At 44.1% G+C, this 115,343-nt stretch carries 111 protein-coding genes, 1 tRNA gene, 2 other RNA genes, 1 riboswitch and 2 other annotated features (2 of these 117 running past the window's edge); of the genes, 80 read left to right on the forward strand and 34 right to left on the reverse strand.

The genetic code is table 11. The features are described 5' to 3' along the window. The 3 genes from hpf to mnmA all read left to right on the forward strand — a co-directional run. Positions 1 to 426, forward strand: the 3' portion of a protein-coding gene (hpf, locus tag H8705_RS05375; RefSeq protein ID WP_262394797.1) for a ribosome hibernation-promoting factor, HPF/YfiA family. The gene continues 111 nt to the left of window position 1, outside the view; the window shows 426 of its 537 coding nt (coding positions 112-537); its start codon lies off the left edge, out of view; it ends in the stop codon at positions 424 to 426. A 126-nt stretch (positions 427 to 552) separates the two neighbouring features. After that, positions 553 to 1,314: a zinc ribbon domain-containing protein gene (locus H8705_RS05380; protein WP_262394798.1), complete on the forward strand. Its 762-nt coding sequence runs from the start codon at positions 553 to 555 to the stop codon at positions 1,312 to 1,314. A 214-nt stretch (positions 1,315 to 1,528) separates the two neighbouring features. Further along, positions 1,529 to 2,566: a tRNA 2-thiouridine(34) synthase MnmA gene (gene mnmA, locus H8705_RS05385; RefSeq protein WP_262394799.1), complete on the forward strand. Its 1,038-nt coding sequence runs from the start codon at positions 1,529 to 1,531 to the stop codon at positions 2,564 to 2,566. Positions 2,567 to 2,601: 35 nt separating this feature from the next. Here the strand turns inward: mnmA and H8705_RS05390 are convergent, their stop codons facing one another. From H8705_RS05390 to H8705_RS05405, 4 genes are read right to left on the reverse strand one after another with little or no spacing between them, the layout of a single operon-like run. Further along, a complete protein-coding gene (locus tag H8705_RS05390) occupies positions 2,602 to 3,144 on the reverse strand; it encodes a hypothetical protein (protein WP_262394800.1) in 543 nt (180 codons plus the stop codon). Positions 3,145 to 3,166: 22 nt separating this feature from the next. Continuing rightward, complete coding sequence (locus H8705_RS05395; protein WP_262394801.1) at positions 3,167 to 3,703, reverse strand: hypothetical protein; 537 nt, start codon at positions 3,701 to 3,703, stop codon at positions 3,167 to 3,169. A 32-nt stretch (positions 3,704 to 3,735) separates the two neighbouring features. Continuing rightward, positions 3,736 to 4,356 (reverse strand): J domain-containing protein, encoded by a 621-nt coding sequence (locus tag H8705_RS05400; RefSeq protein WP_262394802.1) that lies wholly within the window; start codon positions 4,354 to 4,356, stop codon positions 3,736 to 3,738. Continuing rightward, positions 4,340 to 5,230, reverse strand: a complete 891-nt coding sequence (locus tag H8705_RS05405; RefSeq protein ID WP_262394803.1) for a DUF5685 family protein — start codon at positions 5,228 to 5,230, stop codon at positions 4,340 to 4,342. The genes H8705_RS05400 and H8705_RS05405 overlap by 17 nt, the downstream gene beginning before the upstream one ends. A 364-nt stretch (positions 5,231 to 5,594) precedes the next feature. Between H8705_RS05405 and H8705_RS05410 the strand changes: the two genes are divergently transcribed. From H8705_RS05410 to H8705_RS05435, 6 genes are all read left to right on the forward strand, one after another. Then, positions 5,595 to 6,893, forward strand: coding sequence for a phenylacetate--CoA ligase family protein (locus tag H8705_RS05410; protein ID WP_262394804.1), 1,299 nt, complete (start codon positions 5,595 to 5,597; stop codon positions 6,891 to 6,893). Between the two features lie 25 nt (positions 6,894 to 6,918). After that, a complete protein-coding gene (iorA, locus tag H8705_RS05415; RefSeq protein ID WP_262394805.1) occupies positions 6,919 to 8,661 on the forward strand; it encodes an indolepyruvate ferredoxin oxidoreductase subunit alpha in 1,743 nt (580 codons plus the stop codon). Beyond that, positions 8,658 to 9,236, forward strand: coding sequence for an indolepyruvate oxidoreductase subunit beta (locus H8705_RS05420; RefSeq protein WP_262394937.1), 579 nt, complete (start codon positions 8,658 to 8,660; stop codon positions 9,234 to 9,236). Before iorA ends, H8705_RS05420 begins: the two co-directional genes overlap by 4 nt. 105 nt (positions 9,237 to 9,341) lie before the next feature. Beyond that, positions 9,342 to 9,773 carry an ACT domain-containing protein gene (locus H8705_RS05425; protein ID WP_262394806.1) on the forward strand — a complete coding sequence of 144 codons (432 nt, stop codon included), beginning with the start codon at positions 9,342 to 9,344 and terminating at the stop codon, positions 9,771 to 9,773. Positions 9,774 to 9,817: 44 nt separating this feature from the next. Then, positions 9,818 to 10,303: a YbaK/EbsC family protein gene (locus H8705_RS05430; protein ID WP_262394807.1), complete on the forward strand. Its 486-nt coding sequence runs from the start codon at positions 9,818 to 9,820 to the stop codon at positions 10,301 to 10,303. Positions 10,304 to 10,361: 58 nt separating this feature from the next. Beyond that, entirely contained in the window at positions 10,362 to 10,694 is a 333-nt protein-coding gene (locus H8705_RS05435) for a hypothetical protein (protein WP_262394808.1), read from the forward strand. Positions 10,695 to 10,744: 50 nt separating this feature from the next. On the opposite strand, the gene H8705_RS05440 is transcribed toward H8705_RS05435, so the two are convergent. The 3 genes from H8705_RS05440 to H8705_RS05450 all read right to left on the reverse strand — a co-directional run bounded on the left by H8705_RS05440 (position 10,745) and on the right by H8705_RS05450 (position 14,989). Continuing rightward, entirely contained in the window at positions 10,745 to 13,567 is a 2,823-nt protein-coding gene (locus tag H8705_RS05440) for an N-acetylmuramoyl-L-alanine amidase (protein ID WP_262394809.1), read from the reverse strand. Between the two features lie 15 nt (positions 13,568 to 13,582). After that, entirely contained in the window at positions 13,583 to 13,801 is a 219-nt protein-coding gene (locus H8705_RS05445; protein WP_262394810.1) for a hypothetical protein, read from the reverse strand. Positions 13,802 to 13,882: 81 nt separating this feature from the next. Continuing rightward, positions 13,883 to 14,989: a hypothetical protein gene (locus H8705_RS05450; RefSeq protein ID WP_262394811.1), complete on the reverse strand. Its 1,107-nt coding sequence runs from the start codon at positions 14,987 to 14,989 to the stop codon at positions 13,883 to 13,885. A 96-nt stretch (positions 14,990 to 15,085) separates the two neighbouring features. Between H8705_RS05450 and H8705_RS05455 the strand changes: the two genes are divergently transcribed. The 10 genes from H8705_RS05455 to H8705_RS05500 all read left to right on the forward strand — a co-directional run bounded on the left by H8705_RS05455 (position 15,086) and on the right by H8705_RS05500 (position 23,470). Next, on the forward strand, positions 15,086 to 15,382 hold the full coding sequence (locus tag H8705_RS05455; RefSeq protein ID WP_262394812.1) for a YabP/YqfC family sporulation protein: 297 nt from the start codon (positions 15,086 to 15,088) through the stop codon (positions 15,380 to 15,382). 14 nt (positions 15,383 to 15,396) lie between these two features. Next, positions 15,397 to 16,614, forward strand: coding sequence for a sporulation protein YqfD (gene yqfD, locus H8705_RS05460; RefSeq protein WP_262394813.1), 1,218 nt, complete (start codon positions 15,397 to 15,399; stop codon positions 16,612 to 16,614). 141 nt (positions 16,615 to 16,755) lie between these two features. Beyond that, complete coding sequence (locus H8705_RS05465; RefSeq protein ID WP_262394814.1) at positions 16,756 to 17,724, forward strand: PhoH family protein; 969 nt, start codon at positions 16,756 to 16,758, stop codon at positions 17,722 to 17,724. Then, the gene (gene ybeY, locus H8705_RS05470; protein ID WP_262394815.1) at positions 17,721 to 18,230 is read left to right on the forward strand and encodes an rRNA maturation RNase YbeY; all 510 of its coding nucleotides are present in this window, start codon (positions 17,721 to 17,723) and stop codon (positions 18,228 to 18,230) included. Before H8705_RS05465 ends, ybeY begins: the two co-directional genes overlap by 4 nt. Beyond that, complete coding sequence (locus H8705_RS05475) at positions 18,223 to 18,717, forward strand: diacylglycerol kinase family protein (RefSeq protein WP_262394816.1); 495 nt, start codon at positions 18,223 to 18,225, stop codon at positions 18,715 to 18,717. The genes ybeY and H8705_RS05475 overlap by 8 nt, the downstream gene beginning before the upstream one ends. Next, a complete protein-coding gene (era, locus tag H8705_RS05480) occupies positions 18,714 to 19,625 on the forward strand; it encodes a GTPase Era (RefSeq protein WP_262394817.1) in 912 nt (303 codons plus the stop codon). The genes H8705_RS05475 and era overlap by 4 nt, the downstream gene beginning before the upstream one ends. A gap of 137 nt (positions 19,626 to 19,762) precedes the next feature. Further along, the gene (locus H8705_RS05485; RefSeq protein ID WP_262394818.1) at positions 19,763 to 19,930 is read left to right on the forward strand and encodes a hypothetical protein; all 168 of its coding nucleotides are present in this window, start codon (positions 19,763 to 19,765) and stop codon (positions 19,928 to 19,930) included. After that, the gene (gene recO, locus H8705_RS05490; RefSeq protein ID WP_262394819.1) at positions 19,896 to 20,648 is read left to right on the forward strand and encodes a DNA repair protein RecO; all 753 of its coding nucleotides are present in this window, start codon (positions 19,896 to 19,898) and stop codon (positions 20,646 to 20,648) included. The genes H8705_RS05485 and recO overlap by 35 nt, the downstream gene beginning before the upstream one ends. Before the next feature lie 31 nt (positions 20,649 to 20,679). Further along, positions 20,680 to 23,058: an endonuclease MutS2 gene (locus tag H8705_RS05495; RefSeq protein WP_262394820.1), complete on the forward strand. Its 2,379-nt coding sequence runs from the start codon at positions 20,680 to 20,682 to the stop codon at positions 23,056 to 23,058. A gap of 112 nt (positions 23,059 to 23,170) precedes the next feature. Next, complete coding sequence (locus H8705_RS05500) at positions 23,171 to 23,470, forward strand: hypothetical protein (RefSeq protein WP_262394821.1); 300 nt, start codon at positions 23,171 to 23,173, stop codon at positions 23,468 to 23,470. A gap of 105 nt (positions 23,471 to 23,575) precedes the next feature. Here H8705_RS05500 and H8705_RS05505 read toward each other — a convergent pair whose 3' ends face one another. The 4 genes from H8705_RS05505 to H8705_RS05520 form a co-directional block, all read right to left on the reverse strand. Then, positions 23,576 to 23,725 carry a hypothetical protein gene (locus tag H8705_RS05505; protein WP_262394822.1) on the reverse strand — a complete coding sequence of 50 codons (150 nt, stop codon included), beginning with the start codon at positions 23,723 to 23,725 and terminating at the stop codon, positions 23,576 to 23,578. A gap of 165 nt (positions 23,726 to 23,890) precedes the next feature. Continuing rightward, positions 23,891 to 24,121 (reverse strand): hypothetical protein, encoded by a 231-nt coding sequence (locus H8705_RS05510; protein WP_262394823.1) that lies wholly within the window; start codon positions 24,119 to 24,121, stop codon positions 23,891 to 23,893. A gap of 146 nt (positions 24,122 to 24,267) precedes the next feature. Continuing rightward, positions 24,268 to 25,560 carry a sensor histidine kinase gene (locus H8705_RS05515; protein WP_262394824.1) on the reverse strand — a complete coding sequence of 431 codons (1,293 nt, stop codon included), beginning with the start codon at positions 25,558 to 25,560 and terminating at the stop codon, positions 24,268 to 24,270. Continuing rightward, positions 25,553 to 26,233, reverse strand: a complete 681-nt coding sequence (locus H8705_RS05520; RefSeq protein WP_262394825.1) for a response regulator transcription factor — start codon at positions 26,231 to 26,233, stop codon at positions 25,553 to 25,555. Before H8705_RS05520 ends, H8705_RS05515 begins: the two co-directional genes overlap by 8 nt. 139 nt (positions 26,234 to 26,372) lie before the next feature. On the opposite strand from H8705_RS05520, the gene H8705_RS05525 reads away from it, so the two are divergent. From H8705_RS05525 to H8705_RS05550, 6 genes are all read left to right on the forward strand, one after another. Continuing rightward, positions 26,373 to 28,730: an extracellular solute-binding protein gene (locus H8705_RS05525; RefSeq protein WP_262394826.1), complete on the forward strand. Its 2,358-nt coding sequence runs from the start codon at positions 26,373 to 26,375 to the stop codon at positions 28,728 to 28,730. Between the two features lies 1 nt (position 28,731). Continuing rightward, complete coding sequence (locus H8705_RS05530; RefSeq protein ID WP_262394827.1) at positions 28,732 to 29,586, forward strand: carbohydrate ABC transporter permease; 855 nt, start codon at positions 28,732 to 28,734, stop codon at positions 29,584 to 29,586. Positions 29,587 to 29,672: 86 nt separating this feature from the next. After that, positions 29,673 to 30,425 (forward strand): carbohydrate ABC transporter permease, encoded by a 753-nt coding sequence (locus H8705_RS05535; RefSeq protein ID WP_316248644.1) that lies wholly within the window; start codon positions 29,673 to 29,675, stop codon positions 30,423 to 30,425. 6 nt (positions 30,426 to 30,431) lie between these two features. Then, positions 30,432 to 31,832: an efflux RND transporter periplasmic adaptor subunit gene (locus tag H8705_RS05540; RefSeq protein WP_262394828.1), complete on the forward strand. Its 1,401-nt coding sequence runs from the start codon at positions 30,432 to 30,434 to the stop codon at positions 31,830 to 31,832. Next, positions 31,829 to 33,025: an ABC transporter permease gene (locus H8705_RS05545; protein WP_262394829.1), complete on the forward strand. Its 1,197-nt coding sequence runs from the start codon at positions 31,829 to 31,831 to the stop codon at positions 33,023 to 33,025. The genes H8705_RS05540 and H8705_RS05545 overlap by 4 nt, the downstream gene beginning before the upstream one ends. A 78-nt stretch (positions 33,026 to 33,103) precedes the next feature. Continuing rightward, entirely contained in the window at positions 33,104 to 33,628 is a 525-nt protein-coding gene (locus tag H8705_RS05550; protein ID WP_262394830.1) for a D-glycero-alpha-D-manno-heptose-1,7-bisphosphate 7-phosphatase, read from the forward strand. An 11-nt stretch (positions 33,629 to 33,639) separates the two neighbouring features. Here H8705_RS05550 and H8705_RS05555 read toward each other — a convergent pair whose 3' ends face one another. From H8705_RS05555 to H8705_RS05585, 7 genes are all read right to left on the reverse strand, one after another. Then, positions 33,640 to 34,149 carry a GNAT family N-acetyltransferase gene (locus tag H8705_RS05555; RefSeq protein WP_262394831.1) on the reverse strand — a complete coding sequence of 170 codons (510 nt, stop codon included), beginning with the start codon at positions 34,147 to 34,149 and terminating at the stop codon, positions 33,640 to 33,642. Positions 34,150 to 34,169: 20 nt separating this feature from the next. Continuing rightward, on the reverse strand, positions 34,170 to 34,904 hold the full coding sequence (gene ymfI, locus H8705_RS05560; RefSeq protein WP_262394832.1) for an elongation factor P 5-aminopentanone reductase: 735 nt from the start codon (positions 34,902 to 34,904) through the stop codon (positions 34,170 to 34,172). A gap of 64 nt (positions 34,905 to 34,968) precedes the next feature. Continuing rightward, entirely contained in the window at positions 34,969 to 35,214 is a 246-nt protein-coding gene (locus H8705_RS05565; RefSeq protein WP_262394833.1) for an IreB family regulatory phosphoprotein, read from the reverse strand. A gap of 104 nt (positions 35,215 to 35,318) precedes the next feature. Beyond that, positions 35,319 to 37,697, reverse strand: a complete 2,379-nt coding sequence (pheT, locus tag H8705_RS05570; protein ID WP_262394834.1) for a phenylalanine--tRNA ligase subunit beta — start codon at positions 37,695 to 37,697, stop codon at positions 35,319 to 35,321. A 15-nt stretch (positions 37,698 to 37,712) separates the two neighbouring features. Further along, entirely contained in the window at positions 37,713 to 38,732 is a 1,020-nt protein-coding gene (gene pheS / locus H8705_RS05575) for a phenylalanine--tRNA ligase subunit alpha (RefSeq protein WP_262394939.1), read from the reverse strand. An 81-nt stretch (positions 38,733 to 38,813) separates the two neighbouring features. After that, positions 38,814 to 39,046, reverse strand: a binding site (T-box leader). A 58-nt stretch (positions 39,047 to 39,104) separates the two neighbouring features. Beyond that, a complete protein-coding gene (galU, locus tag H8705_RS05580; protein WP_262394835.1) occupies positions 39,105 to 39,974 on the reverse strand; it encodes a UTP--glucose-1-phosphate uridylyltransferase GalU in 870 nt (289 codons plus the stop codon). A gap of 29 nt (positions 39,975 to 40,003) precedes the next feature. Then, positions 40,004 to 41,056 carry an RING finger protein gene (locus H8705_RS05585; protein ID WP_262394836.1) on the reverse strand — a complete coding sequence of 351 codons (1,053 nt, stop codon included), beginning with the start codon at positions 41,054 to 41,056 and terminating at the stop codon, positions 40,004 to 40,006. Positions 41,057 to 41,259: 203 nt separating this feature from the next. On the opposite strand from H8705_RS05585, the gene prfB reads away from it, so the two are divergent. From prfB to H8705_RS05645, 12 genes are all read left to right on the forward strand, one after another. Further along, positions 41,260 to 42,384, forward strand: a complete 1,125-nt coding sequence (gene prfB / locus H8705_RS05590; RefSeq protein WP_262394837.1) for a peptide chain release factor 2 — start codon at positions 41,260 to 41,262, stop codon at positions 42,382 to 42,384. 1 nt (position 42,385) lies between these two features. Continuing rightward, entirely contained in the window at positions 42,386 to 43,474 is a 1,089-nt protein-coding gene (locus tag H8705_RS05595; RefSeq protein ID WP_262394838.1) for a hypothetical protein, read from the forward strand. 77 nt (positions 43,475 to 43,551) lie between these two features. Next, positions 43,552 to 45,150 (forward strand): peptidoglycan D,D-transpeptidase FtsI family protein, encoded by a 1,599-nt coding sequence (locus H8705_RS05600; protein ID WP_262394839.1) that lies wholly within the window; start codon positions 43,552 to 43,554, stop codon positions 45,148 to 45,150. Between the two features lie 71 nt (positions 45,151 to 45,221). Next, positions 45,222 to 46,088, forward strand: coding sequence for a DegV family protein (locus H8705_RS05605; protein WP_262394840.1), 867 nt, complete (start codon positions 45,222 to 45,224; stop codon positions 46,086 to 46,088). 148 nt (positions 46,089 to 46,236) lie between these two features. Then, positions 46,237 to 46,335, forward strand: an RNA gene (gene ffs / locus H8705_RS05610) — signal recognition particle sRNA small type. Positions 46,336 to 46,385: 50 nt separating this feature from the next. Further along, complete coding sequence (dnaX, locus tag H8705_RS05615) at positions 46,386 to 47,990, forward strand: DNA polymerase III subunit gamma/tau (protein ID WP_262394841.1); 1,605 nt, start codon at positions 46,386 to 46,388, stop codon at positions 47,988 to 47,990. 32 nt (positions 47,991 to 48,022) lie between these two features. Next, positions 48,023 to 48,370, forward strand: coding sequence for a YbaB/EbfC family nucleoid-associated protein (locus tag H8705_RS05620; protein ID WP_262394842.1), 348 nt, complete (start codon positions 48,023 to 48,025; stop codon positions 48,368 to 48,370). A gap of 7 nt (positions 48,371 to 48,377) precedes the next feature. After that, entirely contained in the window at positions 48,378 to 48,977 is a 600-nt protein-coding gene (gene recR / locus H8705_RS05625) for a recombination mediator RecR (protein ID WP_262394843.1), read from the forward strand. Positions 48,978 to 48,992: 15 nt separating this feature from the next. Beyond that, positions 48,993 to 49,397 (forward strand): GtrA family protein, encoded by a 405-nt coding sequence (locus H8705_RS05630; RefSeq protein ID WP_262394844.1) that lies wholly within the window; start codon positions 48,993 to 48,995, stop codon positions 49,395 to 49,397. A gap of 39 nt (positions 49,398 to 49,436) precedes the next feature. Continuing rightward, positions 49,437 to 49,904 carry an SsrA-binding protein SmpB gene (gene smpB, locus H8705_RS05635; RefSeq protein ID WP_262394845.1) on the forward strand — a complete coding sequence of 156 codons (468 nt, stop codon included), beginning with the start codon at positions 49,437 to 49,439 and terminating at the stop codon, positions 49,902 to 49,904. A 24-nt stretch (positions 49,905 to 49,928) separates the two neighbouring features. Continuing rightward, positions 49,929 to 50,277, forward strand: a transfer-messenger RNA (tmRNA) gene (gene ssrA / locus H8705_RS05640). Positions 50,278 to 50,604: 327 nt separating this feature from the next. Further along, entirely contained in the window at positions 50,605 to 51,141 is a 537-nt protein-coding gene (locus H8705_RS05645) for a HEPN domain-containing protein (protein ID WP_262394846.1), read from the forward strand. Between the two features lie 137 nt (positions 51,142 to 51,278). Here H8705_RS05645 and H8705_RS05650 read toward each other — a convergent pair whose 3' ends face one another. The 5 genes from H8705_RS05650 to H8705_RS05670 form a co-directional block, all read right to left on the reverse strand. Further along, on the reverse strand, positions 51,279 to 51,746 hold the full coding sequence (locus tag H8705_RS05650; RefSeq protein WP_262394847.1) for a beta-lactamase family protein: 468 nt from the start codon (positions 51,744 to 51,746) through the stop codon (positions 51,279 to 51,281). After that, positions 51,713 to 52,456: a serine hydrolase domain-containing protein gene (locus tag H8705_RS05655; RefSeq protein ID WP_262394848.1), complete on the reverse strand. Its 744-nt coding sequence runs from the start codon at positions 52,454 to 52,456 to the stop codon at positions 51,713 to 51,715. Before H8705_RS05655 ends, H8705_RS05650 begins: the two co-directional genes overlap by 34 nt. 342 nt (positions 52,457 to 52,798) lie before the next feature. Beyond that, on the reverse strand, positions 52,799 to 54,154 hold the full coding sequence (locus H8705_RS05660; protein WP_262394849.1) for an NCS2 family permease: 1,356 nt from the start codon (positions 54,152 to 54,154) through the stop codon (positions 52,799 to 52,801). Between the two features lie 331 nt (positions 54,155 to 54,485). Continuing rightward, positions 54,486 to 55,820 carry an MATE family efflux transporter gene (locus tag H8705_RS05665; protein ID WP_262394850.1) on the reverse strand — a complete coding sequence of 445 codons (1,335 nt, stop codon included), beginning with the start codon at positions 55,818 to 55,820 and terminating at the stop codon, positions 54,486 to 54,488. 71 nt (positions 55,821 to 55,891) lie between these two features. Further along, positions 55,892 to 56,392, reverse strand: a complete 501-nt coding sequence (locus H8705_RS05670) for an amidase domain-containing protein (RefSeq protein ID WP_262394851.1) — start codon at positions 56,390 to 56,392, stop codon at positions 55,892 to 55,894. A 119-nt stretch (positions 56,393 to 56,511) separates the two neighbouring features. Continuing rightward, positions 56,512 to 56,685: riboswitch (cobalamin riboswitch) on the forward strand. Between the two features lie 271 nt (positions 56,686 to 56,956). Between H8705_RS05670 and cbiD the strand changes: the two genes are divergently transcribed. The 18 genes from cbiD (at position 56,957) to H8705_RS05760 (ending at position 73,076) form a co-directional block, all read left to right on the forward strand. Next, the gene (gene cbiD / locus H8705_RS05675) at positions 56,957 to 58,111 is read left to right on the forward strand and encodes a cobalt-precorrin-5B (C(1))-methyltransferase CbiD (RefSeq protein WP_262394852.1); all 1,155 of its coding nucleotides are present in this window, start codon (positions 56,957 to 56,959) and stop codon (positions 58,109 to 58,111) included. Continuing rightward, entirely contained in the window at positions 58,108 to 58,797 is a 690-nt protein-coding gene (cobI, locus tag H8705_RS05680) for a precorrin-2 C(20)-methyltransferase (protein WP_262394853.1), read from the forward strand. The genes cbiD and cobI overlap by 4 nt, the downstream gene beginning before the upstream one ends. Before the next feature lie 3 nt (positions 58,798 to 58,800). Then, the gene (gene cobM / locus H8705_RS05685; protein WP_262394854.1) at positions 58,801 to 59,556 is read left to right on the forward strand and encodes a precorrin-4 C(11)-methyltransferase; all 756 of its coding nucleotides are present in this window, start codon (positions 58,801 to 58,803) and stop codon (positions 59,554 to 59,556) included. Then, positions 59,553 to 60,602 (forward strand): cobalt-precorrin 5A hydrolase, encoded by a 1,050-nt coding sequence (locus H8705_RS05690; protein WP_262394855.1) that lies wholly within the window; start codon positions 59,553 to 59,555, stop codon positions 60,600 to 60,602. Before cobM ends, H8705_RS05690 begins: the two co-directional genes overlap by 4 nt. A gap of 142 nt (positions 60,603 to 60,744) precedes the next feature. Beyond that, positions 60,745 to 61,473: a precorrin-3B C(17)-methyltransferase gene (cobJ, locus tag H8705_RS05695; protein WP_262394856.1), complete on the forward strand. Its 729-nt coding sequence runs from the start codon at positions 60,745 to 60,747 to the stop codon at positions 61,471 to 61,473. Further along, complete coding sequence (gene cobK / locus H8705_RS05700; RefSeq protein WP_262394857.1) at positions 61,466 to 62,221, forward strand: precorrin-6A reductase; 756 nt, start codon at positions 61,466 to 61,468, stop codon at positions 62,219 to 62,221. The genes cobJ and cobK overlap by 8 nt, the downstream gene beginning before the upstream one ends. Positions 62,222 to 62,366: 145 nt before the next feature. Then, positions 62,367 to 63,587, forward strand: a complete 1,221-nt coding sequence (cbiE, locus tag H8705_RS05705) for a precorrin-6y C5,15-methyltransferase (decarboxylating) subunit CbiE (protein WP_262394858.1) — start codon at positions 62,367 to 62,369, stop codon at positions 63,585 to 63,587. Further along, positions 63,574 to 64,974, forward strand: a complete 1,401-nt coding sequence (locus H8705_RS05710) for a cobyrinate a,c-diamide synthase (RefSeq protein ID WP_262394859.1) — start codon at positions 63,574 to 63,576, stop codon at positions 64,972 to 64,974. Before cbiE ends, H8705_RS05710 begins: the two co-directional genes overlap by 14 nt. After that, on the forward strand, positions 64,967 to 66,028 hold the full coding sequence (cobT, locus tag H8705_RS05715) for a nicotinate-nucleotide--dimethylbenzimidazole phosphoribosyltransferase (RefSeq protein ID WP_262394860.1): 1,062 nt from the start codon (positions 64,967 to 64,969) through the stop codon (positions 66,026 to 66,028). The genes H8705_RS05710 and cobT overlap by 8 nt, the downstream gene beginning before the upstream one ends. Positions 66,029 to 66,040: 12 nt before the next feature. Then, positions 66,041 to 66,562, forward strand: a complete 522-nt coding sequence (locus tag H8705_RS05720; protein ID WP_262394861.1) for a bifunctional adenosylcobinamide kinase/adenosylcobinamide-phosphate guanylyltransferase — start codon at positions 66,041 to 66,043, stop codon at positions 66,560 to 66,562. Further along, the gene (locus H8705_RS05725) at positions 66,559 to 67,332 is read left to right on the forward strand and encodes an adenosylcobinamide-GDP ribazoletransferase (RefSeq protein ID WP_262394862.1); all 774 of its coding nucleotides are present in this window, start codon (positions 66,559 to 66,561) and stop codon (positions 67,330 to 67,332) included. The genes H8705_RS05720 and H8705_RS05725 overlap by 4 nt, the downstream gene beginning before the upstream one ends. Next, on the forward strand, positions 67,329 to 67,712 hold the full coding sequence (locus H8705_RS05730; protein ID WP_262394863.1) for a bifunctional adenosylcobinamide kinase/adenosylcobinamide-phosphate guanylyltransferase: 384 nt from the start codon (positions 67,329 to 67,331) through the stop codon (positions 67,710 to 67,712). The genes H8705_RS05725 and H8705_RS05730 overlap by 4 nt, the downstream gene beginning before the upstream one ends. Before the next feature lie 6 nt (positions 67,713 to 67,718). Then, positions 67,719 to 68,345 (forward strand): histidine phosphatase family protein, encoded by a 627-nt coding sequence (locus H8705_RS05735; protein WP_262394864.1) that lies wholly within the window; start codon positions 67,719 to 67,721, stop codon positions 68,343 to 68,345. 21 nt (positions 68,346 to 68,366) lie between these two features. Continuing rightward, positions 68,367 to 69,338, forward strand: a complete 972-nt coding sequence (cbiB, locus tag H8705_RS05740) for an adenosylcobinamide-phosphate synthase CbiB (RefSeq protein WP_262394865.1) — start codon at positions 68,367 to 68,369, stop codon at positions 69,336 to 69,338. Between the two features lie 15 nt (positions 69,339 to 69,353). Further along, on the forward strand, positions 69,354 to 70,406 hold the full coding sequence (cobD, locus tag H8705_RS05745) for a threonine-phosphate decarboxylase CobD (RefSeq protein WP_262394866.1): 1,053 nt from the start codon (positions 69,354 to 69,356) through the stop codon (positions 70,404 to 70,406). Between the two features lie 6 nt (positions 70,407 to 70,412). Then, positions 70,413 to 71,921, forward strand: a complete 1,509-nt coding sequence (locus H8705_RS05750; RefSeq protein WP_262394867.1) for a cobyric acid synthase — start codon at positions 70,413 to 70,415, stop codon at positions 71,919 to 71,921. Next, positions 71,918 to 72,433, forward strand: a complete 516-nt coding sequence (locus H8705_RS05755) for a cob(I)yrinic acid a,c-diamide adenosyltransferase (protein ID WP_262394868.1) — start codon at positions 71,918 to 71,920, stop codon at positions 72,431 to 72,433. Before H8705_RS05750 ends, H8705_RS05755 begins: the two co-directional genes overlap by 4 nt. A gap of 7 nt (positions 72,434 to 72,440) precedes the next feature. Then, a complete protein-coding gene (locus H8705_RS05760; protein WP_392392070.1) occupies positions 72,441 to 73,076 on the forward strand; it encodes a precorrin-8X methylmutase in 636 nt (211 codons plus the stop codon). Positions 73,077 to 73,136: 60 nt separating this feature from the next. On the opposite strand, the gene H8705_RS05765 is transcribed toward H8705_RS05760, so the two are convergent. The 4 genes from H8705_RS05765 to H8705_RS05780 all read right to left on the reverse strand — a co-directional run bounded on the left by H8705_RS05765 (position 73,137) and on the right by H8705_RS05780 (position 77,387). Next, positions 73,137 to 74,237, reverse strand: a complete 1,101-nt coding sequence (locus H8705_RS05765; protein WP_262394870.1) for a glucuronyl esterase domain-containing protein — start codon at positions 74,235 to 74,237, stop codon at positions 73,137 to 73,139. 24 nt (positions 74,238 to 74,261) lie between these two features. After that, positions 74,262 to 75,092, reverse strand: a complete 831-nt coding sequence (locus tag H8705_RS05770; protein WP_262394871.1) for a carbohydrate ABC transporter permease — start codon at positions 75,090 to 75,092, stop codon at positions 74,262 to 74,264. Continuing rightward, the gene (locus H8705_RS05775) at positions 75,092 to 75,946 is read right to left on the reverse strand and encodes a carbohydrate ABC transporter permease (RefSeq protein ID WP_262394872.1); all 855 of its coding nucleotides are present in this window, start codon (positions 75,944 to 75,946) and stop codon (positions 75,092 to 75,094) included. Before H8705_RS05775 ends, H8705_RS05770 begins: the two co-directional genes overlap by 1 nt. 124 nt (positions 75,947 to 76,070) lie before the next feature. Then, positions 76,071 to 77,387 carry an ABC transporter substrate-binding protein gene (locus H8705_RS05780; protein WP_262394873.1) on the reverse strand — a complete coding sequence of 439 codons (1,317 nt, stop codon included), beginning with the start codon at positions 77,385 to 77,387 and terminating at the stop codon, positions 76,071 to 76,073. 378 nt (positions 77,388 to 77,765) lie between these two features. Between H8705_RS05780 and H8705_RS05785 the strand changes: the two genes are divergently transcribed. From H8705_RS05785 to H8705_RS05795, 3 genes are all read left to right on the forward strand, one after another. Next, positions 77,766 to 78,278, forward strand: coding sequence for an ATP-binding protein (locus H8705_RS05785; RefSeq protein WP_262394874.1), 513 nt, complete (start codon positions 77,766 to 77,768; stop codon positions 78,276 to 78,278). 121 nt (positions 78,279 to 78,399) lie between these two features. Continuing rightward, on the forward strand, positions 78,400 to 80,142 hold the full coding sequence (locus H8705_RS05790) for a sensor histidine kinase (RefSeq protein WP_262394875.1): 1,743 nt from the start codon (positions 78,400 to 78,402) through the stop codon (positions 80,140 to 80,142). Positions 80,143 to 80,153: 11 nt separating this feature from the next. After that, a complete protein-coding gene (locus H8705_RS05795) occupies positions 80,154 to 80,936 on the forward strand; it encodes a response regulator transcription factor (protein ID WP_262394876.1) in 783 nt (260 codons plus the stop codon). 80 nt (positions 80,937 to 81,016) lie between these two features. On the opposite strand, the gene H8705_RS05800 is transcribed toward H8705_RS05795, so the two are convergent. After that, positions 81,017 to 82,213, reverse strand: coding sequence for an LL-diaminopimelate aminotransferase (locus H8705_RS05800; protein ID WP_262394877.1), 1,197 nt, complete (start codon positions 82,211 to 82,213; stop codon positions 81,017 to 81,019). Between the two features lie 34 nt (positions 82,214 to 82,247). Continuing rightward, positions 82,248 to 83,096, reverse strand: a complete 849-nt coding sequence (gene dapF / locus H8705_RS05805) for a diaminopimelate epimerase (RefSeq protein WP_262394878.1) — start codon at positions 83,094 to 83,096, stop codon at positions 82,248 to 82,250. A 195-nt stretch (positions 83,097 to 83,291) separates the two neighbouring features. Between dapF and cimA the strand changes: the two genes are divergently transcribed. After that, the gene (cimA, locus tag H8705_RS05810) at positions 83,292 to 84,869 is read left to right on the forward strand and encodes a citramalate synthase (protein WP_262394879.1); all 1,578 of its coding nucleotides are present in this window, start codon (positions 83,292 to 83,294) and stop codon (positions 84,867 to 84,869) included. Positions 84,870 to 84,913: 44 nt separating this feature from the next. Then, complete coding sequence (locus H8705_RS05815; RefSeq protein WP_262394880.1) at positions 84,914 to 86,248, forward strand: sodium-dependent transporter; 1,335 nt, start codon at positions 84,914 to 84,916, stop codon at positions 86,246 to 86,248. A gap of 269 nt (positions 86,249 to 86,517) precedes the next feature. Here the strand turns inward: H8705_RS05815 and H8705_RS05820 are convergent, their stop codons facing one another. Both H8705_RS05820 and H8705_RS05825 read right to left on the reverse strand, forming a co-directional pair. Continuing rightward, the gene (locus tag H8705_RS05820) at positions 86,518 to 87,894 is read right to left on the reverse strand and encodes an NAD(P)/FAD-dependent oxidoreductase (protein ID WP_262394881.1); all 1,377 of its coding nucleotides are present in this window, start codon (positions 87,892 to 87,894) and stop codon (positions 86,518 to 86,520) included. Continuing rightward, entirely contained in the window at positions 87,878 to 89,149 is a 1,272-nt protein-coding gene (locus H8705_RS05825; protein WP_262394882.1) for a glycosyltransferase, read from the reverse strand. Before H8705_RS05825 ends, H8705_RS05820 begins: the two co-directional genes overlap by 17 nt. Positions 89,150 to 89,437: 288 nt before the next feature. Between H8705_RS05825 and H8705_RS05830 the strand changes: the two genes are divergently transcribed. From H8705_RS05830 to H8705_RS05865, 8 genes are all read left to right on the forward strand, one after another. Next, entirely contained in the window at positions 89,438 to 90,898 is a 1,461-nt protein-coding gene (locus H8705_RS05830; RefSeq protein WP_262394883.1) for a nicotinate phosphoribosyltransferase, read from the forward strand. A 154-nt stretch (positions 90,899 to 91,052) separates the two neighbouring features. Next, entirely contained in the window at positions 91,053 to 92,309 is a 1,257-nt protein-coding gene (locus H8705_RS05835; RefSeq protein WP_262394884.1) for an ABC transporter substrate-binding protein, read from the forward strand. A gap of 91 nt (positions 92,310 to 92,400) precedes the next feature. Next, the gene (locus H8705_RS05840; RefSeq protein WP_262394885.1) at positions 92,401 to 93,282 is read left to right on the forward strand and encodes a branched-chain amino acid ABC transporter permease; all 882 of its coding nucleotides are present in this window, start codon (positions 92,401 to 92,403) and stop codon (positions 93,280 to 93,282) included. Positions 93,283 to 93,287: 5 nt separating this feature from the next. Continuing rightward, a complete protein-coding gene (locus H8705_RS05845; protein ID WP_262394886.1) occupies positions 93,288 to 94,412 on the forward strand; it encodes a branched-chain amino acid ABC transporter permease in 1,125 nt (374 codons plus the stop codon). Beyond that, entirely contained in the window at positions 94,409 to 95,251 is an 843-nt protein-coding gene (locus H8705_RS05850) for an ABC transporter ATP-binding protein (RefSeq protein WP_262394887.1), read from the forward strand. Before H8705_RS05845 ends, H8705_RS05850 begins: the two co-directional genes overlap by 4 nt. After that, positions 95,244 to 95,954, forward strand: coding sequence for an ABC transporter ATP-binding protein (locus H8705_RS05855; RefSeq protein WP_262394888.1), 711 nt, complete (start codon positions 95,244 to 95,246; stop codon positions 95,952 to 95,954). The genes H8705_RS05850 and H8705_RS05855 overlap by 8 nt, the downstream gene beginning before the upstream one ends. A gap of 119 nt (positions 95,955 to 96,073) precedes the next feature. Continuing rightward, positions 96,074 to 96,150 (forward strand) — tRNA-Pro (locus H8705_RS05860). Between the two features lie 683 nt (positions 96,151 to 96,833). Beyond that, the gene (locus tag H8705_RS05865; RefSeq protein ID WP_262394889.1) at positions 96,834 to 97,622 is read left to right on the forward strand and encodes a hypothetical protein; all 789 of its coding nucleotides are present in this window, start codon (positions 96,834 to 96,836) and stop codon (positions 97,620 to 97,622) included. A 128-nt stretch (positions 97,623 to 97,750) separates the two neighbouring features. On the opposite strand, the gene H8705_RS05870 is transcribed toward H8705_RS05865, so the two are convergent. Together H8705_RS05870 and H8705_RS05875 are read right to left on the reverse strand one after the other, a co-directional pair. Next, positions 97,751 to 97,990, reverse strand: a complete 240-nt coding sequence (locus H8705_RS05870) for a cation transporter (protein ID WP_262394890.1) — start codon at positions 97,988 to 97,990, stop codon at positions 97,751 to 97,753. Positions 97,991 to 98,084: 94 nt separating this feature from the next. Next, a complete protein-coding gene (locus H8705_RS05875; RefSeq protein ID WP_262394891.1) occupies positions 98,085 to 99,206 on the reverse strand; it encodes a KamA family radical SAM protein in 1,122 nt (373 codons plus the stop codon). Positions 99,207 to 99,720: 514 nt separating this feature from the next. On the opposite strand from H8705_RS05875, the gene potA reads away from it, so the two are divergent. The 4 genes from potA to H8705_RS05895 are packed head-to-tail and all read left to right on the forward strand — an operon-like array spanning position 99,721 to position 103,641. After that, positions 99,721 to 100,773, forward strand: coding sequence for a spermidine/putrescine ABC transporter ATP-binding protein (gene potA, locus H8705_RS05880; protein WP_262394892.1), 1,053 nt, complete (start codon positions 99,721 to 99,723; stop codon positions 100,771 to 100,773). Continuing rightward, entirely contained in the window at positions 100,770 to 101,582 is an 813-nt protein-coding gene (locus tag H8705_RS05885) for an ABC transporter permease (RefSeq protein WP_262394893.1), read from the forward strand. The genes potA and H8705_RS05885 overlap by 4 nt, the downstream gene beginning before the upstream one ends. After that, positions 101,579 to 102,397, forward strand: coding sequence for an ABC transporter permease (locus H8705_RS05890; protein ID WP_262394894.1), 819 nt, complete (start codon positions 101,579 to 101,581; stop codon positions 102,395 to 102,397). Before H8705_RS05885 ends, H8705_RS05890 begins: the two co-directional genes overlap by 4 nt. Next, positions 102,394 to 103,641, forward strand: a complete 1,248-nt coding sequence (locus tag H8705_RS05895; RefSeq protein ID WP_262394895.1) for an ABC transporter substrate-binding protein — start codon at positions 102,394 to 102,396, stop codon at positions 103,639 to 103,641. Before H8705_RS05890 ends, H8705_RS05895 begins: the two co-directional genes overlap by 4 nt. Positions 103,642 to 103,714: 73 nt before the next feature. Here the strand turns inward: H8705_RS05895 and H8705_RS05900 are convergent, their stop codons facing one another. Continuing rightward, on the reverse strand, positions 103,715 to 103,882 hold the full coding sequence (locus H8705_RS05900; protein WP_262394896.1) for a hypothetical protein: 168 nt from the start codon (positions 103,880 to 103,882) through the stop codon (positions 103,715 to 103,717). Positions 103,883 to 104,062: 180 nt separating this feature from the next. Between H8705_RS05900 and H8705_RS05905 the strand changes: the two genes are divergently transcribed. From H8705_RS05905 to H8705_RS05940, 8 genes are all read left to right on the forward strand, one after another. Then, positions 104,063 to 106,519, forward strand: a complete 2,457-nt coding sequence (locus H8705_RS05905) for an ATP-dependent Clp protease ATP-binding subunit (protein ID WP_262394897.1) — start codon at positions 104,063 to 104,065, stop codon at positions 106,517 to 106,519. Between the two features lie 67 nt (positions 106,520 to 106,586). Next, entirely contained in the window at positions 106,587 to 106,973 is a 387-nt protein-coding gene (locus tag H8705_RS05910; RefSeq protein ID WP_262394898.1) for a thioesterase family protein, read from the forward strand. Between the two features lie 47 nt (positions 106,974 to 107,020). Next, positions 107,021 to 107,680 (forward strand): HAD family hydrolase, encoded by a 660-nt coding sequence (locus H8705_RS05915; protein WP_262394899.1) that lies wholly within the window; start codon positions 107,021 to 107,023, stop codon positions 107,678 to 107,680. Positions 107,681 to 107,723: 43 nt separating this feature from the next. Then, positions 107,724 to 107,969: a binding site (T-box leader), on the forward strand. Positions 107,970 to 108,022: 53 nt separating this feature from the next. After that, complete coding sequence (locus H8705_RS05920; protein ID WP_262394900.1) at positions 108,023 to 108,613, forward strand: helix-turn-helix domain-containing protein; 591 nt, start codon at positions 108,023 to 108,025, stop codon at positions 108,611 to 108,613. Continuing rightward, on the forward strand, positions 108,613 to 110,268 hold the full coding sequence (locus H8705_RS05925) for an AMP-binding protein (protein ID WP_262394901.1): 1,656 nt from the start codon (positions 108,613 to 108,615) through the stop codon (positions 110,266 to 110,268). The genes H8705_RS05920 and H8705_RS05925 overlap by 1 nt, the downstream gene beginning before the upstream one ends. Positions 110,269 to 110,371: 103 nt before the next feature. After that, on the forward strand, positions 110,372 to 111,061 hold the full coding sequence (gene yunB, locus H8705_RS05930) for a sporulation protein YunB (protein WP_262394902.1): 690 nt from the start codon (positions 110,372 to 110,374) through the stop codon (positions 111,059 to 111,061). A gap of 66 nt (positions 111,062 to 111,127) precedes the next feature. Beyond that, positions 111,128 to 113,113 (forward strand): NAD-dependent DNA ligase LigA, encoded by a 1,986-nt coding sequence (gene ligA, locus H8705_RS05935; RefSeq protein ID WP_262394903.1) that lies wholly within the window; start codon positions 111,128 to 111,130, stop codon positions 113,111 to 113,113. Between the two features lie 124 nt (positions 113,114 to 113,237). Beyond that, positions 113,238 to 115,343: the beginning of a GH36-type glycosyl hydrolase domain-containing protein gene (locus H8705_RS05940; protein ID WP_262394904.1), read on the forward strand. 5,295 nt of this gene lie beyond the right edge of the window; 2,106 of the gene's 7,401 nt are visible here — the first part of the coding sequence; its start codon is at positions 113,238 to 113,240; its stop codon lies off the right edge, out of view.

The following is a 115,343-nucleotide window of genomic DNA, read 5'->3' on the forward strand; positions in this document are numbered from 1 at the left end:
ATCGTTACGGTGACCAATGAGGGAGACAGGGAAACTGTGGAGGTTACGATTCAGTCACAAGGCATGTTCTATCGTGCAGAGAAAACAACCTCCGATCGTTTTGATTCGCTGGAAGCGGTGATCGACTCTCTTTTCCGCCAGATTGTAAAAAATAAAAATAAGCTGGCAAAACGTTTGAGAGAATCTGCTTTTGATGCTTCAAATATTGAAGCCGGCGAGGAAATGGAAGTGGATACCGGCGCTTTTGACGTGGTTAGAGTGAAACGTTTTTCCCTGCGCCCCATGGATGTGGATGAGGCGATTCTTCAGATGAATCTGCTGGGACATGAATTCTTTGTTTTTCTGAACGCGGAAACCAGCGAGACAAATGTTGTTTATAAACGGCACAACGGCACCTATGGCGTGCTGGAGCCGGTAAAAGAATAATTCTTATAATTTTAAAATAAACTGCCCGCAGCAATGCGGGCAGTTTATTGTCAATAGATACTTCTTGAACACGAACAAATTCCATGATAGAATAAGGGCACAGCTATGATCTTGGAGGTGGGCGGCTTGATCTGTAAAAATTGCCATGGAAATGTGAAATCTGATTTTAAATTCTGCCCGTTCTGCGGCCAGCGGGTAATCAATGATTTCCGTGACCAATATGAGGAACTTTCGCCGCCTTATGTGATTTCTCCTGCGCATGTATGGCAAGAGGAAGAAGATACGGCCAGCGCTTACTACGCCGGCGCTCCAAGGGAGCAGGTTCCAGAATTTGACGGACAGGCCAGAGGGCCGTTTAAAAATTCGCCGCCATATGAGAGCCAGGAACCGTCTTATCAGGAGGCAGATTATGAAGGCAGGTATCAGCGGCCGTCCTATCAGAATCTAGAAAAGGAGCTCCCCAGACATCAGGAGCCGGAATACAGGGAACAGGGATATTCTACAGCAGAGTATGAAGAGTCTGCCGGCGTCTATGACGAGCCGGAAGCGCCCTACTTTGTATACCATCCCCAAGAAACCGGCGCTTCTTTTGCCAGCGGATATGAGGAAGCGGGGAAGGAAAATTATCCGCCGCCCCTGGATGAGTATGCGCCGCCGTCCCGGCTGAACGGAAAATTTGGTCCGGATGGATTTGCCGCGCAGCAGCATGGGCAGGGGAAAAAACGAAAGTTAGGAATCGGATGGAAAATTTTGATCATTTTATTGATTTTGGTTGCCGGCGTGGGCGGGGCGGTTTTCCTTTTTCAGATGCTGATGACCCCAGATCCATTTGCCAATTTTAATATCTCCAGCCTTTTTACACGATTTTTATTCCATTACTGTATGTAAATTTTGTCGGTTGACTTGAAAATTTTGATTACACAGTGTATAATCAACTTAGATCACATAATTAGGTATCACAGGAGATTCGGAGGGGGGCTTCCAAAAGAAGCGACCGATACCCAATACCTTAGTGTGTCTAGGAACAGGCGGAAAACCCACGATAAAAATGGGATTTTCGCCTGTTATGCTGTCCTGAAACTAATTGAGGGAGGGAAAGCCCATGAAAAAGAAAGTGCTTGTGGCTATGAGCGGCGGAGTAGACAGTTCTGTGGCCGCTTTGCTTTTAAAAGAGAGGGGATATGAAGTAGGCGGGGCGACATTCGTACTTTTTGACGGCTGTTTGGAAAGCAATGTAACAGATGCAAAAAAGGTTTGCGAGCGGCTTGATATTCCCCATTACGTGCTGGACTACCGGGAGAAATTCGCGGCTCAGGTAATGGATTATTTTGTGGATACCTATTGCAATGGAGCGACTCCCAACCCCTGCATCGCCTGTAATCGGGCTATCAAATTCGGCGCTTTTATAGAGGATGCCAAACGCTTGGGATATGATTATATCTCCACTGGCCATTACGCCGGGGTAGAATATGAGCAGGCCGCCGGGCTGTATCATCTGGTAAAAAGCGCCAATGAGAAAAAAGATCAGTCCTATGTACTTTATCATCTCTCCCAGAAGCAGCTTTCAATGCTTTTGCTCCCGATTGATACGTATGATAAACCTAAAATCCGGGAGATTGCCGCGGAACACGGGTTGGGCGTACAAAGTAAATCCGACAGCCAGGATATTTGTTTTATTCCCGATGGGGACTATGTTTCCTTTATCCAAAGATACTCCGGTTTTGTACCCCAGGAAGGCAATTACCTGGATACGCAGGGAATGGTCCTTGGGCGGCACAAAGGAGCGCTTCATTATACAATCGGTCAGCGCAAAGGGCTGGGGGTCGGTTTTGGCAGGCCTATGTATGTGTCCTCGGTGAATATGGCGGAAAATACCGTTACTCTTTCCCAACAGGATATTTACGGGGATACCCTGTTGGCAGACGATCTGAGGCTTACAGAATTAAACGGCTTTTCTGGAGAACTTACCGTTATGGCGAAAATCCGTTATGCTCATCGGCCTGCACCAGCCACGGTATATTCTTTGGGAGAAGGCAAGGTAAAGGTTATTTTTAAGGAACCTCAAAGGGCGATTACCAAAGGACAGGCGGTTGTTTTTTATGACGGCCGGCGGGTGATCGGCGGAGCCACTATTCTGTAAATAAAAATCCACAGCGGTCTTGGCCGCTGTGGATTTTATTCTTTTACCGTGATTGTGACAGGACACTGAGTAGTCCAGATAATCTCCAAATTTTCCGGATCAACCGCTTGGAAATAAGCGGTAGCCGGATATTGACCCGGATTCAAGGATTCCTGCAGACAAATAGACGGAAGATACTGGCCCGGCGCGAGATATCCGGATTGATAAACTTCCAGCCGGTCGCTGGTTTCCAGTTCCAGTATCATTAAATACGCATTAATAGACGGATTTTCGACAAGAATATTTCCCTCGCTTCCATCCCGGCGAAATACTGGGGTAGAATTAATACGGTAGGAAAAAAACTGACTCCCGGATTGGGTAAATTCCTCTTGAGTTCCGGGAAGGGCGCCGGTGATTGCCTTTGGTTCCAAATCCAGCCCTTGAAACTGAGCGGGAAGCGAGGATTTGTCAGAGTCTTTTGGCTGAACGGCAGTTTCCTGTGTAAGCAAGATAAAGAGGACGAGCCCGATAACCACAGCGCAAAGGAACAAGACGACCGTTAGCGCAGCTTTTGAATTTGATTGTTTTCTAAGACGCATTGACGTCCCTCATTTCCCTAAGTTACCCGATTTTACGCAAAATTTTGGGACGGAACCAATGTAAATAAATATGTTCCATATTGCTCAAAAGAAAATCATACACAAAGAAGGTAAAATCCGCCATCCCCAAGGCCACATAAGCGGTATATTTTCCAAAATTTCCGAAATCCTCCAACAGATCGGGGATGCCGAATACATAAATTACTACATAGTAAAAAGCGATGATCGCTACGTTAAAGAATATAAACTTCACAACATAGGCCAGCGGCTTTGGAAATTTCTCAACAACAGGTTTAACAATGGGGTAGTACCCTAAAAACAAGATAAAAAGCATCACCGCCTGACGGTCGGGAACAATCAGCAGGGAGAGGATGGAAATCACCACATAAGTAAGCCAAGCAGTACCCGCGCCGTTCTCTTCCCGAACGACAATTAACACAATTCCCGCCATGGCGGGAAATACATAAGAAGAAAAGGGGATAAGCCCCGTCATAAACATAAGAAGAAGACACAGAGCGGCGGTCAGCCCGCCGATAGCAACCTGTGTGCTTTTTTTCATTCAAAGACCCCCAAAACCAAACTAACACCTTTTTAGAAGCATCCGCCTCCGCAACATTCCATACAGCAGTTAGCGCAATACATCGCGGCGCACACATCACAACAGGTACACTGGCCCATACTTCCGCCGGGAGCGCCGTGCTGTCCATAGCCGGGCGTACCAGTCTGACGCTGCCAGAGAAGCTGGTTATAGGCGGCGGAGTATTCCGGATTATTTGGATTTAGGGAGCAGGCTTTCTGGAAGCTGCTCAGGGCCTCGTCCAGCCAGCCGCGGGTATGGTAGATACAGCCTTTCAAAAAGTACCACTCCGCATCCCGCGACGCGTTGGCAACGCCGTCCAAAAGCTCCTGAGCCTCTGCAATTCGTCCGGAATTAATCAGCCTGCGGATATCTGCAAACTGGGAAGAACCCTGAGAGTAAGAGCCGCTTTCCTGTCCGTAAACCCGTTGGCCGTTCTGTCCGGACTTTCGCTGGGCCACAATAGCGTCGTATGCTTCATTGATCTCTTGCATCTTTTCTCCGGCGAGGTCAGACAGAGGATTATTTGCATAGTTATCCGGATGATATTTTTTAGCGAGCTCCCGATATGCAGTTTTAATCTGATCGTCGGTGGCATTGGGAGATACTCCCAGCACCTTATATGGATCTGCCATCTGTGTTCCGTCTCCTTTGAGAAAAAATTTGTTCCGTGTTACCTTTCAGTCCCAGGTAAACGATATTATCTAAAATAGGTTTAAACCGGGTTAATTCCAAAAGCTCATATGCTTTTATTATTTCAGCAATTGTCAGAAATAATGAGCCTTTTGCATTTTCACGGATATTTTCCAACTGTTCGTTGGTAGGATTGGCGATATCTTCCCGAACCAAAAAAGGATTATAACTATTTTGTTTGATATCCTGTTCCAAATCATCCAGAGCATCGGACAGATATACAAACCTGCCGATTAAATATCCAAATCGTTCTAATACACGTTTTTGATCCGGTATATCACACAGAAGAGACAAAAGCCCCGAAAGGGCCAAAGCGGAAGGCTCGCTGGCAAGATCGGTGCTGGAACAACGCTCCTGTTCCAACTGGCTTTGGCGGCTGATGGTTTCATAGATAATAGAAGCAACCTCAGGATATTTTTCAGCGGCCTTATGATAAGCTCGTTTGGCAAAAGGCAGGCAAAGTATAGACAAGGCGCGTTGGGCCAGTTTGCCGTCGTTATAATTATCCAGCACTTTATAATAGAACATAATCATGGCAACGCCGCTGGAGAAATCCAACGATTGGCATTGACCACAACAAGGAGATTTTTTTAAAGGATTGACAATACACCGCTGCCGAGAAAATTCCAATTCCGTTTCCTTGTGCATGGCCATGTCCAAAATGGCCAGAAAAGTAAAATCAAAGCTTAAAGTCAGGCGGGAAAAGGGGCCGTAAGACTTGCCAAGCTGTTTACACAATCCGCAGTAAACCGCTTTATAGGTTTCGTATTCACAGATTTTCATTTCCGGCTTAAAAGGTTTAATATACCCAAACATATCCCCGTTCATCCCAACTGGGACTGATGATTGTCCCGTATTTATTCATAACAGTATAATTTTACACTAAACGATTTGATATTTGTTGAATAAACTATGAATTGTTATTATAGAGGGAATTACTGTAGGAAAAAGTAACTGGATTATTTGACGGGGCATGTTAAGAGTAGTATAATAAAATTTATATGCTGAGGCTTATTTTTCCCAGGAAAAGGGGGAAAATCTTGGAACTTACTTGACCTGCCGAGGGAAAAAAGGTATGATAAAAAGAGCGTTTAACGATTAAACGCATTGGCGCGTTAAAGCAGCGAGCCAAAAGAAAAATATCATCGCGGCGGAAAATGAATGAAGGAGTGATCAACCGATGATTTACAACCCGGATATGGAAACAATGAATCGTGCGGATATGGAAAAACTTCAATTAGAAAGATTAAAAAGGATTGTACGATATTGTTACGATAATGTAAAATTGTATCATGACAGGTTTGATTCCATCGGTTTGGATCCCGATAAATTTAAAACCTTGTCAGACATTCAATATATTCCCCCTACAACAAAAGAGGATTTGAAAAACAATTATCCCTTTGGTATGTTTGCCGTACCCAAAAAAGAAATTGTACGTATCCATGCGTCCAGCGGTACCACAGGAAAACCCACTGTTGTGGGTTATACCAGGAATGATCTGAATATGTGGTCGGAGATTATGGCCCGCCTTTGTGTTGCGGCTGGCGCCACCGAAGAGGACGTTGCCCAGATCGCTTTTGGCTATGGACTGTTTACCGGCGCGTTGGGACTGCATTACGGCTTGGAACGCTTGGGAGCTATGGTAGTCCCCACCTCCAGCGGGAATACGGAAAAAAATCTGATGCTGATGAAGGATTTTGGCGTTACACTTCTGATCGCTACTCCTACCTACGCCCTTTATATGGGCGAGTTGGCAAAAGAGTTGGGATACAAAAAGGAAGACTTCAAACTGCGAATCGGAATGTTCGGTTCCGAAGGATGCACGGTGGAAATGCGCTCTAAAATTGAGGAAGTGCTGGGCTTGTTCGCCACAGATAACTATGGTATGAGCGAACTTATCGGCCCGGGGGTTTCCGGTGAGTGCATCTATCGGGAAGGCCTACATATTGCGGAGGATCATTTCTTGATAGAGATTTTAGACTCCAATACCCTGGAAGAAAAGCCGGAAGGGGAAGCAGGGGAAGTGGTGGTCACCACCCTTACTAAAGAATGTATCCCGCTTTTACGCTATCGTACCAGAGACATTTCTCGGATGAATAAACAGCCCTGTAAATGTGGAAGAACCAGCGCTCGTATGGATAAAATTATGGGCAGAAGCGACGATATGCTCATAGTAAAAGGCGTCAATGTATTTCCGTCCCAGATTGAAAGCGTGCTGCTGCCAATCGAGCAGATCGGAAATAACTATATGATTTATGTGACCAAGGAAGGGTATTCCGATGCGCTGGAAGTCAAAGTTGAGCTGATTGATGCCAGCCTCTTAACCAAGTATTCCGAGCTGGAAAACCTCACCCGGCACATCCGTGGAAAATTGCGCGCCACACTTGGTATCGACGCAAAGGTGAACCTGGTAGAACCCAAGAGCATCGAGCAGTTCACAGGAAAAGCAAAGCGTGTTGTGGATTTAAGAAATAAGTAACTTGGGAAAGAGGAGTCGATATAGATTGAAACAGTTAATGTTGGGCAATCAGGCGGTTGCCAGAGGATTATATGAGGCCGGATGTACGGTTGCGTCCAGTTATCCCGGCACACCGAGCACTGAAATTACAGAGTATGCAAGTACTTATGAAGAAATTTATGCGGAATGGGCGCCCAATGAGAAAGTGGCGTGCGAGGTAGCGGTAGGAGCGTCTATCGGCGGCGCAAGATCTTTCTGTGCGATGAAACATGTGGGGTTAAACGTAGCGGCGGATCCGCTGTTTACTTCTTCTTATACAGGAGTGAACGCAGGGATGCTGATTGTGGTAGCGGATGATCCGGGAATGCACTCCTCTCAGAATGAACAGGATTCCCGCCACTATGCCATTGCTTCTAAAATTCCCATGGTCGAACCTTCCGATTCTCAGGAATGTAAAGATTTTGTGGGAATTGCTTATTCGGTTTCGGAAGAATTTGATACTCCGGTTATTTTGCGTACCTCCACCAGAATTGCCCATTCTCAAAGCATTGTGGAACTTTGCGACCGGCAGGAAGTACCTTTAAAGGAGTATGAGAAAAACCCTTCCAAGTATGTGATGATGCCAGGAAACGCCAAAGGCCGCCATGTGTTTGTAGAAGAGAGAATGAAACGTCTTGGCCAGCTGGCGGAGAAGATTTCGATCAATCGTATAGAGATGGGCGACACAAAAATCGGCGTGATTACCTCAGGCGTGGCCTATCAGTATGTAAAAGAAGCGCTGCCAGAGGCCAGTATTCTAAAATTGGGACTTGTGAATCCTCTGCCGGTGGAAATGATCAAAGAGTTCGCTTCCAAAGTGGAAAAACTGTATGTGGCAGAAGAACTGGATCCAGTGATTGAAACCCACTGCAAAGCTAACGGCATTTCTGTCATAGGAAAAGAGATATTCTCCTTATTGGGTGAATATTCTCAGCGTTCCATTCGGGATGCCCTTGGGAAAGCAAATCCTTCTGTAACAAGCTTTGGGGAGAATGTGCCGGTGCGTCCTCCGGTCATGTGTCCTGGCTGTCCTCACAGAGGCTTATTCTACACCCTGGGCAAGATGAAAGTAATGGTCAGCGGTGATATTGGGTGTTACACACTGGGGGCTGCCTCTCCGCTGAACGCGATGGATACCACTGTGTGTATGGGGGCGTCTATCTCTGGCCTGCACGGCTTTAACAAAGCCAGAGGGCCTGAGCAGGCGAAAAAATCTGTAGCGGTGATTGGCGATAGTACTTTTATGCATTCCGGCATTACTGGCTTGATCAATATTACATACAACTTGGGAACCTCCACAGTGATTGTACTGGATAACTCAATTACTGGAATGACCGGTCATCAGCAGAATCCCACAACCGGGCTTACATTAAAGAATGCGCCGACTCCCAAGGTAAGTATTGAAAAGGTATGCGAAGCCGCTGGAGTAAAACGTATCCGGGTCATAGACCCTAACGATTTAAAAGGGATGGAGGCTGCGGTAAAAGAAGAGCTAGCGGTGGAAGAACCTTCGGTAATCATCAGCCGTCGTCCCTGTGCCCTTTTAAAATGTGTAAAGCATGAGCCGGCTTTTGTTATTGATCAGAATAAATGTAAAACCTGTAAGGCCTGTATGAAACTGGGCTGTCCGGCGATCAGCATTACCGACGGCAAGGTTTCTATTGATGAAACTTTGTGTGTGGGATGCGGATTGTGTAAAAAGATGTGCGCCTTTGACGCGATTAAATCTTCTCAGGAGGTGCAGGGATAATGGTTAAAAGTATTATGATTGTCGGAGTTGGCGGCCAGGGGTCCCTGCTTGCCAGCAAACTAATGGGAAATGTTCTGATGGACGAAGGATATGATGTGAAAGTATCGGAAGTCCATGGCATGGCCCAGCGCGGAGGTTCGGTAGTAACTTATGTAAAATATGGCGAGAAGGTTTACTCCCCAGTAATCGAACAGGGGGAAGCCGATTTGATTATGTCCTTCGAAAAGCTGGAAGCGGCAAGGTGGATGCCATATCTTAAGCAGGGCGGAAAGATTGTAGTGAACGATCAGCAGATTTCCCCAATGCCGGTAATTACCGGCGCTGCTCAGTATCCCCAGGATATTATCCAGAAGATGAAGGACAAAGGAGCGGACGTCCTGGCGATTGACGCACTGAAGCTGGCCCATGAGGCGGGCAACGCCAAGGCGGTTAACGTAGTGCTCATCGGCGTAGTATCAAAATTTTTGGACTTTCCACAAGAGGTATGGCTCAAAGCGATTGAAAAATGTGTTCCGGCTAAATTCTTAGAGCTGAATAAAAAAGCATTCGCCCTTGGGAGAAGCGTGGAATTTTAAAGGCCATCGACAAATGGAAAAATTGATGTTATAATAAAACAGCGCTACAATCTTGTGCGGTAGCGTACAACTGCAGTGCCGGCGCACAACGGCAGGGGGTATCGTATGGCAATAAAACAATTATCAATTTTTGTAGAAAATAAACCGGGAAGACTTGCGGAGATTACCAATGCGCTTTCCCAGAAAAATATTGATATCCGGGCGTTGTCCATTGCGGATACCACGGATTTTGGTATTTTAAGATTGATTGTTGATAATCCTGCACAGGCGGAAAGCATCTTAAAAGAAGATGGCTTTACTGTATCCCAGACCGATGTAATAGCGATTGGATTGGTAGACCGTCCAGGTCAGTTGGCAAAGGCGTTGTCTGTTTTGCAAAACGCCGGCGTAGGCGTGGAATATATGTACGCTTTTGTCAGCCGGGAGGATGGTACGGCCGCGGTTATTTTCCGTGTGGAAAACAGCGCCTTAGCGGAAGCCAATCTTGCAAAAGAAGGATTTGAAATCCTTTCTAAAGAGGATGTTTGCAAACTTTAAATTAATCTAAAGACCCGACGTACATTGGAGGAGTTACACAGAAAATGGCGATTGACAAGGTGAGAGAATATCTTAAACAATGGGGTATTGAAGGCGAAATCCAAGAATTTAATACCTCCAGCGCAACGGTAGAACTGGCTGCTCAAGCGCTGAATGTAATACCTGCGCGCATTGCAAAAACCCTTTCCTTTAAACATGAAGACGGCTGTATTTTGATTGTCACCGCAGGGGACGCCCGTATCGACAATGGAAAGTATAAAAAGGAATTTGGCTTGAAGGCTAAAATGCTTACTCCTGAAGAAGTACTGGAATATACCGGCTATGAAATCGGTGGAGTATGCCCTTTTGCTATCGAGAATGATAAGGTAGAGGTTTACACGGATATTTCTCTTAAACGCTTTGATCAGGTGTATCCCGCCTGTGGAAGCAGCAATTCGGCGATTGGGCTGAGCTGTGACGAATTGTATGAATATTCTGGCGCTTACCGATGGATAGACGTCTGTAAGGACTGGGATGAGGAGCTAGAGTAAACCAAAGCGCCTGTTTTAATAAAACAGGCGCTTTGTTGTTTTAAGTGGAGGAAGCAATATGGCAAAGCATGAATTTGCAATTCTGCCGTGGGAACCTAAAGGCCGCTATGACGAATATGACCCTTGGAAATATAATTTTATCAAGGTGGATGATGAACTGATCGAACCTTTACTGCCTTCTTTTTGCGGAATAAAGACGTTCGCTCATACACTGGAGGAACCCTGGGATGGACTGAATTACTGTGGCATTACCCTGATACCGCCCCAAAGTATTCCTGCTTTTCAAATCTCACTTTTGCAATCGGAGCATTTGGGGAGGCTTCAAGAGCTGCTGGCCCTTTTGAAAACGGCGCAAAGCCAAAATAAGTTTGTAATTCATTATGGAATATAAAAAGAAAGCCCTTCTGGAAGCGAATCTGCTTCCAGAAGGGCTTTTTTACACTAGGCAAAAAGTTTGAGTACCGCATCGGTGATTGCATAAGCATAGGCAGTCATACTGTTGGGGTCGGCCAAATTTTCATACTCTGAAGGACTGGTGATATAACCGGATTCTACCAGGACCGCCGGACAAGAATAGAGCATAGTCACCCGATAATAGGTCTGCTCTGTAAAGCGAAGCGCCCTTCCGGTTTGAGCGCAAAGCAAATCACCAATATCTTGAGCAAATGGACCGGACTGATCGTTGTAATAATACACCTCGATACCGCCGATATCCGTGGCGTTTGTAGATTCTACCAGCGAATTGTGGTGCATGGAAATAAACACATCCGCATCATATTTCTCAGTAAAGGCCATGCGGTCGTTTAAAGTCATGGTTTCATCCTGCTGGGTGATATATACGGTAGCCCCTAAAGCCTGCAGCCGTTTCTGCGTCGCCAGGGCGTCCGCTAGATTGAGCACCTTTTCCGTAGGACCTGTAATAGAAGGAACGCCCAAAGCGCCGGGATCTTCGCCTCCGTGACCAGGGTCGAGCACTACCGTGATACCAGTAAGGGGAGCGGCGGTATCTACCTGAAGCTTGGGTTTCTCTTTGAGATAGATAATCGTATCCTTCCCTTCAAAATCCACATTGAAACCATTGATAGAAACCCCTTCATTAAAATGAAAAGTAAGGGTAACGCTGCCATCCTCATTGATAACAGGTTCAATGGAAGAACAAAGCTTTGGTTCCAGCATACCCATATTCATATTTTCGAAGCCGGCGATATTATATAAGGTAAGGACCAATTTTGAGGAATCCAGCTGGCCGGAAAATGCCGGGCGGGCAGAACCGGTGAGCTTTATTTTATCGCCCTTTTCCGAAGGCATGGTCGAAATAGCGGAAATAGTATTTACCGCGCTGTTGTCTCCTTCTAAGATATTGATGCTGTCCTTTGTAACATAACCGCCGCAGGAAAGCTTATAATACCCTTCTTCCTGATCCACATTTTCTGTAATATAATCTACACATTCCGGTTTAAGCACGGTTAAGTAAACGCCTTTTTGTTCCATCGTAGAGCGTACAGGGGTATAAAATTTCATCTGTGCAACTGGGGTAGCGCCCTCTCCCGCCAGATATACTTCACCGGAAGAATCCTGAGTATTGTTCATACCATTATAGTTAAGGCTGAAAGTTACTGGGCCTAGATTTTTCACCTGCCCGGTCTGGGCCAGGGAAGAAAGATCGATAGTTGCCTGATGGGTGGTAGCCACACCCGATTGGGCAGAGGTAACCGGCTGCAGCTGAACGCTCAGTCCGCCGATAGAAGCAGAAACGGTGCCGCCGTAAGGTGCGGTGCAGGAGACTTTTAATTCTTTCCCCGGAAGCACCAGTTCAGGGGAAGAAGGATAGAGATTGTATTTAGAGATAACATTGAGATAGGTTGCAGTTGGCTGGTTGCGGATAATCGTTGCAGTTTTTGTTACTCCGCCCTGGATAAACGTGTATGTATTGGTTCCAAGAGGAACTTGTACCTGTACTCCCCAAAGCCCTGTAGAGGTCTGGCTTTCCAGTTCTTCGCCCTGGTACATCACCGGCTGGGAAGGATCGGAAGTACCGGTAATATAATAAGTTTCATAGGAAGTAATCAGTTGCTCGGAAGGGCGAGTAATTTCAAAATCAGTAGGGTAAGTAAGGTCTATCTCCAAAGAATTATCCGACTCCTGGAAGGAGGCAGCCAGCAGATAGGCGCTGGTACGGGCCTCGGTATTTAGGGAGCTGTAGTTGCTGATCACCAGTCCGGAAGCTCCGTTGTCCTTAGCTAAGGCAGCGTCTCTTTCTATAGTATGCTCAAAAGCGGTTTCGTCCTGTGAGCCAAACAGAGGGTAAAAAAGGACGCCTCCTTGGGAACAAAATTGGCTCCACTCATGCAGCTGCTGGGAGTAAACCTGTGTATCAGACGTATCTCCTGGCGCCGCCAATACAGCAAAATCCACATTTCCAGACTGAATAGCGCCGGTGACGTCTATCTGGGGTACTGTATTGAGAATGATACCAGATCTCTGCACTTGAGGGGTGCTCATATTTTCTTTGATCTGAAGAGAAATATTTTCAATACACTGGGAGTAATTGGGGATAGAGGCATACAGTTTCGTATCCACGCCGGAAAGTACAACGCCGGCGATATTATACCCCTCCGTAAGCTCTTTAGCGATCTCGCCGATAAATGCCTGCACTTCCGCGTTTTCTGGATCAAGATAACAGCCGTTGCCATTATTGATCAACCATTCGGGATTTTTAATCGCCGGACTTTTTCCGTCCAGCTGATTTTTTAGTTGTTCGGCGCTTAAAGTAGAGGCAGCCACGTCCAGAGGATCAATGGCCGCATATACCTGAATACCAATCTCAGAAGCCGCATTGGTGAGATACTCCAACGGATCGAACGAATCAAAAAAGGAATGTTTGGCTTCACCGTCTTGCCAGAACCTGCTTACAGGAAGAAGGCTGGACTTATAAAACGCATCGCACTGGGGGACCGCTTCAAAGAAAATGGCATTATAACCATAGGTGGCGGCAAACGTAACGATTTGATCCAGTTCTGATTTCAGCTCATCTGAGGTAAGGGAGGAGCTGGAAGGAAAATCCGCGTTATTTTGAGTGCGCACCGTCATAGCGCGCAGATCGCCTTCCAAGGCGGGCACCTCCGCCGGGGCTGATTTCGGAAGAGAAAAACCCCCGCCAAGCAGTTCAAATCCCATGAAAACTGTAATTATCAAAGCAATGACTATTAAGCACAGCACCAATACTTTGGTAATGACAGAAGAGTGATTTTTTCTTAAATACATTATGCTAACAATCCTTTACAATTCAAAATCAGATTTATCAAATGTTAACAGGGCGTTAGGCCGCCTGGGAATACGTTTTAAGGGAGCGTATTGATATTTTCGGCAGCGATCAAAAGGATCGGCAACTCCCTTTTTTTCACAAAGGACAGATTTCCCATCCCGGGTAATAAATCCATATTTACAATACTGGCACGCCGGAGAAATCTCTTTGGAAAACAGCCGGAGTCGGTTCATCCTATCACCTTCTAAAAAACAGTATAGTGATATTATATAATAATTAGTGACACATTTCTACAGAAATCGTGCCTGAATTTTTTAACAATTTTTTCTGGCGGCGGTAAATACCAGAATACTGCACATACACATCAGGCAAACACTGCTTATCATCATTTGCGGGGTGATCTGGGCGGCGGGAAGGGCCTGACCGCCAGAGAAAACCATCAAATCGGCCGGGGGCAGAAAACGCAGTGATATTCCAAAAAGAAAGCAAGTCAGTCCCCCATGAACCAGCCGGGAAAGATAAAAGGGAACAAAGTTTATCTGTGAAAGACCGGCAAAGGCAGATTTGATCTGAAAAATAATACTCAGAGAAGAGAAAGAAACCAAAAAGCCAAGAAGGAGAACGCCCCCCTGTGTATGCAGTCCGCTGGCGGCGGCACATCCGGAGGTTACTTCAATTATTCCGGTAAAGGCTGCAATATAAAAGTCTTTGTTTTGCAAGGGAAGGATTGCTGTGAGTATATCGGCGAAAAGACCGGTAATACCTATAGCGCTTAAAAAGGCAATTATAGCGGAAAATGCAACTACAAAAGCGCAGGTGCTTAAAATAGCGGCGCTGGCAGCGGTAACAGAGGATACAAAAACGTCCTTTCCGTATAAGATATCCGATCCTCTTTGACGTTGAGAACAAAGGTCTCTCTTTCGCCGAAACACGATTACTCCAATTGCCAAAGCGGAAAGTATTTGGGAAAAATACAAAGAAAGACCGGCGCTGCGGCTGGACAGCATTCCGGCGCCTACCGCGGAGATTAGATAAGAAGGTCCGGCGTTGACGCAAAAACACAGCGCTCGGGAAGCCTCCTGCGGGCTGATTTCGCGGTTTTTTACTTTAGAGGCAATCATCCTGGCGCCTACTGGATAACCTCCGATAAAGCTCATAAGCACTACACAGCCTAAGTGTTCCGGCAGTCCGAGAATTTTTTTTGTAAATCCGGCTACCGACTTGTTCAAATAGGCCCCCGAACGGGAAAAAGCGATTATATTTGCTAAAATCATAAAAGGAAATAGAGAAGGAATAATGACATTGGCGCAGGCGACCAGCCCGGCACGCACACCTGCGGATACCGCCTGGGTTTCCCACAAAAGGCCGATTGATAAAAGTACCAGTAAAGGGGATAAAAATAAATATCGTTTCCCTTTCAAAACTCCACGCCCTCCCCTGAATAATAAAATGGTCTTTTCTGTAATATCTATGTAGTATAACAGGGTAATAACACTTGGACGGAGGTTTCGAGGTTTATGTTTCATAAAAAGAAAAGGCGCAGAGAAGAGGAGATATCTTTTGGAGATAGGTTGTCCGGCGTACTTCAATTGCCGGTTAATGTGGTGGAAGGACTTCCTCAAATGGAAGTGATGGGAAACAAAGAAGCGGTTATTGAAGGCTGTGACGGCGTGTTGGAATATAATGAAAACGTGGTGCGGCTGAGCACAGGAAAACTGGTGATTAAATTTATGGGCCGGGGACTAATTTTAAAATGTATGACGGATACCGGCGTTATTGTTACAGGATATATCACTTCGATTGAATTTTCCTAAAAGAAGGTGGCGCTGTGTATATCGTAAAATTGCTTCGATTTCTCAAAGGTTATGTAAAATTTGACGCGATTTCCGGGAATATCGAACGCTTTATCAATATCTGTGTAAAGAACTGTGTTTCCCTCTGGGGATGCAGAAAGGAAGAGGAACATTTAACCGGTTTTACGACAGTAAGCGGATATAAAAAAATGCATCGATATGCCCGACGGACCCAGGTGCGGCTAAGAGTGAAAGAACGCCGGGGTCTGCCATTTTATATTCATCGATATCGTAAACGCATCGGTATTTTGGCAGGTGCGTTATGTTTTGTGCTGTTTTTAGGAATTATGTCGAATTTTGTCTGGGTAATTCAGATAGAAGGTAATGAACGGCTAAGCTCGCAGCAGCTGATAAACGCTTTGAAAGAGGCGGGAGTAAGCCGCGGAACGTTAAAAAGCTCTATTGATAATGAACAGGTGGCCCAGACTCTTATGATAAAAGTGGATGATCTGGCTTGGATATCAGTAAATGTTCGGGGAACTACGGTGTTTTTACGGGTTCGGGAAAGGACGATGCCGCCTCAGAAGATAGATACCAATGTGCCGGCGAATGTGGTGGCCGCCCAAGACGGACAGATTCGACATATGGAAGTGTATGACGGTACTCCCGTTTTAAAGGTGGGGGACGCGGTGCGCAAAGGGGAAATTATTGTCAGCGGAATCAACGAGGACCGGTGGGGGCTTACTCATATTCTCCGGGCCAACGCTAAGGTGACCGCTTATGTGCCTCAGACGCTGGAGGTGGAGATTCCCTTAACCCAAACTCATTGTTCCAGTGCGGGAAAAATAATAAAACGAAAATATTTGAATATATTTGGTGCCCAAATTCCACTATTTATCTATAGCGGGATTGAAGAACCGTATAAATTGGAAAAACGGGAGTTTTACCCTCAGGTGATGGGCGTCTCCATGCCTTTTACCGTGACCCGGGAGAACTATATTTTAACGGTGGAAACCAAGGAACGAATTTCCGAGGATACGGCACTGAAATTAGGAAAAAAGCAGCTTGCTTTGTTAGAAAAACAGAAACTGAACGGGGAAATTATTTCCTTTGATGTGAAGGCGCGTACAGAAGAAGAAAAGGTAATTTTGACCGGAGAGTATATTGTGGAGATGGATATTGCCAAGCAGGTGGAGTTTTCTGTCTTTGATACCAAGGATGAAAAAGGAAAGTTTGAAAAGAGCGGATATTGATACAACAAAATACATAAAAAATTCATAAAAAACTGTGGAAAATTACTTGTTTATTGTGTTGCTATTTGGTATAATATGTAATAGTTGTAAATAGCCCTTTTTTGCAAAGGGAATTTGTATAAAGAGAAAGAAGTAAAAAGGATGATAGAACAGCTTGTTAATATTGACCGGATGGAACATGCCCTGGCGTTGTTTGGGAGCTTTGATGAAAATGTCCGGTTGATCGAGCAGGAGTATAACGTGACCGTGACCTGCCGCGGCACAGAGATTAAGGTATTCGGAGATGAGCAAGGAGTATCCCTGGCGGTGCGCGCTATCACAGGGCTTCTTTCTCTTATTAATAAAGGGGAAGCGATTACCGAACAGAATGTGCGTTATGTTATGTCTATGGTCAGGGAAGGTACGGAAGAGAAAGTAGCTTCTTTGGCGGATGACGTTATCTGTATTACCACTACCGGAAAACCGTTAAAAGCCAAAACTTTAGGGCAAAAAAAATATATCCAGGCGATCAAGGACAATACCATTGTTTTTGGCGTAGGGCCGGCGGGCACCGGAAAAACTTATTTGGCCGTAGCTATGGCGGTGCGGGCGTTCCGTGCTCACGAGGTGAACCGGATTATTTTAACGCGTCCGGCGGTGGAGGCAGGCGAAAAACTTGGCTTTTTGCCAGGGGATTTGCAAAATAAAGTAGATCCTTACCTGCGCCCGCTCTATGATGCTTTGTTTGATATGCTGGGGGCGGAGAATTATCAGAAATATGTAGAGCGGGGGAATATTGAAGTTGCTCCGCTGGCGTATATGCGGGGGCGCACATTGGATGACTCATTTATCATTTTAGATGAGGCGCAGAACACCACTCCGGAACAGATGAAGATGTTTTTAACCCGTCTTGGGTTCAATTCGAAAGCGGTAATTACCGGAGATGTTACTCAAATTGATCTTCCGGACAGCAAACGTTCGGGGCTGGTGGAAGCAGTAAAAATACTGAAAAACGTAGAAGATATCGCAACCATTTATTTTACAGAAAAAGATGTGGTCCGGCATCGGTTGGTGCAGGCGATTATTAAGGCATATGAGAAATATTTTGAGGAGGGTAAACGTAACAGATGAATGAAAGTTTGAAAGTATTGATTTCCAACCGGCAAAAAGATGTAAAAATCCCAAGCGGAATGCGGCTGCTGATTCGCCGTTGTTGTCATGCGGTTTTGCTCTCTGAGAATTTCCATCAAAATGCAGAAGTAAGCGTTAGCTTTGTAAATAACGAACAGATTCGAGAACTGAACAACGAATACCGTCAGAAGGACGCTCCGACGGACGTACTATCCTTTCCTCTTGGGCAAGATGGGGTATATGATAAAAATATGGAAACCGGCGCTATCATGCTGGGGGACATTGTTATCTCCGTTGAAAAAGCCATAGAACAAGCGAAGATTTACGGCCACTCCCTTCAGCGGGAAATCGGCTTTTTAACAGTACATTCCATGCTGCATCTGCTGGGGTATGATCATGAAAAGGGCGGATTGGAAACTTTGCGGATGCGGGAGAAGGAAGAAGAAGTACTTACCAAGCTGGGACTGCAAAGAGACGCCAGCTACGTATTGGATGTCAATGAATAATAAGCTGAAGAGGCTGATAAACAGCTTTCGGTACGCTTTTCATGGAATAGGAAGCTGTATCCGGTACGAACGCAATTTTCGAATTCATATGGTGATTGCCCTTTATGTGATAGCTGCCGCTGTGGCAATGCAGGTTTCTAGGGTAGAGTTTTGCGTATTGGTGCTGACCATTGGAAATGTGCTGGTGATGGAGATGCTCAATACTGCCGTCGAAAAGACGGTGGACCTTTCCAAAACCGGAATTAATCATACAGCGAAAATCGCCAAAGATGTGGCTGCGGGAGCAGTGCTTGTAAGCGCTATAATCAGTATTGTCATCGGTGCTGCGCTGCTGTTGCGTTGGGACAGGCTGTTAACGCTGCTGGGGGTATTGACGGCGGGACCATTTTTCTGGATTGCCCTGGTGATTTCTGCTGTTTTAGCTGTTTGTTTTATTTTTGCGTTTCCTGATTTGGAGGAGCGCACTGTGAAAAAGGAGAGAGAATGAAATATACTGAACCAACGTATGATACAAAATCTGCATTTGTAGCTATTGTAGGGCGGCCGAATGTGGGAAAGTCCAGCCTGCTGAACAGTATGGTAGGGGAAAAGGTGGCGATTGTTTCCAATAAACCCCAGACCACCAGAAACCGAATTACCGGAGTATTGACAAAAGACAGCACTCAGTTTGTATTTATTGATACTCCGGGTCTGCATAAGCCTCGTACAAAGTTAAGCGAATACATGGTAAAACAGGTAACAGACAGCGTTGCGGATGTGGATGTGGCAGTGCTGGTGACGGAACCTACGGGGGAAATTACCAAGGCGGAAATGGATTTGATAGAATCTTTTAAATCCATGAGACTGCCTGCGATTTTAGCGATAAATAAGATAGATACCCTTTCCCGGAAAGAATTAATGATGCCCAAAATGCAAGCGTTTTCCCAGCAGTTTGAGTTTGAAGCGCTCATTCCCATCTCTGCGCTTACTGGATATGGGGTAGAGACTATTTTAGATGAATTGGATAAGTTTGCGTCTTCGTCTCCTTTCTTTTTTGAGGAGGACACCCTTACCGATCAACCGGAGAGAGTAATTGTTGCGGAAATCGTACGGGAAAAGCTCCTTCGCAATATGCGGGATGAGATCCCCCATGGAACAGCTGTTTCTGTGGAAAGTATGAAGGAGAGGGAAAACAGCGATATCATAGATATTGAGGTGCAGATCTACTGTGAAAAAGATTCGCACAAAGGCATGATTATTGGCAAAGGCGGCGCCATGCTTAAGAAGGTGGCCTCCCAGGCCAGGGAAGATATGGAGAGCTTCTTAGGGTGTAAGGTCAATCTTCAGTGCTGGGTAAAAGTTCGGGAGGATTGGCGCAACCGGGAAAATATATTGAAATCCTTTGGTTACAATTAATGTTGCGAAAAGGCATCGTCAATTTATTTCATTTGTCAAGCTGTAAATAGTGGAAGGTATGAGATACATTACCACTGATATTGATAGTCACGGAGGAAAAAATATGACTACTAAGTAAGTTTTACGGAGGCAGTCATATGGAAAAGAAAAATGAAATGAATGCATATAATATTTTTTTGAACTCCGGTAAGGTAGAAGACTATCTAAACTATGTGAATATAAAAAAGAATGAACCCCAGTCCCCTTACAGGGACGACACAGGAGAAAACAGTGCATATAACGACGGATGGTATCGTGCTACGTGAGCGCGCGATTGAGGATGAAGACAGTATTTTAACGCTGCTGACAAAAGATCGGGGCGTAATAAGCGCTTATGCACGGGGAGCCAGGAAGCTAAGAGGAAACCTTCGGGTTTCCAGCGAGCTTCTAAGCTACTCGTGCTTTGTGTTGTTTTCAAATAAAGAAAAATATTCCGTTGATAAAGCTGATTTAAATAATGTGTTTATGAAAGTACGAGGGGACATATTGAAACTGTCGCTGGCCTCCTACTTATGCCAGCTGACGGGGGAAGTAGCCCCCAGGGAAGAAAATGCGCAGGAATATCTGCGGCTGCTCCTGAACAGCTTATATTTTTTGGACAGTGATAAACGTACCTGTGAGTTTATCAAGCCTTTGTATGAGCTGCGGATAATGACTATGGCAGGGTATATGCCCAACCTAGTGGCCTGTTGTGAATGCGCCTCTTTCGAGAAGGCGGAAATGTATTTTTTGCCGCTGACTTCTCAGCTTATCTGTGGGGACTGTGTGAAAAATTTACCGGAAAATCAAATAAAATATCTGCTTAATCCAGGGGTTCTGGCCGCGATGAGGCATATTATTTATGCAGGAGATGAAAAGTTATTTAACTTTACACTATCCTCACCTTTGCTTAAGCAATTAAATCAGATCTCTCAGGAGTATATCAAATGCCACCTGGAGAAGAAATTCGATACGCTGGACTTCTACCTGACTATGTCGGATTGAAGCCGGCGTCCTTTTTAGAAAAGGAGGACATATGGACAAATATTGTAAAGCTTTAGAACTTGACAAGGTTCTTGTGAAATTAGCGGACTTTTGTTCCTGCGAAGATGGAAAAACGCTTGCTTTAAATATAGAGCCGCTGACAGAAACAGAAGAGGTAAAGGCGTTATTGGAGAAAACGGTCGATGCCAATACTCTGACCAACCGATATGGAACGCCGTCGGTGGGATCGCTTATAAACTGTACTGCTTGCTTAAGACGGGCGCAGGTAGGTTCCCGTCTTACGATGAAAGAACTACTGGATGTGGCAAGGATCCTCAGCAGCATCGATACTATCGACCGCTGGCACCGTCAGTTGGAAGAAAAACCCGCCAGCTTGGAATTTTTGCTGGATTCGGTGGTGGCTTTGCCGAACCTTTACCGGGAAATTACCTCTGCGGTTCTTTCGGAAGAAGAAATAGCGGATAAGGCAAGCCCGGAGCTTGCGGATATTCGGCGGAAAATCCGCGCCGCCGGCTCCAAGGCCCGAGAAGTGTTGGACAAGATGGTCCGATCCACTACCTATCAGAAGTATTTGCAGGAGAGCATTATTACTATGCGCGACGGCCGCTTTGTGGTACCGGTGAAAACGGAATACCGCAATGAAGTGAAAGGTTTGATTCATGATACTTCCAGCAGCGGCGCTACGGTGTTTATTGAGCCGGTTGGGGTGGTGGAGGCCAACAATGAAATTCGGATTTTACAGAACAAAGAAAAAGTAGAGATCGACCGTATTTTATCCGAACTTTCCGCTCAGGTAGGCGGCTGCTGCGACAGTATTCTGGGAAGCTATGAGGCTATGGTGGAATTGGATCTTTATTTTGCCAAAAGCCGTATGGCGGATGCGATGAAGGCATCCGTTCCTCATATCAACCAGCAAGGAATAATAAACCTGCATCATGCACGGCATCCGCTCATCGACGCGGAAAAAGTGGTTCCTATTGATATTCGTCTGGGGGAAGATTTTGATACTTTGGTGGTAACCGGCCCCAATACGGGCGGTAAAACAGTGGCGATCAAAACGTTAGGGCTTTTGGTGTTGATGGCGCAATGTGGTTTGATGCTGCCGGTTGCCGACAACAGTACCGTGCCAGTATTTGAAAAGGTGCTGGTAGATATTGGAGACGAGCAGAGCATTGAGCAAAGCCTTTCTACTTTCTCCGCTCATATGACCAATATCATCCAAATTTTACAGCAGGCGGACGAACGCTCGTTGGTGTTATTGGATGAACTGGGGGCGGGGACCGATCCGGTAGAAGGAGCGGCTTTGGCAGTAGCGATTATTGAACAGATTCGCTTTCAGCAGGCGAAGGTGATAGCGACTACTCATTATGCAGAAATCAAAATGTATGCATTAAATACGGAGGGTGTGGAAAATGCCAGTTGTGAGTTTGATGTAGCAACTCTGCGCCCCACCTACCGGCTTTTGACCGGCGTGCCGGGACGCTCCAACGCGTTTGCTATCAGTGAACGGTTAGGACTTTCCCAGCAGGTAATCGAAAATGCCAAAGAGCATGTTTCTAATGAAAACGCTCGGTTTGAGGATGTAGTCAGCCAGCTGGAAGCTACCCGGCAGCAGTTGGAGCAGGAGCGTCAACTGGCCCAAAGCCAGCGGCAGAAAGCGCAGCAGAACCGTCAGCAGGCGGATGCTTTACGCAAAAAAATGGAGGAAGAAAAAGAACGGGAGATCGAACGGGCAAGAACTCAGGCGAGGTCTATTGTAGAACAGGTAAACTTTCAGGCGCAAAAATTGCTGGATGAACTGGAGGAAATCCGCAAGAAAAAAGACAGTGAAAACTTCGCCGATATGGCTTCAAAAGCCAAAGTCGCCTTTAAAGCAAATATGCGAAAGCTGCAGGATTTGGCGGACCCGGTAACTAAAAAAACAGGGGAATATAAACCGCCCAGACCAATCCGCCGGGGGGATATTGTCCAGCTGGCGGGGTTAAATAAGGAAGGAACCGTTCTTTCCAACCCGGATGGACAAGGGTATGTTAGCGTTCAGGCAGGAATTATGAAAACCAAAGTCCATCAGTCCGAACTGCGTCTGGTAGATTTAAAGGACAAAAAAGTGACTATAAATAATTCTGGAGTTTCCACCAGAAACGTAACATCCAAGGCGCAGCGGGAAGTGAAAACAGAGATTGACCTTCGCGGAATGACTGCGGACGAAGCGCTCATGGAATTAGATCGGTATATTGACAGCAGTGTACTTTCCGGGGTGACAACCATTACCATCATTCATGGAAAGGGCACCGGCGCTTTGCGTGCGGCGGTACATCAGCGGCTGCGAAAGCATAAGAATATCAAATCCTTCCGTCTTGGAACATATGGGGAAGGGGAAGCGGGCGTAACTGTTGCGGAGATTAAATAGAAATCTTAAAATATACCTATTTGATGTACTTTACTTGCCTTGCGCTTTATGTTATTATTAATATGGTTAATTGTTTAAATTTACATTGAGATAGATAGGAGTAGATGAGCTTATGGCAGAAAAAGTGACTAAGGCGGGATCGCTTACGTTTAAAGGAAAACCCCTGGTGCGAAGCGGAAATACGATTTATTATGGGGATATGGCGGAAAAGTATGTGGCCATGATTCAGATTTTGGATACCGCACCTTTTAAGGAGATGCAGCTCCCTTCCAAAGTTTCTGTACAGATTTGGTCCACTGATGATGAACTTCGCATGAAGGACCGGATTATTAAGAAAACAGAGAAAAACAATTTGTACGATGCGATGAATATCGCCTCCATCTGGTTGGAGCGCCAGCTGGAACAAAAGTAAATAAAAAAAGCCCGCGCTTAAAGTGAACGGGGTATAAAACAGAAAAACATCCTGTCCGATAGTAATATCAGACAGGATGTTTTGCGCTATGCAAGAAAACGAGACTTAACGATCCCTATCATTCATAAAAAAACCAATCAGAACAATCACTATTCCGAGGACCCCACCGCACCAGCCAAAAAAATTCATTGTAGAAATGGCAATTCCGAGTAAAATTATTGCAATTCCCAATAGCATGATTTTTATACGATTCATGGCTCAATCTCCTGATAAATTGTAAGTTTTTAAATAGATTTATATTGTTTTTTGCCATATAAACAAAGAACGTGGGATTTGTTAACGATGGGAAAAGTTGCTCACTGTTGACGAGGACGGACAGCTTTGCTGCTTTTTCACTTATTCGCCCCAATAAACAGAAGATTACCGTTTTAACTTATTTCCGAGGATAACTTTTATCACCACGCAAATTAGCAGGACAATAATCAATGCAATTCCAGTGATCTGAATGCTGAGATACCATGGAGCCGATTGCATGACATATAAATCTGGATTTTTTTTGTAATCTAGATATTTAAAAACCGCACTGCCAATAAAAACACCAGTAAAGCTTCCCATAAGTATGTTGATAAAATAATTTATCTTTTTAAGCATTTTCCTCACCTCTGAAAATCCGGAGTTATCCCACGGATAAATTATACTCTATTTCCACATCAATTGTCCAATCAATTAAAAGCACATGCTTTAATAGCTCTTTGAAAATCCCCATTGTCATTACAAGCAATCAATTCCACTAAGTTTTATTCTCTGGGAAGGGAGAGCACAAAAGTACTGCCGCCTCCGGGAGTATCTTCCGCCAAAAGCTTTCCGCGATGAAGAGCGGCAATCTCCCGGGCGATACAAAGCCCAAGGCCATAGTGGTCCTTTTTGCTTCGGGAAGAATCCACACGGTAAAACCGCTGAAAGATCGCTTCTTTCAGTTCGTTTGGTATACCTGGACCATTGTCAATCACTCGGATTTGGATAGATTTGTGATATCGAGTCAAAGTTAAAACGATTTTTCCCCCTTCAGGGGTATAACTTATCGCATTGTCCAGTAAAATGGAAAGCACCTGATCGATGCGGAGAATATCGCACCGGCATTTTGGAAGGGGAGTGTCTGGCAGGACGGAAGTAATGGAAATTTTTTTCTTCTCCGCTATAGGTTCAAAATGCTCCGCCGCACTTAGCACCAGAGTTTCCATCTCCGCTTCTTCCCAATGTACGGGCCAAGTGCCGCTGTCTGCTCCTGCAAGAGTAAGCATATCAGCGATCAGTTGGGACATGCGCCGGCATTCTTCTGTGATAGTTTGTGAAAAGCGCTGGGCTTGTGTTAGGGAGGCGCTTTCCATGGCGGAAATACTTGCTTGAATAACCGCTAAAGGAGAACGCAGTTCATGGGAGGCGGCAGAAACAAACTCTATCTGACGTTTCCGGCTTTCCTCCACCGGTTTGATCGCCCTGGCAGTAAATAGCCAGGCAAACAGCCCAAGAAAAAAGATAGAAAGCAGGGTCAAACCCAAAAAAGTCCAAAAAAGATAGAAAATCTGCTGTTCATCTTTGATTTGGGATTTCACAATCGTAATCCCAATCCATCCCTTAGAAAGAGGAACAGAGGCTACGGCGCCGTAATATTTTTGGCCGGTATAATCTACAAATTCAAAATTTACTTGCTGTGCTTGCAGGTGGGAATCCGGCGGACGGCGCACATCAAAATTAAATTCCTCCAAAGCGGTTTGGTAAGCTTTTGCGAAAAGCTGAGTGCGTATTTCTCCTTGTTTATTTTTGCTGTAAAGGATCGGGATGCCTTTATCCATAATATCGATCATCAAATTGCCATTGGCTTCCGTTTGAGAAAGCCAGGTATGATCAATAAACGTTTGGCTCTGCAGATGAAATAGGATAGAATTCATATCGCTTAAAAAGGAAGCCTGAGCCCGATGAGTCAGCTGGCTTTGAGAGATATAAAAAGCCCCCCAAGCCATCCCCGCCAGGATAATTCCCGTAATAAGCGTACAGATCACGGTAAGGCGTATACGAAGTCGTTTAAACATGGGCACCCTCCAATTGATATCCTACTCCCCGTATGGTTTTGATTTGAAGGAGACTTCCCACGGACTTCAGTCTCCGGCGCAGGAAATGGATATAGTTGTCCAAATTTCCGTCCTCCACTGGAGCGTCTGGTCCCCATACCCGGGAGAAAAGCACGCTGCGAGGAAGAATTTGTCCTGGATTTTTAATCAACACTTCGAAAAGATCCGCTTCCCGTTTGGAAAGGGTACAATTACCGCAAATACCTTGTAAGGTTTTAGCGGCGCTGTCAAAGACAATATCCCCAAAAGAAACAATATCGCTGCTTTCCCAGGTGCGCGGGCGGCGTTTCATCGCCCGGATACGGGCCAACAGTTCCTGCATATCGAAAGGCTTTACCAGATAATCATCCGCACCGCAATCCAGTCCTTCTACCCGCTGTTCAATACTCCCTAAAGCGGTCATCAAAAGAACTGGAGTCATAATCCCTTTTAGACGCATTTGGGTAAGCACCTGCAGTCCATCCATGGAAGGAAGCATCCGGTCCAGAAGAATAAGATCGTGGGCCTGCTGGGTAATCCAGCGCAGACCATCGTCCCCATCGTGGCACACGTCAACGGTAAACCCTTCCTGCTGCAGCCGGAAACCAACGGCTTCACACAGTTTTTCATCGTCTTCTATCATAAGAATACGCATGTGTTCACTACCTTACTTATTTATTAGTGTCAGTATACCATAGAAATCTAAAAACTTTCTTTAAAATTTCCAGAAAGTTTAGAGATTATCATGGTAAGGTGATAGCTGGAAAGACTATTACTAAAATGTTGGAGGATAAATGATGAAACATATAGGAAAACAAATACTGTCCTTATTTTTGGCTTTTATTTTCGTAATATTGTCCGCTTGTTCAGCAGCGTCCCCTGCTGAAAATGAACAGGATAATACTCAAAATATAGCTATGGGACGTTATATTGAGGAAGAATGCAGCCTGCCCGCACAAGTAAATTATATTGAGAGCTTAGTACAAACTTCTGAGGGCAATTTAGAACTGATTGCCAATACAGATCCGGAAAAGGCTCTTGGCCCTTGGAACCTTTACGTTTCCAAAGATCAGGGAATATCTTGGTCTCAGGAGGAGGCCCCCTGGCTGGACGCCTTGGGAAGATCAACCATTTCCAGTATTGCCTACGACCAGACAGGCGGAAAATATATTTATTATACCGATATGAGCGGTATTGATATTGAAGCTGTCATGCGAGGGGAAATTCCTCCGGAAGAAATACAGTTTCCACAGGAATCTTTTGTTTATGTAGATGCTCAGGGAACGGTAACTTCAATGGATTACCAGCTGCCCTATGACGAAACTGGGGCGGGCGCCAGCGACATACAGGTGGCACAGAATGGAGATCTCTTACTAAATACTTATTTCAGCCTGCTCCAGGTCGACAGTAAAACCGGGGAGATAAAAAATACCTTTAAGCCGGATACCGGATATCAGATAGGGGATTTTCTCACCTTTGGAAATGATGTGTATTATTTTGACGGGGATAAAATCCTCCGCAATGATTTGATTTCTGGAGAACCGTTAGAAACGATTTCTGTCATCCAGGGGGAAGAAACTGCCGGTACACCGAAAGCGATCGTTTATGGTTCGGCTGCCTCTGAACGGATAATGGCGGTAGACAAAGATCATACCGCGATTTACTATTGCGATCCCACCGGACTTTACCGCCGCTTGCTGGACGGCTCCATGCTGGAAAAATTAATTAACGGGGAACTTACCTCTCTTAACATGCCGTCTATGACTACAAGGAAGTTTTTTGTTCTGGAGGACGGAAATTTCCTGATTTATTATAAAGATGAGGAGAAAAATGTCCTCTTAAAATATGCTTACCAGCAGGACGTCCCTTCGGTACCCACTACAGAACTAAAAGTCTACTCTTTGGAGGATAACCAGACGATCCGCCAAGCAATGGGACTGTTCCAGCGGGCTAACCCGGATACCCATGTGACTTATACCGTAGGAATGACCGGAGAGGACGCTGTCACCGTCTCTGACGCCCTGCGCGCCCTAAGTACGCAGCTGTTGGCGGGAAAGGGGCCGGACGTTATTGTTCTGGACGGCATGCCGATTGATTCTTATATTGAGAAAAACGTTCTGCTGGATTTAAGCGAATACCTTAAAAAAACATCGGGGGAGCTGTTATCCAATATTGCGGAAAGTTACCAGAGAGAGGACAAAAAAACCTATGCGGTCCCCGGACGTTTTATGGTGCCTATGATGCTGGGAGAAGCCAGCACGATAGATCAAATTACCAATCTTACTCAACTGGCGGATTGGTTGGAGAAAGAAAAGGACCACTATGCAAGGCCGTTGGAAGTATCCTATCCAGCGAATTTAATCCGGCAGTTTTATCCTGTATGCGCTCCGGCTTGGATAAAAGAAGACGGATCGATTAAAACAGAAGAGTTTTCCCAATTTCTAAAGGATATTCAGCGGATTTCTCAGCTGGAAGAAAAAGCAGAAGATATCAGCGAAGAAAATTTGGCGCAGATTGCTTCCCTTAATAACGATTTAGTATCCGGCTCTATTTATTGGAAATACGATCAACACGCTTTGGCTCTGGGGGATATGAATACTCTGAGCGCCGCGGCTGCGCCAGATGCTGCAATCAGGGATAAGAGTGTAGAGGGAAGGCTGACGCCTTTGGCAGGCCAAGTCAGCGGTATATTTGTGCCGAAATGTATTCTTGGTGTTAACCAGAGCAGTATGCAGAAAGATCTTTCCCTTGCATTTATTGATACAGTCCTTTCACAAGAGGTACAGGACAATGATTTTGAAGATGGTATGCCGGTAAATTCCTCATCTTTTAAAAAAGCGCAGCACAGCCCTTACTCTGAAGAAGACGACGGTATGTACTACAGCATAGGTTACGTGAGTACTGATGACGAAACCGAAGAACAAGACGATGAACCGGTGATCACTATGGAAATGCAGATTAAATGGCCTTCGGAGCAGTTTATGAATACTTTGGCTGATCAGTTGGAAGGTTTGAGTACGCCGGTAACGGTGGATAGAGTTGTGTTGGATACGATCTGCCAGGAAACGGTACCGTATTTTGAAGGGACCAGGTCTTTGGAAGATACGGTTACCGCCGTTACAGAAAAACTTAGATTATATCTCTTCGAATAATATGAAAAAGCGAAAAAGCACAAGAACAGATTTCAGCGGTCTTTGGTTTATCGCTCCCAGTTTAGCGGGGGTAAGTATTTTTGTACTTTTTCCCTTTGCCGATGTTATCCGCCGATCTTTTATGGGGGCGATGAACAGCCAATTTGTAGGCTTCTCCAATTATCTTACCGTTTTTTCTAACGAGGCGTTCCGTTTAGCGGCAAAAAATACCCTGCGGTTTATGGGAATTTGTATGCCGCTTTTAATTGGTCTTTCTTTGTTGATTGCGCTTGTCCTGTTCAGCCGGATGCAGCAGGCTGGATTTTTTAAAACTACTTTCCTTATACCTATGGCGGTACCGGTAGCGTCAGTTGTGTTATTGTGGCGGGTACTTTTTCATAGAAACGGACTTCTGTCTGCGTGGATTGTTTCTATAGGCGGACAGGGAAGCGACTGGATGAACAGTCCGTGGGCGTTTTGGATTTTGGTGATGAGTTATCTTTGGAAAAATTTAGGATACGATATTATTTTATGGCTGGCCGGGCTTGTCGGCATTTCCCCGGCAATTTTCGAAGCGGCCCGGGTAGATGGGGCAGGAACGTTCCAGATTTTTTGGAAGATTACTCTTCCTAATCTTCTGCCATCCTTATACACTATTACCGTACTTTCTTTTTTAAATTCTTTTAAAGTGTTTCGGGAAGCGTATTTGGTAGCGGGAGATTATCCTCATACCAGCATGTACTTGTTACAGCACCTATTTAACAACTGGTTTCGAGATCTTTCCATGGATAAACTTTCGGCGGCGGCAGTTTTAATAGCTTTGGTGATTTTTGGGTTAATTTTACTGCTGCGCCGGGCTTGGGAGGAGAAAGAATGATGAAAAAATATTTTCCTCTTTTTTTGCCGGCAGCACTCAGTTTAGCCGTCTGGCTTCCTGTTCTTTTTTTAGCAGGCGGTTCCTTAATGGGGACCGCGGAGCTTACTAAAAATCTCTCTCCGGTTTTAAATGAGACCTATGGCTATGCGTCTTGGGATTTACTGCCCCATTTTCCTACATTGCGCCCATATGTACGGCTGTTATTGGACCAACCGCAGTTTTTTGTAATGTTTTGGAATTCTGTAAAACTTACCGGCGCTATTTTAATTGGACAGATAATATTCGGCGTTCCAGCGGCCTGGGGATTTGCCCAGTTTGATTTTCCAGGGAAAAAATATCTATTTACTGTTTATATTGTACTTATGCTTATGCCTTTTCAGGTGACGATGGTATCCAGCTACTTAGTATTAGATCAGTTTTCCTTGTTGGATACTCATTGGGGAATTATTCTGCCTGCGGTATTTTCCACTTTTCCAGTGTTTATTATCTATCGTTTTTTTCGAGGAGTGCCTTGTGCGGTGATTGAAAGCGCGCAGCTGGACGGCGCCGGAAAATGGCAGGTATTTTTTCATATTGGGATTCCTTTGGGAATGCCGGGAATTATGTCGGCGATAGTCCTTGGCTTTTTGGAATATTGGAATATGATTGAACAGCCCCTGACCTTTTTGCGGGATAAAACGCTTTGGCCGCTGTCCCTCTATCTTCCCGATATTGCCGCTGATAAAGCAGGGCTGGCGTTGGCGGCGTCAGTTGTGACGCTGGCGCCGGCAATTTTGGTATTTTTATACGGTCAGAGCTACCTGGAACAGGGAATTATCGCTGCCAGCGTAAAGGAATAGAAGATTATGGAGATAAAAAATATACTGTATTTTAGAAAAAATCCGGAAAAGAAAAAAACTATTCAGCAAAAAGCGCTGCGCCTTTTGACGGGGTTTTTTACGTTCATGCTCCTGTGTACTTTCCTTTCCCGGGCGGCCGATTCCTTGACCGTACCCCTTGTGGAAACAAGTTTGCCCTCCCGAAGCCCGATTGTACATATAGCAAGCGGAGAAGGACGCATCCAAGCGGATGGAAAGGTTGCGGTAACTGCGTTGGAAGGAATGCTGGTAAAAAGCATAGACATCAAAGAAGGTGAAGAGATACAGGCGGGGGATACGCTTTTTATTTTGGATACTCAGAGTATCCAGGAGAAATTATTTAAAGAACAGCTTTCCCTGCAAAAATTACAACTTCAGTTGTCCCAGTATCAGCAGGATGCTTTTTTAGGCGCCCAACGCGCCCAAGAAGATTTGGAAACTGCTGAGGAAAGAAATGAGCAAGCGGTGCGCCGGGCGTCGTCCGACCGACGTAAAGCCCTTCGCAAACTGAGGGAATACAGCGATGAATATGAAGGGGACGACAAGGACTATGACGAAGAGGAAGAGGGAGAACAAGACTGGAAAGATACCGACGCTGTTTATCTTTCTTTACGGGATGCCTACCATAGCGCTCAGCGGGAATACGAGGATGCGCTAAATAAACAGGAAGATGATCTTCGCTTAGCAAAACGTGCGCTGCAAGATGTTCAAAAACAGGAAAACGAAGCGAAGATTACCGCGATTGACTGCCAGCTTCAGCAGATGGAAGTCAACAAACTCCAGGAGTTGTTAAATGAAGAAGGGAGGGTTCTTTCCCCTATAGATGGAGTAGTAAGCGAGATAGCGGTACAAACGGGAAAGTTAACTTCCCGGGAAGGGGCGGTTATGATCTCTGAAAATTCTTCTGGATTTTCCTTTACAGCACAAATGCCTGTCTCAGATGCAAAATATGTTTCCTTAGGGGACAAAGGTTCCATTACCATCGCCGGCGATCAGGATAAAATTACTGGATGCTTAGTGGAAAAAATACAAACAAAGGCGGACGATCCGGCCATATCCCAGGTTACTCTGCGCCTGGCGCAAGGACAAGGAGGGATTGGAATGGCGGGAACCGCACAAATTTCCAAGAAGACAAAAGATTATGAAACTTGCGTACCGCTGAGCGCGATACGAATTAACGAGAAGCAACAAAAATATATTCTCACAGTAAAAGAAACGGAAACGGTACTGGGAAAAGAATATATTGCCGAGGAAACGGTGGTTACCATACAAGACCAAAACGAAACTACCGCGGCGGTTTCCGGGCCGTTGGACCGAAATACAAAAGTAATCGTTTCCAGCAACAAAAATATTTTTGCAGGCGATCGTATACGCCTGCAAACGCCATGATCCCGGTGGGAAAGCAGTGGACTGTGATCATCTCCCTTTTGCTGTCCATGCTGTGCGCCTGGAGCTTTGCGCTGGCCGCCAGCAGCCAACTGGAGCGGACTGGGAATATTTCTGTACTCCACTGCGACACTATTTCTTTTTCACAGCTTGCCCATATGAGGGAAAGGGAGAAGCGCACAGAAGTTTCGCTGGACTTTACTGCCTGGAAACAGATAAATTATGAAAACTTAGAAAGTCTGGAATTGGGCAAAACTGTCTTTGTGGATGCAATCGCTTTTTCAGGGCAGCCGGAGATGATATTTCCCCAGGCAGGGGGATTATCACCGCAGGATCTTAGAGGCTGTATTATTGATAAGCAAACCTCCTACCAGCTGTTTGGAGACGATAACGCTTTGGGAGGGACAATCGTTTATGATGGGCGAAAATATTTTGTACGCAATATTATTTCCGCGCCCAAAGGACTATTCTTATTTGTTCCCCCAGAGGAAAAAGAGATAGCGTTCGATAGGATTTCCTTATCTACAGCAGGACTCCCTTTTTCTCAAAGAGGGATAGAAGAATTTTCTTACCGCCATGGTATTTCGGTAAACTTCAGCATATCAAACGGCGTTTATCAGGGGATGGGAAAGTTATTTGCCTTTCTGCCGCCAGCATCGATTTTTGCAACGCTGCTGCTTAGGATGTTTCTTTGGATAAAGAAAAAAAGAGACTATCCGGTACTGATGGGAATTGGTTTACTGATTATGACGTTCATAATAGCGATGCTTTTGTGGATTACCGATTTTCATTGGTCCTTACCAGAAAGTTTTATTCCTACCCGTTGGTCAGATTTTGAATTTTGGGGAAAACTGTGGTCCCAATGGATGCAGCATACAAAGCAATTCATCTTTATGGAAAAATGCCAGACGGAAAGATATCTTCTGTCTTTTGTAATAACATCTATGCTCTATGGGATCGTTTCATTTTTAATTTTCTTGCTGTGGATTAGAAAACTGCACCTACTGTCCTCAAAACAACTTTTTCTTACGATGGTATTTTCTTTGAGCGCCACATTTATTTCTGTAATTTTGGTCGGCGGATCTCACTATCCCAATGGCAGTACTCGAATGCTTTGGCTGCTTTTGCCTTTTTATTTTTTAGTGGACTATATGTTAAAAAACGAAAGAGAGCAGGTCCGAAGCGGGAGCGAATAGAAAAAATGTAATGACAAACTCCAGCGAACCGTTTATAATAGGACACAGGAGTTTGTCATGGATAGGAGAGACAAGAGGATGGAGAAAATACACAGAGCGGTATTTATCGACAGGGACGGTACGATGGGTGCCAATGCCAGCTGCGAGTACCCCTTTGAATTTATACCTTTCGACGGGTTAAAAGAAGCGATCGGACGGCTCCAGAAGGCGGGCTATTTGGCTATCGCCATCACTAACCAGTCCTGTGTGGCCCGCGGTAAGGGGAAGGGATATGATTTTGATAAGGAGCTGGCTTCTTATGGGCTGGACGACTGGTTTATCTGTCCTCATGATGATCAGGACAACTGCGGCTGCCGCAAGCCTAAGCCGGGACTTATCTTACAGGCTCAAGAGAAATACAGCCTGTCGTTATCCGACTGTATCATGATAGGCGACCGCTGGACGGATATCAATACAGGAAAATCTGTAGGCTGCAAAGGCGTTTTAGTTCTGACCGGGCGGGGAAAGGAAGAAGTTTTAAAGGAAAATCCCTTTTCCCCAGACAGCGTGCAGAAAGATATTTTTTCCGCTATCGATTGGATAATAAAAGAAGCAGGCGTTTAGCCTGCTTCTTTTTAATAATTTTTATAAATATACCGATAGTCTGTAAGCAGCTTTCCGCCCATCTCCACAGTATAGATATCACTGGTGAGGGTATACCCAACTTTTTCATAAAACTTCCGGGCGGACAAATTTTCATCCAGCGCCCAAAGATAAAAATCATGGATATTTTCCTTTTTCATTTGATCCATGGCGAACAGAAGAAGCTGTTTTCCATAACCCTTTCTTGTGTATTCCGGCAAAAGATACAAACAGCATATTTCTCCCCAGCCGGAATAATGTTTATTTTGGCTGGGTCCGTAAACTACACATCCGCAGGCCGCCTGCTGAACATACAGAATATCCGCCTTCATGCCGCCTTTGGTCAGACGGTAGGTAAAGGGAGTCACCCATCGTTCGTCCTCAATAGAATCTAAAAAATCCTGCGGTATCATTCCACGATAAGCGACCCGCCAGGAAGCGGCCAAAATATGGCTCAGAAGGGGAATATCCTCCAAGGAAGCATGCTTAATTGTCACGTCCATATTTTTATTGTCTCCTAAATTTAAATTACAAATCCGCCATTGGGACTGAGCACTTGTCCGGTAATAAAATCCGAACCGCTTTCCGCCAGAAAATAAATTGCCTGGGCGATATCCTGGGGCGTGCCTAATATCCCAAGAGGGGTTTCCTCCTTTAAAGCGTTCAGGGAATCTGCATCCAGGGCGGCGTTCATTTCAGTGGTAATTACTCCCGGCGCTACACAGTTCACTTGGATCCCGGAAGGTCCCACTTCTTTGGCAAGCGCCTTTGTAAATCCGATTACAGCGGCTTTAGCAGCGGAGTAATGTACTTCACAGGAAGAACCAACCAATCCCCAGATAGAAGAAAGGTTAATGATTTTTCCCGACTGACGGCGGATCATTTGGGGAAGAAAGCATTGACAGCAATGGAACATCCCTTTTATATTGATATCAAACATCCGGTCCCAGTCATTTGGCGTAATGTCGGTAAATAATTTTTGTTGGGCAATGCCGGCATTGTTTACCAGCACATCCAACTCCCCAAAATCTTTCAGCAGGGAAGCCGCCATAGCGGTCACTTGGGAACGGTCGCTTACATCCCCTTGAACAGCAATCGCTTCGCTCCCCATATCCGAAAGCTCTTTTACCAACTCTAACGCCTGGCGTTCACTGCTGCAATAGTTGACAGCCACCTTCCAGCCGTTTTGCGCAAATAATTTTGCGCTTTCCCGTCCAATTCCCCGGGAGGCCCCGGTAATTAATACTGACCTGCTCATAAATGTCCCCCCAATGAGAACACTTCCGTCCAAAAGGACGGAAGTGTAGTATTCTCAGGTATAACTAGTCGTTAAGATAACTTTTTACCAACATCTGCAGCAACTCATCCCGATCGATTTTGCGAATTAAACTGCGGGCATTATTATGGGTAGTAATATAAGTGGGATCCTCCGAGAGAATGTAACCCACGATTTGATTGATCGGATTATACCCTTTCTGACGCAGGGCGTCGTAAACAGCAGTTAAAATTTCCTTAATCTGTTTTTCCTTATCTTCATGGATAGAAAAGGATATGGTTGGTTCGTGCATTACATCACCTCTTTAAAATCAATTACCTATATTCTACAACAAATTGCAAAAGATAGCAAGAGAACGGTAAGACTATTGTATGTCTTTTTTATGAAAACTATACCTTAACCCCGCAGCTGGACATCCATACCCGCCAACGCTTTTAATACACGTTTGACAGCGGCGTCCGCCTCTTCGTCCGTAAGTGTTCTGTCAGCCGCCCGCAAAGTCAGATTAAACGCGACGCTTTTTTTGCCTGGAGCAACCTGCTGTCCGCGGTATACGTCGAACAGAGACAATTTCTCCAAAATGTGGCCCACAGAAGATTTTATAGTTTTTTCCAAAACAGCTACAGGCAGATCGTCCTCACACAAAAGCGCTAAATCGCGGGTGGAGGCCGGGAATTTCGGCAGCGGGCGATAGCCGCTCTCTTCAGATACGTTTGCGAACAAAGAAGCTTCGTCAATAACGGCGGCATACGCTTTTCCGCCGATTTGATAGTTTTCACATACTACAGGATGAATTTCCCCAAGGGTGCCGATCACCTGACCATCGATTACAATATCCGCACATCGTCCTGGATGGAAGGTGGGATTGGCGCTGTTAGCTACATAATCGCATTCTTTGATGCGCAGGGAGGAAAGCAGCGTTTCCACTACGCCTTTAAGAGTAAAGAAATCCGCATTTTCGCCATACATACCAAGGGTGATCACCTGTTTTTCTTCCGGCAGGTCACGGCCTTCTATTGGAAGATAGATCGTACCGATTTCATACAGAGAAGCAGCTTTATTCCGGTTGTTGTAATTGCGGGACAACACTTCCATCATGGAAGGCAGGGTAGAAGTGCGCATCACGCTGGTATCCTCGCCCAATGGGTTGCTGATAACTACGCAGCGGCGAAGTTCGCTGTCTGCAGGAAGGGCGATTTTGTCATAATATTTGGGACTGATAAAAGAATAGGTGGCCACCTCTGTCATACCTTGCGCCAATAAAATTTTATCAATAGAACTTTCAAATTTTTGGCTGGCGGTATATTGGCCGTTGGCTACGCCGCGGATGGCAGTCACTGGGATTTTATCATATCCATAGAACCGGGCAATTTCTTCCGCTACATCCGCTTTATGCTCTACATCTCCGCGGAACGAAGGAACAATCACATAGTCCCCATCAATTTTAAAATCCAGCTTCAGAAGAATTTCATGCATTTTTTCCACCGGCAGATTGATCCCGATAAAATGATTAATCCAATCCGGTTCCAATTTAATCCGGCGGGGTTCGTGATTGGAATTGTCTACATCAATGATACCGTCGATTACTTCTCCCGCTCCCAGCAGCTCCACTAACTCACAGGCCCGCTGCACCGCAGGAATACAGGTCTGCGGATCCAATTGCTTTTCAAAGCGGCTGGAGCTTTCAGTACGCATGCCAAGTTTTTTGGCTGTAGTACGAATAGAAGCGCCGTTAAAGCAGGCGGATTCAAATACGATCATGTTAGTATCGTCCTGAATACCGCTGTATTCTCCCCCCATAACGCCGGCCACCGCAGACGGATTTTCCTGGTCGCAGATCACCAGCATTTCCGGGGAAAGAGTGCGTTCCACATCATCTAAAGTAGTAATTTTTTCTCCAGGTTTAGCGGTACGCACAACGATTTTTCCGCCTTTTACATATTTATGGTCAAAGGCATGCATTGGCTGGCCGTATTCCAACATAACATAGTTGGTAATATCAACAATATTGTTGATCGGGCGTACGCCGCTCGCCCGCAGGCGCTCCCGCATCCAGCGGGGAGAAGGTTCGATTTTGATATTTTTCACCATTCGGGCCACATACCTGGGACAAAGCGCAGGCGCGGCAACCTCTACGGACAAATAGTTTTCAATGGAATCTACGCCAGGCTTTAACGACGGCTTTGGAAGTTTCAGCTCCCGGTCGAAAGTAGCGGCGGCTTCCCGGGCGAGACCAGTGACAGACATACAATCCGGACGATTAGAGGTAATCTCAAACTCTACACAGGTGTCGTTGAGTCCCAAGGCGGACTGAATATCCTGTCCAAGCTGGCAATCTTCCTGCATGATGAAAATACCGTCCTCAATAGCATAAGGAAAATCATGAGCAGTTAAGCCCAGCTCAGACAAAGAACAAAGCATACCATTGCTTTCTACTCCGCGCAGCTTTCCTTTTTTGATCTTTTTGCCGCCAGGTAAAGTAGATCCATCCAGCGCGACAGGAACAATCGCCCCATCAAACACATTGTTAGCGCCGGTTACGATTTGTATAGGCTCTTCAGCGCCTACATCCACCTTACATATTACCAGATGGTCACTATCCTGATGGGCAGTCACAGACAAAATTTTTCCTACAACTACCTTTTCAATCTCGCTGCCTTCTATTTCCCAGCCCTCCACTTTCGAGCCGGACATGGTCATTGCTTCGGAAAACTGGCGAGGGGCAATACCGCTCACATCCACATAATCCGAGAGCCATTTCATTGATAAATTCATAGCGTAACCCCCTGCTTAAAATTGTTGTAAGAACCGCAGGTCATTTTCAAAGAACAACCGCAGGTCATCAATATTATAGCGGCGCATAACAATGCGTTCCAACCCCATTCCAAAGGCGAAACCGCTATATTCTTCCGGATCGATACCGCAGATGGAGAGCACTTTGGGATGTACCATGCCGCAGCCTAAAATTTCGATCCAACCCTCTCCCTTACAAAGACGGCAGCCTTCCCCATGACAGGCAAAACATTGGAAATCCATCTCAGCGGAAGGTTCGGTGAAAGGGAAGTGGTGGGGGCGGAAACGCACTACGGAATCTTCCCCATACAGACGTTTGGCAAACATCTCCAGCGTTCCCTTCAAATCCGCCATAGTGACGCCTTTATCCACTACCAGCCCTTCAATTTGATGAAAAAGCGGGGAGTGGGTGGCGTCTACCGCGTCGGAACGGTATACGCGTCCAGGAGCGATTACACGGATCGGGGGTTTTTGTTTTTCCATGGTGCGTATCTGTACCGGGGAAGTTTGAGTACGAAGGACCACGTTGTCCGAAATATAAAATGTGTCCTGTGTATCCCGGGCGGGGTGATTTTTCGGAATATTGAGAGCCTCAAAGTTGTAATAATCCAGTTCTACCTCCGGCCCCTGCGCTATGGAAAATCCCATTCCCAGGAAGATTTCCTTTATTTCATCCAACACCTTGTTCAAAGGATGCTGTTTTCCTATAGGGGCCGCTTTCCCCGGCATGGTAACATCAATTTTTTCCGCCTGCAATTTTTTGTCCAGCAGAGCGGCTTTTAAAGAATCGGCCTTTTGTTCTATCAGAGATTCAATATCTCCGCGAATCTCATTGGCCAGCTGTCCTACCTTCGGGCGGTCCTGGGCGGACAAAGTTCCCATCTGTTTTAAGATGGCGGTAAGTTCGCCTTTTTTTCCCAGATATTTTACTCTCAGTTCCTCCAGCGCTTTGACATCGCCGACGTCGCAAAGGGTCTGGGCCGCCTGCTCTTTAATAGTTTGCAGGGCGTTTAACATGTTTGTCACTTTTATCACTCCAATTTCAATTTACTGCTTTTAAAAAGGTATTCCGGCGCAAATAAAAGCCGTTCGCCCCATAAAAGGGACGAACGGCATATGAATGCACATCCGTGGTACCACCCAAATTCCTGCTTCAAAAAACAGGCACTTTTGCGCGTTTAACGGGGCGAACCGTCCCAGCCTACTATCCATTTCAGCCGGGCCGCTCACGGGTGAACTTCCCACAACATTTTCACAGCTTGCTTTCAGCCGGTGACAAGCCTCTCTTTTGTGAAAGGAAATTGCGGTACTCTCCCGCTCACAGCGTTCTTGTATGCCTAACATGGTAACATAATATGACTAAATTTGCAAGAGGCAATTTGGCTTATTTTACAAAGTTTTGGCTATCTGCAGGAGATACTTTCTCAAATCCTCACCAATTTCCGGATGAGCAAGCCCCACTTCGATAGTGGCTTTCAAAATGCCCAGTTTATTTCCCATATCGTATCGGACGCCTTCGTAATCCACACCGATCATACGGCCTTCTTTCGTCATTTGGCGCATCGCGTCGGTAAGCTGGATTTCTCCGCCTTTGGAAGGGGGGGTATTTTCCAGAATATCAAATACGTCCGGAGTAAGCACGCACCTGCCTAAGATGGCAAAGTTAGAAATAATCTCTTCCGGTTTTGGTTTTTCAATCATATCGAACACATCATATACCCGGCCGCCTTTGGGCTGCACATCCAAAGTGCAGTAACTGGGAATCAGCGCCCGCTCCACTTCTTTAATACCCACGACATTTTTACCATAGGTTTCATAGGCGTCCATCAGCTGTTTGGTGGCAGGGTTAGGGGAAATGATTACGTCGTCGCCATACAGCACGGCGAAGGGTTCGTTCCCCACAAAGGATTTAGCGCACCACACAGCATGTCCCAAGCCTTTGGTTTCTTTCTGGCGGACGTACTGAATATTGGCCAAATGAGCAAGGCCCACTACCTCGTCATACGATTTCTGCTTGCCGGAAGAGAGAAGCTTTGCCTCCAATTCCGGGGCATGATCAAAGTGGTCCTCAATCAAAGATTTTCCTCGGTTGGTAATGATCAGGATATCCTCGATCCCGGAAGCCACCGCCTCTTCCACAATATATTGAATTGCAGGTTTGTCCACAATGGGGAGCATTTCCTTGGGAACGGCCTTGGATGCAGGAAGGACGCGGGTACCAAGCCCAGCGGCGGGAATAACAGCCTTACGAACTCGCATGAGGATACCTCCTGAAGCAAAATTAATAGTTAAGCCATGGTAGAATAAACAGAAAGAACGATGGCGATATAAGAGCCAAAATAAGCAAGAAAACAGCCGATTAAAACAAAGATCACTGCTTTTCTGCTCACCCGGCCTTTTTTAGCCAGCGCTTCGGTGTAAGCGCGGTCGTCAAAAACAGCGGCAGAATCAAATTCCATTTTAATTTTACGGATACGGCTAAAAACGTGTTTCATATACAGCCGGTTGCCGTTCATTCCCAGCAGGAAGGAGATTAAAATCATCCCATACTGGATGAAGGGTGCAATTCGATAGGCCCAGAGGTTTGTCTGGGGATTAAATACCGGCATGATCCCAATACTGATGTCCTGAATATTCTCTAAAAGAAATTTTGCGTATTCCGGAGCGATAAACAAAGAAGGAATTTGTGCGGCTATCAATAGTATGAGCAAAAGTATACCAATATCATACATCTTGCGATAAAAGAAATAAATAAAGTTTAAAAACATAGCAGACCAGTTCCAGGTAATACCGGTATGATTGCTGATCGCCTTAAACCGGGGAAGGTAATAATAAGAATTTTCTCCCACATAAAGAGCGATGTCCCTGGCGGAGATTCCGTCGATCTCTTCCTCAGGGGAAAGCCCTCCGAAAGCCATACTATAAGCTCTAGGCACCGCGCCGCCAAAGGGAAAACCATCGGCAGTTCCAGCGGGGCCGTCCTGGCCGGAGAAAGAGGAATGCCGAGGAGCACTGGTTTGCTCAGATGAGCCCCTTAAACGGGAGCCGCAGATTTGACAAAAAATTCCTTCCGGCGGATTATTGGCTCCGCACATAGGGCAGGGGATCCCTTTTTGTTCCCGCCAGGCCTCTTTTTGGGCCTCTTGCTCTTCTTTTGTCTTTTGTGCGGGAGGTTCCCAGGCTTTTCCGCAAGCGTGCAGGTTTTCCATGGTACAATGCCCGGCTTTTTGGTAACATTCCCGATGATAAGGAGCGCCGCAGATCGGGCATACTACAATATCATCCTCTTCAATGAACCGCTTTTGACACACAGGGCAGTGAATCCCAACGTAATTTGCCAAAAATATCAACTCCTGAATTTTCAATGACATAAATTCATCACTTTAAAAAATAATGATACAGATATTTTGATAAAAAAGCAAGAGTATAATTATTAACTTTTATTAACCTTTACAATTTAGCGCAAAACTACTATAATAAGGACTGCTGAGCAGTGTTTTTATCTAAGAAAAAGTCAGATAGAATAAGGAATGGTGTTAAGGGTATGTTACAGTACGAGGAGTTAAAACAGCGACTCACCGCCAGAGAAGAAGAATTAAAAGATCTGGCCCAGGCGATTGGGTATAAAGAACTGGAAAAGCAGCTCGCCGTATTGCAGGAAAAAGCGTCGGACCCCAATTTCTGGAATAACTTGGAGGCTTCCCAGAAAAACCAGCAGGAATCCGGAAAAATCAAAGCGAAATTAGACGCTTATGACCAATTAAAAACCCTCTATGACGATACGGTAACTTTAATTGAACTAGCAGATGAGGAAGAGGACGAAAGCGCTTATCCAGAGGCTCTTGCCGACTGTGAAAAGTTTGAAAACGAGCTGGACTCCCAAAAACTGACTACCCTTCTTACCGGAGAGTATGACAGCAGCAACGCCATTCTAACCTTCCATGCAGGTGCCGGCGGCACTGAAGCGCAGGACTGGGCTCAGATGCTTTACCGGATGTATACCCGCTGGACGGAGCGCCATGACTTCAGGTATAAGATTTTGGACTATCTGGACGGGGATGAGGCGGGGTTAAAAAGCGCCTCTATCCTCATAGAAGGAGAAAATGCCTTTGGCTTTTTAAAATCAGAAGCCGGCGTCCACCGGCTGGTGCGCATTTCTCCCTTTGATTCTTCCGGCCGCCGTCATACTTCCTTCGCTTCGGTGGAAGTGATTCCGGAACTGCCGGATGACAATACGGTCGAGATCAACGAAAGCGATATTAAAATGGATGTGTTCCGGGCTTCCGGCGCAGGCGGACAGCATGTAAACAAAACCTCTTCAGCGGTGCGGCTGACCCACATCCCTACCGGGATTGTGGTTTCCTGCCAAAACGAACGCAGTCAGCATCAGAACCGGGAAATGTGTATGAAGATGCTCACGGCCAAGCTCATTGAAATTAAAGAGCGGGCTCATTTGGACAATATCAACGATATTAAAGGGGATCAGAAAGAAATCGGCTGGGGGTCCCAGATCCGTTCTTATGTATTTATGCCCTATACCATGGCGAAGGATCATCGTACCGGCTATGAAATGGGAAATATTACGGCAGTTATGGACGGAGATATTGATGGATTTATCAATGCGTACCTAAAGGCCGCAAGCCTGGGAACATTAGGTCAGGTGGAATAATATGAAGCGGATTTTGTTGTTTCTGATGGCTTTTGGGATGCTGTGTGGATGTACGCTCGCCCCGGACGATTATCTGGAGACGCTTTCACAGGTAAACAGCCAATTGGAAAGTCAGGGAGAAACCAGCCTTTTAGGGGAAATCGGAAAAGAAATCCAGGTTCCCGTGATAAAAGAGGAAAATTATCCTCAAAAACTTATGTTCTGTACTGATGCAACCCTCTTGATTCAGCAGAATGGAGAAAGCGGTCCTGTGATCACAAAGTATGATCCAAAAACTCAAAAAGTGATAGGAGAGCTGTCTTTCGGGTCAAACGAGGGAGAAACAGGAGATTGTTTTTTACCTTTAAGCAGACAGGAGTATTATCTTCTCTTGAAAAAAGCAGACGGCTATCGGGCGGTTCTGTTTGACGAATCTTTAAAGATCGTGGAAACCATAGAGGATATTCCGATCAACGGATACCTTTGTCAAGACAGGCAGACCGTTGTCTATGTAGAAAACAAACAATTAATAAAATCTTGTCATCTAAAGACCGGGAAAGAAACGGTTCTTTTTGATAATGACACAGACGGTTTGGGCGGAGGAATTTGGATCACTGACTTTTCCCAAAACCTAATTTCCTTCTCCTCCACCAGCAACCCTTTGCCGGGGACGGATAGTTTTGGCTATTATGATCTTCTTACAGGGAAGAGCCTGGTAAAACAAACGCACCGCACTTTGCTCCCTCATTCGCTGCCCGGAGGAAAAGTCTTTTTTTCTCAAGAAGGAGCGGCGGCCCCTCCGGAAGACAATGTTGTCCTGCTTTTGGATGCGGGAACGGACAGTGAAAAAGAAATCCCGCTGAACAGCGATAGGGAAACCTGCTACTGTACGGTCAGCGAAAATGGGAAATTTGTGGCGTCTTTTTTGCCGGAGGAAAGCCGGACGGCTTTAACCTTATATGATGGGGTCAGCGGTCAGATGCTTTATCAGCTGGACCTGCCGCCTTACGATTTTTCTCCGGAAAATTCAAACCAGTTTGCTGTTTCAAACGATGCACGCTGGGCGGCGGTATTTACGGGTCAGAATGTTTACACATATTATTTAGGATAGAAAAAGCGCGGAGAAGTTTCTCCGCGCTTTTTGCATTTCCCCTTCTTTTTCGGTCAAAGATAAGATGGGTGATAAATATGCAAAAAAGAGCAGTTATTATTTATTCTATTATTATACTTATGTTTACCGGGATGATCGGCAGGTTTTACAGCCTGGCCATGGGGGATATGCTGGCGCAGGCGGCGGATACCCAAAGCGCTTATATTCTGGATGTGGCCAAATCCAGAGGACTGATTTATGATTGCAATTTAAATTCTATGGTAAATACCACCAAAAAGACGGTGGCCGCTGTCATGCCTTCGCCGGAAGCTATGATGGCGCTTACCCAGGCAATTGAAGAAGGAGAAGAAATTGTCATCCGGGAAGATGAAGTCAAACCTTATACGGTAAATCTGGAAAAAACCTCTGTCTATTCCAAAGGGGTGGAAATGTTCGACGTATGGGAAAGGTACGCCCCGAATCAATTAGCTCCACATATCATCGGTTATCTCAATCCAGAAGGATCAAGCGGGGCGGCGGGAATAGAACTGGCTTATGATGAATTGCTCCAGCAGTATAATGGAAGCTTAAAACTGCGGTATATGGTAGACGCTTACGGACAGGCAATGACAACTGAGGCTCCAGAAATCATCCAGGACAACTTCGAAAGTCAAGGAGGCGTTGTACTGACTCTGGATAGCACTATTCAGAGGGCGGCTCAACGGGCCATGAAAAATGTGGAGAAGGGCGCCGCAGTAGTAATGGACATTACTACTGGAAACTTAAAAGCAGTGGTGAGCATGCCTCAATACGATCCAAATAATTTGGCGGAAAGTTTGAAAAATCCGGACAGTCCTTTTGTCAACAGGGCATTTTCACAATATAATGTAGGTTCTACCTTTAAGCTGGTTACCGCAGCCGCAGCACTGGAAAATGGCGCCGGACGGTATAATCCCTATACCTGCAAAGGGTATATTGATATTGACGGCCATATCTTTTACTGCCATTACCGAAACGGACATGGAGAAATTGATATGAAAAAAGCCGTCGAGGTTTCCTGCAATCCGTTTTTTATCCAGCTAGGGCTTTCTGCCGGTGGAAAAAATATTATTTCTATGGCCAGAGATATTGGCTTTAGTAAGGCGGCGCAGCTTTCAGAAGATATCAAAACCCAAAGCGGCACCCTTCCGGATGAAAAAGAACTTGCTTCTGATACAGCGGTGGCGAACCTTTCTTTTGGTCAGGGAAAGCTGACAGCCACCCCTATTCAGGTAGCTCAGATGGCGTGTACGATCGCCAACGGCGGGTATGCGATTACGCCCCGGTTGGTGGAAGGATTTACCGACGATGGGAAGGAAATATATGAGCACACGACCATCTACAGCCCTGTCCAGGTCTTCTCAAAAAAAACCGCCCAGGCTTTGCAGGAATTTATGATAGGAAATGTAGAAGAAGGCAGCGGCGTAAACGCGAAGCCGGACTATTGTACTGCCGCGGGAAAAACCGCTTCGGCACAGACGGGAATTTATGAAGGAGAGGAAGAAATTGTTCATGCCTGGTTCGCAGGATATTTCCCGGCGCAGGATCCCAAGTATGCTATTGTGGTCTTGGTAGAAGGCGGGGACAGCGGTAGTGAAACAGCGGCTCCTATTTTTAAACAGATTGCCGAATCAATTTATCTTTATGAGAAGGATTAAGGAAGAAAAGATTGTAAATTTTTTCTTGATGTTATATAATAAAGTGGAAGTAATATGGAGGGAGACATAAAATGAGCGACTATATTATTGTCACAGATTCCAACGCAGATTTGCTTCCCGAATATTGTAAACAGCATAATATTGTTGAAATGGAGCTTACCTATACTTTAGATGATAAAACGTACCGCTGTAACGACCCATCCCTTTCCCGGCATGAATTTTATGACTATATGCGGGGCGGAAAGATGCCGATTACTGCGCAAATAAATATGGAAGAGACCAATAACAAATTAATTCCGATTTTGGAAGAGGGAAAGGATATTCTTTGTATTATGTTTTCTTCCGGGCTGAGCGGAAGCTATAACAGCGTTCGCATTGTTGGGGAAGAGCTGCAGGGAAAATATCCGGACCGGAAAATTGTGGTTATTGATTCCCTTTGCGCTTCCTTGGGAGAAGGGCTTTTGGTAGACAAAGCGGTTACAAGAAAAGAAAAAGGCATGTCCTTGGAAGACAATGCCCAAAGGGTCCAGGAAGATATGCCGCATTTGTGCCATTATTTTACGGTGGCTGATCTATTTCACCTGCATCGCGGCGGCAGAGTTTCCGCTACGGCGGCGGTGTTTGGTTCTATGCTTGGAATTAAGCCGGTACTCCATGTAGATGACGAGGGACATTTAATCCCGCTCTCCAAGGTAAGGGGAAGAAAAGCTTCTTTGTTGGCTTTGGTGGATAATATGGAAAAACTGATTGATCGGAAAAACTGCGATAAATTTTTCATCAGCCATGGAGACTGTTTGGATGACGCCAAATTTGTAGCGGAGGAAGTAAAGAAACGGTTTGGGTTTCACGACTGTATGATCAATTATGTAGGCCCTACAATCGGCGCACATTCTGGACCGGGAACCGTCGCTTTATTCTTTATGGGGAAACATAGATAAATAATAGAAACAGCTGCTTTTACATCAAGTGAAAGCAGCTGTTTATAAACGGTTGAAATTTTATGATCGGTATGCTATAATAAGGTTCGCTGTAAAAACAGCGTGTCAACGTGGGAAGCATTGCCGGTGTGTGTGGGGACATGCAGGTATGCGGGTCCTGTGCGACAGAGCGCCGTGAACCATGTCAGGCGGGGAACCGAGCAGCATTAAGCGGTTTGTTTTGTGCGCCGCAGGTAATCTGTGTGCCTGTGTGTCCGTACACACACCTTTTATTTTGAGAAAGGAAGGGAGAACTTTATGTACCAGGCGTTGTATCGTAAGTGGCGGCCAAAAACGTTTGAGGATGTTGTCGGTCAGGACCATATTACTCTCACCTTGAAAAATGAAGTATCTGCCGGAAAATTTTCTCATGCTTATCTTTTTACCGGTTCTCGGGGTACGGGAAAAACTACTTGTTCTAAAATTGTGGCAAAAGCGGTCAACTGTTTACACCCGCAGGATGGAAATCCATGTAATGAATGTCTCAACTGCAAGGGAATTGACGACGGTTCGATTTTGGATGTGGTGGAAATTGACGCCGCCAGCAATAATGGCGTCGATAATATCCGTCAGCTTCGGGAAGAAGCGTATTTTTTGCCTTCAGTGGCGAAATATCGGGTTTATATACTGGACGAATGCCATATGCTCAGTGCAGGAGCGGTAAATGCGCTTCTTAAAATATTGGAAGAGCCGCCGGAACATGTTATTTTCATTTTGGCGACTACAGAAATTCATAAAGTATTGCCCACTATTTTATCCCGCTGTCAGCGGTTTGATTTTAAAAGGATCAAGTCTCAGGTGATTGCTGAGCGCTTGTTATATGTAGCGGAACAGGAAAACATTCACCTTGAGAAAGCGGCGGCGATGCTTATTGCCCGTCTGTCGGACGGAGGAATGCGGGACGCTTTATCTCTGCTTGATTTGTGTATTTCCTATGCACAGCAGATCACAGAACAGACGGTAGTGGAAACGGCCGGACTTACTGGACAGGGGCCATTGTTTGAGCTGGTTCACGCCATAATTCAAAAAGATCCTGCCGGCGCTTTGCGGGTGGTAGATCAGCTGAGCGAAAATTCTATGGATTTTACCCGGCTTTGTGAACAGATGGTTATTCATTACCGCAATTTGATGATTGTGAAAACAGTAAAAGATCCGGAAGATCTTATTCAGATGTTGCCGGAAGATTTGCAGAAGCTGCGGGAGCAGTCAGCACAGGTTTCGCTAAATACCATCATGTCTGGATTGGAAATTTTACAAGATACTATGGGAAAAATCTCCCGTACCGCTTTTAAACGTACGGAATTTGAGATGGCTGTAATCCGTCTTTGCGATATGCCGGCCTCTTTTACGATGGAAGAATTTGCCCAGCGATTGGACCGTCTGGAGATGTCTTTTGCATCGGAACAGCAGCCTGCGCGGGCGGCTGTTCAGCAGGCTGTGCCTGCGTCCAGCGCCGCTGGTTCGCCGAAGGCGGAAAAGCCGCCTCAGGCGCCGTCCTCTTCTCTGTCAGCCGCGGACGAAGCGATTCCTTTTGAAAAATGGGCGGAGGTTTTGCAGGAACTGCAAAAGATCAATGGAGCGTTATATGGGGCGATGATTGAAAGCCGAGCATTTATCTGCGGAGAGCTGGTGCTGATTGATTGCGCCAACGATATGTTTAAAAACCTTCTTCGTACCAGTTTGGCCGCCAAAGAAAGCCTGCGTAACGCCATTATGAAGATTACGGGCCAGAAATACAACCTGGGACCATACAATCCGGATAAATACCGGGTGTCCGAAGCGCAAAAAAATGAAAAGTCAGATCCTTTAGAAGGAGTATTAAAAAAAGCAAGTGAATTAAATGTTCCAGTGGACATAAAATAAAAAAACAACTACGAAAATTAGGAGGTTTTTATATGAAAGCAAGACTGCCACAGGGGATGGGCGGAGGCCCGGGAAATTTACAGAGCATGGTTCGCCAGGCACAGAAAATTCAGGATCAAATGAAACAAAAACAGGCGGAAATTGAAGAAATGGATTTTCAGACTACTTCCGGCGGCGGGATGGTAGAAGTTGTCATTAGTGGAAAAAAAGAGATTAAAAGCCTGAATTTAAAACCGGAGATTGTAGATCCTGAGGATATTGAAATGCTTCAGGATATGATTATTGCCGCAGTGAACGAGGCCATCCGTAAGGTGGAAGACACAACCAATGAGCAGATGGAAAAAATCAGCGGAGCCTTAAATATTCCAGGTTTGGTATAATATTATTATGGCGTACAATGTATTACCTTTGACAAAATTAATTGAACAGTTTGAGCGTTTGCCGGGGATTGGACGTAAAACTGCCCAGCGGCTTGCGTTTTATGTGCTTTCGCTTCCCAAAGAAAAAGCGCAGCAGTTTGCGGACGCTATTATAGACGCCCATGAAAAGATTAAACGTTGTAAAACCTGTCAAAACTTAACTGACAAAGAATTTTGCCCGGTGTGCAGTGATGACACGCGGGACAAGGAAACAATTTGTGTGGTAGAGACGTCTCAGGATGTAATCGCGTTTGAGCGCACCCGTGAATATCATGGGCAATATCATGTCCTTCATGGGCTTATTTCTCCCATGGATGGGGTAGGTCCTCAACAACTGACGATAAAAGAGCTTCTCTCCAGGCTTACGGATGATCATGTAAAAGAAGTGATTATGGCGACTAATCCTACAGTAGAAGGGGAAGCGACCGCCATGTATATCGCAAAGCTTCTTCGGCCTATGGGAATTAAAGTTACCCGTTTAGCATATGGTATTCCAGTTGGCGGAAATTTGGAATATGCAGATGAGGTTACTTTATATCGTGCGCTGGAAGGCAGAAGTGAAATATAATTTGTAGGTGACTGAATGTTTAGGCTTGGAAATTTAAGCGAAGATGAAGTTAAGCGGATAATGAAATTTGGTATTACAGGCGTAGCGAATACTTTAATCGATATTGGAGTTTACAGCCTGTTAGCTTTAGTGTTGGAAGCGAATGTATTTTTCTCCCAGTGCTGTGGATTTTTAGCAGGAATGCTCAACAGCTATTTGGTAAATCGCAGTTGGACGTTTAAATCCAACCATCGCTTTTTCAGTTTGCAGCTTGTAAAATTTGTAATTACCAATTTAATTGTACTGGCGCTAAGTTTACTTCTTTTAAAAATATTTATCGATTTCTTTTTATGGGGGAAATTTTTGGCAAAACTGGCAGCAACCGCGATTACGTTGGTAGTAAATTTTTTAATCAACCGTCTATGGGTATTCAACAACTAAATAATATAGTATAATTTGGACAGCAGGGGAGGTGGTTTGATGGAAAAGGCATCCACAAAGACAATCGCTGTAAATAAAAAAGCCAGGCACGAATATTTTGTAATTGAGGCTTATGAAGCAGGAATTGAACTATTCGGTACGGAAGTAAAATCTCTGCGTGCCGGAGCGGTCAATCTAAAGGATAGCTGGTGCGATTTAATTAAAGGAGAGCTTTTCATCAAGCAAATGCATATTTCTCCTTATGAGCAGGGAAATATTTTTAACCGTGACCCTTATCGTGAGCGAAAGTTGTTGATGCACCGCAGGGAGATTAATAAATTGGCGGGACAACTTTCTCAACAAGGATACACTCTCATTCCGCTTTCCCTGTATTTCAAAAATTCTCGGGTAAAGGTTCAATTGGGGCTTTGTAAAGGAAAACAGCTTCATGATAAACGGCAAGATATGGCCAAACGGGACGCTAAACGGGATATTGACCGGGCGTTGAAAGAACGAATTAAAACATAACCGGAAGTTTTTCGGTTACTATATGGGGATGTAAAGGTTTCGACGGGGACTCTGAAGTATGAGTAGCGAGTAGAGGCGCACGCCCTCTATAAAACGTGACACTTTTAAAAATAAACGCTGAAGATAATTTAGCATTTGCTGCTTAATTAAGCAGCCGTCTTGCCTTTGAGTACCACGGCAAAGGTAAAGGCGTCGATTAGTGGTGAACGATTTATCCCAGCGGCTTCGTAAGATAAATTGTATTAGGAGCTACTGAACCAGATAGCCTGTTTGTCGGCGATCAGGGGAGGGAATGTTAAAAGATAAACTGCACTCGGAGAGACTCATATGAATCGGTTTTCGGACGCGGGTTCGATTCCCGCCATCTCCACCAATGAAATTCGACCGCTCGCCTAAACGGTCAAAAGTGGTGCCGTCACTGTTGTCGGCACTATTTTTTTGTTCAAAAACAGTAAGTACATCGACAACAACCTTTTCATCATAAACATGCACTTTATCTACAAATAAGGCGATCGCCTTTTTCTGTTGTGCCTTTGGCATTGATTTAATCTCTTGGTACATTTTAAGAAAACTATAAATTTGGTCACGGCTTAAAGAGTGAATACCCTGAGTCACATAATCACCTCCATATTAAAATATCTTACGAATATTAAGCTGCTTTTCATAATTGACTATTGATTTTCGAGGAGTTGAGTACATAATGGACGAAAATAAAGCGTTTGCCCCCTTTGATTTATCCAAAACACAAAAATTTAATAAGGTTACACAGCGGCAAGAAATGAGCGAGAATTTTTACAAATTGGCGGCTATTTATTATGATGTCGCCCTTCACACCCTAGTTAATATGAACTGGATGCCTGTGACACTCTCTAATGCGGCCTTTTCTTGTGAGCTATTTTTAAAAGCATTATTATATGGGTTTGGTATAGACTTTGAGAAAACTCACGGACTAAAAGATCTCTTTGAAAAGCTACCTCAAAATGAACAGGCTTATATTGCTGAAAATATTGCGATTGAAAATAGAGACAAAGAGTTTTTTCTCTGTCTAAATGAGCAGAACAATGCTTTTATGGAGTACAGATATATGTGCGAAGCAAAGGCGATCACGGGAAATCCTATCTTTCTTCTTAAATTTGCTCATATTTTAAAATTTGTTTACCAGTCGTTGGTTAAGGAAAATAGTAAATCGGACAAATCAGAGGAAAGTTCCGATACAGCAGATCAAGGAGGTCGGTAGCGATATTGGCGAAAATGACGCCGACTTTCTGCCGCATACAGGTGCGGCAGAAAGTTGCCAGAATGGCACTCCTTTAAGCTTATCGTCACCTCCAAAGAGAGAATATAGTCTTGTATTCTTTTATTTTATGCTCTTATTTATCTCATATAAGCGTTCAGAATGTAATCGGTAAAGTACGGCCTGGGCGCATAGGAACTGCTGCAATCACTAGTAAAGACGGTCACTAGGTCCAATTCGGGCACTACAAGGATGAACTGTCCTGCATGTCCAAATGCGTAATAGACATCATAATTGGCAGGAGCATAGGGTGTAGCATAGGTATTGTTGCTTCCTGGAGCAAAGGATCTCATCCACCATTGGTAGCCGTAGGAGCCAGTGCCGTCTCCTGCGCCCCTGTTTTTGGCGGAGGTAGACTCTGTCACCCAGCTGGCGGGAACTAACTGCTGTTCGTTCCAGATGCCGCCGTTTAGAAAAAGCTGTCCGAATTTTGCCGCGTCCCGGGCAGAAATAAACAAGCCGTTTCCACCGTCAACAATACCTTGCGGGTCAGCTCGCCAGTGAGCGTCTTCGCTTATTCCCATTGGATCAAAAGGTGAATACGGCAATACTCTTCCTGGGATATACCGGTGGCTGCCTGCAGTACTGCCGACAAAAGATGGGTATTGCCGGTGCTGTAATTAAAAACGCTTCCCGGTTCATATACCATATCTCGTCCTAGGATATACTCTACCCAATTTTGTGCTGAACGAAACTCACTCCAATTGCTATAGCCGCCGTCCCACTCATACCACTCCAATCCAGAAGTATGGGTCAACAGATGACGTAAGGTGAGAGTATGTTTTCGTTCATCTGTTTGCTCCAGTATCTGAGGCAGATATTGGGAAACGGGGTCATCTACACTGCCGATATATCCCTCGTCGATAGCGATTCCGATGAGAGCGCTGGTAAATGATTTAGAGGCGGAGTATACCCCAAAAATACTCTTTTCGTTATAGCCATCTTCATAATATTCATCGATTATAACCCCATCTTTTACCGTCACTACCGCGTGAATTCCACTATCGCTCAGGGCGGCATGGAGCGCTGTGAAGACCGACGAATCCATGTCGTGATTTTCTGGCGCGTCGAACTGCCAGTTATTATCGCTCTCAGATTCCGGCTCTACCATTACAGGGGTGTGCTGCGATTCGCTGATATTTGTGTTTATGCTGGAGGTGCTTATTGCTTGGGAAGTACTTGATGAGGCGGTGGAATCTGTGTTTGTACAGGCGGTGAACAGCAGGAAAGTGAGAATGAGTGGGATAAACTGTTTCATTGGCATTTTATTCCTTTCGTTTTACATTCATAAAAGCTACAGCCGGATAATACAAAAAACAAATCAATAAAATTTTTTGTAATCTTATTTTTTATATTATAAGAAAGAACTTTCTTTTAAGATACACCCTGGAGTCAACTCTAAGTCAAGAAAACAAATTATGAATAAAACATTCTGGTAGGGGAGCAGACTATAGCTTAACTTACCAGGTAAGCTATAAATAGAAAATTTGTCTTATTAAAAATTTTCAGACAATAAATTTATTCCTTAAAGAAGAAGTGATATAAAAAGGGTTCCAGCGGTATCGCTGGAACCCTTTTTATTTTATTGTTTTCAATTATTTTACAGACAAGCCAAAAGTATAAAGTTCAGAACAAATAAAACAGTGCACACCCAAAGAAGCGGATGAACGTCTTTTGCTTGTTTTTTGCAGCATTTGGTGATGCAATAGAAAATAAACCCAAAAGCGATACCGTAAGAAATGCTGTAGCACAAAGCCATGAAAATTCCTGCAAAGAAAGCAGGGACAGCCTCGGTGAAATCGCTCCAGTTGATTTCCGCAAAGGAGGAAAGCATCATAACACCTACAACCACCAATGCAGGGGCGGTAGCGGCATAGGGAATTGCGCTGACGAAAGTCGCCAAGAAGGAACTCAAAGCAAAGCACAGAGCCACGATAACACTGGTAAGGCCGGTACGTCCGCCTGCACCGATACCAGCCGCACTTTCCACATAAGTAGTAGTATTGGAGGTACCAAAGATAGCGCCAATAGAAGTAGCGGTAGCGTCCGCAAACAAAGCTTTGTCCATTTTGGATTTAAAACCGGTGCTGGTTTCCATCGATTTTTCATCTTCTTCACTGAAGATCCCGCTGCGGCGGCCAGTACCGATGAAAGTACCAATGGTATCAAATGTATCAGAAAGGCTGAAAGAAAAGATCGTAATTAAAACCAGAGGAATTTTTGCTGGGTCAGCAAACAAGGACCCCAATCCTTCGCTGGTAAAGATAGCGCCAAAAGTGGTAGGCAGAACCGCACAAGCTTCAGAAAAGCTGATAGTTTCGGCAGTCACAGTAACCCCCATAGGGATACCGATTAGAGTGGTAACGATAATTCCAATCAGAATAGCGCCTTTGATGTTCATCGCCTGCAAGACAATGATTAATACAAGGCCGATTAAGAAAAGCCAGAAAACAGGCTGATTTAAAGTGGACAGCGCCGGAACACCTGCGCCAAAATTGATAATTCCCACATTGAGCAATCCGATATAGGCAATAAATCCGCCAATACCGCCGCCGATAGCGTGCTGCAAACTGAGAGGGATAGATTTAATAATGATTTTACGGATTTTTGTAACGGTGATAATAATATTGATTACACCGCACAAAAATACCATGGACAGCGCTTGCTGCCAGGTAAACCCAAGAGTGAAGCAAACCGTATAAACGAAGAATGCGTTTAGCCCCATACCAGGTGCCTGCGCATATGGCACATTGGCCACTAGGCCCATAACTAAGGTACCGATTACCGAAGCGATAATTGTTGCGAGGAAAACGGCGCCCCATTCCATACCTGCCTGACTGAGAATACTCGGGTTAACCACAATAATATATGCCATAGCAAAAAATGTGGTAAGACCTGCAGTAACTTCAGTACCTACATTGGTTCCGTTTTCTTTGAGTTTAAAGAAACTTTCCATTTTAAATACCCCCTGTTTATTTTTTTAAGGTTGCTATGATGACCGAATTAATAATATTATAATATTTAATTCATAATTTTTCTACATTTTTCGAGAAAATTTTTTCACCTATCTCTCATAAAATCCCATGAAAATTTTGTACACCTTGACATGTAGGCGTTAAAACCCTATTTTAGAAGAAAAATTACGTCACTAAAAAGCAGAGAGCAAATACTTTGTCCTCTCCCTGTGGTTGTGAGAAGTGTTGGATTAGTATCGGCGGTGCCATTGACTGCACTTACCGGTGGAATTTTGCTGACTGCAAAACAAAAAAGAAACCATCCCCTCAAATTTAGGCAGGGGATGGCTTGTATTTTATCCGATAATAGATCAGTCCCGTAAGATCCGCCAACAGCCAGCCGATGGGGATGGCCCACCAGATACCAACCAGCCCGATTGCTGGAATGGGAGACAGCAGGTAGGCAAGCCCAACTCGGGTGCCTAGGGAAATAACAGTAAGAGCAATGGACATTTTTACATTGCCAATACCTCTGTAAAGGCCGTAAAGCAGGAATAAGTAGCCGATCAGGCAATAAAAGAAAGCTACAATATATAAGTACTGTACGCCTACGGCGATAATTTCTGTCTCAGAGGGATTGATAAAAATATAAAGCAGCGGACGGGAAAAAGCAATTACTATGAAGGAAATAACTAGGCAAAACAGTGTAATCCATAAAACAGCGCATTTCAGGCCTTTAGAAATACGATCCTTTTTACCGGCGCCCATATTTTGTGCGATATAAGTAGATACAGCATTGCCAAAGTCCTGTACGGGCATATAAGAAAAAGAATCGATCTTTGCCGCCGCTACAAATGCGGTCATTACTCCGGCTCCAAAAGAATTAACCAGGCCCTGTATCATCAAGATTCCGAAATTCATAATTGACTGCTGCATAGAGGTAAGCAGAGAATAATTAGCGGTCATTAAAAAAATCTCTTTATCAAAAGTAATCTCTGATAGCTTAAAATTTAAAAATTTTAACTTTCTAAAACAATATCCCATACACAGCACAGCGCTGACAAATTGAGCGGAGATCGTTGCTATCGCTGCACCCGCCACCCCCATTTTCAGCACGATGATAAAAAATAAATCCAGTACAATATTTAAAATGGTTGCGAGAATAAGAAAATACAGCGGAGTTTTTGAGTTCCCAAGGGACCTTAAGAGTCCACAAGCCCAATTATAAAGGAAGGTAAATATCATCCCACAGAAGATAATTCCCAAATATATTTTGGTATCGGCTATGAGCGCAGACGGCACATTCATCAGTCGGATAATAGCATCTAAAAGAAGGATACATAAAACGCTTAAACATAAGGTGACAGCGCCAATAAAGATAAAAGAGGTAGACATGCTGTTTTTTAATTCTTTTATTCTTTTAGCTCCGAAAAACTGAGCAAATACCACTGAGGTACCAATGCAAAGCCCTAAGATCACTGAAGTGATAAAGGTGATAAACGAAAGGGAAGACCCTACCGCCGCCAAAGCGTCCTTGCCCAGAAAGCGTCCGACAATAATCGCGTCGGCGATATTATAAAGCTGCTGAAATAGGTTGCCCACAATCATCGGAGCCGCAAACGCGAGGATTACCTTGGAAGGAGAACCTTCCGTTAAGTCTTTGATCATTACTAGCCGTCCTTGCTCTCATTTAATCATATGGATTTGATTATACGATACGGCAATGAAAAAGTAAAGATTTACTGATATTTTCGAACTCCCTCAATATGGAGGCAGCGGATTTTTTGGATAGAATAACTGGCAAGGGGCCGGCGGTGGGCGTCAAAGGTGTGGGTTGAAACTAAAATATTGTTTAAATCAGGAATATCTCCAATTTCAGTGACCAAAAGAGAGTGATAAAATTTATTGGAGTTCCCCAGCTGAATAATATCTCCAGGGTGCAGGGAGGAAATATCCGTCTCTAAAGCATAAGGGCCGACGGATTTATTTTTAATAAGAAAATTGTACAGATATTCCACTCCGGTCCAGGAAGCAGTACGATCGCTGGAAGAATTATAATACCAGCCGGTAACAGGAGTAAAATTCTGAACACCGGCGCCGGCATAAAGGCACTGGGAAATAAAGTTGGTACAGTCACCGCCGATTCCATCAAAGTTAAGGTAACGAGGATTTCGTTTGTCATACCATTTGGCGGCATAGTCCACGGCTTTTTGCCGTTGATAAGGAAGGGAAATAAGCATGGTGTAAAGCTCCTTTCAAGTTATCTATCCTCATCCTATGGAAAATCAAAGGAACTGCTACAAAAACCGTGAACACCTTGACTTTTGTTACCTGTTGGATTAAAATTTAGAGTAATAAAATGTATATTTTAGATATAGGCATTTAAGGAAAGTTGGGTGAAAATCCCACGCAGGGACGCTGCTGTAATTACGGAGTAATGATCCCAATATGCCACTGGAACATTTCTTTCTGGGAAGGCGGATCAAAGCGATGATGTATAAGTCAGAATACCGGCCTGTAGCTATTAACGTTCTGGCTCTGCGGTTCATCGGAGCAGCGTGATATTTTACGTGAAAAGGGTAATTGGGCCTTATTCTCGGATTTTGGAAGGCTGTCCGTTGACCAATTGGTTCGGCGGATAGCTTTTTTCTTTTATGCAGGTAGGTATGATAAAAGTGCGGTTACTCTTCCCGGCTGTGTGGAATCGCTCCTGCGGCTAAACTGTTTTTTTGATAAGTTAGTTTATTTTAGTTGATGCAGCCGTCTTAGAAATAGATTGTTTGGAAAGGGATCTCGTTGTTATTATGGAGCAATATGAAGCGAAGGACAAAAAACGTTTGCGCTGTGGCTATACCACAGGTTCTTGTGCCGCCGCCGCCTCGAAAGCGGCGGCGTGGATGCTTTTGTCCGGCGAAAGGATAAGCTCTATTACTATTATGACGCCGAAGGGGACGTTGCTGCAGCTTCCCTTAGAAGACGTTACTATGGGAGAAAACTCGGTTTCTTGCGCTGTACGTAAAGATAGCGGCGACGATCCGGACGTTACCGATGGCATGCTTATTTATTCGATTGTGCGAAAAATACCCGATCCAGGAAAAATTGTAGTCGATGGAGGAGAAGGGATAGGGCGCGTCACCAAAAAAGGACTGGAATGTCCGGTGGGATGCGCAGCGATTAACCCGGTTCCGCGAAAGATGATTGAGGACGGGGTGCGCTGGGCATTAAACAAGTTTAATGCCGGGAGAAATTCTTTTGGAATTTCTGTAGAGATTTGCGCGCCTCTGGGAGCGCAAATCTCTGAGCGCACCTATAACCCCCGATTAGGAATCGTTGACGGTATTTCCATCCTGGGCACCAGCGGTATTGTGGAACCGATGAGTGAACAGGCGTTAATTGATACGATTAAAGTGGAAATGAAGGTGCTCAAAGCTGCCGGAAAGAATCACATTTTTTTAACGCCAGGGAATTATGGGGAGGAATTTGCCACTCAAAACTTACATCTTCCGCTGACCTGCGCGGTAAAAACCAGCAATTTTATCGGTGATTCTTTAGATCTGGCCTGTGAGCTTAAGTTTGAGAGCGTACTTTTAGTAGGTCATATGGGAAAACTGATAAAATTAGCAGGAGGAATTTTTAATACCCATTCCAAATATGCAGACGCCCGTATGGAAATTATCGCCGCTCATGGGGCGCAGTGGGGAGCGGGAGAAAAAACTGTGCGGAAGATTATGGAATGTATTACGACGGATGAGGCCCTCTCCTGCTTTGAGGATGAAGCAATAAAAAGAAAAACGATAGAATCCATTATAAATAAAATTGATTTTAATATAAAATACCGAACAAAAAAGCAAATAAAAACCGGGATAGTTCTTTTTTCAAAAGAGCATGGTCTTTTAGGAAAAACACAAAATGCATATCAGCAGATCGCAAAGATATTAGCGCAGGAGGAACAAGAATGAAAGGAATATTATATGGGGTCAGCATAGGGCCGGGAGATCCTGAACTCATTACATTAAAAGCAGTAAATATCATACAAAGCTGTGATATTATTGCGGTGCCTGCTGCCAATGAGGATACTTCAACCGCATTGCATATTGTGCGCAAAGTGCTTCCGGAAATAGATTCAAAAAAAATTATTCAATTGTTTATGCCTATGACGCGGGATAAAAAACAAATGGAAGAATATCACCAAAAGGCAGCCAATATAATAAAAGGATATTTAGATCAGGCAAACAATGTGGCCATGCTGACCTTGGGGGATGCGACGATTTACTCTACTTATCTTTATGTACACCGATTAATCAAAGAAGGTGGATATGAGACTCACATTATTCCCGGGGTACCCTCTTTCTGTGCATCCGCAGCTCGGTTGGGGATAGGTTTGGTGGAGGGGGCGGAACCATTGCATATTCTGCCGGCCTCTTATGAGGGGATAGAACAAGGCCTTGCGTTAGGCGGCACGAAAGTTCTTATGAAAATAGGAAAATCCATCGATAGAATTAAGCGGATTTTAAAACATAACGGCCAGGATGAAAACGCCATGCTGATACAGAAGTGTGGAATGGAAGGGGAGCAAACGCTTTGCTCTTTGGATCAGGCGGATGAAAATACCAGTTATTTTTCAGTAATTATTGTGAAGGAGTAAAAGATGGTATATTTTGTTGGAGCGGGCTGCGGCGCGGTGGATTTGATTACTGTACGGGGGCAAAAACTTTTATCTCAAGCGGATGTGGTTATTTATGCCGGTTCGCTGGTGAATCCCGGGCTATTGGAGTATACAAAAACTGGTTGTGCTGTTTATAACAGCGCTTCTATGACTTTGGAACAGGTGTTAGAGCTGATGAAGTCATCAGAAAAGCAAGGAAAACTTACCATACGTCTGCATACAGGCGATCCTTGTATTTATGGTGCTATCCAGGAGCAGATGGATCAGTTGGAAAAATTTCATATCCCTTATGAGGTGGTGCCGGGGGTCAGCTCTTTTTGCGGTGCAGCGGCGGCACTGAAGAAGGAATATACGCTCCCTGACGTTTCACAGACGGTAATCATTACCCGGATGGAAGGCAGAACGCCGGTGCCTAAAAAGGAGAGTATGGAAAAATTGGCGTCCCATCAGACAACGATGGTAATCTTTTTAAGCACGGGACTGCTGGAACATTTAAAAGAACAGCTGTTGGAGGGAGGATATTCACCGGATACCCCTGCAGCGATTGTTTATAAAGCCAGTTGGGAGGATGAGAAGAAATTTATTACTACCATAGAGGCTTTGCCTCAGGTAGCAAAAGAAAATAATATTAATAAAACTGCTCTTATTTTAGTGGGGGATTTTCTTTCTGGGGAATATGAACGTTCCAAGCTGTATGATCCGGGATTTTCCCATGAATTTCGCGAGGCGTCTTTATGAAACTATCCATTATTTCCTTCACCCAAAAAGGGGCAGTTTTAGCAAAAAAAATCCGGGACGAATTAACTGTAAAGGGAAATAACTGTACGGCGTATTGCATGCCTAAATATGCCGAAATCCCTTACCTTCTTCCTTTAAATACCACACTTTCCAATTGGACAAGCGCCGCTTTTGAAAATAGTGACGGCTTGATCTTCGTCTCTGCCTGCGGAATTGCAGTACGGGCCTTGGCCCCTCATATTAAAAGCAAGCTAACTGATCCGGCGGTAGTGGTTATCGACGATTGCGGCCGGTTTGCGGTTTCGCTTTTGTCCGGACATATGGGAGGGGCCAATACGCTGGCCAGAGAAATCGCCGGCGCCGTTGGCGCAGTGCCGGTGATCTCCACCGCCACAGATAATCATCATAAATTTGCGGTAGACTTATGGGCGGCGGAAAATTCGTTGTGTCTGCGAGATGTCCAGCTGGCTAAAGAAGTATCCGCTGCTTTATTAGACGGAAAAAAAGTGGGATTTATCTGTGATTTTCCAATAGACGGCTCCCTCCCGGAAGGGCTATGTGAGGATGCCAGTCTTTCCCTTGGAATTTGTGTTACTCTGGATGAAAAGAAAAAACCGTTTAAAAACACCCTCGTGTTGATACCACAGAGTATTACCGTTGGGATTGGATGTAGGAAAGGCGCTTCCAAGGAAGCGATACAAACGCAATTAAGCGCTTGCCTTGCCAAAGAGCATATTTCTCCTTTGGCGATAAAAGAGATTGCTTCGATTAATATTAAAGCGCAGGAGGCGGGTTTATTAGCGTTATGTAAGGAATATGACGTTCCCCTCAAAACGTATAGCGCGTCTCAGCTGATGGAGGCAAAGGGGACTTTTAGCTGCTCCAGCTTTGTAAAAGAACAAACGGGAACGGATAACGTGTGTGAACGAGCGGCGCTGCTTGCAAGCGGTGGAAGCCTGTTGGTAAAAAAGCAATGTGGTAAGGGCGTGACGATTGCTTTAGCAGCCGCGAATTGGAGAGCCAGCTTTGAAGAATGCAATACTTGAGAGCAGTCATTCAGCGCTCCAAGGATCTATGAGAAAACTTTGCTTGAACCCAATCCAATAAGTAAAAGAATGATTCATGGCGGATATGGGGAGGAAAGCGGAAAAGGGAGTACTAAAATTATTAATATCGGAGATTGAATAGATGAAAATATTTGTAGTAGGCTTGGGTCCGGGCAGTCTTGAAGATATGACTATACGAGCTTATCGCGCTTTGAAGCAAAGTGATGTAATTACCGGGTATACGGTTTATATTGATCTAATTAAGGAACGATTTGAGGAAAAGGAATTTGTTTCCACGCCTATGCGAAAGGAAGAGCAGCGCTGTATTCTGGCCATAGAAGAAGCTAAGAAGGGAAAGACAGTTTCATTGGTATGCAGCGGAGACGCTGGCGTCTATGGCATGGCGGGGCTTTTGTACCAGATAGCGCAGGATTATAAGGACATAGAAGTGGAAGTGGTGCCGGGAGTCACAGCCGCTTGCAGCGGCGCCGCAGTATTAGGAGCGCCCTTGGGACACGATTTTGCTATCATCAGTTTAAGCGATTTGCTTACTCCATGGCCGCAGATTGAAAAGCGGCTGGCAGCGGCAGCGTCGGCAGATTTTGCTATTTGCCTTTACAATCCGTCCAGCAAAAACCGAGCGGATTATTTACAAAAGGCATGTGATATTATACTGGACTTTCAGCCGCCGGAACTTATCTGCGGGGCGGCGCGGAATATTGGCCGGGAAGGAGAAAGTTATCAAATAATGTCGCTGTCCCAGCTTCGGAATACAAAAGTCGATATGTATACCACTGTGTTTATAGGCAATTCCAATACGCTGCGGCTAAAAGACAGGATGATCACACCGAGAGGATATAAAAATGTTTAAGTTTTTAGTATTTGCCGGGACCAGTGAAGGCCGAAAAATAATTGAGTATCTGCTTAGATGTAATGCATGCGTACATGCCTGTGTGGCAACCGAATATGGGAAGGAACTTTTGGACACACAGGAAAATTTGATTATCTATGCGAAACGTATGGATTTTGATCAAATGGTGCAGTTGATACAATCACAGCGGTTTGATCTTGTAATTGATGCTACCCACCCTTATGCCAAAGAAGTCACAGAAAATAGTAAGGCTGCCTGTGAAAAATGCAAAGTACGGTATCTGCGTGTTTCCCGTCCTGTAAAAAAAATAGAGGGCTGTATTTTTGTCGAAACTATCCAGAAGGCGGCAGAATATCTTAGCGATACTCAAGGTCCAATTTTACTTACCACTGGAAGCAAGCAATTAAAAGCCTTTACCGTTATAAAAGATTTTTCTACTCGTATTTATCCGAGAATTTTACCAGTGCCGGAGAATATACAGTATGCTTTAGAGCTAGGATATCAGGGAAAAAATCTTATCTGTATGCAAGGACCCTTTTCCCAGGAAATGAATTTGGCTATGCTGCGCCAGATCCACGCGGCGTATTTGGTAACGAAAGAATCCGGAGACGCAGGAGGTTTTTTGGAAAAAATAACCGCCGCCAAAACAGCCGGCGCGGTTCCCATTGTGGTGGGAAGACCTGCACCCCAGGAAGGTTATACGTATGAAGAAATATTGGAGCTTCTAAGAGCTGACTTTGCACTGTAGGAAGAAAAAGCGCCGCGTTTTCTGTTTGATAAGGCGTGCCCGAGAAAGGATATACAGGGAGAACTTAATATATTTTGCAAAAATGTTTAAAAGATCACATTCAGCAGAGGCATACCCTCGATGCTGATAGGATACAGGAGCTGTCATGAAGATATATATCATTGGAATTGGGCTGGGAAATCCTAATTTTTTAACGAAGGAAGCCAAAAAAATAATAGATTTTTCTGACTGTCTGATTGGAGCAAAACGGATGTTGTCCGCTTTTGAAAGATTGGAAAAGGAGCGCTTTCCCTGTGTTCGGGCGGAAGAAATTGTACAGTTTCTCGCATCTCATACCAATTATTCCCAAGTATCCATACTAGTTTCCGGAGACACGGGATTTTATAGTATCGCTAAAAAGCTGACGGAACTGTTGGGGAAAGAAAAAGTATCCTGGATTAATGGGATTAGTTCTTTACAGTATTTTACAGGAAAGCTTTGTGTTTCATGGGAAGATGTAAAGGTTATTAGCTTGCATGGAAGGGAAATAAATTTTATAAATACAGTGACCTTTCATAAAAGAATATTCTTTTTAACCGGTGGGAAATATACGGTCCAGGAAATCTGTCAAAGGCTTTGCGGCGCCGGTTTTGGCAATCTGCGGGCCGCCGCAGGTGAAAATTTGTCCTACCCTCAGGAAAGAATTGTGGCCGGGACGGTACAACAGCTTTCAAAAGAATGTTTTTCTGATCTAGCGGTACTGCTTGTGGAAAATGACAATCCATCCGGCGCCAAACACCAGGTTCATGGTCTGGCGGACGAGATCTTTTTACGGGGACAGGTTCCCATGACCAAAAGTGAGATCAGGAGCGTTTGTATTTCCAAGCTTGGGATTTGCGAGGGAGATATTCTGTATGACATCGGCGCAGGGACCGGTTCTGTTTCAATAGAAATGGCATTGCAGACGTCAAATGGCCAGGTATACGCCGTGGAAAAAAATCCGGCGGCGATAGAGCTGATCCGGCAAAATAAAGAAAAATTTGGTGTGGAAAATCTTCAAATTGTTTCTGGAACCGCCCCGGATGCGATAGAGAATCTGCCAGCGCCGGACAAGGTATTTATCGGAGGTTCGTCGGGAAACCTCCCAGAGATATTAGAGCTCCTTCTTAAAAAAAATCCTTTTGTCAAGGTGACGATAAACGCAATCACCTTAGAAACGCTTACAGAAGCTCTCACTGCTTTTAAAAATCTGGGATTTTCTGCGCCGGATGTAGTGCAGATTACGGTTTCCCGTTCTAGGACGGCAGGGCATTATACTTTGATGCGGGGAGAAAATCCGGTATATATCTTAACTGCGCAAAAAGGAGGGGCCTATGCCGAAATTTAACCTGCCTAGAATTATGCTGGCCGCTCCTGCCAGTGGATGCGGGAAAACTACCGTCACCTGCGCTTTGCTCCAGTGGATGATTCGCCGCGGTATGTCCGTAAGCGCTTTTAAATGCGGCCCGGATTATATTGATCCTATGTTTCATTCTCAGATTATTGGCGCCCAGTGCCGAAATTTGGATTTATTTTTTACTGGGGAGGACACCGTTCGCTATCTGTTCCAGCGCAACTGCGCCGGCAATGAGATTGCGGTAATCGAGGGGGTCATGGGATATTATGACGGAATCGGCGTTTCTACCCAAGCCAGCTCTTACGCTCTGGCAAAGGCGCTGCAAACACCGGTGATATTGGTGATAAATGCCAGGGGAATGGCGCTTTCTGCGGCGGCGCAGATCAAGGGATATGTAGAATTTCGCGGGGACAGCCAGATAAAAGGGGTTATTATCAATAATATTTCTCAGACTGTTTTTTCTGAGCTGAAAGAGCAGATTACAAAGGAAACTGGAATAGAGGTTTTGGGATATGTTCCTAAAATGGCGGATTGCGCTTTGCAAAGCCGGCATCTGGGTCTGGTCACAGCCCAGGAGGTAAAGGATTTAAAAGAAAAACTGGATTGTCTGGCAGATCAGCTGGAAAAAACAGTGGATATTCCCCGCCTGTTAGAAATTGCTCGTACAGCTCAAGAGATTTCTTATTCGGAGCCGTTTGCGCCGCAAACGATAGAAGAGCCGCCGGTGAATATTGGTGTAGCCAAGGATAGAGCGTTTTGTTTTTATTATGAGGATAACCTACAGCTTTTACGGGATTTGGGGGCTCGGATAATCACATTCAGTCCGTTGGAAGACCCTAAAATTCCACAGGATTTGGACGGCCTTTTGTTGGGAGGAGGCTATCCGGAGTTATATGCTTGCCAGCTTTCGGAGAACCAAGGGATGTTGTCCTCTATAAAATCGGCGATAGAAAGCGGCATGCCAACAATCGCGGAATGCGGCGGGTTTATGTATTTGCATCGCTGCCTGCAGACCAGCGATGGGGCCGTATATCCCATGGCGGATGTAATCAAGGAAAACAGCTATCCAAAGGAAAAATTGGGACGATTTGGTTATATTACCCTTACGGCACAAAAGGACAACCTTTTGTGCAACAAAGGAGAGCAGCTCGCCGCTCATGAATTTCACTATTGGGACAGTACAGACCCGGGTCACAGCTTTACGGCACAAAAGCCGCAAAGAGAGATCTGTTGGGATTGTGCCTATACCACCGATTATTTTTATGGAGGATACCCTCATTTGTATTTTTACTCCAATCCGGATACGGCCCGTTGTTTTCTAAAAAAGGCGCGGGAATACCAGCTTAAAAACAGAGAGATGAGGAAACAGAATGGTTAGTTTGCAGCAGGTGATAAACGGCATAAAGCCTTTGGATGAAAAAGCGATGGGGCTGGCACAGCGGCGGTGGAATACCATCGCCAAGCCACTAGGAAGTCTGGGCCTTTTGGAAGAGACAATCATCCAAATCGCGGGGATGACAAATGATCATCAAGTATGCCTGGATAAGCGATGCGTAGTGGTCATGTGCGCAGATAATGGAGTAGTAGAAGAAGGAGTTACTCAAACCTCCAGCGAAGTTACCGCTGTTGTAACCGAAAACTTTACCAAAGGGGAAACCAGTGTTAATAATATGGCCAATATAGCTCATGCAAAGGTAATACCTGTGGATATCGGGGTAGCCAGAGACGTGGGGGGAGAAGGCCTTATCCATCAAAAGATTGCTTACGGCACTAAAAATATGACCAAAGGTCCTGCGATGACCCGGGAAGAGGCGATAAAAGCGGTTGAAGCGGGTATTCATATTGCGGTTAGACTGAAAGAGGAAGGATATCGCATTATCGCTACCGGTGAGATGGGAATTGGAAATACTACCACAAGCAGTGCGATTACCTCTGTTTTTTTACATAAGTCTCCGGAAGAAGTAACCGGACGGGGAGCGGGTCTTTCCAGTGAAGGGCTCAAACGTAAAATAAATGTTATTTCCAAGGCGATTGAGATAAATAATCCAAACCCAAACGATCCTCTTGACGTACTAAGCAAAGTGGGAGGATTGGATATTGCAGGACTGACAGGCGTGTTCTTAGGCGGCGCGTTCTGTGAGCTGCCGGTGGTAATTGACGGTTTTATTTCCGCGGCGGCCGCTCTTTGCGCAGTGCGGATTTGTCCGCAGGTCAAGGGATATCTGCTGCCGTCCCATGTATCCAACGAGCCGGCAGGAACGCTTTTGATGTCCGCTTTGAAGCTGGAGCCGTTTCTCCATGCAAAAATGTGCTTGGGAGAAGGAAGCGGGGCCGTAGCTATTTTTCCAATTCTCGATATGGCCTGCGCCGTATACAATAATATGAGTACTTTCAGCGATATCCAAATTGAGGAGTACCAGCCGTTGGAATAAGAGGTGAATAGTATGCTTTGGCTTATTATAGGGGCCAGTGCCAGTGGAAAAAGTGAATATGCGGAAAATCTGGCGGTTTCTATAGGAAGAAAAAAGCGTATTTATATCGCTACAATGCGTCCGGCGGATGACGAGTGTCTGCGCCGGATTGCCCGTCATCAAAAGATGCGGGCAGAGAAAGGCTTTTCCACTATCGAGTGTTACTGTGATCTGAAAAAACTGAAAATACCGCCGCAAAGCACAGTATTGTTGGAATGTCTTTCCAACCTTGTGGCCAATGAATTATATATTGGAGCCGGCAAGAACACAGAATCTGCGGTAATCGAAGGAATTCGGTCGCTTAAAAAGCAGGCGGAGAACCTGATTATTGTATCCAACGAAGTGTTTTGTGACGGGGAAAAATATGATCCACAGACCCAGGAATATATTGCTGTTTTAGGTCGGCTTAACCAGGAGATTGCCAAAATAGCGGATACAGTAATTGAAATAGTTTACAGTATACCGATTTTTCATAAAGGGGAGGAACGGAAATGAAACAGTTAGCAAGTGCTTTTGCAATTGCATTTTCCATGTATTCTGTGCTTCCCATGCCGCAGGTAGATTGGAAAAGGGAAAATATGAAATATGCGATGTGTTTTTTTCCTTGGATTGGCCTTGTAATCGGCGGGGCGGTTTATGGCTGGTTGTATTTTGCTGGTATATGTATGCTTCAGGAGTCGTTGGTATCTGCTGTAGCGGCGGCGCTGCCGGTTCTGTTATCAGGAGGTATTCACCTAGATGGTTTTTGTGATACAATAGATGCGTTGGCCTCTCATCAAACCAAAGAGAGAAAACTGGAAATTTTAAAAGACCCTCATATTGGGTCATTTGCTGTTATAGGCTGCTGCCTTTATTTTTTGCTTTCTTTCGCTTTATGGAGTCAGATGGCGAAAAATCCGAAAAGCGTTGGGATTATTTTAATCGGTTATATTCTCTCCCGATCTTTAAGCGGTCTTTCAGTGGTTTCTTTTTCCTGTGCGAAGAACAGCGGGCTGGCCTGCGCTTTTTCTGACAGCGCCGCAAAAATGAAAGTAAAGACCGTTATGATTGTTTATCTGGTTTTATGCTTGGCTGCGATGGCGTTCATTTCGCCTTTTTTAGGGATAGGGACATTTTTTATCAGCATACTGGTGTATGTAGGATATCAAAAAATGTGCTATAAACAGTTTGGCGGGCTTACCGGAGACTTGGCGGGATATTTTTTGATAGTATGTGAATTTTGTATCTTGCTTTATGTTTGCGCTGCAGGAGGAGTTATACAATGAGGATGGTTATTGGAGGAAAAGCGCAGGGGAAATTGGCATATGTGCTTTCGCACGAAAATCTTCTTCAAGATGAGATCATTGATGGAAGAACCTGCCCATTACAGGCTCCTTTCAGAGGAAAAGCGCTGTATGCGCTGCATGAACTGGTCCGGCGGGTGTTGAAGGATGGAAACGATCCAAGAGAAGTTGTGGTTTCTATTTTAAGAGAAAATGCAGAATTGATTATTATTACGGATGAAATTGGAGGAGGAATTGTCCCTATGGAGCCCTTCGAGCGGCAGTGGCGGGAAGAATATGGAAAAATATGCTGTATGCTGGCGAAAAAGGCGCAAAAGGTAGAACGGGTTTATTGCGGCATCCCTATGGTGATAAAGGAGTGAATAAGCATGAAAGTAATTTTTTTGCGCCATGGTAAAACGGCGGGAAATATTCAGAAGCTATATAATGGAAGTACAGACGATCCCTTGTGTGACGAAGGAATAAAAGAAATTGCCGGCTACATAGACGAAAGCTGGTATCCCAAAGTAGACTTTGCATATATCAGTCCTCTGCTGCGCTGCCGGCAGACCAAAGGGATGATTTATCCAGGGGTGCCGGATAAAATAGTCTCTGATTTAAGGGAATGTAATTTTGGCAGGCTGGAGGGAAAAAATCACCAGCTGTTAAAAGAGGTTTTATGGTATCAGCAGTGGCTGGAAAGTCAAAAGGAAGTTATCTCCTATCCCGGCGGGGAAAAGGTTCAATATTTTAAAGTCCGTTGTCAGGATGCCTTTTCCTATTGCCTAAAAGACGCTTTTTCGAAAGGATACGAGAGTATCGCGGTTGTGGCTCATGGGGGGACCATTATGGCGGTAATGGAAGCGTACGCTTACCCACAACGGAAATTCCACGAATGGGTAGTGGGAAACGCCTGTGGTTACCAGCTTGTGTTGGAACAAAAGGATTGGGAGAGACAGCGGCGTTTTATGGATTTAAAGTTAATTGGGCATGAAATAGAAAGATACGCCAGATAAAAAAGTAGGTGGAGTGACGCGGTGTTTTATTCAATTTCGGTGATCGCACTGGGATTCTTTTTGGATCTCATCCTGGGAGACCCTCTTTGGCTGCCCCATCCAGTGAGGCTGATAGGAAAGCTTATTTCTTGGCTGGAGAAGCCGTTGCGGGCTGTTTTTCCGAAATCTAAAAAGGGAGCGTATACGGCAGGAGTGGTTCTCACGCTTCTAGTTGTGACCTTATCTACAGCGGCGCCGGCGGGGATATTATGGTTAGCGTCCCAAATTAACCGGCAGTTGGTTTTTTTGCTGGAAGTAATTATGTGTTATCAGGTTCTGGCAATGAAATCTTTGCGAAGCGAAAGTATGAAAGTTTATGAGCGTCTGGCGCAAAATGATTTGGACGGCGCTAGAAAAGCGGTATCTATGATTGTCGGCCGGGATACAGAAAATCTTACCGCTCAGCAGGTAGCGAAGGCGGCGGTAGAAACTGTAGCGGAAAACACCAGCGACGGTGTAATCGCCCCGCTTTTATTTATTGTGATTGGCGGAGCGCCTTTGGGGTTTTGTTATAAGGCGGTCAATACCTTGGATTCTATGATCGGTTATAAAAATGACCGATATTTATATTTTGGAAGATTTGCCGCTCGGCTGGATGATGTGGTAAATTTTCTTCCGGCCAGGCTTTCGGCAGTATTTATGATCGCAGCGTCCGCCCTGGTAGGGCTGGATTTTAAAAATGCCGCTTTTATTTGGAAACGGGACCGTTTTTGTCATAAAAGCCCCAACAGCGCCCAGACAGAGTCGGCGTGTGCCGGAGCGCTGCATATTCAGTTGGCGGGAGATGCTTTTTACTTCGGTGAACTTTATGAAAAACCTACTATTGGGGATGATCTGCGCCCAATTGAGCTGGAGGATATCCCCCGGGCGAATCGACTGATGTATATGACTGGATTTTTATGTCTAGCGGTATTTTTGCTGACAAAACTGGCGGTATTATTTGTATTGCATTAATTAGGAGGGATATTTATGTCCGAGTTTATTCATGGGGGAGATATTTATTCCTTGCAGGAAGAGGTATTGGATTTTTCCGCCAATATCAATCCTTTTGGTCTTCCCAAGAAGGCAAAAGAAGCCTTAGAAAAATCAATGGACACATGGTGCGCCTATCCAGATCCCTTCTGCCGCAGGCTAACGCAAAAGCTGAGTGAAAAGATTGGAGTACAGCAGGAAAGAATACTTTTTTCAAATGGAGCGGCAGATATTCTTTACCGTTTGGTGTATGCTTTAAAACCGAAGAACGCTCTGCTGCTGGCGCCGGCGTTTGGAGAATACGAGCTGGCGCTGAAAACAGTGGGCTGTAATATTTCTTACCACGCGGTTTATGAAAAGGACCTCTTTGTTTTAAAAGAGGATATTTTAAAAAAGATCACCCCGAACCTTGATATTCTTTTTTTGTGCAACCCCAATAATCCTACAGGTCAGCCTATACAGAAACAGCTTATGGAGCGTATTATAAAACGGTGCGCCGAGAAGCAGGTACTGCTGGCGGTGGATGAGTGCTTTGTTGATTTTTTAGAAAATCCGCAGGAATATTCTGTGCTTAGTCAAATAGAGAAGCATCCCAATTTAGTAATACTGAATGCGTTTACTAAACTATATGGATTGGCGGGGCTTCGGCTTGGTTATGGGATATTTGGGGATACAGAGCTTCTGAAAAAAACAGCGGCCTGCGCTCAGCCATGGGGGGTCAGCGCTCCGGCGCAGGCGGCCGGATTGGCAGCTTTAGAAGACCAAGAATATCTGCAAAAAACAAAAAAGTGGCTGCCGGACCAGCGGGAGTATTTGGCTTCTTCTTTACGGCGTTTGGGATTTACCATATATGGTTCCCAGGCAAACTATATATTTTTTAAAGCTAATAATTATCGTGAATTAAAAGAAAAGCTCCTGGAAAAAAGGATATTGATCCGAGCTTGTGAAAACTTCCGGGGTTTGGATAATCGATTTTACCGAGCAGCAGTGCGGCTGCCTGCGGAAAACAAAAAATTGATTGAGGCGATAAGCGAAATATTAAAGGATTGAGAACGTATGGCAAAAGCGATTATGATACAGGGCACTATGTCAAATGTGGGAAAGAGCCTGCTTGCAGGGGCGTTTTGCCGTATTTTTGCACAGGACGGCTATAAAGTAGCGCCTTTTAAATCCCAAAATATGGCCCTTAATTCCTTTATTACCAAAGAGGGGTTAGAGATGGGACGGGCGCAGGTGATGCAGGCGCAGGCCGCGGGAATTGAACCGTCGGTTTTGATGAATCCCATTCTGCTCAAACCTACTAGTGATGTAGGTTCCCAGGTAATTGTCAACGGAAAAGTTTTGGGAAATATGAAGGCGCGGGAGTATTATACTCATAAAAAAGAATTGATTCCCCATATTATGTCCGCTTACCGCCGCTTGGAAGAGAAATATGATATTATTGTACTGGAAGGGGCGGGCAGCCCGGCGGAGATTAATTTAAAATCCCAGGACATTGTTAATATGGGAATGGCAAAGCTGGCAAAATCGCCGGTGATTTTGGCTGGGGATATTGACCGGGGCGGGGTATTTGCCCAGCTGGCCGGCACTATGATGCTTTTGGAACCGCAGGAACAAGAACTGGTAAAAGGGCTTATTGTCAATAAATTCCGGGGAGAAAGGGAAATTCTTGCCCCAGGGCTTACGATGATGGAGGAAATTTCTAAGCGTCCGGTACTGGGGGTTGTACCGTATATGCACCTGGATATAGATGACGAGGACAGCCTTTCTCAGCGCCTGGATCAGAATATGGCTGGCGGGAAGATTGATATTGCGGTGATTCGGTTTCCCAGAATTTCTAACTTTACGGATTTTAATTTTCTTTCCAGCATAAAAGGGGTATCTGTACGATATGTTTCTTGTGTTTCTCAGCTGAAAAATCCTGATATTCTTTTTCTTCCGGGGACAAAAAACACCATGGGTGATCTGCAGTGGCTAAGAGAATGCGGGTTGGAAGCTCAAATAAAAAAATTTGCTTCCCGTGGAGGAGTTATATTTGGTATCTGCGGCGGATATCAAATGCTGGGAGAGGAAATTAAGGACCCGGTAAATGCCGAACATGGGGGAAGTATGGCGGGGATCGGATTGCTTCCGGCAGTTACCGTTTTTGAGCAGGAAAAAGCCACAACTCAGACAAAAGGGTATTTCTCCAAGGTAGACGGAGCGCTTTCCGGTCTTTCGGGCGTCTTTATAGAAGGTTATGAAATTCATATGGGAAAGACCATGTTGCAAGCAGAGCAGGGCTTGGTTCATTTTACAGAAACTAACGGGCAAGAGGTTTCTCAGATGGAGGGCTGCCAGCGGGGAAATGTATATGGGAGTTACCTCCATGGTATTTTTGACGGCGAACAAGCCGTTCAGAAGCTATTAGAAGGGCTCTGTAAAGTAAAAGGAATTTCTATCGGCGACATCAAGCCGATAAGTCAGCAGGAATACCGGGAAAACCAATATGACCTCTTAGCGCAAGGGGTGCGGGAAAATGTGGAAATGGATAAAATATATGAAATTTTGGAGCGAGGGATATGAACCATATTTATTGCGGCGACGGTAAGGGAAAAACGACGGCTGCCATAGGGCTGGCGGTTCGTGCGGCCGGCAGAGGAAAACGGGTGCTGATTTTACAGTTTTTAAAGGGTCAGCCAACAGGGGAACTGGAAAGCTTAAAAAAGATTTCTAATATTAGGGTAATCCGCGGGAAATTGGGAGGAAAATTTACTTTTGAAATGGATCGGCGGGAACTTCAGCAGACCTATGATATTCATACGAAAAACCTGCTTACTGTAGTGGAGTCAGTTCGGGCGGGGGAGTGCGACCTGGTGATTTTAGATGAAGTGATAGGGGCGCTGAACACTCAGCTTATAGACGAGGATCTGCTGCGAAATTTTATACAAGAAAAGCCGGCGGATATAGAACTGGTTATGACCGGACGCAATCCTCCCCAGTGGCTTTTAGATATGGCGGATTATATTACCGAAATGAAAAAAATCAAACATCCTTTTGACCTGGGCGTTAAGGCACGGGAAGGAATTGAAATGTAAAGGTGAAATGAAAGTGAAGATATCCTTAGAAAATGTATTGCCTGGGGAGATTGAGAAACGCAGTTTTGAAATAATTACGCAGATGCTGGGCGAAAAAAAATTAAAGATAGAAAACGAACAGGTAATCAAGCGGGTGATCCATACTACAGCGGATTTTGACTATGCAGATAATCTCTGTTTTTCCCCAGGAGCAGTAAAAATTTTTGAGCAGGCCTTACGGGAAGGAGCCTGTATTGTCACGGATACCCAGATGGCAAAAGCAGGGATTAATAAAAAATCTCTGGCCCGTTTTGGCGGGGAAGTGTTTTGTTTTATGTCAGATGAAGATGTGGCGCATAAAGCAAAAGAAAATGGAACTACCCGGGCGAGCGCCAGCATGGATAAGGCGTTAAACCTACAGTGTCCGCTGATCTTTGCTATTGGAAACGCGCCTACCGCTTTAATACGTTTGTATGAACTCATAAAAGAAGAAGCGATAAGCCCTAAACTGATTGTTGGTGTACCAGTGGGCTTTGTTAATGTTATCCAATCCAAAGAACTGATTATGCAAAGCGGTGTTCCTTACATTGTGGCAAAGGGAAGAAAAGGGGGAAGCAATGTAGCGGCAGCGATCTGTAATGCGGTGTTGTATTCAATAAAATAAAAAAAGGGACCGGCAGTCGCCGGTCCCTTTTCATGACGCCTAAAGGCGTCATAGAGCAGATTATTTTAAAAATTTGTCACAAAAATCCATATATCGTTTCCAGTCGTAAGGAGTCAGATCATGTCCGCCGGGACGCAAATGATAGCCAAAGTAGCCGTCAATCACCTGTTTGTCGCTTTCCGGGCGAATTTCCGGCAGAGCGATAGGCTTGTCATACAGCTTATACGCTTCACTTCCCAAGGTACAAGCAAGATATTCCGCATCAATGTCCGCCCAAATATCCTCCGACGCGCTGGCAAGGTACCCTGGCCGAGGAGCGGCCATAGCCATCAGGAAATGATGATCCATAGGAAAATCCTCTACCCGCTGCGCATAGGTTTGATAGTTAGGGCAGAACCAGAAGGGATAGTTGGCAACGATATCGCTGATATGTTCTCCCACTTTACCGCGGATAATAGCAGCGCCGCCGGTACCGGAAACATTGGACATGACTACGGCGATACGCTCATCCTGAGCACCGCACCAAAGGGCGGTTTTACCAGCGCGAGAGCAGCCGGAAACTGCAACTTTAGTACCGTCAATATCATCACAGTCCATCAAATAATCCAGTACCCGGCTTGTGGCCCAAGCCCAGGCGCCAATACATCCCCAGGTAGTGCCTTCCGGTTTGTTCTGCGCGGGCGGCATAGCGCTGAGAACGCCTTCCTTATAACGTACACGATCATCCGGAGAGGTGATCGAGGCAACCACCTGTACCGCCGCATATCCTCGATCAGTGATAAAATCAGGCGGGAAAAAAGAATACAGATAAGGCGGTTCTTCGCATCTATGCAGTTCTCCCAAAAAAGGATCTACCATCATCATAGCAGGAACCTTATGGGAAATATTTTTAGGCACATAGATGTTTGCTACTACATCGCAGCTTTTTTTGCCCCACCAATAGGTGGACCTTACTTTACGATAATTATTTTTCCCGCCGCAGGAAGCGTTATCTTCCTCTAATATAGTAGTGAGCACCCGATCTGGCTTGTGCTGAGGGGTATAACCAAATAGATTTTCAGAGATGATTTTCATAATCTCAGGACGGCGGATTTCCTCCCACTCTTTTGCAGTAGTTATCCGGTGTCCATCCAATGCGGTTAATAATTCTGGCAGCGCCATACAAACACCTCTTTTATGAAATAGTTATCCTTTGACAGCGCCTGAGGTAATACCGCTGATAATATAGCGCTGCAGAGCAAGGTAAAGGGCGATAATTGGTATCATGGATAATAGGAAGACAGCAAATGCCATTCCCAGTTCTACAACATTTTTCCCAAAGAAGAAATACTGAGTTAGGGAAAGGGTATATTTTTCCATCTTCTGCAAAATAACAACCGAAACCTGGAAATCGTTCCAAACACTTAATGTGTTGAGGATCGCTGAGGTGCATACGATTGGCTTCATCAGTGGGAATACAATCTTCCAGAAGGTTCCCCAAGGGGAGGTGCCGTCAATAACCGCCGCTTCTTCCAAATCTACCGGGATAGATTTAACAAAGCCGGTAATCAGGATAGTAGTATAGGCCACTTCAAAACCAATTTTGGCTAAAGAGAAGCCCAGGATAGTATCAATCAATCCCCATGCTTTTAAATCCTTATATAGAGGGGTCATAATTGCTTGGAAAGGAATAAGCATCGCACCCAGCATCAGGTAATATAAAATACTGTAAAGTTTATTTTTGCGCCGGGCGATGATATAAGCTGCCATACTGCAGATTAAAGTAAGTACAACCACGGAAATAACGGTAGAGAGCAAGCTGTTCCACAAAGCGTTAAAGAAATTCGATTGCTTCACTCCGTTGACAAAGTTTTCCCAGTGGATAGTAGTAGGAAATCCCAAACGGTCCTGCGCCAGTTCCGGCTTGGATTTTACCGCGTAAATCAAAACGATATAAAAAGGGGAAATATACAGGAGAGCCACGAGGCATTTAAAAGCCACTAACAGGGCCTTTTTCATATAACTGGTTCCAGCCATTAGACTTCCACCTCCCGTTTACGCAGGAAATAAGCTGTCAAGCCGCTGACGATAAAGATTACGATAGTAAACACAATGGCAACCGCCTGGCCATAACCCGCTTTAAAGTAGCCAAATAGGTTTTTATAAATAAGAACCGCAATCGTTTCGCTGGCACGCCCAGGACCGCCGTTAGTGGCAGCCATAGGATAATCGTACACCTTCATGCCCCAGCCCAAATAAATGGTCACATTTGCTGTAATGGCCGGTCCCAACATAGGCAGCGTGATATTCAAAAATTGGTTCCATTTGCTGCATCCTTCAATTTCCGCCGCTTCATAATAATCTTTTGGGATACCCTGCAGAGCGGCGATATAAATAACCATACAGTATCCCGTATCCGCCCAGATACAAATAATGGAAAGCCCGATCATAACTAAATTGATATTGGTAAGCGGATTAGAAATTCCAAATAGTCCATAAAACACATCCTGATATAAATACTTCCAAATAAACGATTGCAAAAGCATGCTTAAACAGAAGGGAAGGAATATCAGGGTACGGATGGTATTATTCAATCGGTTTGTTTTAGAGATGAGCATTGCCACCGCCAAACCAAGCACATTAGAAAATACAACCGTAATAATAGAAAATACAAATGTATTTTTATAAGCGTTTGCTACATGGGAATCGGAAAACATTTTTATGTAGTTATCAAGACCCACCCAATTGCTGTCATTATTTAAACCATCCCAATCAGTAAAAGAAAGGGGAAATCCCTGAATAAACGGGATAATAACAAAGATAGTAAATACAGCCAGTACCGGCAGTATAAAAGTAAAATCTGAAAGTTTTCGTTTTAGACGAGGGTTCATAGTATTCATCCCTTTAACAGTTAAATTCTCTGGCCGTAAATTTGTCTTTAAGCGTTTTGATATAGAGAATGCGCCGCAAACAGAGGCATGTGTTTAACGGCGCATTCCATACTTGAGTGAAAGATTATCCTCTTATTCTGGCCATTTCATCATCAAATTCTTGTAAGAGTTTGGTGACATCCTGATCATTGCGCACTACATAACTTTCCATCAGAGATACATAGGCGTCAGAATATTCAGCGGTATAGTCGGGCAAACCAGCTTTTGGAGCGATATTGCCAGATTCAATATAAGATTTTACCGTCTGAATAAACGGATCCGCATTATCTGTATTTGCATCTACATAACTGCTCATCAGTTTTGCGTTTTCCATCCACAGATTAGCAGCTTCTTCCGAAAGCATGAAATCCAGGAATTTGAAAACTTCATCTTTATGCTGGGTAGTATTGCTTACGATAAATGCGTCGTCCAAAGCAACAGACATCATATTTTCATCCGGGTTGTTGGACCAGGGGGCAGGGAATACGCCAAAGTTGCCTTCCGGATTAGAAGCGATAACATCGCCCATGATCCATCCGCCGTTAATGAACATTGGGCGTTTGCCAGCAGCAAAGTCCTGAATAGCAGTCGGCTGATCCACGCCTAAATCGCCTTCGTCACGGTAAGAGCTGATTTTTCCAAACAGTTCAAAGCCCTGTTTTGCCAGTTCGTTATCGGACAGATTGGCAACGCCTTCCTGAGAATCTCTCCACATAGTAGAGTTATTCATTACTTTCGCCATAGGTACTAAGAAGGATTCCATTTCCTGATAAGGAGCCCAAGTGAAGTTGTATGCATGGATAAACGGAATTACGCCTTCCGACTGGAACTTATCGCACAGGGCGATAAACTCATCTCTGGTGGTAGGTACTTCAACGCCGTATTGTTCAAACATATCCTTATTATAGAATACGCCTTTGATCTGTACGTCGATGGGCACACCGTAATATTTACCGTTTACTTCACATTCTTCCAGAACTTCCGGAACTACTTTTTCCAGGAAAGGAGCGTCGGTGATATCCATGAAGTGTCCGCCTTCAATGAATTCCACCATTTCTCTCGGGGAACCAAAGAACAGGTCAGGAGCGTCATTGGCGTTGATTTTGGTTTTATACATGGTGACAAATTGACCAGAATCAACCATCTGAGCTTCTACTTTAACGCCCGGATTTGCTTCTTCAAAGGCAGCGATGATTTTGTCCAAGCCATCACGCTTCGCCTGCTCGCCCATGTAGTGAATCATCTTGATTGTGACGGTTTCACCATCGGCGGCAGAATCAGCGGGCGTATTGGCAGCATCCGAAGGAGCAGTAGTATCTCCGTTGGAGCCGCAGGCAGTAACAGCAAGCAACATAATTGCAGCCAATACTAGAGCCAAAGCACGTTTTGTAAACTTTTTCATTTTCTTTCCTCCTAATTTAGATTGTTTTAGATCTGCTATAGGATAAAGCTTTACGCTTTATGTTTATTATAAAAAAATTAATAATTTTTTCATATATGATAAAATTATTAAAATATTAGTTTTTTTGTTTAGAATGAACATAACTTTTTTTGGATAGAAAATAAATATGTAAATCATGTGAAAAAGAGAGAGGGGAAGGTAGCGCAGCGGCGGAAAAGGGTAAAAAAGACGAAGTCCATTCGTTTTGAAAATTGACAATGAGGACTGGTTTTGTTATTGTGAAAAAATCAGGAAGACGATAGAAAAATTTCTATCCCTGTGATACAATTCATCTATTATAGATCTTAATAAATCGGAATTTGTACGGGAGGGGTAATATTGATTATATTGATTACAGGGGCCTCTCACACGGGAAAAACTTTGCTGGCACAGAAGCTTCTTAAAAAGTATCAATATCCCTATCTATCTATTGATCTTTTGAAAATGGGATTAATCCGCAGTGGAAATACAAATTTAACTGCGGAAGATGACAGCGAACTGGAGGTCTATCTATGGCCGATTGTTCGGGAAGTAATTAAAACTGCGATTGAAAATAAGCAAAATCTTGTGATTGAAGGTTGCTATATTCCATTTAACTGGAAAGAGGATTTTAGCGAGGTATATTTGAACGAAATTCATTATCACTGCCTTGTGATGAGTGAAAATTATATTAAGCAACATTTTTCGGATATAAAAAAGTATGCTAACCAAATAGAGACTCGTATTGACGACACCTGGTGTACTATAAATTCTGTACTTGAGGACAATGCTCATTATCTTAAAATGTGTAAACAATATGATTGTAATTATATTTTGATTGATGAATACTACCCAGAGGAAATTGATTTATAAATGGCGGTAAAGAGTTGGGGTTATTTTGGATTATTTTTGTGAAAGAACAAAGAACTTGACGAAATACGGGAACTTAGTTATCTTTAATAGGTAGAAATTTTAAAGGTAAAGGAGAAAAGTGGTGAGAAAATTATTTGAGAAATTTTCCAACATGAAGCTGCTTTATAAGCTCCTGACCGTGTATTTCTTTGTTTTTGTTGTAATTATCCTTTTTAGTTTAATCCTGTTTGGCTACAGTGCTACCATTATTCGGGAGGAAACAAAGTTTGCATCGGAACAGCTCACACGGCAGATCAGCGTCAACCTGGAGCAAGATTTGTCCACTACTACCAATAATTTATTTGGAACCTATAATTTGATTTTATTAGGTGACAATCTCAGTGTTCCTCTGGCCTATGGTGAAGATGCGGCCTATAAAAATAATATACGCGGATATTCTATCCGCAGAGCTTTAAATGAATATCTATATTCCACCAGTTTTATAAACTGGATTGGGGTGATAGATACCAATGATTATATTTATACTTCTGTACGCCCCACCAAAGATATCGCCTATAATTTGGAAGAAAATATGCAGCGGGACCGGCAGGATTGTATAGAAGCGGGAGGGAAAATTCTCTGGAGAGTACTGGAGGACGGAACAATTTCCCTGAGCCGTTTAATTTATAATAATGCCACTATGCAGTATACTGGTTATGTGGTTGTAAATATTAATCCGCAGATATTTTATGATACTTTAAACAGTTTTGGCATTTTAGGCGGAGTTAATCTGATTATTTATGATTCTTTTTCTATGCCGATGCTTTATTATCTGTCTGAGGATTTAGAATCCGCCATGATCACGCTGCCTTCACAGGAGAGAGACTATATAAGCGTTGACGGGCAAACATATGTGTTTAGTAAAGAAATGATTACCAAAAGCGGCTTAGAGCTGATCAAGCTTACGAATATCAGCGCAAATGCGGCCAAAATTGAAGATCTGACAAAGGTGTTTGTACTTACCTGCATCTGCTGTCTGCTGCTCATCTCTCTGCTTACCACGCTGGTACTTTCCTCCATTAGTAAAAATATTCGGATTTTAATGGGCGGAATTGAACAGGTGTCTTCTGGGGATCTTTCGGTACAGATCCAGCCGGTCTCAAATGATGAAATCGGTGAAATTGCAGTAAGCTTCAATCAGATGACAGAACAGATGAACCGACTTGTTGGAGAAGTGAAAAAAGAAGCTCGTCTTCGCCAGCAAAAAGATTATCAGCTGTTGGAAGCCAAATATCAGGCGCTTCAGTCTCAAATTAATCCGCATTTTATGTTCAATGCTCTGGAATCCATTAATGGGATCGCAAAAATCAATCAAGATAATGAAATCAGCAGCCTAATTCAAAAATTGGCTCTTCTTCTCCGGGATAATTTGGACCGCAGCGGAACTTTCTGTCCGTTAGCAGAAGAGATTGAATATATTATGAACTATCTGGATTTGTTCCGCCAAATTTATCCATCTAAACTGGTTATTGTCAATAAACACGACCCGGATTTGGATACGGTAGCGGTTCCTACCTTTATCCTTCAGCCGATTGTTGAAAATGCGGTAGTCCATGGGATTGGACAAAAAGTAGGAAAAGGGGTTATCACCATTTCCACCAGGATATATAATGATGTACTGCAGATCAGTGTGACGGACGATGGAGTGGGTATGTCGCCGCAAACTGTCCGTCAGGCGCTTAATCCCAAAGAGAACCGCAAGCATATTGGTCTTAACAATGTAAACGAGAGGATACATTTATTATATAACGAGGATATTTATGGAATGGAAGTTACTTCCGAACCGGGAAAAGGAACGACGGTAAGTATTTGCCTGCCTATTTAAGGAGAAAAAGCATGTATAAAGTTGCGATTATGGATGATAACCAAATTGTGTTGGATTCCATACTGAAAACGATTGATTGGGAAGGTCTTGACTGTACGGTATGCTGTACAGCGGACAACGGAATCGATGGTCGGGCGAAAATTTTGTCTCATTGTCCGGATATTGTAATTACTGATATTATGATGCCCGGTTTTGATGGATTGGAATTAACCAGGTTAATCAAGCAGGAAATGCCAGGAATAAAATTTATTCTGATCACTGGTTACAGCAGTATGGATTTTGCTCGGCAATCGATTCGGCTGGGGGTATTCGATTATATCCCAAAGCCGATTGACAACGAAGAACTAATGAAGGTGATCCGAGAAGCCATCCAAAAAATTGAGGAGGAGCACAAAGAAAAACAAGGAGTCCTGCCTGACGCCGCACAGCCGCAGGATCAAGTGCTTGCTTTTATTGAGGGTGTAAAAAATAACCGCAAAAACTATTCGGCTCTTGTCCAGCAGGTGTTGGATTATATTGAAAAAAATTTATACAGCGATCTTTCCTTAAAAAAGACCGCGGATGAATTTTTTATTTCTCCCAGTTACTTATCCTCTCTGTTTAAAAAGGACACAGGACAAAGTTTTATCAGCTATGTTACCATGAGCAAGCTTAATCAAGCGAAGCTTCTGCTTGCCAATCCCAGATATAAGGTGTATGAGGTGGGGAACATGGTGGGATATAAAGATTATAGTTATTTTTATCAGGTATTTAAGAAGTATTATGGATATGCCCCGGGAAAAGCGCCGGAATAAGATATTGCTATAGAAAAAGGAGGGCCCTCCTCGCTTTGGCGAGAGGGTCCTCCTTTTTGTTTATATACTTACTTATAAAGTTATAATAGTTTTTTAATGCGCTCCATTGCTTCCATCGTGTTCTCCCGGTTACCAAAAGAGGTGAGCCGGAAAAATCCTTCTCCATTGACACCAAAACCAGCGCCTGGGGTACCAACTACAGCAGCTTTGCTCAACAGATAATCAAAGAAATCCCAGGATAACATTCCTTTTGGACACTCCATCCAAATATAAGGGGAATGGACCCCTCCGAAAAATTTAATTCCTTTTTCGCTTAAAGCGTCGGCAATAATTTTAGCGTTTTGCTTATAATAAGCGATCATTTCATGGGCCTGTTTCATCCCTTCTACAGAAAAGACCGCCGCCGCGCCTTTTTGAATAATATAAGGCACACCGTTAAATTTTGTTGTCTGGCGGCGATTCCACATTTTATTCATGTAAAGCTCTTTACCATCACAGGTTTTTTTCTTCAGCTGCTTGGGTACGACAGTATAACCGCAGCGGGTGCCGGTAAAACCAGCGGTCTTAGACAGGGAACAGAACTCAATCGCACAGGTTTTCGCGCCTTCAATTTGGAAAATGCTTCTGGGAAGGCTATCATCACCGATAAACGATTCATATGCCGCATCAAACAGGATAATCGCTTCGTGGGCATTTGCATAATCTACCCAAGCTTTCAATTGCTGCTTGTTATATACCGCGCCTGTAGGATTATTAGGGGAACAAAGGTAGATCATATCTCCATGTACACGGTCGTCCGGCATAGGAAGAAAGCCGTTTTCAGCATTGGCATTCATATAGACGATTTTTCTGCCGGACATAATATTGGTATCTACATACACTGGATATACCGGATCTGGAATTAGTGCCACATTTTCGATGGAGAACAGGTCAGTAATATTGCCAAGGTCGCTTTTGGCGCCGTCGCTTACAAAAATCTCATCCATATCTAAGCTTACACCGCCGCGGGAGTAATACTGCTGAATCGCCTCCCGAAGGAAAGCATACCCCTGTTCCGGCCCATATCCACGGAAAGTAGCGGCATTTCCCATTTCATCCACCGCACGGTGAAGCGCTTCGATTACCAAAGGTTCTAAAGGAAGGGTAACATCCCCGATCCCCATGCGAATTACCTTTTTATCCGGATTTGCTTCGGTGAATGAGGAGACGCGTTTTGCGATTTCAGAAAAAAGATAACTTTCCTTGACGTTTAAATAGTTCTCATTCAGGTATGCCAAAATACATCAACTCCAATATATATTTATAAAATACTTATACATCTACCTCAATAACGCCGTCGAACACATGGGTGGCAGGCCCTTTCATAATCACCGTTTGATCCTTCTGATAGGTGATTTTTAAATCGCCGCCTTTTAAATGAACCGTAACTTCCTCATCTGCATTACAGTAACCGTTGATCACGGCGGCGGCCACGCTGGCGCAGGCTCCGGTTCCGCAGGCAAAAGTTTCTCCCGATCCCCGTTCCCATACGCGCATTTTCAGAGTTTTTTTGTCAATTACCTGGACAAATTCCGTATTAATGCGGTCAGGGAATTTTTCATGATTTTCAAATAAAGGGCCGATTTCTTCTAAAGCAATGTGATCCACATCATTGCAGAAAATCACTCCATGGGGATTTCCCATAGAAACACAGGTAATCAGATATACCTCGCCATGGACCAGCATAGGCTGGCTGATAAATTCAGGATACGGCGTTTTTACTGGGATATGTTTGGAATTAAAATCCGCCTTTCCCATATCCACCGAGGCGAACACCGCTTTTTTGTTTTCAATGGTCAAATCCAGATGTTTAATACCGCTTTTAGTATCAATATCTAACTGAGTCTTTTGTGTAAGCTGATGATCGTAAACGTATTTGCCCACACAGCGGATAGCATTTCCGCACATATTGCCTTCTGAGCCGTCGGCGTTAAACATTCTCATTTGGAAATCCGCCCGGTCAGAGGGGCAGATCAAGACCAAACCGTCGGATCCAATACCAAAATGGCGATGGCTTATGAATTTGGAAAGTTCGTTAGGATGTTCAATTTTCTGTTCCAGACAATTAACATAAACATAATCGTTCCCCAGGCCATGCATTTTTGAAAACGGGAGGATCATTGTCAGACACCTCATTTTAATAATAGTTTCTTTTACAGTTTACCTCAAAACTTCATTATTGTAAACCGCCAAACCATACAAGAAATGAAAGAAATTCCAAAAGCAATTTCATATAATGGGAAAACGCCTTGACGCGGAAAGATTTTTTCACTATGATTAAAAGTACTTATTTATGTATAATCGAGGTTAGCCATAATGAAAAAGATTGAAATTTTTGACTCTACCTTAAGAGACGGCGCCCAAAATGAAAGCGTGTCTTATTCGGTGGAAGACAAATTGAATATAGTACGTTATTTGGACAAGCTGGGGATTGATTATATTGAAGCTGGCAATCCCTTCAGCAATCCAAAAGATCACGCTTTTTTTTCCCGGGTAAAAGAGCTGGATTTAAAATATGCGAAGCTGGTGGCCTTTGGTTCCACCCGCCGCAGAGACAGCCGCGTTCAGGATGATAAGAACTGCCTTGCCTTAATGGAAGCGGATATCGATTGTATATCAATATTTGGAAAAGCATCCTGCTGGCAGGTGAAAGAGGTGCTGGGGACAACGCCGCAAGAAAACCTGCGTATGATTTTTGATACGGTTTCCTTTTTTACAAAGGCAGGAAAACGAGTCTTTTTTGACGCGGAGCATTTTTTTGACGGATATAAAGACAATAAAGAGTACGCGCTGTCCGCTTTGCGTGCGGCGCAGGAGGCCGGCGCTTATAAATTAATATTATGCGATACGAACGGCGGCGCTTTTCCGGACGATATCGGGGAGATTACCAAAGAGATAGTACAGATTTTCCCAGGAAAAGTGGGTATTCATTGCCACAATGATATGGGCTGTGCTGTCGCTGGATCGGTTATGGCGGTAAAAGCAGGCGCGGATCATGTACAGGGAACTTATATAGGAACCGGTGAAAGATGCGGAAACACCAATTTATCCACCATTATTGGGGATTTGCAGCTGAAACTCGGATATACTTGTATTCCTCAGGAGAAAATTGTCCGGCTCACCAAAACAGCCCGTTTTGTGTCCGAAGTTTCCAATGTGCGTCTGGCCCATGCCATGCCTTATGTGGGGAAAAGCGCTTTTGCCCACAAGGGAGGGATGCATGTGGATGGCGTGCAGAAAAATAACGCCGCCTTTGAGCATGTTGCCCCAGAAATTGTAGGGAACCAACGGCATATTCTCCTTTCAGAGGTTTCTGGCAGAGCGGCAATGCTTACTAAAATCAGCGAGGTAGACAGTACCATTACAAAGGACTCCCCAGAGGCAAACCAGCTGATCCAGCGCCTGAAGGAGCTGGAATATGAAGGCTATCAGTTTGAGGCGGCTACCGCTAGTTTTGAGCTTGTGGTGTTAAAAGAATTGGGGAAATTCAGCCCGTTTTTCGATGTGGAGCTGTTTCGGATTATTGGGGAACAGGACACGGCGGGTAAACATAATATGGCTTCCGCTATGGTAAAACTGCGGGTAGGACAGCGGTGGGAAATGACCGCCGATGAAGGAGACGGCCCGGTCCATGCCTTGGATAAGGCCTTGCGTAAGGGGTTGGAAATTTTTTATCCTAGTCTTTCCAATGTTAAACTGATTGACTATAAAGTGCGTGTAATGGATACAGGGAAAGCTACGGCAGCTTTGGTGCGAGTACTTATCGAATCCACGGACGGGGAAAATGTTTGGACTACGGTAGGCGTTTCTACGGATATTATTAACGCCAGCTCCCGTGCGCTGATTGACTCTATGGAATATAAATTGTATAAAGATCAAACCATGAAAAAATAATAATTACAAAAGATTCTTATCTTGCAATTGAAAGGGAAGAGGTAATGGAGAAGAGAAATCAATGGGCCTCCCGATTGGGATTTGTTCTGGCTACGGCCGGGGCTGCGATTGGCCTGGGAAATTTATGGAAATTTCCTTATCTTATGGGAAAAAACGGAGGATTCCGTTTTTTAACGGCTTATCTAATTTTTGTAGTAATTTTAGGGATTCCAGTAATGATTATGGAAATGTCCATCGGGCGGTATACGCAGCAAAGCCCGGTAAACGCATTTCGCTCCTTAAATAAAAAAACTACAATTATCGGTGGGATGGGGGTATTGAGCGCATTTATTATCCTGTCTTATTACAGCGTAATCGGCGGTTGGCTGCTGAAATATATTGCTTCGTATATCACCACATTTTCTGCTCCTGTAGATTTTAACGCGTATGCCGCTACTGCAGGGGAGCCTATTTTTTGGCATTTCGTATTTATGGCATGCGCTGCTTTTGTTTGTTATAAGGGAACAGCGGGAATTGAAAAGGCGTCCCGGATTATGATGCCGGGGCTTTTTATTTTAATTGTAATAATTATTGTACGTTCCCTTACGCTACCAGGGGCGAAAGCCGGGTTAGAATTTATGTTTTTCCCCAAATCCGAAGAAGGACGCTTTGATTTGAATTTTATCGTAGCCGCATTGGGACAAGTGTTTTATTCTTTGAGCCTATGTATGGGGATCACGATTACCTTTGGAAGTTATCTCAAAAAGCAGGAGGATATTCCTAAAAATTGCCTTTTGGTGGCAGGGCTGGATACTATGATGGCGCTGTGTGCGGGACTGGCAATCTTTCCGGCAGTGTTTTCTTTTGGATTAGAGCCGACACAGGGAGCCAGCCTGGTTTTTGGAACTCTGCCAAAGGTGTTCGACGCGTTGGGCGGCGGCGTCATATTTGCCATTTTATTTTTTATTCTTTTATTTTTCGCGGCTCTGACTTCGTCGATTGCTCTATTGGAGTGTATTGTTTCATTTGCTATGGATGACCTGCATTGGGGCCGCAGCAAATCGGTAATTGTATTGGCGGTACTGTCCTTTCTGCTGGGGGTTCCCAGCTCCTTGGCCTTTGGAGCGACAAGCGATTTTTTAATCCTCAATTATAACTTCTTTGACCTTATGGGGATGCTGACAGATAATATTTTAATGCCTATCGGCGGAATATTTATGTGTATTTATGTAGGTTGGATTTGGGGACCGCAAAAACTAATCCAGGAGATTGAACAGGGATCAGTGACCTTTAGACTGAAAAAAGCATGGGTGATTTGTATTCGTTTTATCACTCCGCTGCTGATTGCCGTTGTTACAGTAATGGGGTTTCTGAATATTTATAATATCATAAAAGCTTAAAAAGTTCCCCCTGGCAAGCCAGGGGGAACTTTTTTATAGCGATGTTATCAATATATGACATATGTCGCCTGCAGCAAGCAGGAAAACATTTTGCGTTTTTGGACGCGGAGATAAGTTACTTCGCTTTTTCGCGAACCTTCGCCAGGGCAGGGTACAGGAGCAAAACTGTGTTTTCCGGCTGCTTTTTATTGAGGAACAATAAAAAATTCATTTCAATGGCCCCGGACAAAGGACTGGCCGGGGCCAAAAAACAGACTGCAGCTAGTTTTTTATTTTTGGAAAATACTGTCCGCCACATAAAGGCCGTTAGCCGCCGCCTGGGAAAGGGAACGGGTAAATCCAGCTCCATCTCCAAGGGCATAAATACCTTTACAACCGTCCACTTCAAAATTTTCGCATTTTGGACGGGCGGAATAGTACTTACATTCAATGCCGTAAAGCAAGGTATCATAATTGGAAGTACCAGGGGATACCTGATTTAACGCTTCCAGGGTTTCAATAATATTATCTAGCTGGCGTTTGGGAAGACAAAGGCTTAAATCGCCGGGTACCGCATTTAGCGTAGGTTTTACGGTACTTTTATGAAGCCTGCTTTCGTCAGTGCGCCGGCCGTCCCGCAGATCGCCGAGCCGCTGTACCAGCACGCTGCCGCCGCTGATCAGATTGGCGAGGCTGGCAACATGACGGGCATACTCAATAGGAGAGTTAAACGGCTGGGTAAAGCGGATGGTAGAAAGCAGGGCAAAGTTGGAGTTTTCGGTTTTTTTGGCAGGGTCACGATAACTATGACCGTTCACTGTCAATATTCCATCGGTATTTTCCGTAACTACGCTGCCTCGCTCGTTAAAACAAAACATACGGGTAGTATCGCCGTATTGCTTAGACGAATACCAAATTTTGGGCTCATAAATTTTCTTGGAAAAATCCTCCCATACGATGGAAGGAAGCTCCACACGAACTCCGATATCCACTTGATTGTTATGAAGAGGAATATTATTTTGTTCACACCACTCGGAGAAAAACAAGCTCCCCACACGGCCAACAGCAAAAATGATCTTATCCGCAGTAAATTTATGTTCCCCTTCGGAATTTCTGGCAGTGATCAAATGACTGTGCCGGTCGACATCTGTAACGGTGGTGTTGGTATGGATCTCGCACCGCTGGCTTAAGGTTTCTACCAAGCGCATCATAGTGTCAAAATTACTGTCCGTACCCAAATGTTTAAGCTGCGCCTGGTTCATATGCAGATCATATTTTAAGCATAATTTTTTCAATTCATTATTAGGCATGTACCTTTCCGTCGTAGCGCCAAACTGAACTAAAATTTTATCCGCTTGTTCAATATAGTCCATTACAGTAGACTCCGGCAGAAATTCTGTCAGCCAGCCGCCATATTCTGTAGAGATTACATACTTCCCGTCAGAAAAGGCCCCGGCGCCGCCCAAGCCCTCCATGATAGCGCAGGATTTACATTTGATACAGGTATTGGTTTTTTTAGAAACAATCGGACAGTTTCGTTTATTTAAAGGATTTCCTTTTTCCAGCAGGCAGATAGCAAGCTCCGGGTGATTTTCACTCAGACGGTAAGCCGCCATCAGACCACCGATACCGCCTCCAATAATAACCACATCATAATTTGGTTTCATATTTGTTTTTCCTCCATTTTTTTAGGCCGATCCGTTTCGCAGCGATTTTTTTTGGCCGCCATATTTTCAGCCTATGCTTGCGATGGGTCTGTTCCTGAATTGCGCCGTCGTACACTTGGAGCACATACTGAGCCAGATTGACAGCGCCGCTGTTTTCTACCGACTCCCGGGTGGATTTTTTCAACTTGTCCAATTCCTGTGGAGACATATTTTTAATTTTTAGGATTTTATCGTACATGTCTTGAGCGTCTTTAAAAATATAACCGTTGATATTATCCTTTACCTGCCCCTCATTTAATGGGTCGGTAATCTGAAGCACCGGCAGCCCCATAGCCATACCTTCCAGCATGGAAATAGAATTGGTATCCGAGGTAGAGGCAGTGATATAAAAATCACAGCAGGCAAAATAAGGCGGGATTTCGTCGTGCATTACTTTTCCTGCGAAGGTGACCATAGGATCAATACCCAACTGACGAGACTGCTCTTCCAATTCTTCTTTACAGGGACCGTCGCCAATGATCAAAAGTTTAATATCCTCCTGCGGACCGATGGTCTGCGCCCAGTAATCGAGCAAGATATCCACGCTTTTTTCCCGGCCTAACCTGCCTACAAACACCGCAATAGTCATATTATCCGTATAGTTGAATTTTTCTCGGAAAGCTTTTTTCCTGTCTTCTTGAATATTTGCTGCATTAAAGGTATCTAAATCCACCGGGTTGGGAATGACATTCACCGGTTTATTGTATACGCCTACCTTGCGGAAATATTCTTCGCATTTTTTTGAGGGGCCGGTTAAGGCGTTGGCAGAGTTTGCCAGCATATGGATATACTTATGAGAAATTTTAGTAGAAGCGCCGGCCAGTGCAGCAGGAGCTACATAATAGATATATTCATCATACATGGTATGCAGAGTATAAACCAGGGGAGTGTGTAAAATTTTTGCAATCATAATACCAGAAAGACCGATACCAAACTCATTATGAATATGAATAATATCCGGATTAAACTGGCTGATCAGCTTGAGCCGGGTGGTGCTCAAAGGCATGGCTACGCCATAGCCATAAAACCGTTTGGAAGTATGCGCCGGACAGTGTAAAATTCCTTTGGCGATATAATGTTTACGGGAAGTGGCGTCGGCGGTGACCACCAGAACTTCATGGCCTAGTTTTTCCAAGCCGTCCTTTAAGGATTTTACATGAGTAACTACGCCGTTGATGTGAGGAAGATATGTCTCTGTAAATAATGCAACTCGCATTATGGCACGCTCCTATCCGAAGTTAAATTCTTTTTCTTCCAGTTATTTGTAGAGTTCGATCTCATTTTATTTTTCAACAGCACATACAGCTTTAGTATAGCATAATAAGGAAATAAATCAAACATAATAAATGAAAGAAAAAAGTAAAGGTCTGCTAGTTGATCGTTTAGAGAAAAGGACGCTGAAATATTCTGTTGCGGCCTAAATAAATATACGACAATATTTGCCAAATCTCTTCAAAGGGTGTAAAATATTAGCTAAAGTTTATTGAAACGGAGCGGGGAAGAAATGGAGATAGAGTTTAATCTGAAAAGAAATCTAAGTATGCTTACCGATTTTTATGAAATGACCATGTCCAATGGTTATTTTGAATATGGATTTACAGAAAGACAGGCGGTATTCGATATGTTTTTTCGTAAAATTCCCGATGAGGCGGGGTTTGCAATTTTTGCCGGATTGGAGCAGCTGGTGGAATATTTGCGCAACTTGGAGTTTACCCCGGACGATCTGGCTTATTTCCGTGAAAAAGGCCAGTTCAGCGAAGCATTTTTAGAGTACCTTGCAAATTTTAAATTTGAGTGTGATATTTGGTCGGTAAAGGAAGGGACGCCGGTATTTCCTTACGAGCCGGTAGTGATAGTAAAAGGACCGGTCATCCAGGCACAGTTGATTGAAACTATGGTGCTGCTCACAATTAATTATCAATCCCTGGTAGCTACTAAAGCTAATCGTATGTGCAGAGCGGCGCAGGGACGCCCCATTTCCGAGTTTGGTTCCCGAAGAGCGCAAAGTTATGACGCTGCTATTTTAGGGGCGAGGGCCGCGTATATCGGCGGCTGTGCCTCTACTGCCTGTGTTATCGCCGACCGTGATTACCGTATTCCGGCGGTGGGTACCATGGCACACAGTTGGGTTCAGCTTTTTGACAGTGAATATGAGGCGTTTGAAAAATATGCTCGTCTCTATCCGGATAACTGCGTATTTCTGGTGGATACCTATAATGTGATCAAATCTGGGATTCCTAATGCAATTAAAGTATTTGATAAAATTTTAGCCCCTCAGGGGATTCGCCCAAAGGCGATTCGAATCGATAGCGGAGATATTGCCTACCTTTCCAAAAAAGCCAGGAAGATGCTGGATGCGGCAGGATACGAAGATGTAAAGATTATGGCGACCAATTCGCTGGATGAATATATTATCCGGGATTTGATTGTGCAGGGAGCGAAAGTAGATATGTTTGGAGTAGGGGAGAATCTGATCACCAGCAAATCCGACCCTGTATTCGGCGGCGTATACAAACTGGCGGCGGTAGAAAAAGATGGGAAATTTGTGCCTAGGATAAAAATTAGTGAAAGCATTGAAAAAATTACAACCCCATGCTTTAAAAACCTTTATCGTTTTTACAATAAAGAAACAGGCCAGGCAATCGCGGATTATGTGACTATGCGGGATGAAACGGTGGACACCTCCAAACCGATTACTATTTTTGATCCGGTAGCCACCTGGAAAAAACAAACTCTTACCAATGTGACAGCCGAATGTCTGCTTACCCAGGTCTTTGAAAAAGGACGGTGTGTTTATAAACTGCCGGAGCTGGAAGAGATCAAAGCTTACTGTGCTCATCAGGTGGATACCTTATGGGACGAGGTAAAACGGTTTGAGCACCCCCATAGATATTATGTGGATCTTTCCAGTGAACTTTGGAATAATAGAAATATTCTTCTGGAGGAAATAAATAATATCCAATAAAAAATGTAAGGTTTTAAGTTTTACAGTTTAAAGTGCATATTGCATTTTTTATCAATTTTGATATAATGTAGTGTATGCAATGGAAAAACAAGTGTATTTCTATTGCTGAAATATTGCTGAAAAGAGCAAAAGACACTATGGGAGGAAAACATTTATGAAAAGAATCTTGGCAATTGTTCTGGCAATGGTACTCGCTCTTGGTCTGATGGCAGGCTGCGGCGATTCCTCGAACGGCAATGACGCCAGCGCTCCGGCTGCTGACAACGGCGCCTCTGCCAGCGACGCTCCGGCAGATGATGGTGCTGCTTCCAGTGACAAAGTAATTAAAATCGGCGTATTTGAGCCGATCACTGGTGAAAACGGCGGCGGCGGTTTCCAGGAAGTACTGGGTGTGCGCTATGCTAACCAGGTCGTTCCTACCGTGGATATCGGCGGGGAGACCTACTCCATTGAACTGGTGGAAGTAGACAACAAATCGGATAAAACAGAAGCCGTTACAGCTGCGCAGAGCTTGATGAGCAGCGGCGTTGCCGTAGTTCTTGGTTCCTATGGCTCCGGCGTATCCATCGCTGCCGGCGAAATTTTTGCAGAAAACCAGATACCGGCGATTGGCTGTTCCTGCACCAACCCGCAGGTAACTTTGGGGAATGATTTCTATTTCCGCGTTTGCTTCCTGGATCCTTTCCAGGGAACAGTAATGGCGAACTATGCTTCTCAGGAAGGCGCTACAAAAGCGGCTGTTATTACTCAGCTGGGAGACGACTACTCCTCTGGCTTGGGCAACTTCTTCCTGAAAGCCTTTAAAGAACTGGGCGGTGAAATTGTTGCGGAAGAACAGTTCCAGACCAACCAGACCGACTTTAAAGCGATTTTGACCAATATTAAAGCTGCGGAACCTGACGTAATCTTTGCGCCTTCTTCTATTGCTACTGCTCCTTTGCTGATCAAACAGGCCCGTGAACTTGGAATCACCGCGAAGATCATGGCTGGCGATACTTGGGAGAATGCTACCATTATTGAAAATGCGGGCGAGGATGCGGAAGGTATTGTAATCTCTACTTTCTTTGATGAAAATGACTCCGCAAATACCACTGCGGCTGATTTTGTTAAAGGCTTCAAGGAATTTCTTAACGCTACCCCGGATTATCTGAGCAAAAACGGCGGCGACGGCGTTGCTGCGGTATCTGCTTTGGGTTATGACGCTTACATGGCTGCGATCGAAGCGATCAAAGCTGCTGATTCTACTGACCCTGTAGCGATTCGTGATGCGCTGAAAACGGTTGAGCTCAATGGCGTAACTGGTTCGATTACCTTTGATGAAAATGGCGATGCCAACAAAGATATGGCCTTCATTAAAACTGTAGAAGGCGGCGAATTTAAATTCTTAAAAACAGTTACCATTAGCGAATAATTTGATTTAACCCAGCATTAAAAAGGGCGGGGGGCAGCTCGCTCCCCGCTTTCTTATTATTTTTACAAACCTTTTTTACCGGGGGGTACTTATGAGCTTTACTACTTTTATACAGCACTGTCTGACGGGAATATCTCTGGGCGGCGCATATGCCTTAATTGCGGTTGGCTATACCATGGTATATGGTATTTTGCGCCTTATTAACTTTGCTCATGGGGATATTTTTATGATGGCAGGCTATTTTATGATTTTTGCGATGGTGAGCTTGCCTTGGGCCGTCGCTATTCCGGTTGTAATTATTGCAACTGTCATATTAGGCGTAGCGATTGAACGGGTGGCTTATAAACCGCTGCGAACCGCCCCGCGTATGTCTATTATGATCTCTGCCATTGGTGTATCTTATCTTTTACAAAACTTGGCTACTTATCTGTTTACTGCGCTCCCAAAAGCGTATCCTACCATTCCATTACTCAAGAAAATTTTCCAGATCGGTGATATTTCCGCTTCTCTGGTTACTTTTATTACCCCGGTTTTAACAATTGCGTTGGTTATTGGACTTGTAATGATGATTAACCATACAAAAATTGGCATGGCGATGCGCGCGGTTTCCAAAGATTTTGAAACTTCTCAGTTGATGGGGATAAAAATTAATACGGTTATCAGTATGACATTTATCATCGGTTCCGCGTTGGCGGCGGTCGGCTCCATTTTATATTTTACCGATCGTATGTCGGTCACTCCGTTTTCCGGTACTCTGCCGGGACTAAAATGCTTTGTTGCAGCGGTATTGGGCGGAATTGGCAGCATTCCTGGAGCGGTAGTAGGCGGTTTCATTATTGGTATTTGTGAAACTGCTTTGGTTGCTTTGGGGTATTCTACTTTTTCGGATGCTTTTACGTTTGTTCTTTTGATCATAATGCTTTTGTTTAAACCGACAGGACTGTTTGGCGAGAAAATTATCGACAAGGTGTGATAAATATGAAAAAATCAGTAAAATGGATTTTAAATGTAGTAATGATCGCCCTTGTCGTATTGTTGTTGATCTTTTTAGAGAATAATAAAAGCGATCAAGGGATGCTTATTTCTGTGTTGCAAAAGGGCGCTATTTTAGCTATTGTTGCGGTCGCCATGAACCTGCTTAACGGCTTTACTGGGTTATTTTCTTTGGGCCAAGCCGGTTTTATGGCAATCGGCGCGTATACTACGGCAATTTTTTTAATCCCAGTAGCGGCGGTAGACGGCGTATATTATATGAATGGGATCAATCCAGGAATCAAGGCGTTTAAAGAAGTGATCGAAACGGCGCCGTCCTGGCTGCAGGCTTGTTATCCTTATCTCGCTTTAATTGTTGGCGGGGTATTTGCAGCGTTGTTTGCGGCTTTGATTGGAATTCCAGTTCTTCGTTTGAAAAGCGACTATCTGGCTATTGCCACACTAGGTTTTTCTGAAATTATCCGGGCGCTTCTTTCCAGCCCGCAGTTTGATACTATTACCAATGGTTCATACGGTCTGAATAAAATCCCGGGTTTTTCCAACTTATTAATTCCTTTTATTATTGCAGGCGTATGTATTCTTTTGATGATTTTGTTGATCCACAGCACCTATGGCCGGGCGTTTAAAGCTATCCGTGAGGACGAAATCGCAGCGGAAGCCATGGGGATTAACCTGTTTAAGCATAAAGAGATGTCTTTTGTTATCAGTTCCTTTTTTACAGGCGTTGCTGGTGGGATGTTAGCTATGTTTATGCGCTCCATTGAGGCAAAAACTTTCAGTATCGCGCTGACGTATGATATTCTGCTGATTATTGTTATCGGTGGAATCGGAAGTGTTACCGGCAGTGTGCTGGGTGCGTTTCTGGTTACTGCCAGCAAAGAATGGTGGCTTCGATTCTTTGATCAGCCTCAGACAATTTTTGGCTGGGAAGTTCCGCTATTTCGAACAGGGTTTCGTATGGTGATCTTTTCTATCCTTTTGATGGTGGTTGTTTTGTTTTATCGCAGAGGGCTGATGGGCACCAATGAATTTAGCTGGGATGGTATTTGGAACTTTATTAAAAAGCCATTTACCAAAAAGAAAACTGCGAAAGGCGGGGCTGCACAATGAGTGAAAATGTTCTTCGATTAGAAAATGTCACCATGCAGTTCGGCGGCGTGGTTGCGGTAAATGATCTGTCCCTTGAGGTAAACAAAGGGGAAATTGTAGCTCTGATCGGCCCTAACGGTGCAGGCAAAACAACAGCGTTTAATGTTATTACAGGTGTTTATGCCCCCACCAATGGAGCGGTGTATTTTAATAATGAGCAAATTATTTCTAATCATCCCCAGGGAAATATGAAGAAGCTATATAAAGGGGAAAACTTAGGAAAATTTCCACATGTAATGATAAAAACCCCAGACCAAATTACACATTTAGGGGTGGCAAGAACTTTTCAGAATATCCGGTTGTTCCGTGAGCTCTCGGTATTTGAAAACGTTCTGATTGCCAAACATATGCGTCAGAGCGCCAATGTATTTTCCGCGACTTTCCGTTTGAATTATAAAGAAGAAAAACAGATGAGGGAAGAGACGCAGGAATTTATAAAAATCCTTGGCCTTGAACAAGTAAAGAATGACAAAGCCGGAAGTCTGCCTTATGGCCAGCAGCGTCATCTGGAGATTGCCCGCGCTTTGGCAACCCAGCCTAGTCTGCTGTTATTGGATGAGCCGGCGGCGGGAATGAATCCTCAAGAAACCCAAGAGTTGACTGCTTTTATCCGCAGAATAAAAGATGAATATAATCTGACGGTATTTATGATCGAACATCACATGGATCTAGTCATGGAAATTTCGGACAGAATCTATGTGTTGGATTTTGGTCAGACAATCGCCAGCGGTGTACCGGATGAAATTCAAAATAACCCTCGTGTAATTGAGGCGTACTTGGGGGTGCAGCAGGATGCTTAAAATTAAAGATTTACGAGTTTCTTACGGCGGTATTGAGGCTGTAAAGGGAATTAGCTTAACTGTTCCCGAAGGAAGTATTGTCACGCTGATTGGGGCAAACGGCGCAGGAAAAAGTACGACGCTTCGTTCTATCTGCGGGTTGGAAAAACCGCAATCAGGGGAGATTAGTTATTTTGGCGAAAATATTGCCGGACAGCCTACAGATGTGATTGTATCCAAAGGCATCACTCTGGTTCCTGAAGGCAGAAGGGTGTTTCCTGATTTGACGGTATATGAAAACCTAAAAATTGGCGCGTATTTACGCAAGGATGCAGAAATCGCCAAGGATGTGGATTGGGTTTATGATTTATTCCCGCGTTTGAAGGAACGTTCCTGGCAGATGGCAGGGACGCTGTCAGGCGGGGAGCAGCAGATGCTTGCGGTTGGCCGTGCGCTTATGAGCAGGCCGAAACTGATGATGATGGATGAGCCCTCTTTGGGCCTGGCCCCACTGATTGTTCAGGGTATTTTTGATATTATTAAGGAGATCCACAAGCAGGGAGTTACTATCCTTCTTATTGAACAGAACGCCAATCTTGCTCTTCGTGCGGCAGATTATGGCTATGTATTGGAAACTGGAAATATTACCATGGAAGGTACGGGCAGCGAACTGTTAAATGATGAGCGGGTTAAGGCCGCTTACCTTGGAAAAAAGAAGAAATAATAAAAACGAGGTTCCGTTTTATGGGGCCTCTTTTTATTCTATTGAAAATCTATCAAAATCCCCTTGATTTTCCCAGTAACTTATGATAAAATAATTAAGCTGTCCTTAGGACAGATCTTCCGGATATGGCGCAGTTTGGTAGCGCGCTACCTTGGGGTGGTAGAGGCCGTGGGTTCAAGTCCCGCTATTCGGACCAAGGGTAAGTCCTTATAGGACTTACCCTTTTTTGTTTTACGCGCCTTTAACAGAAAAGTCCCAATTCTATTATATGTTCCAAATCCTTGTGCTCCAAGGGATGTTAGTACTATAGGAATACAAAAGAGAATTGGGAAAAAGAAAATAAATTGAAAGCAACTGAAGTTGGGTATATAATATACTCAACTTATATAATTGTTTAATTGTAGAAACCTACTGTGTTTGTGATGATTCTCCTTGCCTTAATATAGCATTGCATCCTCTTTGTGCCTCGGTAGCTTTTTTGTATCATTTCCATAGAATATAGCAACTAGAGAAGGTGAAGAATTATTGAAAAGGCTATTCCTGTTCATTGGTACTATCTCTCCAATGGTTACTCTTTACGACGAAACCCCAACGTATTATTCGGCTTTAGATATCGCGCAAAAATATAACAATTTCAAAACAATACCGATAAGTTCTGCTTTATCAAGGCTTAGGATTTCTAGGAACGATAAAGAGGTTTACACGAAAGAACACAGTGAGTTTTATTATTACAAGTCAGATTATGAAACGAGCCTTGGGAAAAAACGTTACCATCTGATAAAGGGTTGCAAGTATTCTCAACAAATGCTACTATATTATTAATTATTTGTACTTCAGATATTTTCATCTAAGATTTAATTTAATATTGAGGATATCATTATGTATTATAGACTCGATCAGTATCCAATCGCTGAAACGTATAGGGCTATTTCTGATGTGGAAAATCCTTTATTAGATAAATTGGAATTTGCTTTTAATGAAATTTCCCATTCTGAAAATCCAGAGTGGCCTATTGAATTATGTTTAAATAGTCTTATTCTGCCATATAAACATCTAAGCTTAGACAAAGAATATGATATTTTTTGCTATGTCGCTAAAGAATATCATGGATCATTAGGAACTGTCGCAGCAATAAAACGTGGTGATATCCATAACGCAAAGTGTAAAAACAAATACTTTTTACCTATAATAGAATTGCCCCAAAACGCAATAGATCCAATGGAAGCTATTTTCTGTGATGGAACGCCAGAAGGATATTTGGAAGTAGTGCTTTTTGCAAAATTGATTTTTGGTTTTCCTATGAGTTTCAATATTTATAGTGATCAAACCAGCATTCTTTTTTCACGACCAGATAGTTTAATAGATGAATGGGATTTACTAATTGATGTTAATGATTGGGTTCCAAAAGTAAAGGACTCTTTACTTTATCTTTATATGTATGAATATGAACATGGAATGGAAGCATCAAATGGGAGAAGCAGAATTTCTCTCAGATGCTATAGTTTCACAGATGCGTTGTGGCTACGACATGCCATAACAGAAAAATCTAGATATCCATCACAATTGTTAGATAAGAATAGATATCAAAACGGTAAGCATTGCTGTGCCTTTAATATTACGTCTATTGATATAGCAGAACAACAGGATCGACGAAAAAATGGTTCATGAAAAGCAAACAGAAGAGAAATAGTAGGTAGAGACAGCAGCACTATTAATTGTGTCCGAGATCAGGGCAGATTTGAAAAAGTTTAATGCTGTGCTTAAATAAAAAACCGCCCGGTTAGGGCGGTGAGGCGTTATTGTGTCAGAATGTTACTGGCATCTGCGGCGATTTGATACCCCAACTTGTTTAAACGGTTCTCTATCTTATCGTAGGTGACTCTGGCACTATTATAGTTCACCGATATCAGATGGGTTTTCGGATCGGCGCTAATCGTACAAATACCATGCAGTCCATGGAGATTTTGTTTGATCTGAGACAGGTCATACTTTCCTTTAATGTTTTCCACAATAAAATAAGCATGTTCTTTCGGCATAATATCACCTCAGATTTAGATTACCCAAACTAAAATTAGAAATGTAAAATCTCCTGTTAGCAAAAACAGGAGATTTTATTTTTTATAGCCGCGCCTAGCAAATTTTTTTGTTTTTATCAAAATCATCGTCCAGCCAACACTGGCCTTCTTTCAGCGGCAAAATAAATATACGGCTGTTATTTTTGACTTTTTTTGCTTGATGATATTTGAAGAGCATCCTATTATCTGGAAGCCTCCCTAATATCTCAATTTTTCCTGTTTTATGGGACATTGCGTATTTTACACATTTGCCTTGTCCATTTTGTCTATTTTTTGCGGCCTCTATAATTTCATAACCTTTTTCCAATGGGACCTGGAATTGTCCTTTCACGCCGGTAACTGGCCGGCACTGAAAGATATAATAGGGGACGACGCCACATTGGGTAAGTCCTTTTAATAAATTGCCCAGTACCGAAGGATCGTCGTTAATTCCTTTTAGAAGAACCGTTTGATTTTTAATAACAATACCGATTTCTTGTAAACATTTAATCGCTTTTAGCGATTGAGGAGTCAGTTCTTTTGGATGATTAAACTGGGTAACTACATAAATCTGTTTTTGAGTACAAGCGTCCTTTAGAATAGAAAGCAGTTCAAAATCATCATAAATCCGTGCAGGAAGCACTACCGGGCTTCTTGTCCCAAAACGGATAAAATCCAAATGGTCGATGGGGCACAAAGCATCCAAATATTTTTTTATAGTGGCATTGTCGTTTAAAAATGCGTCTCCTCCGGAAATTAGTACATTATTAATCTCCTTATGATTTTTGATATACTCAAGGATTTTTTCAAAATACGTAGCAATCTCCTGATCACTCAGACCTACCAGTCGTTTCCGAAAGCAGTGCCGGCAGTACATTGCGCACTGACTGGTAGATAAAACCATCGCAGTTTGGGAATACTTGTGTTGCATTCCAGTAATTACCGTATTGTCGCTTTCCCCACTGGTATCAAATGTGCCTCCTATATCTGTTTCTTGAACAGAGGGGATACACATTTTACGAATAGGGTCTTCTGGGTCCTGAAAATCAATAAGGGAAAGATAATACTGAGGAATAGACATAGGATATCGTTTGAGTATTTCCTCCATTTTCGATACTTCTTCAGGACGCATCTTTATCAGCTGTTGTAACTGTTTAGCTTCAGTTACATTTTCCAATAGGTGTACATTCCAACTCATAAGAATCATCCTTTCTCAATTACTTATTAATCTAAGTATATCAAAAAATTGTCTACCTTCTGTTACCAAACTATGAATACTGCACTATGATGCAAGAGTAACAGGCCTGTTCACATTTGTATGATAGGCGTAAGTTATAAATAAAGTATACTGCAAGTGTTGCTATAAAATGTTGAATTGATGAACAAATTTTTTGAAACGGAAAAAATCAAAGAAAATTTCCGTTATCCGTAGAATATCTACGAAAAAATAAATGATTTTCAATAAAATCCCGGTATTTCACCGAATTTAAGAAAAAACAGGCTAAAATCCTTGACAAATTTTATCTTTATGATATATTGATTATTGCAGTTTTTGCATCTGCAATACAAATCGATGACAATTTACCGCCTAAGAACGGGCGGAAACGGTGTCAACGTTTCCGTTACGATTAGAAAAAACCTTTTGCGGTTAGCGGTAAGAAATCATCGGGGGTCGTAAAGACGATCTAAAATCCGCAAAGGGGGATGCATGAATGAGTGAAAAAAATATTGTAAGCCTGAGAAACATTTCGGTTGATTTTAACGATGAACCTGTATTGACCGGATTGAATCTCGACATACGCGACAAAGAATTCGTTACACTTCTTGGTCCGTCTGGCTGTGGAAAAACAACCACGCTACGGATTATCGGCGGTTTCGTCGATCCAAAAGAGGGGGACGTTTTTTTTGATGGCGTAAAAATCAACGACTTGCCGCCTCATAAGCGTCAGGTCAACACCGTATTCCAGCGTTATGCCCTTTTTCCCCATTTAAATGTATTTGAAAATGTGGAATTTGGGCTAAAAATTAAAAAAATGCCGGTGGAACAACGCCAGGCATTGGTAAGAGAAATGCTGGATCTAGTCAATCTGAAAGGATATGACCACAGAAACATTGAACAGCTTTCCGGCGGCCAGCAGCAACGTGTAGCGATTGCCCGGGCGCTGGTCAACCGGCCTAGAGTCTTGTTATTGGATGAACCGTTGGGAGCTTTGGATTTAAAACTGCGAAAAGAGATGCAGATTGAGCTTAAACGTATCCAACAGAGCTTGGAAATCACCTTTATCTACGTTACCCATGACCAGGAAGAAGCGCTGACCATGTCGGATACGGTTGTGGTTATGAAGGATGGAAATATTCTGCAGGTGGGAACGCCACAGGATATTTACAATGAACCTAAAAACGCTTTTGTGGCCGATTTTATCGGGGAAAGCAATATTGTGGACGGCGTGATGCACCAGGATTGTCTGGTTGAGTTTGCTGGCAAAAAGTTTGAATGTGTAGATACCGGTTTCGACAAAATGGAACGGGTAGACGTAGTGATTCGTCCAGAGGATTTAAAGATTGTGCCGCCAGAAGATGCGCAAATAACTGGTACGGTAGAATCTGTCATATTCAAAGGCGTACATTTTGAAATGGTTGTAGACGCTCACGGCTATAAATGGATCATCCATTCCACTCAGAGCCAGCAGCCGGGATCTTTTGTTGGGATGGAGGTTATTCCTTTTGACATCCATATTATGAAGAAAATGGAGGCGGGAAGATGAGACAAAAAGCAGCTGCCGCTCCCTATATTTTGTGGATGATTATTTTTATTCTTGTACCCTTGGCATTGGTAGTAATGTACGCGGTAACTACCCCGGACGGGCAGTTTACTATTAGCTATATCTCCCAGGTAGGCGAATACGCTCCGGTATTGGTACGCTCCGTATGGCTGGCATTTGTGGCAACCGTGATCTGCCTTGTCTTAGCCTTTCCGCTAGCATTTATTATTTCCCGCCGCAGCAGCAACTCTCAGCGTACTATGATTATGCTGGTTATGCTGCCTATGTGGATGAATTTTTTGCTCTGTACCTATGCTTGGATGACCATACTGGAAAAGAACGGATTGATCAACCGTTTTCTTGCCAATTTTGGAATCGGACCGCTGGAAATGATTAATACGCAAGGGGCGGTAGTTCTAGGAATGGTATATAACTATCTTCCTTTTATGCTGCTGCCAATTTATTCGGTTATGACAAAGATCAGCAACAGTGTAATCGAAGCGGCTCAGGATTTGGGCGCTAACTGGGTTGGCGTGCTCGGTAAGGTGCTGATTCCATTAAGTATCCCTGGAATTTCCACCGGAGTGATCATGGTATTTGTTCCTTCGGTAAGTACTTTTGTTATTTCCAGAATGTTGGGCGGCGGAGGAAATCTGCTGATCGGCGACTTAATTGATTTACAGTTCCTTGGGAATGCTTATAATCCCAATTTGGGTGCGGCGATTTCTTTGGTATTGATGGTTCTGATCCTTCTTTGTATGAGTATCACCAACCAATTCGGCGGTGAGGATATGGAGGGGGTAATCAAATGAAATGGCTTTCAAAAACCTATGTAGGACTGCTTACCGCTTTTCTATACGCTCCTATTTTGGTTTTAATTGTGTTTTCTTTCAACCAGTCCAAAACTCGTGGAGCATGGACAGGATTTAGCACCCGTTGGTATGAAAAACTCTTTACCAACGAAATTATTCTTCAGTCTTTGGGAAACACCTTGATAGTGGCCGTAATATCCTCCATTTTCGCTACTATTATTGGGACGATGGCTGCCATTGGAATTTCAAAAATGAAGAGATTTTCCCGGAACATGATGATGAATGTTACTTATCTGCCTATTATCAATCCGGAAATTGTTACAGGCGTTTCTTTGATGCTGCTGTTTGTGTATGCTAAGCAAAAATTAGGCATAGGAGTGGAATTTGGGTTTATTACCTTGGTTTTGGCCCATATTACCTTTAATTTACCGTATGTGATTTTAAATGTAATGCCGAAACTTCGCCAGTTGGACAGTCATATTTACGAAGCGGCTCAGGATTTGGGCTGTGATCGGATGCAGGCGTTTTTTAAAGTAGTTATTCCAGAAATTATGCCAGGAATTGTAGCTGGATTTTTAATGGCGTTTACCTACTCGCTGGATGACTTTATTATTAGTTATTTTGTCAGCGGGGCAACCTCCCAGACCTTGCCGGTTACTATTTTTTCTATGACACGGCGCCGGGTAAGCCCGGAGATTAACGCCTTGTCCACGATTATTTTCTTGGTGGTTCTTTCTGTACTTCTGATTGTAAATATTTACGAGGGCAGAAAGGAAAGGCAGATGGCAAAACTGAAAGTGAGGGAGAGAAGATGAAAAAACTTTTATCCCTTGTGCTGTTTGTGCTGGCCTGTTTGTATCTGGCAGCCCCTGTATTTGCCCAGGTAGAAGTGGATGACCCGGAGTATTACACTAAATTTCAGGGCCAGAATCGCTCAATTAATGTCCATAACTGGGGAGATTATATTTCCGATGGTTCGGACGAAGGAATGGACGTAATTAAGGAGTTTGAAGAGCTTACCGGGATCAAAGTAAACTACACCACCTTCGCTACCAACGAGGAACTGTATGCCCGTTTGAAAGGCGGCGGGGCTCTGTACGATGTGGTAATTCCTTCTGATTATATGATCGCGCGCATGATCAATGAAGGGATGCTGGAAAAGCTTAATTATGAAAATATTCCTAATGCCCATTACACCATGGAAAGCTTTTTGAATGCTCAATATGATCCTACCAATGAATATTCCCTTCCTTTTATGTGGGGGACTGTAGGGATTATTTATAATACGGAAGTGGTTGATGAAGAGGATTTAGGCTCTTGGGACCTGTTATGGAATGAAAAATATATGGGCGAAATCCTGATGTTTAATAATCCCAGAGACGCCTTTGCCATTGCTCTTAACCGTTTGGGCTATCCGATGAATCCAGAAAACAAAGAGCAGATCAGGGAAGCCGCGGAAGATTTGAAAGATCAGAAACTGTTGGTCCAGGCGTATGTCATGGATGAGATTTTTGATAAGATGATCGGAAACGAGGCCGCTATTGCGCCTTATTACGCCGGAGATTATCTGCTGATTTTAGAGGATAATCCGAATATTGGCTTTTTTACACCTGAGACAGGGACCAACCGGTTTGTAGATGCTATGGTGATCCCAAAAGGCGCGAAGGAAAAAGAATGTGCGGAAATGTTCCTTAATTTTATGATGGAGCCGGAAGTGGCTTTAGCGAATATGGAGTATATCGCATATTCTACGCCCAACCAAGGTACGTACGACCTTCTGGATGAGGAAACAAAAGAGAACGAGGTTCTTTATCCGTCTCAGGAGCTCTTGGATAAAACGGAGTTTTTTGTAGAGCTTCCCACTGAGCTTAATTTGTATATGGATCAGATGTGGACGGAAATCCTCAGTACGGATGAACAGTACAGTAAATGGCTGATACCGATTGTTATGATTTTGGCTATTGTGGCTTCCATTACAATCAACTTGCTGCGCGCTTATCGTAAAAGGAAAGAAAAAGACTATCTTCAGACGATGGATCAGTTAAGAAAACAGCTGTAAATAGAGGGAACGCGGGGAAATGAACTAACATTTCCCCGCGTTTGCTTTTGTAGGTTCTATGCAGATTGGATAACTAGCAGCCGCAGCCACAATCGTTGTTGTATCCGCAGCCGTTGTTGCATCCGCAACCGCCATTGCCGTATCCGCCGAAGCTGCCAGCGCCGCCCCAGAATACGATGATGATGATCAGGATAATAATCCAAAAATAGTTTCCGCCAAAAGCGTTATTATTGCATCCCATTATTAAAAACCTCCTAATAGTGTTTTCAACTTATAATATGTAAACTTACCGGCTTCGGTTACAAGGTTGCATTTTAATTTTCCGGGGAAATCCTCAGGAGTTTTAAATGAGGTGGAATATCCAACGGATGGGTTGACAATATTAGTATTGGAAGCGCATAAAATTCTATGAGGTGAGATTGTGTTTAAATTTAATGGGTTCACCCAGAAAGCGAACAGTGCGATAAATATTGCAATCGAGGAAGCATCCGCTTTGGGGCATACGTATATTGGCAGCGAACATCTTCTTTTAGGATTGTTGGGAGAAGGCAGTGGGGTCGCATTTACAGTTCTGCGGCAGATGGATATTACCTATGATAAAATCAAGGAGCTTTTGATTAAAACAGTAGGCAGGGGGATTCAGTCGGTGCTTACCCCAAACGATATTACCCCCAGATGCAAAAGAATTCTGGAAATGTCCTTAATGCAGACGCGGATGACAGGAATTCAACTGGCAGGGACAGAACACATCCTGCTGAATCTTTTAAAAGAAAACGATAGTTATGGGGTAAAATTTATCCGTCAGATGAATGTGGATACTGAAATGGTGCTCAAACAACTAAATGATCTTTCCATGAGTGACAACAACGAATATTTCAATGATAAATCCAGAAAAAACCTTCCGCCTAAAACAATAAAAACAGCGGTTAAAACCCCGCTTGTGGATAAATACAGCCGGGACCTTACAGAAGCGGCCAGACAGGGAAAATTGGACCCAGTAATCGGGCGGGAAAAAGAAATCGAGAGGGTGCTGCAGATTCTTACCCGCCGGACAAAAAACAACCCCTGCCTTATAGGAGAAGCCGGTGTAGGAAAAACAGCGATCGCCGAGGGGATCGCTCAAAAAATTGTAGGATTGGAAGTACCTCCTCAATTAAAAGGGAAGCGTCTGGTTTCCCTGGATTTAACCGGAATGGTGGCAGGAACCAAATACCGTGGGGATTTTGAGGAGCGGATTAAAAACACCATTGAAGAAGTGATCAATGCAGGAAATATCATCCTTTTTATTGATGAACTGCATACTATTATTGGCACCGGAGCCGCGGAAGGCGCCGTAGATGCGGCGAATATCTTAAAACCGCAACTTGCCCGGGGAGAATTTCAACTGATCGGCGCGACTACTATCGATGAGTACCGCAAGTTTATCGAAAAGGACAGTGCTCTGGAGAGACGCTTTCAAAGTGTTATGGTGGAGGAACCGAACGAAGAGGATGCAGTGAAAATTATCAAAGGCCTGCGGGAAAAATACGAGGATCACCATAATATTCACATCACGGAGAAAGCAATAAAAGCTGCCGTAGAACTTTCTGCCCGGTATATTACTGATCGCCGACTTCCGGATAAAGCAATTGATCTTCTGGATGAGGCTTGTTCACATGTAAAGATATATAACATTACAGTGCCGAATAACATGAAGGATTTGGAAGAAAAGCTGATCAATTTAAAGGCGGATAAGGAAAATGCGATTACTTCTCAGGATTTTGAATTAGCCGCTAGTATCCGTGATAAAGAAGCGGATATTAAGTTAAAGCTAGAGCGAGCCAAAGCGGAGTGGGAATTTTCCGAGGACGGCACAGGCAATGTATTGACCGAAAATGAGATTGCTCAGTTGGTTTCTGATATTACTGGGATCGATGTGACCAGCATTACCCAGCAGCAAGGAGAACGGCTGCTTCATCTGGAGGATACTCTCCATGAAATGATCGTCGGCCAGGAACAGGCGGTCAAAGCGGTAGCAAACGCTATCCGGCGTTCCCGAGTAGGGCTGCATGATCCGGCCAGACCGTTGGGATCCTTTATCTTTCTGGGGCCTACCGGCGTTGGAAAAACCGAACTATGTAAAGCGCTGGCAAAAAGTATGTTCGGGGATATTCATGCCATGATACGCTTGGATATGTCGGAATATATGGAAAAACATACGGTTTCCAAACTTGTAGGCGCGCCTCCGGGTTATGTGGGATATGATGAAGCTGGACAGCTTACAGAAAAAATCCGCCGGAAACCTTATTCTGTTATTTTATTTGATGAGATCGAAAAGGCGCACCCGGATTTCTTTAATCTCCTTCTCCAAATTTTAGAGGAGGGCGTTTTAACAGATTCTCAAGGACGCTCGGTAAACTTTAAAAATACGATTATTATTATGACTTCAAATATTGGCGCCCAGCTGATTTCCGAGCATAAAAATCTTGGATTTGGAACTGGGGAAGAAAAAAACGCCCAGCAGCAACAAACGTTTATTAAAAATACCATGATGGGAGAACTAAAAAAATCCTTTAAACCGGAATTTCTTAATCGTATAGATGAAATTATTGTATTTCATAAGCTCTCCCAGGAAGAGATTCGTAAAATCGCTGATAATATGCTGGAGAAATTAAAAAATCGCCTGGCAGGGCTTCATATTGATATCAGTTTTGATGAAACCGCTTCTGAAAAAATTTCCATTGAAGGCTTTGACCCAGTATATGGAGCAAGGCCCCTGCGCAGGGCGATCCAGGCAAAAATTGAGGACCGGTTGGCAGATGAAATGCTTCATGGCAATATTAAAGCAGGAGATAAGATCACCTGTACCTATACGGATGAAAAATTTATATTTTCTTAAGTTGAAAAATGCGTCAGAAATGCTATAATATTCTTGACAAACTTTTAACGACAAGGTAGGGATGATTATGATCAAAGGACAAACCAATTCGATTACCATAGAAGTAAAAAAACAGCATCTGGCCAATGTAGTCGGCAGCGGCGAATTAGAGGTATTAGCAACTCCGGCGATGATCGCCTTTATGGAGAAAGCTGCCTCTCAATTGGTAAGCGATCAGTTGGAAGAAGGGCAGACATCTGTAGGCACACTGATGAATGTAGAGCATACCAGCGCTTCTCCTTTGGGAATGAAGGTAACTGTTACCGCTACTGTTACCGGCGTAGACGGAAGAAAGATTGATTTTGAGGTAATTGCCCGGGATGAAAAAGGAGAGATCGGAAAAGGCGTTCATACCCGTTTTATCGTGGATAGCCAACGTTTTATGAGCAAAGTTTCTGCGAAATTGGAGAAATAAGAGAAGGGCACACAAATGTGTGCCTTTCTAGCTTTGGAGGAATAAAAATGTTTCAGCTTGCAATTTTTGATTTGGATGGGACGCTGCTCAACACTTTGGAAGATTTAGCCAACGCAAGCAACTGGGCGCTGGAACAGTATGGCCTGCCTGTTCATGAGGTAGAGCAGTATCGGTATTTTGTGGGAGATGGAATTTATAAGCTGGTGGAAAGAATGGTCCCTATACAGTGCCGAAACGATGCAGAATTGCTTATGAAGGTAAAAGAGAAGTTTGATACATACTATCATCAGCACACAAAGGACTGTACTCAGCCATATGATGGGGTATTGGAAACTTTGGATGTTTTAAAAAATAGGGGAGTCTCATTGGCAGTACTGTCCAATAAGCCCCATAATTTCGCTGTATCCTTAGTGAAAGAAATGTTCGGCAATCGCTTTTCTATCGTCCATGGCCAGCGAGAGGGCTACCCCAGAAAGCCGGATAAGGCACTGGTAGAGGAAATCCTTACTTTTACGGGAATATCGCCGGAAAATTGCCTTTATCTAGGGGATTCAGGAGTGGATATGCAAACGGCAAAAAATGGAGGCGTTTACGCCGTCGGAGCTCTTTGGGGATTTCGTGATAAACAGGAGCTGTATGATAATGGCGCGGATACGGTGGTAGAAAATTTCAAAGATTTGCTAAAATTTTTTTCATCGGACTGTTGACAAAGCACAAATTTTGGTGTACTATTGGGTCAATTCATAAAGTGTAGAGACTGTGACAGGGACGGCAAAAACGGAATATCTGTCCGCAGAGAGCCAGCGGTTGGTGGGAGCTGGCGTCAGATTGTTTTTTGCTATCACCCTTGAGTCGGGGACCAAAAGGGTATCGAGTAGACTCCCCCGCATTGGCTGCGTTATTGGCCAGAAGCTTGTTAGAGCTTTGCTGAGTGGTGTTAGTTTATAACACAATTTGGGTGGTACCACGGGTTGTTTATACAGACTCGTCCCTTTTATGGGGACGGGTCTTTTTATATGCGGTAAATATTTTATATGGAGGTATATGTTATGCAGGATCAAATTCAGGAAATTGCCCAGAGAATTCGGACATTACGTGAAATTTTAGAATTTACGCCGGAATATATGGCGAATGAAACAGGAATTACCCCAGAGGAATATTTAGACTGTGAAAACGGAAAAAGTGATTTCAGTTTTACATTTCTTTATAACTGCGCCCAGGTCTTTCATGTGGATATCGTAGAACTGCTGACCGGAGAAACTCCCAAACTTTCTTTTTATTCCATTGTACGCAAAGGTTCCGGGTTAAATATTAATCGCCGTAAAGGATTTACGTATCATCACATGGCGTATCGGTTCAATAATAAAACGGCTGAGCCGTTTTTGGTAACCGCCCCTTATTTTGAGGAGGAACAGGATAAACCTATTCATCTTTCCTATCATGAAGGACAGGAATTTGACTATATTCTTTCCGGCAGTCTGAAGGTTCAGATGGAAGGACATACAGAAGTGTTAAATGAAGGGGACGCCATTTATTACGATTCCGGCCATGGCCATGGCATGATTGCCACTGGCGGGAAGGAATGTAAATTTTTGGCCATTGTTATGAAAAGTGAAACTCAGGGCGAGGAGGAAGAATAATGGATATGGAAAATTTTTATCAGCGCTTCTGTAAAGAAGGCTTTGATGAAAATGGAGTTCTGAACTATTTTGAGCCAACCCCAGCGGAGAACTTTAACTTCGCGTATGATGTAGTAGATGAGATCGCTCGTTTGGACCCGGAGCGCCGCGCTTTGGTATGGTGCAATGTGGCGGGGGAAGAAAAAATTCTTACCTTTGGCGAAGTCAAAAAATATTCTGACAAATGCGCCCAGATGTTCAGCGAGCATGGGATAAAAAAAGGCGATATGGTTATGCTGGTGCTCAAACGCCACTATGAGTTCTGGTTCGCGGTTCTTGCTCTGCATAAAATTGGGGCGGTAGGGGTGCCGGCTACAAACCTGCTTACTACGAAGGATATTTTATATCGGTTTGAAGCCGCCAGCATTTCCGCTTGTGTGTGCTCAGGGGAATGTAAAATTGCTGACTATGTAGACGAAGCCTGCAAGAAATATGATGGTATCCAAGCCAAGTTTATCGTCCGGGGCCAGCGGGAAGGCTGGATTACCTTCAGCGAAGAAATTGAAAAATATGACGGCAGCTGGGACCGCCGGGATACCTGTAAAAACGACCCCATGCTTTTATATTTTACTTCTGGCACCACTGGGTTTCCAAAGATGGTGGTTCATAACTTCGCTTATCCTTTAGGGCATATTATTACCGCCCGGTATTGGCACAATGTTCACGCAAATGACCTGCATCTTACCGTTTCTGAAACTGGCTGGATGAAATCTGTATGGGGTAAGCTCTATGGACAGTGGCTGGCCTGCGCATCCATCTTTGTGTATGACTTTGATAAGTTTGTCCCAGGGGATTTGATGGAAAAAATCCAGCAGTACAAGGTGACTACCTTCTGCGCACCGCCGACTATCTATCGTTTTCTTATCAAAGAGGGAATGGAAAACTATGATATTTCCTCCTTAAGATATGCTACCACCGCCGGCGAAGCGCTAAATCCGGAAGTATATAACAGATTTTATGAATATACCGGTCTTCGTCTGATGGAAAGCTATGGACAGACGGAAACCGTAATGCAGACTTCGAACCTTGTAGGCACAATCCCGAAACCCGGTTCCATGGGAAAACCCTCCCCGCTGTATCATATCCTTTTGGTGGATGAGGATGGAAATGAAGTTCCTTCCGGTACAGTAGGAGAGATCGTAATTGATACTACAAAACCACATTACGGCTTATTCAGCGGCTATTACCGGGCTGAAGAGCTGACGGCGGAAAGCTGGCATGACGGTCTGTATCATACTGGCGACACCGCATGGAAGGACGAAGATGGGTATTTTTGGTATGTTGGGCGCACTGACGACGTGATCAAAGCGTCTGGCTATCGTATTGGGCCGTTCGAGATTGAAAGCGTATTAATGGAGCATCCGTCGGTACTTGAATGTGCAGTGACCGGCGCTCCGGATCCGATCCGTGGTACAGTGGTTAAGGCTACGATTGTTTTAACCAAAAACTATCAGCCTAGTGAGGAGCTGAAAAAAGAACTGCAAAATTATGTAAAAAAACAAACAGCACCCTATAAGTATCCCCGCATTGTTGAATTTGTAGAAGAACTTCCAAAAACCATCAGCGGAAAAATCCGCCGTACCGAGATCCGCGCCAAGGACAATAAGAATAAATAACGAAAAAGCCGCCTGTTTTTAATAAAACAGGCGGCTTTTTTCTTTTAAACCGCACTTTTTAGAGGGGAAAGGAATATAGTGTAACATTAGGGGTTGATGCCAGATGAGAAAGCTACGGCTAAGAGTAAAGAAGAAATATCGCACCGCTTTTCGTCTGATTTTATTTGGCGGTGCAATGATTATTGCTATTTTTTTATTGGATCATAGAATCCGTCCTTTAATTACGACAATGGCGACCTATCAAGCGCAGGTATTGGCCACTCGTTCGATCAACGATGCAGTGATCTCAATTTTGGATCAGCAGCATTTGGATTACGAAAGCTTGGTTGGTTTAAGTAAGGATGATCAGGGAGAAGTAACCTCCCTGCAAACAGATATGATTACTATAAACCGCCTAAAATCAGAAATTACCAATAAGGTGACCGATCAGCTTACGGAGGATTCCTCCCGTCCGATTTATATTCCGGTAGGTACTCTGTTGGGTGGAAATATTTTATCCGGGCGGGGTCCCAGAGTAGAATTTAAAATTTTGCCGGCAGGTTATGTACGCACAGAGATTTATAACCAGTTTACCTCCGCCGGAATCAATCAAACTCTTCATCAGGTGATGCTTTGTGTTAATGCCCAGGTGAGCGCCGTCATCCCGGTATATACAATAACTACGGAAGTAAATACCAATATCTGTATTGCCCAGACAATTATCGTAGGAAAAGTTCCAGGCGCCTTTACTGATATCAATGGAGATAGTTCAGACATTATTCGTCAGTATAACGACTATAAAGCGACACAATAATTGTGGTGGGAGGGGGAAAAATATGCTATAATAAAATGAAGTAAAACTACAGGAGCGTGAACGAATTTGGAAGAGAGCAAGGCGCAAAAACAGATACAGCAGTTAACAAATAAAATTGAGCGCTATAACTATCAATATTATGTAATGGATGATCCGGAAATTTCGGATTTTGAATATGATAAGCTGCTCCATGAGCTGATCGCTCTGGAAGAACAATTTCCACAGTTTGCCAGCGAAACTTCGCCTACCCGCCGGGTAGGCGGAGCGGCACTTAACACCTTCGCCCCTGTGCGCCATGAAGTGCAGATGGGGTCGCTTCAGGATGTGTTTGATCCTCAGGAGCTGATCGCATTCGATGAACGGGTGAGGGATAAAGTTGAGAAGCCTGTGTATATTGTGGAGCCGAAAATCGACGGGCTTTCTGTTTCCTTGGAGTACCGGGATGGAAAATTTTTTAGAGGCTCTACCCGCGGAGATGGAATTACAGGGGAGGACGTATCGGAAAACTTAAAAACCGTAGGTTCCATTCCCATGACCCTTACAAAACCTTTGCCTCTCCTTGAAGTGCGGGGAGAAGTATATATGCCCCGGACAAGCTTTGAAAAGGTGGTTGCCCGGCAGATTGAAAACGAAGAAGAACCTTTTAAAAATCCCCGAAATGCAGCGGCTGGCTCCCTTCGTCAAAAGGACAGCAGAATTACCGCTACCCGAGGGCTGGATATTTTTGTTTTTAATATCCAGCGGATAGAAGGAACAGAAATTTTCTCGCATAAACAGTCCCTGGAGTATCTAAAGGAGCTTGGGTTTAAAGTAATCCCATCCTTTAAATCGTTTATAAATATCCAGGACGCTATCTGCGAAATTAGATCTATCGGAGAAAATCGGTATGGGTATGCCTTTGATATTGATGGGGCAGTGATTAAGGTAGACGATTTTGCGCAGAGAAATCAGCTCGGCGCTACTGCGAAGTTTCCCCGTTGGGCGGTTGCGTTTAAATACCCTCCGGAAGAAAAGGAAACCACTCTTTTGAATATTGAGATCAAAGTGGGAAGAACCGGCGCGCTCACACCAACCGCTGTTTTTGAACCGATTACTTTGGCTGGTACCACTGTCAGCCGTGCGGTGCTTCATAATCAGGATTTTATTAATGAAAAGGGAATTTCCATCGGGGATCGGATTATTGTGCGAAAAGCGGGGGACATTATTCCTGAAGTTGTTTCTGTGGCGAAACATCAAGAAGGAGCGGTTCCTTATCAAATTTCAAATATCTGTCCTTCCTGCGGCAGTATTGCCGAACGGGAAGAGGACCAGGCAGCGCTGCGGTGTGTCAATATGGCTTGTCCTGCCCAAGTAGCAAGAAATATTGTCCACTTTGCTTCCCGGGACGCTATGGACATCGATGGGCTGGGGCCAAAGATTGTTCATGCTCTGATTGACGCAGGTTATGTAAAATCCACGGCCGATCTATATGGGCTGGATATTCAAAAGGTAATTTCCATTGAACGTATGGGGGAGAAAAGCGCTCAGAATTTAATGACGGCGCTGGACAAATCCAAAACCCGGGACTTATCCAGGCTGCTTTATGCCTTAGGTATCCGGGGAATTGGGCAGCGTGCAGCTCAGCTGCTAGCACAACACTTTGGAAATATTGATGACCTGCTGGCTGCGGATGCGCAGGAGATTAGCCAGATTGAAGGCTTTGGCGGAATTATGGCTCAAAGCGTAGTAGATTTCTTCGCTCTAAAAGAAAATCAAAAACTGCTTGCCCGCCTGCGGGACGCGGGGATAAACATGTATGGGGAAAAGAAGGTTTCAAGGGATACGCTTGGAGGAAAAACCTTTGTACTCACGGGAACTCTTCCAACCCTTACCCGAAACGAGGCCAAAGAAAAGATCGAACAGGCGGGAGGAAAGGTATCCTCCAGCGTTTCTAAAAAAACCGATTATGTAGTTGCCGGGGAAGACGCTGGCAGCAAGCTGACCAAAGCAACCTCTTTGGGGATTGAGATAATAGATGAGGCGGGGCTTTTGCAGCTATTAGAAAATCAATAAAAAGTTTATGTGTCATTTCTCATTATGAATATTTGTACACCTCTGTCGGCTTTTGGGACAGAGGTGTATTTTTTATATAGAACATGTCAAAAATATCTGCAAACAAATGATATGAGGGCTGCGGATGAATACGACATATATTACAGAAATTGAGGCTGGCCTGCGTACGGCCTTTTCTAGCATTTCCCAGGAGTGGGGAAGCGTAGGCTCTATAAAAAAACAGCTATTAAAGGACCTGAAACTCTTATCTGACGCCAGGTTTTCTCTCAGTGGAAAAGAAGAGTTTTTCGGCTGGGAAAAATGGTTGATCGATAATTATTATTCCATCGATGGTCACGGTAAACAGGCGCTGAAAGATCTAAGCGGTTTTAAAAAATCAGATGATATCTATCCATTTTACCGGATGATACAAGAGGTTTTTTCCAACGGACAAATACCTATTCAGCAGGAAAATGTTTTTCAGATGGCCAGTCTTTCCCGGCAGTTTATAGAACTATCGGAGGATCAGCTGAGTTTTATTTATACAGGGCTGAAGCTTTCAGTCATTCATGCGGCGGCCAAAGCCTGCACTGCCGGATATACGCAAGAAGAAAAACAACAGCTGATCCGCTTTGGGGTGATCGGCCTTTCCCAATTGTATGAAATCAACTTTGAGCAAATAACTTCCGGATGCAGTAAAACCGAAGAGATTTTTTCAAAGGATCCATCGGGAATATATCCTAATATGGCTCAGGAAAGCCGCCGATATTATCGCCAGATCACCGCCCGGCTGGCAAAAAAAAGAAATTGCCTGGAAAGTCAAGTTGCACAGGAAATGTTAACATTGGCAAATGGAGGAAGTCAACAGCGTACCCGCCATGTGGGGTACTATCTTCTACAGGCAGACCCGCTGAAAAAAAGAGCCAAAAAACGAGGATTGTTTGTTATTTGGGGGTCCATGGGTTTTCCCATCCTGTTTTGTTTTTTCTTATGGCTGGCAACAAGAAGTATTGTAACCGCACTCCTTTGCTACCTGCCTTTTTTAGAAATTATCCGGATATTACTGATAAATTTTACTATGAGAGGCGTTCCCATAAACCATCTGCCTAGGATGGAACTATCAAAAGAACCGGGAAAAATACCGAAAACAGTAATAGCCGTCTCCACGCTGCTTCCCAACGCTTCCCATGCGGATGAGCTGGAGAGTCGGTTGGAACAGCTATATTTTTCCAACCAGGATGAAAACTTATATTTTTGTGTTTTAGCAGATTTTAAAGAGGATAAACAGCCATATAATCCCCAGGATAACCGGAATGTACAAGCGTCTCGGGAGGTGATCAGCGAGCTAAATCAGAAATATGGAGATCACTTTATGCTGTTTATACGTAAACGCAGCTTTAATAAAACACAGAACTCTTACTGCGGCTGGGAGAGAAAGCGAGGAGCGATTACTGAGTTTATCCGTTTCATAAAGGGAAAAACAACTTCCGTCAGATGCTTTGAGGGAAGCCGCCAAGCATTGGAAAATTTAAAATATATCATCGCTCTGGATGCAGACACCAATCTTTCCTTCCAGTCGGCGAATATATTAGTATCCGCGGCGGCACACCCTTTAAACCAGCCGGTAATCGGCAGTGAAAATATTGTTGTTGAAGGATACGGTATCCTGGTACCCCGCATGGGAACGGAGCTTACAAGTATAAAGGCAACAGACTTTACACGTGTAATGGCCGGATGCGGCGGCGTCAGCACCTATGAACAGGAATGTTGCGATTTTTATCAAGACATGTTTGGAGAAGCGATTTTTTCCGGCAAAGGGTTGATAGATATCGACGCTTTTTATCAGGTATTGGATCAGCGTTTTCCGGAGAACATTGTGCTTAGCCATGATATTTTAGAAGGGGCTTACCTTCGGACTGGTTACATTTCTGATGTGGAAATGACCGATAAAATGCCTACCAATGTGTTGTCCTGGTTTACCAGGCTTCATCGCTGGCTGCGGGGGGATTGGCAAAACATCCTTTTTTTAAAGAAAAAATATCGCGTACAGGGCAAAACTTATGAAAATCCGATTAATTTACTTTCCCGCTATAAATTATTAGAAAATCTCAGGCGGTCTATGGTTCCTGTGATCGCGGTATTGTGTGTTATTTATCCATCCTTTACCGATTTATACAGCGGACTGTTTTTATGCGCGGCGGCATTTTTTTCTGTTACATTAAATCCGCTTATCAGTGCATATTATGCAGCG

This window comes from Youxingia wuxianensis, from assembly GCF_014385085.1.
In the GTDB taxonomy this organism is placed as follows: domain Bacteria; phylum Bacillota; class Clostridia; order Oscillospirales; family Ruminococcaceae; genus Youxingia; species Youxingia wuxianensis.

What these genes read in the sequence shown, in the direction of transcription:
- mnmA (WP_262394799.1), top strand. Translation starts at nt 1,529, where the DNA reads ATGAAAAAGAAAGTGCTTGTGGCTATGAGCGGCGGAGTAGACAGTTCT.
- H8705_RS05390 (WP_262394800.1), bottom strand. Translation starts at nt 3,144, where the DNA reads ATGCGTCTTAGAAAACAATCAAATTCAAAAGCTGCGCTAACGGTCGTC.
- H8705_RS05395 (WP_262394801.1), bottom strand. Translation starts at nt 3,703, where the DNA reads ATGAAAAAAAGCACACAGGTTGCTATCGGCGGGCTGACCGCCGCTCTG.
- H8705_RS05400 (WP_262394802.1), bottom strand. Translation starts at nt 4,356, where the DNA reads ATGGCAGATCCATATAAGGTGCTGGGAGTATCTCCCAATGCCACCGAC.
- H8705_RS05405 (WP_262394803.1), bottom strand. Translation starts at nt 5,230, where the DNA reads ATGTTTGGGTATATTAAACCTTTTAAGCCGGAAATGAAAATCTGTGAA.
- H8705_RS05410 (WP_262394804.1), top strand. Translation starts at nt 5,595, where the DNA reads ATGATTTACAACCCGGATATGGAAACAATGAATCGTGCGGATATGGAA.
- H8705_RS05425 (WP_262394806.1), top strand. Translation starts at nt 9,342, where the DNA reads ATGGCAATAAAACAATTATCAATTTTTGTAGAAAATAAACCGGGAAGA.
- H8705_RS05430 (WP_262394807.1), top strand. Translation starts at nt 9,818, where the DNA reads ATGGCGATTGACAAGGTGAGAGAATATCTTAAACAATGGGGTATTGAA.
- H8705_RS05435 (WP_262394808.1), top strand. Translation starts at nt 10,362, where the DNA reads ATGGCAAAGCATGAATTTGCAATTCTGCCGTGGGAACCTAAAGGCCGC.
- H8705_RS05440 (WP_262394809.1), bottom strand. Translation starts at nt 13,567, where the DNA reads ATGTATTTAAGAAAAAATCACTCTTCTGTCATTACCAAAGTATTGGTG.
- H8705_RS05445 (WP_262394810.1), bottom strand. Translation starts at nt 13,801, where the DNA reads ATGAACCGACTCCGGCTGTTTTCCAAAGAGATTTCTCCGGCGTGCCAG.
- H8705_RS05455 (WP_262394812.1), top strand. Translation starts at nt 15,086, where the DNA reads ATGTTTCATAAAAAGAAAAGGCGCAGAGAAGAGGAGATATCTTTTGGA.
- H8705_RS05465 (WP_262394814.1), top strand. Translation starts at nt 16,756, where the DNA reads ATGATAGAACAGCTTGTTAATATTGACCGGATGGAACATGCCCTGGCG.
- ybeY (WP_262394815.1), top strand. Translation starts at nt 17,721, where the DNA reads ATGAATGAAAGTTTGAAAGTATTGATTTCCAACCGGCAAAAAGATGTA.
- H8705_RS05475 (WP_262394816.1), top strand. Translation starts at nt 18,223, where the DNA reads ATGAATAATAAGCTGAAGAGGCTGATAAACAGCTTTCGGTACGCTTTT.
- era (WP_262394817.1), top strand. Translation starts at nt 18,714, where the DNA reads ATGAAATATACTGAACCAACGTATGATACAAAATCTGCATTTGTAGCT.
- H8705_RS05485 (WP_262394818.1), top strand. Translation starts at nt 19,763, where the DNA reads ATGGAAAAGAAAAATGAAATGAATGCATATAATATTTTTTTGAACTCC.
- H8705_RS05495 (WP_262394820.1), top strand. Translation starts at nt 20,680, where the DNA reads ATGGACAAATATTGTAAAGCTTTAGAACTTGACAAGGTTCTTGTGAAA.
- H8705_RS05500 (WP_262394821.1), top strand. Translation starts at nt 23,171, where the DNA reads ATGGCAGAAAAAGTGACTAAGGCGGGATCGCTTACGTTTAAAGGAAAA.
- H8705_RS05505 (WP_262394822.1), bottom strand. Translation starts at nt 23,725, where the DNA reads ATGAATCGTATAAAAATCATGCTATTGGGAATTGCAATAATTTTACTC.
- H8705_RS05510 (WP_262394823.1), bottom strand. Translation starts at nt 24,121, where the DNA reads ATGCTTAAAAAGATAAATTATTTTATCAACATACTTATGGGAAGCTTT.
- H8705_RS05515 (WP_262394824.1), bottom strand. Translation starts at nt 25,560, where the DNA reads ATGTTTAAACGACTTCGTATACGCCTTACCGTGATCTGTACGCTTATT.
- H8705_RS05520 (WP_262394825.1), bottom strand. Translation starts at nt 26,233, where the DNA reads ATGCGTATTCTTATGATAGAAGACGATGAAAAACTGTGTGAAGCCGTT.
- H8705_RS05525 (WP_262394826.1), top strand. Translation starts at nt 26,373, where the DNA reads ATGATGAAACATATAGGAAAACAAATACTGTCCTTATTTTTGGCTTTT.
- H8705_RS05530 (WP_262394827.1), top strand. Translation starts at nt 28,732, where the DNA reads ATGAAAAAGCGAAAAAGCACAAGAACAGATTTCAGCGGTCTTTGGTTT.
- H8705_RS05535 (WP_316248644.1), top strand. Translation starts at nt 29,673, where the DNA reads ATGGGGACCGCGGAGCTTACTAAAAATCTCTCTCCGGTTTTAAATGAG.
- H8705_RS05540 (WP_262394828.1), top strand. Translation starts at nt 30,432, where the DNA reads ATGGAGATAAAAAATATACTGTATTTTAGAAAAAATCCGGAAAAGAAA.
- H8705_RS05545 (WP_262394829.1), top strand. Translation starts at nt 31,829, where the DNA reads ATGATCCCGGTGGGAAAGCAGTGGACTGTGATCATCTCCCTTTTGCTG.
- H8705_RS05550 (WP_262394830.1), top strand. Translation starts at nt 33,104, where the DNA reads ATGGAGAAAATACACAGAGCGGTATTTATCGACAGGGACGGTACGATG.
- H8705_RS05555 (WP_262394831.1), bottom strand. Translation starts at nt 34,149, where the DNA reads ATGGACGTGACAATTAAGCATGCTTCCTTGGAGGATATTCCCCTTCTG.
- ymfI (WP_262394832.1), bottom strand. Translation starts at nt 34,904, where the DNA reads ATGAGCAGGTCAGTATTAATTACCGGGGCCTCCCGGGGAATTGGACGG.
- H8705_RS05565 (WP_262394833.1), bottom strand. Translation starts at nt 35,214, where the DNA reads ATGCACGAACCAACCATATCCTTTTCTATCCATGAAGATAAGGAAAAA.
- pheT (WP_262394834.1), bottom strand. Translation starts at nt 37,697, where the DNA reads ATGAATTTATCAATGAAATGGCTCTCGGATTATGTGGATGTGAGCGGT.
- pheS (WP_262394939.1), bottom strand. Translation starts at nt 38,732, where the DNA reads ATGTTAAACGCCCTGCAAACTATTAAAGAGCAGGCGGCCCAGACCCTT.
- galU (WP_262394835.1), bottom strand. Translation starts at nt 39,974, where the DNA reads ATGCGAGTTCGTAAGGCTGTTATTCCCGCCGCTGGGCTTGGTACCCGC.
- prfB (WP_262394837.1), top strand. Translation starts at nt 41,260, where the DNA reads ATGTTACAGTACGAGGAGTTAAAACAGCGACTCACCGCCAGAGAAGAA.
- H8705_RS05595 (WP_262394838.1), top strand. Translation starts at nt 42,386, where the DNA reads ATGAAGCGGATTTTGTTGTTTCTGATGGCTTTTGGGATGCTGTGTGGA.
- H8705_RS05600 (WP_262394839.1), top strand. Translation starts at nt 43,552, where the DNA reads ATGCAAAAAAGAGCAGTTATTATTTATTCTATTATTATACTTATGTTT.
- H8705_RS05605 (WP_262394840.1), top strand. Translation starts at nt 45,222, where the DNA reads ATGAGCGACTATATTATTGTCACAGATTCCAACGCAGATTTGCTTCCC.
- dnaX (WP_262394841.1), top strand. Translation starts at nt 46,386, where the DNA reads ATGTACCAGGCGTTGTATCGTAAGTGGCGGCCAAAAACGTTTGAGGAT.
- H8705_RS05620 (WP_262394842.1), top strand. Translation starts at nt 48,023, where the DNA reads ATGAAAGCAAGACTGCCACAGGGGATGGGCGGAGGCCCGGGAAATTTA.
- recR (WP_262394843.1), top strand. Translation starts at nt 48,378, where the DNA reads ATGGCGTACAATGTATTACCTTTGACAAAATTAATTGAACAGTTTGAG.
- H8705_RS05630 (WP_262394844.1), top strand. Translation starts at nt 48,993, where the DNA reads ATGTTTAGGCTTGGAAATTTAAGCGAAGATGAAGTTAAGCGGATAATG.
- smpB (WP_262394845.1), top strand. Translation starts at nt 49,437, where the DNA reads ATGGAAAAGGCATCCACAAAGACAATCGCTGTAAATAAAAAAGCCAGG.
- H8705_RS05645 (WP_262394846.1), top strand. Translation starts at nt 50,605, where the DNA reads ATGGACGAAAATAAAGCGTTTGCCCCCTTTGATTTATCCAAAACACAA.
- H8705_RS05655 (WP_262394848.1), bottom strand. Translation starts at nt 52,456, where the DNA reads ATGAAACAGTTTATCCCACTCATTCTCACTTTCCTGCTGTTCACCGCC.
- H8705_RS05660 (WP_262394849.1), bottom strand. Translation starts at nt 54,154, where the DNA reads ATGGAAAGTTTCTTTAAACTCAAAGAAAACGGAACCAATGTAGGTACT.
- H8705_RS05665 (WP_262394850.1), bottom strand. Translation starts at nt 55,820, where the DNA reads ATGATCAAAGACTTAACGGAAGGTTCTCCTTCCAAGGTAATCCTCGCG.
- H8705_RS05670 (WP_262394851.1), bottom strand. Translation starts at nt 56,392, where the DNA reads ATGCTTATTTCCCTTCCTTATCAACGGCAAAAAGCCGTGGACTATGCC.
- cbiD (WP_262394852.1), top strand. Translation starts at nt 56,957, where the DNA reads ATGGAGCAATATGAAGCGAAGGACAAAAAACGTTTGCGCTGTGGCTAT.
- cobI (WP_262394853.1), top strand. Translation starts at nt 58,108, where the DNA reads ATGAAAGGAATATTATATGGGGTCAGCATAGGGCCGGGAGATCCTGAA.
- cobM (WP_262394854.1), top strand. Translation starts at nt 58,801, where the DNA reads ATGGTATATTTTGTTGGAGCGGGCTGCGGCGCGGTGGATTTGATTACT.
- H8705_RS05690 (WP_262394855.1), top strand. Translation starts at nt 59,553, where the DNA reads ATGAAACTATCCATTATTTCCTTCACCCAAAAAGGGGCAGTTTTAGCA.
- cobJ (WP_262394856.1), top strand. Translation starts at nt 60,745, where the DNA reads ATGAAAATATTTGTAGTAGGCTTGGGTCCGGGCAGTCTTGAAGATATG.
- cobK (WP_262394857.1), top strand. Translation starts at nt 61,466, where the DNA reads ATGTTTAAGTTTTTAGTATTTGCCGGGACCAGTGAAGGCCGAAAAATA.
- cbiE (WP_262394858.1), top strand. Translation starts at nt 62,367, where the DNA reads ATGAAGATATATATCATTGGAATTGGGCTGGGAAATCCTAATTTTTTA.
- H8705_RS05710 (WP_262394859.1), top strand. Translation starts at nt 63,574, where the DNA reads ATGCCGAAATTTAACCTGCCTAGAATTATGCTGGCCGCTCCTGCCAGT.
- cobT (WP_262394860.1), top strand. Translation starts at nt 64,967, where the DNA reads ATGGTTAGTTTGCAGCAGGTGATAAACGGCATAAAGCCTTTGGATGAA.
- H8705_RS05720 (WP_262394861.1), top strand. Translation starts at nt 66,041, where the DNA reads ATGCTTTGGCTTATTATAGGGGCCAGTGCCAGTGGAAAAAGTGAATAT.
- H8705_RS05725 (WP_262394862.1), top strand. Translation starts at nt 66,559, where the DNA reads ATGAAACAGTTAGCAAGTGCTTTTGCAATTGCATTTTCCATGTATTCT.
- H8705_RS05730 (WP_262394863.1), top strand. Translation starts at nt 67,329, where the DNA reads ATGAGGATGGTTATTGGAGGAAAAGCGCAGGGGAAATTGGCATATGTG.
- H8705_RS05735 (WP_262394864.1), top strand. Translation starts at nt 67,719, where the DNA reads ATGAAAGTAATTTTTTTGCGCCATGGTAAAACGGCGGGAAATATTCAG.
- cobD (WP_262394866.1), top strand. Translation starts at nt 69,354, where the DNA reads ATGTCCGAGTTTATTCATGGGGGAGATATTTATTCCTTGCAGGAAGAG.
- H8705_RS05750 (WP_262394867.1), top strand. Translation starts at nt 70,413, where the DNA reads ATGGCAAAAGCGATTATGATACAGGGCACTATGTCAAATGTGGGAAAG.
- H8705_RS05755 (WP_262394868.1), top strand. Translation starts at nt 71,918, where the DNA reads ATGAACCATATTTATTGCGGCGACGGTAAGGGAAAAACGACGGCTGCC.
- H8705_RS05760 (WP_392392070.1), top strand. Translation starts at nt 72,441, where the DNA reads ATGAAAGTGAAGATATCCTTAGAAAATGTATTGCCTGGGGAGATTGAG.
- H8705_RS05765 (WP_262394870.1), bottom strand. Translation starts at nt 74,237, where the DNA reads ATGGCGCTGCCAGAATTATTAACCGCATTGGATGGACACCGGATAACT.
- H8705_RS05770 (WP_262394871.1), bottom strand. Translation starts at nt 75,092, where the DNA reads ATGGCTGGAACCAGTTATATGAAAAAGGCCCTGTTAGTGGCTTTTAAA.
- H8705_RS05775 (WP_262394872.1), bottom strand. Translation starts at nt 75,946, where the DNA reads ATGAACCCTCGTCTAAAACGAAAACTTTCAGATTTTACTTTTATACTG.
- H8705_RS05780 (WP_262394873.1), bottom strand. Translation starts at nt 77,387, where the DNA reads ATGAAAAAGTTTACAAAACGTGCTTTGGCTCTAGTATTGGCTGCAATT.
- H8705_RS05795 (WP_262394876.1), top strand. Translation starts at nt 80,154, where the DNA reads ATGTATAAAGTTGCGATTATGGATGATAACCAAATTGTGTTGGATTCC.
- dapF (WP_262394878.1), bottom strand. Translation starts at nt 83,096, where the DNA reads ATGATCCTCCCGTTTTCAAAAATGCATGGCCTGGGGAACGATTATGTT.
- cimA (WP_262394879.1), top strand. Translation starts at nt 83,292, where the DNA reads ATGAAAAAGATTGAAATTTTTGACTCTACCTTAAGAGACGGCGCCCAA.
- H8705_RS05815 (WP_262394880.1), top strand. Translation starts at nt 84,914, where the DNA reads ATGGAGAAGAGAAATCAATGGGCCTCCCGATTGGGATTTGTTCTGGCT.
- H8705_RS05820 (WP_262394881.1), bottom strand. Translation starts at nt 87,894, where the DNA reads ATGAAACCAAATTATGATGTGGTTATTATTGGAGGCGGTATCGGTGGT.
- H8705_RS05825 (WP_262394882.1), bottom strand. Translation starts at nt 89,149, where the DNA reads ATGCGAGTTGCATTATTTACAGAGACATATCTTCCTCACATCAACGGC.
- H8705_RS05830 (WP_262394883.1), top strand. Translation starts at nt 89,438, where the DNA reads ATGGAGATAGAGTTTAATCTGAAAAGAAATCTAAGTATGCTTACCGAT.
- H8705_RS05835 (WP_262394884.1), top strand. Translation starts at nt 91,053, where the DNA reads ATGAAAAGAATCTTGGCAATTGTTCTGGCAATGGTACTCGCTCTTGGT.
- H8705_RS05840 (WP_262394885.1), top strand. Translation starts at nt 92,401, where the DNA reads ATGAGCTTTACTACTTTTATACAGCACTGTCTGACGGGAATATCTCTG.
- H8705_RS05845 (WP_262394886.1), top strand. Translation starts at nt 93,288, where the DNA reads ATGAAAAAATCAGTAAAATGGATTTTAAATGTAGTAATGATCGCCCTT.
- H8705_RS05850 (WP_262394887.1), top strand. Translation starts at nt 94,409, where the DNA reads ATGAGTGAAAATGTTCTTCGATTAGAAAATGTCACCATGCAGTTCGGC.
- H8705_RS05855 (WP_262394888.1), top strand. Translation starts at nt 95,244, where the DNA reads ATGCTTAAAATTAAAGATTTACGAGTTTCTTACGGCGGTATTGAGGCT.
- H8705_RS05865 (WP_262394889.1), top strand. Translation starts at nt 96,834, where the DNA reads ATGTATTATAGACTCGATCAGTATCCAATCGCTGAAACGTATAGGGCT.
- H8705_RS05870 (WP_262394890.1), bottom strand. Translation starts at nt 97,990, where the DNA reads ATGCCGAAAGAACATGCTTATTTTATTGTGGAAAACATTAAAGGAAAG.
- H8705_RS05875 (WP_262394891.1), bottom strand. Translation starts at nt 99,206, where the DNA reads ATGAGTTGGAATGTACACCTATTGGAAAATGTAACTGAAGCTAAACAG.
- potA (WP_262394892.1), top strand. Translation starts at nt 99,721, where the DNA reads ATGAGTGAAAAAAATATTGTAAGCCTGAGAAACATTTCGGTTGATTTT.
- H8705_RS05885 (WP_262394893.1), top strand. Translation starts at nt 100,770, where the DNA reads ATGAGACAAAAAGCAGCTGCCGCTCCCTATATTTTGTGGATGATTATT.
- H8705_RS05890 (WP_262394894.1), top strand. Translation starts at nt 101,579, where the DNA reads ATGAAATGGCTTTCAAAAACCTATGTAGGACTGCTTACCGCTTTTCTA.
- H8705_RS05895 (WP_262394895.1), top strand. Translation starts at nt 102,394, where the DNA reads ATGAAAAAACTTTTATCCCTTGTGCTGTTTGTGCTGGCCTGTTTGTAT.
- H8705_RS05900 (WP_262394896.1), bottom strand. Translation starts at nt 103,882, where the DNA reads ATGGGATGCAATAATAACGCTTTTGGCGGAAACTATTTTTGGATTATT.
- H8705_RS05910 (WP_262394898.1), top strand. Translation starts at nt 106,587, where the DNA reads ATGATCAAAGGACAAACCAATTCGATTACCATAGAAGTAAAAAAACAG.
- H8705_RS05915 (WP_262394899.1), top strand. Translation starts at nt 107,021, where the DNA reads ATGTTTCAGCTTGCAATTTTTGATTTGGATGGGACGCTGCTCAACACT.
- H8705_RS05920 (WP_262394900.1), top strand. Translation starts at nt 108,023, where the DNA reads ATGCAGGATCAAATTCAGGAAATTGCCCAGAGAATTCGGACATTACGT.
- H8705_RS05925 (WP_262394901.1), top strand. Translation starts at nt 108,613, where the DNA reads ATGGATATGGAAAATTTTTATCAGCGCTTCTGTAAAGAAGGCTTTGAT.
- yunB (WP_262394902.1), top strand. Translation starts at nt 110,372, where the DNA reads ATGAGAAAGCTACGGCTAAGAGTAAAGAAGAAATATCGCACCGCTTTT.